Source organism: Nostoc sp. JL34, assembly GCF_017114945.1.
In the GTDB taxonomy this organism is placed as follows: domain Bacteria; phylum Cyanobacteriota; class Cyanobacteriia; order Cyanobacteriales; family Nostocaceae; genus Nostoc.
In genome coordinates this window covers 1-115,343 of record NZ_JABXKQ010000169.1, presented here as the reverse complement: position 1 = coordinate 115,343, position 115,343 = coordinate 1, and the positions used below count along the sequence as shown (strand labels likewise).

Annotated in this window: 94 protein-coding genes and 2 pseudogenes (1 of these 96 running past the window's edge); 47 read left to right on the top strand and 49 right to left on the bottom strand. The window is 42.4% G+C overall.

Features of this window, described 5'->3' with window-relative positions; translation table 11 throughout:
- A protein-coding gene (locus tag HWQ44_RS30895; protein WP_292725886.1) for a caspase family protein crosses the window boundary here: on the top strand, window positions 1-4,352 show its 3' portion. The gene continues 358 nt to the left of window position 1, outside the view; 4,352 of the gene's 4,710 nt are visible here — the last part of the coding sequence; the start codon falls outside the window, past its left edge; it ends in the stop codon at window positions 4,350-4,352.
- A 180-nt stretch (window positions 4,353-4,532) separates the two neighbouring features.
- On the opposite strand, the gene HWQ44_RS30890 is transcribed toward HWQ44_RS30895, so the two are convergent.
- Window positions 4,533-5,729 (bottom strand): site-2 protease family protein, encoded by a 1,197-nt coding sequence (locus HWQ44_RS30890; protein ID WP_292725884.1) that lies wholly within the window; start codon window positions 5,727-5,729, stop codon window positions 4,533-4,535.
- A 298-nt stretch (window positions 5,730-6,027) separates the two neighbouring features.
- Window positions 6,028-6,282: a photosystem I reaction center subunit PsaK gene (psaK, locus tag HWQ44_RS30885; RefSeq protein ID WP_292725882.1), complete on the bottom strand. Its 255-nt coding sequence runs from the start codon at window positions 6,280-6,282 to the stop codon at window positions 6,028-6,030.
- A 121-nt stretch (window positions 6,283-6,403) separates the two neighbouring features.
- Between psaK and HWQ44_RS30880 the strand changes: the two genes are divergently transcribed.
- Window positions 6,404-7,048 carry a phosphoribosylanthranilate isomerase gene (locus tag HWQ44_RS30880; protein WP_292725880.1) on the top strand — a complete coding sequence of 215 codons (645 nt, stop codon included), beginning with the start codon at window positions 6,404-6,406 and terminating at the stop codon, window positions 7,046-7,048.
- Between the two features lie 427 nt (window positions 7,049-7,475).
- Here the strand turns inward: HWQ44_RS30880 and folE are convergent, their stop codons facing one another.
- The 5 genes from folE to HWQ44_RS30855 all read right to left on the bottom strand — a co-directional run bounded on the left by folE (window position 7,476) and on the right by HWQ44_RS30855 (window position 12,323).
- Window positions 7,476-8,183, bottom strand: coding sequence for a GTP cyclohydrolase I FolE (gene folE, locus HWQ44_RS30875; RefSeq protein ID WP_292725878.1), 708 nt, complete (start codon window positions 8,181-8,183; stop codon window positions 7,476-7,478).
- 77 nt (window positions 8,184-8,260) lie between these two features.
- Window positions 8,261-8,986 carry an SDR family oxidoreductase gene (locus HWQ44_RS30870; RefSeq protein ID WP_292725876.1) on the bottom strand — a complete coding sequence of 242 codons (726 nt, stop codon included), beginning with the start codon at window positions 8,984-8,986 and terminating at the stop codon, window positions 8,261-8,263.
- A gap of 359 nt (window positions 8,987-9,345) precedes the next feature.
- Window positions 9,346-10,326 carry an acetyl-CoA carboxylase carboxyltransferase subunit alpha gene (locus tag HWQ44_RS30865; RefSeq protein ID WP_094349744.1) on the bottom strand — a complete coding sequence of 327 codons (981 nt, stop codon included), beginning with the start codon at window positions 10,324-10,326 and terminating at the stop codon, window positions 9,346-9,348.
- Between the two features lie 112 nt (window positions 10,327-10,438).
- Window positions 10,439-11,458: a long-chain acyl-[acyl-carrier-protein] reductase gene (locus HWQ44_RS30860; RefSeq protein WP_292725919.1), complete on the bottom strand. Its 1,020-nt coding sequence runs from the start codon at window positions 11,456-11,458 to the stop codon at window positions 10,439-10,441.
- Between the two features lie 166 nt (window positions 11,459-11,624).
- Complete coding sequence (locus HWQ44_RS30855; protein ID WP_292725872.1) at window positions 11,625-12,323, bottom strand: aldehyde oxygenase (deformylating); 699 nt, start codon at window positions 12,321-12,323, stop codon at window positions 11,625-11,627.
- A 180-nt stretch (window positions 12,324-12,503) separates the two neighbouring features.
- On the opposite strand from HWQ44_RS30855, the gene HWQ44_RS30850 reads away from it, so the two are divergent.
- The 3 genes from HWQ44_RS30850 (at window position 12,504) to HWQ44_RS30840 (ending at window position 16,455) form a co-directional block, all read left to right on the top strand.
- The gene (locus HWQ44_RS30850; protein ID WP_292725871.1) at window positions 12,504-13,331 is read left to right on the top strand and encodes a carbohydrate ABC transporter permease; all 828 of its coding nucleotides are present in this window, start codon (window positions 12,504-12,506) and stop codon (window positions 13,329-13,331) included.
- A gap of 207 nt (window positions 13,332-13,538) precedes the next feature.
- Window positions 13,539-13,847 carry a hypothetical protein gene (locus HWQ44_RS30845; RefSeq protein WP_292725869.1) on the top strand — a complete coding sequence of 103 codons (309 nt, stop codon included), beginning with the start codon at window positions 13,539-13,541 and terminating at the stop codon, window positions 13,845-13,847.
- A gap of 205 nt (window positions 13,848-14,052) precedes the next feature.
- On the top strand, window positions 14,053-16,455 hold the full coding sequence (locus HWQ44_RS30840; protein WP_292725867.1) for a filamentous hemagglutinin N-terminal domain-containing protein: 2,403 nt from the start codon (window positions 14,053-14,055) through the stop codon (window positions 16,453-16,455).
- A 186-nt stretch (window positions 16,456-16,641) separates the two neighbouring features.
- Here the strand turns inward: HWQ44_RS30840 and fetB are convergent, their stop codons facing one another.
- The gene (gene fetB / locus HWQ44_RS30835; RefSeq protein WP_292725865.1) at window positions 16,642-17,418 is read right to left on the bottom strand and encodes an iron export ABC transporter permease subunit FetB; all 777 of its coding nucleotides are present in this window, start codon (window positions 17,416-17,418) and stop codon (window positions 16,642-16,644) included.
- Between the two features lie 327 nt (window positions 17,419-17,745).
- Here fetB and HWQ44_RS30830 point away from each other — a divergent pair, with 327 nt between their 5' ends.
- Window positions 17,746-18,894 carry a DegT/DnrJ/EryC1/StrS aminotransferase family protein gene (locus HWQ44_RS30830; RefSeq protein WP_292725864.1) on the top strand — a complete coding sequence of 383 codons (1,149 nt, stop codon included), beginning with the start codon at window positions 17,746-17,748 and terminating at the stop codon, window positions 18,892-18,894.
- A gap of 93 nt (window positions 18,895-18,987) precedes the next feature.
- Here the strand turns inward: HWQ44_RS30830 and HWQ44_RS30825 are convergent, their stop codons facing one another.
- Entirely contained in the window at window positions 18,988-19,734 is a 747-nt protein-coding gene (locus tag HWQ44_RS30825) for a DUF561 domain-containing protein (RefSeq protein ID WP_292725863.1), read from the bottom strand.
- Window positions 19,735-20,154: 420 nt separating this feature from the next.
- Here HWQ44_RS30825 and HWQ44_RS30820 point away from each other — a divergent pair, with 420 nt between their 5' ends.
- Window positions 20,155-20,634 carry a GAF domain-containing protein gene (locus tag HWQ44_RS30820; RefSeq protein ID WP_292725862.1) on the top strand — a complete coding sequence of 160 codons (480 nt, stop codon included), beginning with the start codon at window positions 20,155-20,157 and terminating at the stop codon, window positions 20,632-20,634.
- 234 nt (window positions 20,635-20,868) lie between these two features.
- Here HWQ44_RS30820 and HWQ44_RS30815 read toward each other — a convergent pair whose 3' ends face one another.
- On the bottom strand, window positions 20,869-21,804 hold the full coding sequence (locus HWQ44_RS30815) for a putative 2-dehydropantoate 2-reductase (RefSeq protein ID WP_292725861.1): 936 nt from the start codon (window positions 21,802-21,804) through the stop codon (window positions 20,869-20,871).
- Between the two features lie 168 nt (window positions 21,805-21,972).
- On the opposite strand from HWQ44_RS30815, the gene HWQ44_RS30810 reads away from it, so the two are divergent.
- Together HWQ44_RS30810 and HWQ44_RS30805 are read left to right on the top strand one after the other, a co-directional pair.
- Window positions 21,973-22,374: a fasciclin domain-containing protein gene (locus HWQ44_RS30810; RefSeq protein WP_292725859.1), complete on the top strand. Its 402-nt coding sequence runs from the start codon at window positions 21,973-21,975 to the stop codon at window positions 22,372-22,374.
- Window positions 22,375-22,579: 205 nt separating this feature from the next.
- Entirely contained in the window at window positions 22,580-22,909 is a 330-nt protein-coding gene (locus HWQ44_RS30805) for a hypothetical protein (protein ID WP_292725858.1), read from the top strand.
- 38 nt (window positions 22,910-22,947) lie between these two features.
- On the opposite strand, the gene HWQ44_RS30800 is transcribed toward HWQ44_RS30805, so the two are convergent.
- The 8 genes from HWQ44_RS30800 to HWQ44_RS30765 all read right to left on the bottom strand — a co-directional run bounded on the left by HWQ44_RS30800 (window position 22,948) and on the right by HWQ44_RS30765 (window position 34,991).
- Complete coding sequence (locus HWQ44_RS30800) at window positions 22,948-23,496, bottom strand: GNAT family N-acetyltransferase (RefSeq protein ID WP_292725856.1); 549 nt, start codon at window positions 23,494-23,496, stop codon at window positions 22,948-22,950.
- Window positions 23,493-24,848 carry a UDP-N-acetylmuramoyl-tripeptide--D-alanyl-D-alanine ligase gene (gene murF, locus HWQ44_RS30795; RefSeq protein WP_292725855.1) on the bottom strand — a complete coding sequence of 452 codons (1,356 nt, stop codon included), beginning with the start codon at window positions 24,846-24,848 and terminating at the stop codon, window positions 23,493-23,495. Before murF ends, HWQ44_RS30800 begins: the two co-directional genes overlap by 4 nt.
- Before the next feature lie 316 nt (window positions 24,849-25,164).
- Window positions 25,165-25,611: a tellurite resistance TerB family protein gene (locus tag HWQ44_RS30790; protein WP_292725854.1), complete on the bottom strand. Its 447-nt coding sequence runs from the start codon at window positions 25,609-25,611 to the stop codon at window positions 25,165-25,167.
- 177 nt (window positions 25,612-25,788) lie between these two features.
- Window positions 25,789-25,926 (bottom strand): hypothetical protein, encoded by a 138-nt coding sequence (locus HWQ44_RS30785; RefSeq protein WP_292725853.1) that lies wholly within the window; start codon window positions 25,924-25,926, stop codon window positions 25,789-25,791.
- A gap of 570 nt (window positions 25,927-26,496) precedes the next feature.
- On the bottom strand, window positions 26,497-27,417 hold the full coding sequence (locus HWQ44_RS30780) for a histone deacetylase (protein ID WP_292725852.1): 921 nt from the start codon (window positions 27,415-27,417) through the stop codon (window positions 26,497-26,499).
- A gap of 114 nt (window positions 27,418-27,531) precedes the next feature.
- Window positions 27,532-30,168 (bottom strand): EAL domain-containing protein, encoded by a 2,637-nt coding sequence (locus HWQ44_RS30775; protein WP_292725851.1) that lies wholly within the window; start codon window positions 30,166-30,168, stop codon window positions 27,532-27,534.
- Window positions 30,169-31,072: 904 nt separating this feature from the next.
- Complete coding sequence (locus HWQ44_RS30770; protein ID WP_292725849.1) at window positions 31,073-32,857, bottom strand: ShlB/FhaC/HecB family hemolysin secretion/activation protein; 1,785 nt, start codon at window positions 32,855-32,857, stop codon at window positions 31,073-31,075.
- Window positions 32,858-33,227: 370 nt separating this feature from the next.
- A complete protein-coding gene (locus tag HWQ44_RS30765) occupies window positions 33,228-34,991 on the bottom strand; it encodes an SWIM zinc finger family protein (RefSeq protein WP_292725847.1) in 1,764 nt (587 codons plus the stop codon).
- 494 nt (window positions 34,992-35,485) lie between these two features.
- On the opposite strand from HWQ44_RS30765, the gene lpdA reads away from it, so the two are divergent.
- The 4 genes from lpdA (at window position 35,486) to HWQ44_RS30745 (ending at window position 39,722) form a co-directional block, all read left to right on the top strand.
- Complete coding sequence (lpdA, locus tag HWQ44_RS30760) at window positions 35,486-36,916, top strand: dihydrolipoyl dehydrogenase (protein WP_292725845.1); 1,431 nt, start codon at window positions 35,486-35,488, stop codon at window positions 36,914-36,916.
- Window positions 36,917-37,042: 126 nt separating this feature from the next.
- Window positions 37,043-37,933, top strand: coding sequence for an indole-3-glycerol phosphate synthase TrpC (gene trpC, locus HWQ44_RS30755; protein WP_292725843.1), 891 nt, complete (start codon window positions 37,043-37,045; stop codon window positions 37,931-37,933).
- 244 nt (window positions 37,934-38,177) lie between these two features.
- Complete coding sequence (locus HWQ44_RS30750) at window positions 38,178-38,429, top strand: DUF5340 domain-containing protein (RefSeq protein ID WP_069072137.1); 252 nt, start codon at window positions 38,178-38,180, stop codon at window positions 38,427-38,429.
- 624 nt (window positions 38,430-39,053) lie between these two features.
- A complete protein-coding gene (locus HWQ44_RS30745; protein ID WP_292725840.1) occupies window positions 39,054-39,722 on the top strand; it encodes a carbonic anhydrase in 669 nt (222 codons plus the stop codon).
- Window positions 39,723-40,145: 423 nt separating this feature from the next.
- Here HWQ44_RS30745 and HWQ44_RS30740 read toward each other — a convergent pair whose 3' ends face one another.
- On the bottom strand, window positions 40,146-40,304 hold the full coding sequence (locus HWQ44_RS30740; RefSeq protein WP_292725838.1) for a YqaE/Pmp3 family membrane protein: 159 nt from the start codon (window positions 40,302-40,304) through the stop codon (window positions 40,146-40,148).
- Between the two features lie 141 nt (window positions 40,305-40,445).
- The gene (locus HWQ44_RS30735) at window positions 40,446-40,793 is read right to left on the bottom strand and encodes a translation initiation factor (protein WP_292725836.1); all 348 of its coding nucleotides are present in this window, start codon (window positions 40,791-40,793) and stop codon (window positions 40,446-40,448) included.
- A gap of 245 nt (window positions 40,794-41,038) precedes the next feature.
- Between HWQ44_RS30735 and trpB the strand changes: the two genes are divergently transcribed.
- From trpB to HWQ44_RS30705, 6 genes are all read left to right on the top strand, one after another.
- Window positions 41,039-42,274: a tryptophan synthase subunit beta gene (gene trpB / locus HWQ44_RS30730; RefSeq protein ID WP_292725833.1), complete on the top strand. Its 1,236-nt coding sequence runs from the start codon at window positions 41,039-41,041 to the stop codon at window positions 42,272-42,274.
- A gap of 32 nt (window positions 42,275-42,306) precedes the next feature.
- Window positions 42,307-43,464, top strand: coding sequence for a class I SAM-dependent methyltransferase (locus tag HWQ44_RS30725; protein WP_292725832.1), 1,158 nt, complete (start codon window positions 42,307-42,309; stop codon window positions 43,462-43,464).
- A 172-nt stretch (window positions 43,465-43,636) separates the two neighbouring features.
- Window positions 43,637-43,924 carry a hypothetical protein gene (locus HWQ44_RS30720; protein ID WP_292725830.1) on the top strand — a complete coding sequence of 96 codons (288 nt, stop codon included), beginning with the start codon at window positions 43,637-43,639 and terminating at the stop codon, window positions 43,922-43,924.
- A 232-nt stretch (window positions 43,925-44,156) separates the two neighbouring features.
- Window positions 44,157-44,684, top strand: coding sequence for a CAP domain-containing protein (locus HWQ44_RS30715; protein WP_292725916.1), 528 nt, complete (start codon window positions 44,157-44,159; stop codon window positions 44,682-44,684).
- A gap of 348 nt (window positions 44,685-45,032) precedes the next feature.
- Window positions 45,033-45,581, top strand: a complete 549-nt coding sequence (locus HWQ44_RS30710; protein ID WP_292725828.1) for a CAP domain-containing protein — start codon at window positions 45,033-45,035, stop codon at window positions 45,579-45,581.
- A gap of 89 nt (window positions 45,582-45,670) precedes the next feature.
- On the top strand, window positions 45,671-46,300 hold the full coding sequence (locus tag HWQ44_RS30705) for a ribonuclease H-like domain-containing protein (protein WP_292725826.1): 630 nt from the start codon (window positions 45,671-45,673) through the stop codon (window positions 46,298-46,300).
- A gap of 683 nt (window positions 46,301-46,983) precedes the next feature.
- Here the strand turns inward: HWQ44_RS30705 and HWQ44_RS30700 are convergent.
- From HWQ44_RS30700 to HWQ44_RS30675, 6 genes are all read right to left on the bottom strand, one after another.
- Entirely contained in the window at window positions 46,984-48,072 is a 1,089-nt protein-coding gene (locus HWQ44_RS30700) for a HAMP domain-containing sensor histidine kinase (RefSeq protein WP_292725824.1), read from the bottom strand.
- A 5-nt stretch (window positions 48,073-48,077) separates the two neighbouring features.
- On the bottom strand, window positions 48,078-48,788 hold the full coding sequence (locus HWQ44_RS30695) for a response regulator transcription factor (protein ID WP_292725822.1): 711 nt from the start codon (window positions 48,786-48,788) through the stop codon (window positions 48,078-48,080).
- Window positions 48,789-48,998: 210 nt separating this feature from the next.
- Complete coding sequence (locus HWQ44_RS30690) at window positions 48,999-49,697, bottom strand: NYN domain-containing protein (protein ID WP_292725821.1); 699 nt, start codon at window positions 49,695-49,697, stop codon at window positions 48,999-49,001.
- Between the two features lie 516 nt (window positions 49,698-50,213).
- Window positions 50,214-51,293 carry a fatty acid desaturase gene (locus HWQ44_RS30685; protein WP_292725819.1) on the bottom strand — a complete coding sequence of 360 codons (1,080 nt, stop codon included), beginning with the start codon at window positions 51,291-51,293 and terminating at the stop codon, window positions 50,214-50,216.
- 218 nt (window positions 51,294-51,511) lie between these two features.
- The gene (locus HWQ44_RS30680; protein WP_292725817.1) at window positions 51,512-52,564 is read right to left on the bottom strand and encodes a fatty acid desaturase; all 1,053 of its coding nucleotides are present in this window, start codon (window positions 52,562-52,564) and stop codon (window positions 51,512-51,514) included.
- Between the two features lie 194 nt (window positions 52,565-52,758).
- A complete protein-coding gene (locus tag HWQ44_RS30675) occupies window positions 52,759-53,580 on the bottom strand; it encodes an acyl-CoA desaturase (RefSeq protein WP_292725815.1) in 822 nt (273 codons plus the stop codon).
- Between the two features lie 87 nt (window positions 53,581-53,667).
- On the opposite strand from HWQ44_RS30675, the gene HWQ44_RS30670 reads away from it, so the two are divergent.
- Window positions 53,668-54,918, top strand: coding sequence for a methionine gamma-lyase family protein (locus HWQ44_RS30670; protein WP_292725813.1), 1,251 nt, complete (start codon window positions 53,668-53,670; stop codon window positions 54,916-54,918).
- On the top strand, window positions 54,918-55,772 hold the full coding sequence (locus HWQ44_RS30665) for an alpha/beta hydrolase (RefSeq protein ID WP_292725812.1): 855 nt from the start codon (window positions 54,918-54,920) through the stop codon (window positions 55,770-55,772). The genes HWQ44_RS30670 and HWQ44_RS30665 overlap by 1 nt, the downstream gene beginning before the upstream one ends.
- Before the next feature lie 406 nt (window positions 55,773-56,178).
- On the opposite strand, the gene HWQ44_RS30660 is transcribed toward HWQ44_RS30665, so the two are convergent.
- The 5 genes from HWQ44_RS30660 to carA form a co-directional block, all read right to left on the bottom strand.
- A complete protein-coding gene (locus HWQ44_RS30660) occupies window positions 56,179-56,481 on the bottom strand; it encodes a DUF1816 domain-containing protein (RefSeq protein ID WP_292725810.1) in 303 nt (100 codons plus the stop codon).
- An 86-nt stretch (window positions 56,482-56,567) separates the two neighbouring features.
- Window positions 56,568-57,749, bottom strand: a complete 1,182-nt coding sequence (gene rlmB, locus HWQ44_RS30655; RefSeq protein ID WP_292725808.1) for a 23S rRNA (guanosine(2251)-2'-O)-methyltransferase RlmB — start codon at window positions 57,747-57,749, stop codon at window positions 56,568-56,570.
- 92 nt (window positions 57,750-57,841) lie between these two features.
- A complete protein-coding gene (locus tag HWQ44_RS30650; protein WP_292725806.1) occupies window positions 57,842-58,321 on the bottom strand; it encodes a ribonuclease III domain-containing protein in 480 nt (159 codons plus the stop codon).
- A gap of 579 nt (window positions 58,322-58,900) precedes the next feature.
- A complete protein-coding gene (locus HWQ44_RS30645) occupies window positions 58,901-59,266 on the bottom strand; it encodes an STAS domain-containing protein (RefSeq protein ID WP_084227153.1) in 366 nt (121 codons plus the stop codon).
- 262 nt (window positions 59,267-59,528) lie between these two features.
- A complete protein-coding gene (carA, locus tag HWQ44_RS30640; protein ID WP_292725804.1) occupies window positions 59,529-60,698 on the bottom strand; it encodes a glutamine-hydrolyzing carbamoyl-phosphate synthase small subunit in 1,170 nt (389 codons plus the stop codon).
- Between the two features lie 318 nt (window positions 60,699-61,016).
- Between carA and HWQ44_RS30635 the strand changes: the two genes are divergently transcribed.
- A complete protein-coding gene (locus tag HWQ44_RS30635) occupies window positions 61,017-62,057 on the top strand; it encodes a retroviral-like aspartic protease family protein (protein WP_292725802.1) in 1,041 nt (346 codons plus the stop codon).
- Here the strand turns inward: HWQ44_RS30635 and trpD are convergent.
- Window positions 61,987-63,054, bottom strand: a complete 1,068-nt coding sequence (gene trpD, locus HWQ44_RS30630) for an anthranilate phosphoribosyltransferase (protein WP_292725801.1) — start codon at window positions 63,052-63,054, stop codon at window positions 61,987-61,989. The genes HWQ44_RS30635 and trpD overlap by 71 nt on opposite strands.
- A gap of 172 nt (window positions 63,055-63,226) precedes the next feature.
- Here trpD and HWQ44_RS30625 point away from each other — a divergent pair, with 172 nt between their 5' ends.
- The 5 genes from HWQ44_RS30625 to HWQ44_RS30605 all read left to right on the top strand — a co-directional run bounded on the left by HWQ44_RS30625 (window position 63,227) and on the right by HWQ44_RS30605 (window position 66,349).
- Complete coding sequence (locus HWQ44_RS30625; protein WP_292725800.1) at window positions 63,227-63,547, top strand: metalloregulator ArsR/SmtB family transcription factor; 321 nt, start codon at window positions 63,227-63,229, stop codon at window positions 63,545-63,547.
- Window positions 63,547-64,116 (top strand): SRPBCC domain-containing protein, encoded by a 570-nt coding sequence (locus HWQ44_RS30620; protein ID WP_292725799.1) that lies wholly within the window; start codon window positions 63,547-63,549, stop codon window positions 64,114-64,116. Before HWQ44_RS30625 ends, HWQ44_RS30620 begins: the two co-directional genes overlap by 1 nt.
- 122 nt (window positions 64,117-64,238) lie before the next feature.
- Entirely contained in the window at window positions 64,239-64,577 is a 339-nt protein-coding gene (locus HWQ44_RS30615; protein WP_292725798.1) for a cupin domain-containing protein, read from the top strand.
- 89 nt (window positions 64,578-64,666) lie between these two features.
- The gene (gene clpP, locus HWQ44_RS30610) at window positions 64,667-65,275 is read left to right on the top strand and encodes an ATP-dependent Clp endopeptidase proteolytic subunit ClpP (protein ID WP_292725797.1); all 609 of its coding nucleotides are present in this window, start codon (window positions 64,667-64,669) and stop codon (window positions 65,273-65,275) included.
- Between the two features lie 48 nt (window positions 65,276-65,323).
- The gene (locus tag HWQ44_RS30605) at window positions 65,324-66,349 is read left to right on the top strand and encodes an NAD-dependent epimerase/dehydratase family protein (RefSeq protein WP_292725796.1); all 1,026 of its coding nucleotides are present in this window, start codon (window positions 65,324-65,326) and stop codon (window positions 66,347-66,349) included.
- Here the strand turns inward: HWQ44_RS30605 and HWQ44_RS30600 are convergent.
- From HWQ44_RS30600 to HWQ44_RS30590, 3 genes are all read right to left on the bottom strand, one after another.
- Window positions 66,310-67,155, bottom strand: coding sequence for a DNA adenine methylase (locus tag HWQ44_RS30600; protein ID WP_292725795.1), 846 nt, complete (start codon window positions 67,153-67,155; stop codon window positions 66,310-66,312). The genes HWQ44_RS30605 and HWQ44_RS30600 overlap by 40 nt on opposite strands.
- A 23-nt stretch (window positions 67,156-67,178) precedes the next feature.
- Window positions 67,179-67,547 (bottom strand): hypothetical protein, encoded by a 369-nt coding sequence (locus HWQ44_RS30595; protein WP_292725794.1) that lies wholly within the window; start codon window positions 67,545-67,547, stop codon window positions 67,179-67,181.
- Window positions 67,548-67,962: 415 nt separating this feature from the next.
- Window positions 67,963-68,319 (bottom strand): hypothetical protein, encoded by a 357-nt coding sequence (locus HWQ44_RS30590; RefSeq protein ID WP_292725793.1) that lies wholly within the window; start codon window positions 68,317-68,319, stop codon window positions 67,963-67,965.
- Window positions 68,320-68,573: 254 nt separating this feature from the next.
- Here HWQ44_RS30590 and HWQ44_RS30585 point away from each other — a divergent pair, with 254 nt between their 5' ends.
- Entirely contained in the window at window positions 68,574-68,753 is a 180-nt protein-coding gene (locus HWQ44_RS30585) for a high light inducible protein (protein ID WP_292725792.1), read from the top strand.
- A gap of 102 nt (window positions 68,754-68,855) precedes the next feature.
- On the opposite strand, the gene HWQ44_RS30580 is transcribed toward HWQ44_RS30585, so the two are convergent.
- The 4 genes from HWQ44_RS30580 to HWQ44_RS30565 all read right to left on the bottom strand — a co-directional run bounded on the left by HWQ44_RS30580 (window position 68,856) and on the right by HWQ44_RS30565 (window position 76,731).
- Entirely contained in the window at window positions 68,856-69,947 is a 1,092-nt protein-coding gene (locus HWQ44_RS30580; protein WP_292725791.1) for a hypothetical protein, read from the bottom strand.
- 185 nt (window positions 69,948-70,132) lie between these two features.
- Window positions 70,133-73,108: a molecular chaperone gene (locus tag HWQ44_RS30575; protein ID WP_292725790.1), complete on the bottom strand. Its 2,976-nt coding sequence runs from the start codon at window positions 73,106-73,108 to the stop codon at window positions 70,133-70,135.
- A 235-nt stretch (window positions 73,109-73,343) separates the two neighbouring features.
- On the bottom strand, window positions 73,344-74,153 hold the full coding sequence (locus tag HWQ44_RS30570; RefSeq protein ID WP_292725789.1) for an Rpn family recombination-promoting nuclease/putative transposase: 810 nt from the start codon (window positions 74,151-74,153) through the stop codon (window positions 73,344-73,346).
- Between the two features lie 31 nt (window positions 74,154-74,184).
- A complete protein-coding gene (locus HWQ44_RS30565) occupies window positions 74,185-76,731 on the bottom strand; it encodes a proteasome protein (protein WP_292725788.1) in 2,547 nt (848 codons plus the stop codon).
- An 802-nt stretch (window positions 76,732-77,533) separates the two neighbouring features.
- Here HWQ44_RS30565 and HWQ44_RS30560 point away from each other — a divergent pair.
- The 3 genes and pseudogenes from HWQ44_RS30560 to HWQ44_RS30550 form a co-directional block, all read left to right on the top strand.
- Window positions 77,534-78,766 (top strand): annotated as a pseudogene (locus HWQ44_RS30560) (ATP-binding protein); the annotation flags it as partial.
- A 201-nt stretch (window positions 78,767-78,967) separates the two neighbouring features.
- On the top strand, window positions 78,968-79,690 hold the full coding sequence (locus HWQ44_RS30555; RefSeq protein WP_292725787.1) for a cyclase family protein: 723 nt from the start codon (window positions 78,968-78,970) through the stop codon (window positions 79,688-79,690).
- 113 nt (window positions 79,691-79,803) lie between these two features.
- The gene (locus HWQ44_RS30550) at window positions 79,804-81,300 is read left to right on the top strand and encodes an aldehyde dehydrogenase family protein (RefSeq protein WP_292725786.1); all 1,497 of its coding nucleotides are present in this window, start codon (window positions 79,804-79,806) and stop codon (window positions 81,298-81,300) included.
- A gap of 73 nt (window positions 81,301-81,373) precedes the next feature.
- Here HWQ44_RS30550 and HWQ44_RS30545 read toward each other — a convergent pair whose 3' ends face one another.
- Window positions 81,374-81,490 (bottom strand): element excision factor XisI family protein, encoded by a 117-nt coding sequence (locus tag HWQ44_RS30545; RefSeq protein ID WP_292725785.1) that lies wholly within the window; start codon window positions 81,488-81,490, stop codon window positions 81,374-81,376.
- 108 nt (window positions 81,491-81,598) lie between these two features.
- On the opposite strand from HWQ44_RS30545, the gene HWQ44_RS30540 reads away from it, so the two are divergent.
- The 4 genes from HWQ44_RS30540 to HWQ44_RS30525 are packed head-to-tail and all read left to right on the top strand — an operon-like array spanning window position 81,599 to window position 82,748.
- Entirely contained in the window at window positions 81,599-81,838 is a 240-nt protein-coding gene (locus HWQ44_RS30540) for a hypothetical protein (protein ID WP_292725784.1), read from the top strand.
- 5 nt (window positions 81,839-81,843) lie between these two features.
- On the top strand, window positions 81,844-82,326 hold the full coding sequence (locus tag HWQ44_RS30535; protein WP_292725783.1) for a DUF3368 domain-containing protein: 483 nt from the start codon (window positions 81,844-81,846) through the stop codon (window positions 82,324-82,326).
- Window positions 82,327-82,366: 40 nt separating this feature from the next.
- A complete protein-coding gene (locus HWQ44_RS30530) occupies window positions 82,367-82,567 on the top strand; it encodes a hypothetical protein (RefSeq protein WP_292725781.1) in 201 nt (66 codons plus the stop codon).
- A 49-nt stretch (window positions 82,568-82,616) separates the two neighbouring features.
- On the top strand, window positions 82,617-82,748 hold the full coding sequence (locus HWQ44_RS30525; RefSeq protein ID WP_292725779.1) for a hypothetical protein: 132 nt from the start codon (window positions 82,617-82,619) through the stop codon (window positions 82,746-82,748).
- A 157-nt stretch (window positions 82,749-82,905) separates the two neighbouring features.
- Here HWQ44_RS30525 and HWQ44_RS30520 read toward each other — a convergent pair whose 3' ends face one another.
- Window positions 82,906-85,803 carry a pentapeptide repeat-containing protein gene (locus HWQ44_RS30520; RefSeq protein ID WP_292725776.1) on the bottom strand — a complete coding sequence of 966 codons (2,898 nt, stop codon included), beginning with the start codon at window positions 85,801-85,803 and terminating at the stop codon, window positions 82,906-82,908.
- Between the two features lie 133 nt (window positions 85,804-85,936).
- On the opposite strand from HWQ44_RS30520, the gene HWQ44_RS30515 reads away from it, so the two are divergent.
- From HWQ44_RS30515 to HWQ44_RS30495, 5 genes are all read left to right on the top strand, one after another.
- Window positions 85,937-86,338, top strand: coding sequence for a CU044_2847 family protein (locus HWQ44_RS30515; RefSeq protein WP_292725774.1), 402 nt, complete (start codon window positions 85,937-85,939; stop codon window positions 86,336-86,338).
- Window positions 86,335-87,045 carry a TIGR04283 family arsenosugar biosynthesis glycosyltransferase gene (locus HWQ44_RS30510; protein WP_292725772.1) on the top strand — a complete coding sequence of 237 codons (711 nt, stop codon included), beginning with the start codon at window positions 86,335-86,337 and terminating at the stop codon, window positions 87,043-87,045. Before HWQ44_RS30515 ends, HWQ44_RS30510 begins: the two co-directional genes overlap by 4 nt.
- 257 nt (window positions 87,046-87,302) lie before the next feature.
- Window positions 87,303-88,061, top strand: coding sequence for a TVP38/TMEM64 family protein (locus HWQ44_RS30505; protein ID WP_292725770.1), 759 nt, complete (start codon window positions 87,303-87,305; stop codon window positions 88,059-88,061).
- On the top strand, window positions 88,030-88,803 hold the full coding sequence (locus tag HWQ44_RS30500; protein WP_292725768.1) for a TVP38/TMEM64 family protein: 774 nt from the start codon (window positions 88,030-88,032) through the stop codon (window positions 88,801-88,803). The genes HWQ44_RS30505 and HWQ44_RS30500 overlap by 32 nt, the downstream gene beginning before the upstream one ends.
- Window positions 88,804-88,961: 158 nt before the next feature.
- Window positions 88,962-90,512 (top strand): mercuric reductase, encoded by a 1,551-nt coding sequence (locus HWQ44_RS30495; protein ID WP_292725767.1) that lies wholly within the window; start codon window positions 88,962-88,964, stop codon window positions 90,510-90,512.
- A gap of 131 nt (window positions 90,513-90,643) precedes the next feature.
- On the opposite strand, the gene HWQ44_RS30490 is transcribed toward HWQ44_RS30495, so the two are convergent.
- A complete protein-coding gene (locus HWQ44_RS30490) occupies window positions 90,644-93,697 on the bottom strand; it encodes a PA14 domain-containing protein (protein WP_292725766.1) in 3,054 nt (1,017 codons plus the stop codon).
- Between the two features lie 1,253 nt (window positions 93,698-94,950).
- Here HWQ44_RS30490 and mgtE point away from each other — a divergent pair.
- Window positions 94,951-95,674 (top strand): annotated as a pseudogene (gene mgtE / locus HWQ44_RS30485) (magnesium transporter); the annotation flags it as partial.
- A 95-nt stretch (window positions 95,675-95,769) separates the two neighbouring features.
- Here mgtE and HWQ44_RS30480 read toward each other — a convergent pair.
- Both HWQ44_RS30480 and HWQ44_RS30475 read right to left on the bottom strand, forming a co-directional pair.
- On the bottom strand, window positions 95,770-96,027 hold the full coding sequence (locus HWQ44_RS30480) for a hypothetical protein (RefSeq protein WP_292725764.1): 258 nt from the start codon (window positions 96,025-96,027) through the stop codon (window positions 95,770-95,772).
- A gap of 215 nt (window positions 96,028-96,242) precedes the next feature.
- Window positions 96,243-97,124 carry an SDR family oxidoreductase gene (locus tag HWQ44_RS30475; RefSeq protein ID WP_292725763.1) on the bottom strand — a complete coding sequence of 294 codons (882 nt, stop codon included), beginning with the start codon at window positions 97,122-97,124 and terminating at the stop codon, window positions 96,243-96,245.
- 615 nt (window positions 97,125-97,739) lie between these two features.
- On the opposite strand from HWQ44_RS30475, the gene HWQ44_RS30470 reads away from it, so the two are divergent.
- Window positions 97,740-99,341, top strand: a complete 1,602-nt coding sequence (locus tag HWQ44_RS30470; RefSeq protein ID WP_292725762.1) for a peptide ligase PGM1-related protein — start codon at window positions 97,740-97,742, stop codon at window positions 99,339-99,341.
- 341 nt (window positions 99,342-99,682) lie between these two features.
- Here the strand turns inward: HWQ44_RS30470 and HWQ44_RS30465 are convergent, their stop codons facing one another.
- The 3 genes from HWQ44_RS30465 to HWQ44_RS30455 all read right to left on the bottom strand — a co-directional run bounded on the left by HWQ44_RS30465 (window position 99,683) and on the right by HWQ44_RS30455 (window position 103,076).
- Window positions 99,683-100,201, bottom strand: a complete 519-nt coding sequence (locus HWQ44_RS30465; protein WP_334727471.1) for a transposase — start codon at window positions 100,199-100,201, stop codon at window positions 99,683-99,685.
- 102 nt (window positions 100,202-100,303) lie between these two features.
- Window positions 100,304-100,834, bottom strand: a complete 531-nt coding sequence (locus HWQ44_RS30460; protein WP_292725761.1) for a hypothetical protein — start codon at window positions 100,832-100,834, stop codon at window positions 100,304-100,306.
- A 184-nt stretch (window positions 100,835-101,018) separates the two neighbouring features.
- Window positions 101,019-103,076, bottom strand: coding sequence for a serine/threonine protein kinase (locus tag HWQ44_RS30455; RefSeq protein ID WP_292725759.1), 2,058 nt, complete (start codon window positions 103,074-103,076; stop codon window positions 101,019-101,021).
- 573 nt (window positions 103,077-103,649) lie between these two features.
- On the opposite strand from HWQ44_RS30455, the gene HWQ44_RS30450 reads away from it, so the two are divergent.
- From HWQ44_RS30450 to HWQ44_RS30430, 5 genes are all read left to right on the top strand, one after another.
- Window positions 103,650-104,921, top strand: a complete 1,272-nt coding sequence (locus HWQ44_RS30450) for a DUF4255 domain-containing protein (protein ID WP_292725758.1) — start codon at window positions 103,650-103,652, stop codon at window positions 104,919-104,921.
- Window positions 104,918-106,909 carry an ATP-binding protein gene (locus HWQ44_RS30445; protein WP_292725756.1) on the top strand — a complete coding sequence of 664 codons (1,992 nt, stop codon included), beginning with the start codon at window positions 104,918-104,920 and terminating at the stop codon, window positions 106,907-106,909. The genes HWQ44_RS30450 and HWQ44_RS30445 overlap by 4 nt, the downstream gene beginning before the upstream one ends.
- A 234-nt stretch (window positions 106,910-107,143) precedes the next feature.
- Window positions 107,144-109,066 carry a DUF4157 domain-containing protein gene (locus tag HWQ44_RS30440; protein WP_292725754.1) on the top strand — a complete coding sequence of 641 codons (1,923 nt, stop codon included), beginning with the start codon at window positions 107,144-107,146 and terminating at the stop codon, window positions 109,064-109,066.
- A 62-nt stretch (window positions 109,067-109,128) separates the two neighbouring features.
- The gene (locus HWQ44_RS30435; protein WP_292725752.1) at window positions 109,129-109,740 is read left to right on the top strand and encodes a HEAT repeat domain-containing protein; all 612 of its coding nucleotides are present in this window, start codon (window positions 109,129-109,131) and stop codon (window positions 109,738-109,740) included.
- A 765-nt stretch (window positions 109,741-110,505) separates the two neighbouring features.
- On the top strand, window positions 110,506-111,864 hold the full coding sequence (locus tag HWQ44_RS30430; RefSeq protein ID WP_292725750.1) for a Rieske 2Fe-2S domain-containing protein: 1,359 nt from the start codon (window positions 110,506-110,508) through the stop codon (window positions 111,862-111,864).
- A 338-nt stretch (window positions 111,865-112,202) separates the two neighbouring features.
- Here the strand turns inward: HWQ44_RS30430 and HWQ44_RS30425 are convergent, their stop codons facing one another.
- Window positions 112,203-114,578: a tetratricopeptide repeat protein gene (locus HWQ44_RS30425; protein WP_292725748.1), complete on the bottom strand. Its 2,376-nt coding sequence runs from the start codon at window positions 114,576-114,578 to the stop codon at window positions 112,203-112,205.
- 120 nt (window positions 114,579-114,698) lie between these two features.
- Window positions 114,699-115,124 carry a PIN domain-containing protein gene (locus tag HWQ44_RS30420; protein ID WP_292725746.1) on the bottom strand — a complete coding sequence of 142 codons (426 nt, stop codon included), beginning with the start codon at window positions 115,122-115,124 and terminating at the stop codon, window positions 114,699-114,701.
- Between the last annotated feature and the right edge of the window lie 219 nt (window positions 115,125-115,343).

The window sequence follows — 115,343 nt, the reverse complement described above, 5'->3', positions numbered from 1 at the left end:
TAGGTTATTTGATTCCGCAAGATGCCATATTAGGAGATAGTAGTACCTACTTGCCGATGCAAGAGTTACATGATGCTCTAAATGCACTCCCTTGTCGGCATATGTTAGCAATTTTAGATTGCTGTTTTGCAGGCGCTTTCCGATGGGCAAGTCTCAAGCGAGAGATTCTGCCCAAAGTCACAGTCTATAAAGAACGCTACGATCGCTTTATCAGCGATGCAGCTTGGCAAGTAATTACTTCCGCAGCTGATGATCAAAAAGCCTTGGATTCTTTGGGTGTGCGGGGGGAAGTAAAAGAAGGTAACGAGCTTCACTCTCCCTTTGCCAAAGCGCTTTTTGATGCCCTACGTGGAACTGACAAAAAAGCTGACTTGAATGATGATGGCATCGTTACAGCAACTGAGCTGTACTCATATTTGCGAGATCAAGTTGAAGTTGTCACAGAAAAGCACTACAAGCGGCAAACTCCAAGTCTGTGTCCACTCAGAAAACATGACAAAGGGGAATTCATCTTTCTGTTGCCTAATTTTGACCGAGATAAATTGGAGGATGCACCACCACTTAACTTAGAAAATAATCCTTATCGAGGATTGCAATCTTATGACGAAAAAGACAGTAACTTGTTTTTCGGTAGAGAAAACCTGATCAAACAGCTTTATCAGCAAGTCGTTTCCAATAAACAAATGTTGACAATGGTACTAGGCGTTTCTGGAACAGGTAAATCCAGCTTAATGAAAGCCGGGTTGTTGAAGCGTCTGCGTGATTCCCAGGAGCATAAGTTTCAGATTTTAGATCCCATACGTCCAGGGGAAAGTCCTTTGCAGGCTTTAGCACAGGTGTGTTTACCAATTGCAACTACAATTACTGTTGCAGAATTAGCAAAAAACGAGCAAGCTTTAGCAAACATCATTGAACGTTGGAACCAGACTAATCCTCAGATTAAACTATTGCTAGCAGTTGATCAGTTTGAAGAGTTGATCACTTTGTCTAAGAGTGACGAAGAACCAGAGCAGTTTCAGAAATTGATTAAGAATGCGATCGCTAAATATCCCGACAAAATCCATGTAGTTATCACCTTGCGACTCGACTTTGAGGGTCAGTTTCAAAACTCTATACTCAAAGACTTTTGGAATGATGATACCCGATTTGTCGTTCCACCAATGACCCAGGATGAATTTCGGGAAGCAATTGAGAAACCAGCGTCCGAAAAAGTGGTATATTTCGACCCTCCCAGCTTGGTGGATGAACTGATCAACGAAGTCGTACAAATGCCAGGTGCTTTACCCTTACTTTCTTTTACCCTCAGCGAATTGTACCTGAAATATTTAGAGGAACGAAGGGACAACCGCGCCTTAAAAAAGGAAGATTACGAAGAGTTGGGAAGAGTAGTTGGTTCTCTAACCAAACGTGCTAACCAAGAATACGATCGACTAGTTGCAAAAGACCCCGCTTATGAAAACACAGTGCGGCGGGTAATGCTGCGAATGATTTCATTGCAGGGTGGCCAATTAGCAAGGCGACAGGTTCCCAAGTCTGAACTAATTTACTCTGACAAGAAAGAAAGCGATCGCGTGCAAACAGTCATCAAACGTTTTTCTGAAGCCCGCTTAATCATTGAAGGTTCTAATTCTCAAGGCGAATCCTATGTAGAGCCAGCCCATGATGCTTTAGTGGAGGGATGGGATAAATTACTCAAGTGGAAAAAAGAAGAAGATATAATTTTACAACGGCGGCTAACAGCAGCTGCCGAAGAGTGGGAAAGTGTCGCCAGCAAGGAACAGCCATCAGGTTTGCATGCCAAAGCTGAAACTGTAATTGATTGGTTAGATCGTAGATTATACGTTGTCGAAAACTTATTTAGCAAAATCCCGACTCGGCTTGTTCAAGGATTACAGCAAAGACAGCATCAACAAGAGGGTTTGAGAGAGAAACCTATACAGTTTCTTTGGAATAGTAATCCTTATCTTGATGTATTGAATTGGGAACTCCAGTCTCATGACAATTGGTTTAATCAGTTAGAAACAGAATTTGTCCAACAAAGTGTTTTACAGAAACGCCGGAACATTAGTTGGCGATGGCGGATTGCGATCGTAATCATTCTTAGTTTAAGCGGGTTAACTCTTTGGGCGCTGATTAGTCAAAGAAGTGCAAAGATTGGTGAAACCAGTGCTTCTAGAGAAACGGCAGAAGCAAAGCTACAGCAGCAAGGGTTAGATGCGTTAGTTTATAGCTTACGAGCAGGAAGGTCACTGCAACACCCACTGTTGCAATTGTTTAGTCCAGGTGAACAGCTACAAAATCAAGTGACAGGAACGCTGCAAGAAGCAGTTTATTCAGTCCGAGAACGCATTCGCATGGAAGGGGCTAAAGGCACAGTTAGAAGCTTTCTTAGTCCAGATAATCAGCTTCTGGCTAGTGCTGGAGATGACGACACTATCCGCCTGTGGGATTTAAAAGGTCATCTTGTAAAAAAATGGTCAGCAGAGCAAGGCTTGGTCAATAATCTTACTTTTAGTCCAGATGGCCAACTAATAGCTACTGCCGGCCGCGATGATACCGTCCGCCTGTGGAACTTACAAGGTCATCTTGTAAAAGAATGGTCAGCAGATCAAAGCTTTGTCAAAAGTATCAGTTTTAGCTCCAATGGTCAGCTTTTAGCTACCGGAGGAGCAAACGATACTGTCCGCTTGTGGGACTTACAAGGCAATCCCATTGGGCAACCTTTTACAAGGAAACTTGTGCCTCAACAACAAGAAGAAAAGCTGGTTTGGGGCGTAGCATTCAGTCCAAACGATCAAATCATCGCTAGTGCTGGTGATGACGGTTTTATTAGCTTGTGGAACTTGCAAGGCCAGCTGTTGAGAGAATGGGAAGGGAATCAAAAAGATATCAGCAGCATCAAATTTAGCCCAGATAATCAGCTACTAGCGACAGCAGGAGAAGATAAGACTATCCGCCTCTGGAATTTGCAAGGTCAGCCATTGGCAGAGCCATTTAGAGGGCATCAAGGTAGAATCTGGGATGTGGCATTCAGCCATGATGGTCAGCAACTAGCTAGCGCTGCTGGAGATGGGACTGTCCGTGTGTGGAACTTACAAGGTAATGAGTTAGATAAATTTCAAGGGCATCAAGGGCCAGTCAGAAGCGTCAGTATCAGCAAAGATGGCCCGCTAATAGTTAGTGCTGGCGATGATGGTACTGTCCGTGTGTGGAACTTAAACGACCAGCAGGCACAATTCACAAAGCATCAATACACAGTCCGCAGCGTCAGTTTTAATCCGGATGGTCAGCGAATAGCCAGTGCTGGAGATGATGGTACTGTCCGCTTGTGGAACTTGCAAGGTCAACAGTTAGCACAGCCATTTCAAGATCATCTAGGCAAAGTCCTCAGCGTCAGTTTTAGTTTGGATGGTCAACGCATAGCTAGCGCCGGAGATGATGGTACTGTCCGCTTGTGGAACTTGCAAGGTCAACAGTTAGCACAGCCATTTCAAGATCATCTAGGCAAAGTCCTCAGCGTCAGTTTTAGTTTGGATGGTCAACGCATAGCTAGCGCCGGAGATGATGGTACTGTCCGCTTGTGGAACTTGCAAGGTCAACAGTTAGCACAGCCATTTCGAGGTCATCTAGGCACAGTTAACAGCGTTAGTTTTAGTCCGGATGGTCAACGCATAGCCAGTGCGGGAGATGATGGTACTGTCCGCTTGTGGAACTTACAAGGTCAACAGTTAGCACAGCCATTTCAAGGTCATCAAGGCAAAGTTAACAGCGTCAGTTTTAGTCCGGATGGTCAGCGCATAGCCAGTGCAGGAGATGATGCAACTGTGCGCTTGTGGAACTTGCAAGGTCGACAGTTGGGAGAGCCATTTCAAGGTCATCTAGGCCCTGTTTATGCTATAGCGTTTAGTCCCAATGGTAAGCAAATAGCTAGCGCCGGAGAGGATGGTACTATCCGCTTATGGGACTTGCAAGGTCAGCCATTGGCACAGCCATTTCAGATATCTGGCATCAAACTAAAAACGGTGGCGTTTACCCCCAATGGCAAGATGATTGTCGGTAGCGGGGACAAAGGTACAGTGCAGTTGTGGGATTTACAAGGTCAAAAGTTTGCAGCCTGGATAGGGCATCGAGGTTCTCAAATCGAGAGCGTTAGTTTTAGCCGCGATGGGAAGTTACTAGCTACCGCAGGTGATGATGGTATCGCTGAACTGTGGCACATTCAATCATTCGATGAGCTGATACAAGGCGCTTGCGATCGCCTTGGTGACTATTTGCAGAATAACCCTAATGTGGACAGCGATCGCCATCTCTGTGACAATGTACCATCAACTCCGGCAAATCCAGACAAGTAAGTTGAGGTAAAAGCGATGACTACAACGGGCTATTCGGCGTCGCTAAATTTTGTAAATAAATAAAAAAGGTAGGATTGCCTACCTTTTACCCAAAAAAAGCATTTTGTAACCAAATACCAAATTAAATATCACACATGCTTTTGACGGATCTATTGCAAACCTATGACGAGTGTGTGACGTTTAATTTTTAGTTGATTTCGCGATTACTCCCAGTTGCAACCCAGGTGGATAGCTACCTTCTTCCTTGATGCGCTTAATTTCAGCATCGGTTATCTGCAAATTTAACTTTTGTGCTAGCGATCGCACAATATCTCCCCGGTCAATTACGCCAGCTACAGCACCAGCCGGAGAAAGCACAGTAATTCGAGGTAACTGCTCATTTTCCAGTTTGTTAATTACTTCAGCGATCGATGTTGATTCTGCAACAGTAGGTATTTCTGTCAGGGGATGCACTATGCTATGTAAGGTTTCGGTTTCCCATTCACCCCTTTGGGTTAAACGAAAATCGTCAATGGAAACTAGACCCCGGTAACGTCCATCAGAAGCAGCAAAATAAACCTGTGAGGGAACGGTTTCCAAGAGGTATAAATCGGCAAAGGAGCGCAATGTCTGGTCAGCATCAATAACGCGAAAGTCACGGGTCATCGCATCGGCCGCCACCACCTTGAGTAGGCTTTCTTGCAATGTAGTCATATTGTCATAGTTGCTAGCGTTGCGGACAGCAAACCAACCTAACAGCGCAATCCACAAACCAGCTACTAACTCTCTAGTCACGAAATCGACAACAAATCCTAAAGCGATCGCACTATAACCCAATATTTGCCCCGCCTTTGCAGCCCAGTGTACAGCTTGAAAACGATTACCCGTGATTTGCCATAGTGCTGCTTTTAACACTTGCCCACCATCTAGAGGTAAGCCAGGAATCAGGTTAAATAGAGCCACTACTAAGTTAATTCTCGCCAAATCTCCGACCATGACACTGAGGGGATTAGTATCAGGTATCACAATAGCTGCCAGACGGAGCAGGAAAAATAGGATGATACTCACCAAAGGGCCAGCGATCGCTACTTGAAACGCTTTGAAAGGAGTTTTAGATTCTTCTTCAATCGCAGCAATCCCACCAAACATAAATAGGGTAATTGAATTAACTCTAATGCCTTGCGATCGGGCTACCAAGCTATGACCCAACTCATGTAGCAACACCGAAGCAAAGAGCAGCAGTGCCATAACTATTCCAGCACTCCAAGCTATAACATTCCCCCATTCCTGATAAGCTACCCCAAAATTTAGGGTTGCCAACCCTAAAATCACAAACCATAACGGGTCTAAAAACAGGGGAATTCCAAATAATGACCCAATTCTCCAATTTGTTTGCATTACATTGTCCTAAAACTAGATATTGTCAGTAGTTTTTATCCCGCAATATTACGTATAATCTTATACACATTTATATTGAGCATCAATTCGGTAGTGCCGAGTGACAAAATGCTCTTATTTCTAGAATAGACAATTAACGCCTGTGAGCAAAACTCTGGAGTGAAGCATTGGGCATTGGGCATTGGGTAATTGGGCATGGGGCATAAGTTATTTCTTCCCTACTCCCCCGGCCCAAAATCGTTTTTAGGAGTTTTGTATTGATCTCGGCGTTATAAGTAGCGCCTCTGGCATCACAAAACTACAGACGACCGATGTTAGTCAGTCCTAAAACGATGCCAACGCCAATAATATGACCAAAAGCCATCGCAGCAACGAATGTTGGAATACTAATTGGCAGGATAGGGAATTTAGGGCCAACTAGAGGTTTTTCAATCTTAGTACTTAGCAAAACAACTACTAAGCTGCTGACGCTGATGATAATTCCCACTGTGGGATTCCACACCGGTGTTGGGGGAACAGATGCAGCTACTGCTAATAAAATAGAGGAAATCAAGCTTTTGTCTCCTGAATCGAAAAGTAAATGTAAGCCTACAAGATTATAAAGTTACAAGGCCCAAAAGTTTTTTAGATAGTTTAGACTTTTTTGATAATTAGTTTAATTTTGTTAAATATTCATGCGCGTTAAGATTTGCGGCATTACTCAACCACAGCAGTCTATAGCGATCGCCTCTCTGGGCGCAACGGCACTAGGATTTATTTGTGTGCCAACCTCGCCTCGTTACGTGACTGCATCCCAAATTCGGGCAGCAGTGGCAGAACTCCCAGACAATATTGACACAATTGGGGTTTTTGCCAACGCTACTATCCCTGAAATCTACCAGACAGTTGTTGATTCTGGGTTGACTGGTGTGCAGTTACACGGAGATGAATCAACAGATTTTTGCGACCAAATACGTCAAGCTTTACCCAATGTCGAAATTATTAAAGCACTGAGAATTCGTAATCTTGAGCATCTTGACACAGCGGTTGATTACACCAAATATGTGGACACTTTGCTACTTGACGCCTACCATCCGCAACAATTGGGTGGTACAGGCAAAACTTTAGATTGGACGATGCTAGAACAATTTAGCCCCACTTGCCCTTGGTTTTTAGCAGGAGGACTAACAGCCGATAATATTGTGGAAGCCCTAAATCAGGTTAATCCTAGCGGCATTGATTTATCTAGTGGTGTGGAACGGACACCAGGAGATAAGGATTTAGATAAGGTAGAACTCCTATTTAACAGCCTAAAGAACATTGGGTTACTTAGAAGTTAGGAGTGATGAGGGAACTCCAAGAAATAAATTATCCAATATTGTGGGGTGGGCATCCTGCCATTGGTGTCAACTTAAGGTTAAAACCCATTTGTCAACGATAGGTTTTGTTAGGAACGAAGTATAAAGGTGAACTTTTTTCTGACTTTTATACGCAAGCTGGGAGTGATGCTAATAAACAAAGCATTAATAGTCCATGAAAAAGTTCGTTTTTTGTCCCTTTCAAACCGAATTTTTAAGCCTAAATGCTTATTGACATAGGAAGTTTGAGCTTAACTTGACACCAATGGCATCCTGCCTGCCCAGTTGATATGGCTCTTGTGTCGCCCACCCCACAAGAGTTAATTGGATATTTTTCTATTTGTCAGTCCCTGAGTTGTAAATTAACTACCAACTCCCAACTCCCAACTCCCAACTCCCAACTCAGCACTCAAAAGAACGCTGGTTGGTGGCGAATTAAGTTAAAAAATTCTTCGCGGGTTTTGTGCTCCTCTTGGAACACACCAACCATTGCGCTAGTAACAGTCCAAGAACCTGGTTTCTGGACGCCCCGCATCACCATGCACATGTGGCTAGCTTCCATCACAACCGCTACGCCTTGAGGTTCCAAAATAGTCTGGATTGCTTCGGCAATTTGGCGAGTTAGTCTCTCTTGTACTTGTAAGCGCCGGGAATACATCTCAACAATCCGAGCCAGCTTACTCAGTCCAACAACTTTTTGGTTGGGAATATAAGCAACGTGCGCTCTACCCATAAATGGCAGCATGTGGTGTTCGCACAGACTAAAGAAATTAATATCTCTAACTAGTACCATCTCGCTATGCCCTTCATCAAAGATGGCATCGTTAACGAGTTCTTCAAGGGATTGGTTGTAACCACTGGTAAGAAACCGCATTGCCTCGGCTACTCGTTTGGGTGTTTTCAGGAGACCTTCGCGTTCAGGGTCTTCACCAACGCCCAATATTAGTGTCCGCACGGCGTCCTTCATTTCGTCCAGCTGTTCCTCTGTTGGCGGGAACACATCCGCTTGTCGCCCGTTGTGGGTATTGCGATCGGGTCTAGGAGTTATGGCTTCTGCCAAGTCGGGAATCAAAGGTGATTGAGAGCAATTAGAACCGTTGGAACTAGCAATAGTCATGATTTAGTCTTGGTTATGGTTTAGTCATTAGTCATTAGTCATTGGTCATTTGCAAAAGACAAAGGACGCAGGACTAATTAGAGTGCGCCAGCGCTGGGCATCAAGGTCAATTCATCAATAACTGCCTGTTGTGGTAAAAGAACAGTGTAAAGAATTGACTGAGCCACAATTTCCGGGGTTAACATTTTAGAACGGTCTAAGTTGACATGGACTGTTTCTGTATCCCAAAGTTCGGTATTGACTGCGCCGGGACAGATAGCTGTGACACGAATGCCGTGGGTGCGTTCTTCTTGTGCCAGGGTTTGAGAGAGGGCAATCAAACCGGCTTTACTAACGCTGTATGCTCCCCAACCAGGAAAGGGTTGCTTGGCGGCAATTGAGGCGACGTTGATAATTGTGCCTGTGCCTCGATCGCGCATTGAAGGTAAAATTCCCACAATGCACTGAAAGACACTGGTGAGATTCAAGTCAATTACCTGCTGCCAGTCCTCTAGGGGAGTTTCGCTCAAAGTGGCTGTATAGGCAAGGCCCGCATTGTTTACCAGAATGTCTATATCACCAAAGTCAAGGGCGATCGATTGGATCTTGTCTTTGACTTCCAAGATCCGCGCTAAATCTACAGCGTAAGCTTTCGCTTCCACCCCAATATGCTCTACGGCTTCTCTTACCGCCTCCAACTTATCCAAAGAACGGCTGACTAAGGCGACATCTATTCCCGCTTTCGCAAAGGCTAAAGCCGTTGCTTTCCCAATTCCACTACTTGCCCCAGTAATTAGGGCACGTCGTTTTTGCTCAACACTCATGGTGTCTCCCAATTTTTTGGCACTTCCCAAAGCCTATTACCATCCAATTATTCACACTTCTCGGTTTGGATATATTAAAGGAATCTAAAAATCTGATGATTTTTATTAAGCAAATGCTATGATGCGGTACAATAGCCGCCATGACATATTGTGGGTTTTACCGATGAAGACAACAAATAGTTGCCTGGAAAACCACGCCGTACACTCAAATTAGATTACTTAATAATACAAAAACAACTCAATCAGATTGAGTAGGTTTGCCAAACATGCAAATGCCTATGGCTAGATTGTTAAAAATCTTTAAGCACATAGGCAATTATAGCATTGCTGCTTGGCTAATCAATAATTATGCAGTGCTGTTAGTGGGCAACTTCTGTAAAAACACCAATTTTGCGGAATTTTTCGTATCGAAGTTGGCGGCGTTCTGGAGCGGTTAAACGATTGAGTTCGTCTAAATTTTCCATCAGTACTTGCTTGAGAGTGGTAGCGGCTTTTAATGGGTCGGAATGAGCGCCACCAGTGGGTTCAGGCAGTATTTGGTCGATAATTCCTAACTTTTTCAGGTCGTGGGAAATAATTTTCAGAGCAACGGCAGCTTGGGGAGCTTTACCAGCATCTTTCCACAAAATGGCGGCACAGGCTTCGGGAGTAGCGACGGTATAAACGGAGTGTTCAAACATGAGTAGGCGATCGCCTACGCCAATACCAAGGGCGCCACCGGAACCACCTTCACCGATAACTGTGCAGATAATTGGCACATCCAAGCAGAACATTTCCCGCAAGTTGTAAGCGATCGCTTCTCCTTGACCTTGGTGTTCTGCTTCTACTCCAGACCAAGCTCCTGGGGTGTCGATAAAAGTTAGTATCGGCATACTAAACTTGTTGGCGTGTTCCATCAACCGCATCGCCTTGCGGTAGCCGCCAGGATAAGGCATTCCAAAGTTACGGGCAATATTGTCTTTAGTATCGCGTCCTTTTTGATGACCCAACATCACCACCGGTTGCCCACTCAGACGACCCACACCACCAACTAAAGCCGGATCGTCACCACCACAGCGATCGCCATGCAATTCCATCCATTCATCACTAATTGCTTGAATGTAATCGAGAGTACTGGGGCGACGCGGATGACGAGCGACTTGCAATCGCTGGGACGGGGATAGACTAGTGAAAATTTCCTCACGTAGTTGCATGGCACGTGCTTCTAGTTGACGAATTTGACCAGAAACATCGACGCCATTTTCTTCTGCAAGTTGCCGAATTTGATCGATTCGGGTTGCGAGTTCTGCTAGGGGCTTTTCAAAATCTAACAGTAGCGGTTTACGCTCGGTAGTTGCCATCGTAGGGGTTACAAGTACGAGTTATAAGTTATCTATCTTTTGTCAATTGTCCTTTGTCCTTTGCAAATAACAAATGACTAATGACCAATGACCAATGACCAATGACCAATGACTAAACCAGCAGCGGTCTAAATCCATGTTTCACTGATACCTTACCAATCTGCTCCATTTTGTCTACGGTAATCTGATTTCGTCCCCACGAAAAGTTCGTGTATAACTTCTCAAATTCCAGCAGCATTGATTCAGCAAAACAAGCAAACAACTGGCGGGCTGGCACGTCCATATTGACGATTTTCATAATTTTCCAGTCAATATCCAGGGAATGCTCGACAATCCCACCGTTTAACACATATACACCAGGATGCTGAACTTTTGTTGCTAAGTTTTTAGGATAGCCACCATCAATCAACAAACAGGGTTGTTTCAAAGTGGTCGGGTCAATTTCCACGCCTCTGGGCATACTCGCAACCCAAACTACAACGTCAGCTTCAGGCAGTGCTTCTGTCAAACCCATGATTTTTCCTCGCCCCAGTTCGCCTTGCAGTTCTTTGAGGCGTTCTTGATCGCGGGCGATCAACAAAAGTTCTTTGACATCTGTTTTCGCATCTAGCCAGCGGGTAACTGCACTACCAATATCTCCAGTTGCCCCACATATAGCAACAGTCGCTTTTGACAGATCGATTCCTAGTTGTTTTGAGGCTTCTTCCACTTGCTTACAAATAATGTAGGCAGTATGTGTGTTTCCTGTGGTGAAGCGTTCAAACTCTAGTTTAATGTTACGAACTTGGCTAAACTGGTCTAACTTAAAGTTTTCAAAAATAATCGACGAAAATCCGCCTAAAGCTGTAATGTTAATGCCATGCTTTTGTGCATGAGCCATAGCGTTGAGGACTTTGCGCGTTGCTGCTTTGATCCGCCTACTAGCCAGCATCTCCGGCAAAAAGCAAGATTCTACATAGCGTCCTTCAATTTTTTGCCCAGTTACACTGGTGACAATAATGGTATCGACAATTTGCGGTGGGGCGCTGCACCAAAAATCTAGCCCTTGATCGGCATATTCTGGGTATCCCAATTCTTTAGCTACCGATTGAGCGTGTTCTAAACTAGTCAGATGTCCAATTAGACCAAACATGTAGTGATTATTAGGCTTATGCTGTCTTGAGGCGTGGAATATGTTTAAGTGGTTCAACAGTCCTGAGTCCTAAGTCCTGAGTTCTGAAGTTCTGATAAATTTGAACTATTCAGCACTCAGCACTCTTGTACAGACGCGATTAATCGCGTCTCTACTCAGCACTCTTTTAAGCGGCGATGAGTCCGTAGGCTGACAAGCGCATGATGTCACGAGTTGTGAAACCTATGTTACTTAATGCTTCACCGTACTGAATCATAAAGTCTTCTACTAAAGCATCTTTTTCCATTGCCATTGTGTGGGCATCACCCTCTACTTTGTTGAGCATTCTCCAGACTATGGGTAGGTTCTGGCGATTTGCAAGTTCAAGTTCAGCTTTTGAATCTGCAAAGTGTTCTTTCAACCAAACTTCTCCAAAGTTGAGGTGGCTATATTCTTCTTTTACTACTCCCTCCGTTATTTTACGGGCAAAAGCGTCGGCGACGGGGATGTAAATGTTATATGCTGCGATCGCAAAACATTCGATAATCAAAGACTGAATCAACAGACAAGTGACGACCTTCCCTTCTGCCGCTGCTGTTTGGAAATTCTGGTGTAGTCCAGAGAAAAACTCCTTAGCAAATTGCAAATCTGGGGTGACTTGCAAATTGCGCCCACAAGCTTCAAATCCCTTCTTATGGCGGCTTTCCATCTTGGAGAGGCGAATCAATTCATCATGAGATTCCGGCAGCAGTTCGGCTAATGTGATGTAATTTTCATGGGCTTCTTGTTCCCCTTCAATTACGATCGCATTAATCCGGCTATAAGCATCTTTGTATGTTTCGCTCTTGAAATCTAATTCTTTAAATTCGTCTGTAAGCTGCGGCATGGTTATGTTTACTCCTGTAAACCTGAATTATTTGACACCAGGATTGAATTTACCCTATGAACTGAGAGTAACAATCACTGTGGTTTAATTTAACTTAACAAGTAGACTATCTTTATAGATTAATTGTTGCTGGGGGCAATGCTCTAGTACTAGCGAAATAAATGCTTTGCAGCTCAAGTTATGTCTAAACCAAACCCGAATCTGAAATCTGGTGATTTTTTGAGCCTAGTAGTATTACTGCTAGGGGCATTTATCGTTTTATTACCGCTGTTTGTGGTCTTTCTCACCTCCTTCGCATCAACTGCCGCCAGCCCAGAAAATTTGTCCAAAAATAACTGGTCTTTAGCAAATTACCGCGTTGCGTGGCAACAGGGAAAATTTTTGCTGGCGTTTGCTAATTCTACCTTGGTAGCGATCGCTGTGACGGCGTTTCAGATTGTCACTTCCGCTTTGGCTGGTTACGCCTTAGCACGGTTGAAGTTTCGGGGACGCCAAGCACTGCTATTGGTAGTTTTAGCAACTTTGGTGATTCCCTTTCAGTTATTGGTGATTCCCATCTTTTTGGTGTTGAAGTGGGGACACGTGATAAATACATACTGGGCGCTAATTTTACCCACTGCGGTCAACGGATTTGGGATTTTCTTGTTACGTCAGTATTTCCAGACAATTCCCGTGGAGTTAGAGGAAGCCGCAGCTATAGATGGGGCTAACCGACTGCAAATTTTGTGGCGGGTGATGTTACCTTTAGCCCGTCCCGCTTTGGTGACATTGTTTTTGTTCACCTTCATCGGCGAATGGAATGATTTGTTTAAGCCTTTAGTATTTACGACACGCCCAGAATTAAGGACGGTGCAGCTGGCGTTGGCAGAGTTTCAAGAGCAATTTACGAATAATTGGCCCTTGATGATGGCGGCAGTTACTATAGCAACAGTTCCAGTGATGATCCTATTTATCATCGGTCAGCGTCAGTTTATTCAGGGTATTGCTGCGACAGGGATTAAGAATTAGCGAGAAAGCTGTCCGAATTTTAGATTTTGCTGAAGCAGAGGGTAGTTTTCCTCCTGCCTTTTTCAATTTAATTTCCTTATAAATCATCAATACCTAACCTAAAGGAAATCCAGGACGAAAATATTAAGTTTTGTAACAGTATGCGTAATTATTCCTAGCCAAGCGGAATCAACAATCATACACGTCCTGTAGGAAATGGAAACAGTTATGAACTCTGAAACATTACAGCAGTTAAAAGAAGAGATTGAACAGAAACTACTTGAAAGCGTTCATAACGCTGACTTATACGCAGTGCTTCAGAAGTACGGTGTATTAGATGATAGAGCTTTGACTATTCAGTGGGAGTGTAATCTTGACCCAAATAAAATCAAATCTGGTAATGCAGTTAATGAACAGCAACCTAATGCATTATTGCCAGCAACCTCAGGAGAAACAGAACAGGCAATTGTGCTAATGCAAAAAGCATGGTGTATTCCTTGCCCTTCAACTGGCGACTATTTCGGCTGTAACTGCTAAATAATTTAGTCTTTGCACTATAAAAAGTTTATTCTAGTGAGTATAAAAATGCTGAACTTTGCATTTACTAGTTAGGCTACAGAGATAATCTCAAGTATCACTATACCTAATTAGCAAGGAGCAGTATTTCAATATACTCTTATTTTTTGGGTGCAAGTTTGTCATGTCTGGAGACAGAAGCAGTTGGTGCTGGGAGTTAGGGATAATGAGTACTTTAGCAATTGCTGGAGTGCTCACTTTCTTTGAGAGTTTTGCCTTAGCCCAAATACAAAAGGATGGCACACTTGGATCTGAAAGTTCAACCATTACACCAAAGCTAATTGATGGTCAGCCTATAGACCAGATTGATGGTGGGGCAGTTCGTGGTACAAACTTATACCACAGCTTTGAACAGTTTTCTGTGTCTGCGGGAAGGACAGCCCACTTTAACAATGCAATAAATATTCAAAATATTATCAGTCGAGTGACAGGCAATTCTATTTCTAATATAGATGGCATTCTGAAAGCTAACGGTACAGCCAACCTGTTTCTAATTAATCCTAACGGCATTGTTTTTGGAGCCAATGCTTCTTTAAATATCGGCGGTTCATTTGTGGCAAGTACAGCAAGTAGCTTGAACTTTGCTGATGGTACAAAGTTTAATGCTACATCTCCTCAAACTACACCTCTACTGACACTAAGTGTTCCCATTGGTTTACAATTCGGAGCAACTGCGGCTCCCATCCGCAATCAATCCCAAGCCAAACCAGATGGTGCAGTTAATATCTTGAAGCAAGGCGTTGGTCTACAGGTGCAGCAAGGCAAAACCTTGGCACTTATAGGCGGTGACATCACGCTAGAGGGGGGAAATATTACAGCAAAGGGCGGAAGAGTTGAGTTAGGAAGCGTCGCTGGTAATAGTCTGGTCAGTTTAAGCCCAACGAATCAAGGTTGGGCATTGGGATATGAAGGTGTTCAAAATTTCCAGAACGTCCAACTAATCCAGTTAAATAAAATTCGACCTACTGTAGATACTCATGGAGAGGATGGCGGTAATATCCAGGTGCAAGGCAAGCTTGTGCGGGTAGCTGGCAGTTTACTAATTCTAGTTGATCCCTTTGGAGTGCAATCAGGAGGGAATTTGACAGTGAACGCCTCAGAGTCTGTAGTAGTTGAAAAAGATGCGCGACTCTTTACTCAGAGTTTCTCTAATGGAACCTCTGGAAACATAAATATCACTACTAAGAAGTTGGTAGTCAGAAGTGGAGCACAATTGGAGGGGCAATTGACCATAAACGCCTCAGATTCCGTACAAATAATCGGCGGCACCTCCATTCCTCTCTTGCAAGATGGTAGTGATTTAATACCCAGTGGATTATTTAGTGCAACTTATGGTAGTAAAAACGCTGGGAGTATCACAATCAACACTGCAAAGTTGCGTATCCAAGGAGGAGCAAGAATATCAACAAGCTCCGAGGGTATATATATGTCTATTCCTAACCAATTTACACCAGCTACAGGAAAAGCAGGAAACTTGACGGTAAACGCTTCAGAGTCCGTAGAACTAATAGGAACCTCACCAAATGGTTCTAGGCTCAGTGGCTTGTTTTCTGGGACTCAAGGACCTGGAGATGGCGGCAATTTGACGCTAACTACAGGGCGATTGATTATCAAGGATGGGGCTGCAATAACTGTCAGCAGCCAAGCTCTAAAAAATGTAATTTATGTCGGAGATGCAAATAACTTAGGCAAAGCAGGCGATTTAAATATAACCGCTCGTTCTATACTTCTGAACAATAAAGGAAAACTCACAGCTGAAACCGAGTCAGGTCGAGGCGGGAATATTACGCTACAGGTGCGGGACTTATTATTGATGCGCCGCGAAAGTCAAATAACCACTAACGCAGGTACAACAGGGCTTGGTGGAGATGGCGGTAATATCACCATCAAAGTACCTAATGGCTTCATCGTCGCGGCTCCCTTTGGAAATAGCGATATCACTGCCAATGCCTTCTCTGGCTCTGGTGGTAAAGTCACTATCACCACTAAAAATATCTTTGGGTTTGTACCCCGCACCCGTGCAGATGTAGAGAGACTTGATCCAGAAGAAATAAACCCGAGGAACCTGCGAACAAGTGACATCACTGCATTTTCTCAGCAAAATCCTTCATTGAGTGGCACTGTACAAATCAACTCACCAGATGCTGACCCCAGTAGAGGATTGGTGGAATTGCCCGTAAATCTGGTTGATGCTTCCCAGCAAATTGCTGCTGGTTGTAATTCTGGTGGAAAAATAGCCGGGAGTTCATTTATTGCTACTGGGCGTGGAGGACTAGCATCCGATCCCACGGAGCCATTGATAGCTGATACGGTGCTAATAGATTGGATCACACTCTCTCCAGAGAGTCAAAATCGTGCTGGCGGTATTCAGAAAGGAGTGGGTATTCAGGCACAGCGAAACACAGAAGAAAAATCACAGAAAGTTAATTCTGTCAATGAATCTACTCAAATTGTGGAAGCCCAAGGATGGGTAATGGATGCTAATGGGAACGTGGTTCTGGTTGCTCAAGTACCCATTGCTTCGCCCCATAACTCCTTGCTCACCGCTACATCTTGTGCTGCTCATTAGAAATCGACTTTGTATTACAACTAATTGGTCGGCGCGTTGGCGATCGCAACAGAAATAATAGAAAGAGGCAGGAGGAGCAAAATCAACGATATGATTCACCCCCACTGAACTCAACCAAGCACTATTGATTGCTCTTGATCTGCTACGACAAGATGATCAAATACTCTTGGATGTAGATTAAACCCTTCACCTCACCAGCTGCGCGGCAGAATTAAAAAATTGACGACACAACCCCTTCGTGACTAAAACTGTTGTCAATAAGTTAGCAAAAGCAACCATGAACATAATCAAAATTTCATAAGATACAGCATCCAGAGGTTTCACACCAGCTAGTAACTGTCCAGTGGTAATTCCTGGTATTGCGACCATACCTATAAGAATCATTTGATTGAGAGTAGGAATCAATCCGGCTCTGATGGCGTCTTTGCGATACTGGCTAACTGCTTGCTCTGGAGTTGCACCTAAGCTTAAATGAGTTTCTATCTCGATATGGCTGGAATTAATGGTGCTGACAAGACGATCGCCTGCGATCGCAGCTGCATTGGTAGCATTACCTAAGACTATCCCTGTTAAGGGAATTATATACTGTGGTTCGTACCATCTCTCTGGTTGAACGATCAAGAAGTTGATGTAAAACACTGTCATGGCGGTACTAATTAAAATTGCACCCCACACCAAAGGCAACACATGAGGAATTTTTTGGCTGATGCGATTTCGTGCGACAATCGCCGTAATTGTCAGCATTATTGCTAATAGCGCCAAAACTGCCCAAGCATTGTCTAAAGCCAAAATGAAATCTAAAATGTATCCCAATACAAGAAGTTGTAAGATGGTTCTCCCAGTAGCAAGGGCTAAGTTCAACTCTAATCCTAATTTTTCCCAGGCAGATAAACCAATGGCGATCGCCATCAATCCAACAGCAATAGCTAAATCCGCGAAATCCAGCTTGATCAGATCCTGCATGGGTTCTCTATCTCCTGGTATTTTCTTCTCAAACCAGCCCACACATCTGGAACTTTGATCCGATGTGTTGGATCTTGGTTGATATATATCACTTTCATCAATTCAAAATTCCAAATGGTACGACCTTAACATGGCAAACACCTAGTATGCCTACTATCTGTAAATTAAATGTGCGGTGGTTTCCCGCACCACAATTTAAGTAAAAACCCTAATAGATGCGTATCTTGGGCGATAGTCTTTTAGTAGCTCCTCTTTGATTAACAATTCAATCAGCAAAAATTGACTGTTGAAGTGCATCCTTTGTATCTCCCGATAAAATGAGAACTCATGATCCAAAGTGTAAATCCCATCCCTGCCTTTGATATCAAGCAGCAATACACCACCATCGAAGCAGAAGTAAGTGCAGCCGTCTTAGAGGTTTTAGCTTCTGGCCGCTATATCGGCGGCCCCTTAGTCGAAGGCTTTGAACAACAGTTTGCCGCTTATAATACTGTTACTGAATGTGTGGCTTGTAATTCTGGTACTGATGCGCTCTACTTAGCGTTACGAGTCTTGGATATTGGTGCAGGCGATGAAGTGATTACAACGCCTTTTACCTTTATTGCGACATCTGAAGTGATTAGCGCCGTGGGTGCAAAGCCTGTTTTTGTTGATATTGACGCGACTACGTTTAATTTAGATGTGGAGCAAGTCATAGCGGCGATTACACCCAAGACTAAAGCGATTATCCCGGTTCACCTATTTGGACAACCTGTGGATATGACATCATTGATGGCGATCGCTCAGTCTCACAATTTATCAATAATTGAAGATTGCGCTCAGTCTACAGGGGCAATTTGGGCTGATCAAAAAGTAGGAAGCATTGGACATATTGGTTGCTTTAGTTTCTACCCTACCAAAAATCTTGGTGGTTGCGGCGATGGCGGAGCAATAACGACTAATGATCCAGCGATCGCCACTAAACTGCGAATACTAAGAGATCATGGTAGTAAGATTCGATATTTACACGAAGAAATAGGTGTAAATAGCCGATTAGATGCTCTCCAAGCAGCTATTTTGCAGATTAAGCTACGTTATTTAGATATTTGGAACGATCGCCGCCGAGATATTGCCAACTATTACTACCAGTACCTTAGTCAAGTTCCAAGGATTGTCCCGCCCCAAGAATTACCTGGGGGTAGTGGCGTATGGAATCAATACACTATTCGCATATCAGGCGAGGGGCGAAATGGTTCTAGCGCTAAATACCGAGATTGGGTGCGTAATCAATTGCAAGAACAAGGTGTGAGTTCAATGATTTACTACCCCCACCCTTTACATTTGCAGCCAGTTTATCAAAGTCTGGGCTATGAAATTGGGGACTTACCAATAGCAGAGCAAGCTTGCCATGAGGTTATATCCTTGCCTATGTTCCCAGAACTGACACAACAGCAGCAAGACCAGGTGATTTATGCATTGAAGGATTGTTTGGGGTGAAGGGGAATAGAGGGGCAGTGGGGCAGGGAGCAGAGGAGAATAATCAATAATTAATAACTAATGCCCAATGCCCAATGCCCAATCCCCCATGCCCTACTTTTGAGTCAGCACTCTTGCAGTCGCTAAGGCTTCTACTAAGCCGCGCACAGCGGCAATCATTGCCACTTCGCTATTGAGTTGGTTAATGGCAGAACCAACACCAACGCCAGCAGCACCAGCCGCGATCGCTAACGGTGCGGTAACGTTAGAAATGCCTGAAGCACACAATACTGGCACTGATACTACACGGGAAATTTCAAAAGCTGCTGCCAAAGTGGGGGCAGCTTTTTCAATTAATCCTAGAGTTCCGGGGTGAATTGGGTTACTGCTAGTACCGCCTTCGGTTTGGATAATGTCCGCTCCAGCTTTCACCAGTTCTTCTGCTAGCTGTACCTGTTGATCTAGTTCCAGGATGTGGGGAACGGTGACAGATAGGGTGATTTCCGGGAAGAGAGCGCGAGTTTGCTTAGTCAGCGCTAGCACTTCTGGAGCTTCAAATCGGCGTCCTTGAGCATAGAAGGAATCGAAATTTCCGATTTCGATTAAATCAGCGCCAGCTGCCACTGCTTGCACAAATTTATCTGGTTCTACTGCTGAAACACAGATAGATAAATTTGTCAAGCTTTTAGCTAGTTGGACTAAAGCTGGATTGGCGGCAATATCGACAAAAGTAGCACCGCCAAATTCAGCAGCTTTAACAGTAGCAGCGACGCTAGTGGCGTCGAAGTTATTCAAACCGCTGATCACTTTTAGAACCCGGCGGTTAGTAAATGCACGTTGGAGTGTGGAATGCATCGTCATAGTTTGGCTTTTGAAGCTACGAAAATTAGGTATATTCTACCGTCCCTCAGTTGATGAGAGACTAAATCACTATGGTAGTTGCCAAATATTGATAATTTTTTGGTAATTTTATTCTTACCGCCACTAATCAAAGTTTTGCCATCTGCACTGAAAGCGATCGCATAAACTTCATTACCCTTGATGCGAAATTCGGGATACTATTGCTGCATTTTTTCCAACTCTTCAAGCGTTAGAGACATAAAACCTCTAATTACACGCCCTGTATCTATATCAATTATGGAAACACACACCTCTTCTGGTGCGATCGCCCGATGAATTCCCCTGACTTTTCACCGGATATAGAAAAGGGAGATTGGTTCTGCTAAGTGAATTTTCCTAATTACTTTCCACGTTTATGATCAAACTTTATTTCCTACCACTATGACTTCAGAGACAAAACCCATTTTTGATACCCTGGCTGATAAAGGATCTGCCATCGACTGGAACCGACTGCTGACTGAAATCCTAGCCGCTTTCAACTGCTCTACAGGAACTATCCATACCCTCGATCAGGACAGCCAGTTATTGCACCTAAAGGCTTACCAAGGTATTCCAGAATTCCTCTTGCCTAAAATGACGATAATTCCCATTGGCAAAGGGATGGCCGGTGTCGCCGCCGAACGCAAGCGACCAGTACAGATTTGCAACCTGCAAACCGACGAATCGGGGGTGGCTAAACCCTCAGCCAAAGAAACGAAGGTAGAAGGCTCGATCACAGTGCCGCTGATGCTGAATGGTCGATTGTATGGTACCTTGGGCATTGCTAAATCGGTTCCCTACGAATTTACTCTCGAAGAGGAAGAGACACTGATGGAGATTGGAGAGGCCATTAGCCGGAAATCGTCAGTTAAAATCAAATAGTATTGCTTATTTTTCCAAACACTCCATTGCTGTTTGTACTTTCTCAATTTGTCTGAGTGCTTGCATTTTGTTAAAGAGTACGTAGGCGTAGCTCGTCGCAGACATTACTTGCAGAAAACTTTCCCGACTCTAAGCAATTTCACTCATTTTTTATCAGTCAATGCCAACTGATGATCTTTTTATTCTCTAGGAGATACTGCGCGAAGAATTTTGAACTTTGAATTGATTTCTCCCTCACTTTTCCCTCGCATCTAAAAACTTCAACTGGTGGTATAAACAGCTAATCTGTACTAAATTCACACCTGCTGCTTGGGCTTTTTGTAATGGGTTGCCGAAAATTGCTTCTATCTCCAAGGGACGATGTTCGTCGTAGTCAATTTTCATGCTGGGGCGGTAAGGCGTCATTTTGACAGTATAATCGAGCATTGTTTGAATGAAGCGATCGCTGATCGTTCGCCCATAGCTTTTCGCCCCCGCAGCTACTTCATACATCAACTGTTCAACTAACTCGCGAGTGTACTTATACGCCATTAATTCATCTGTTCTAGCGTTGAGAATCACAGAAAGCCCATTGTAGGGAATATTCCACACCAGCTTTTTCCAACGTGCTAATAGTAAATCTTCAGCTAATTCAATTGAGATACCAGCGCTTTCAAAATCATCAGCAATTTGCTGCATCTTCTGAGTTATCCCACTAGGCTGATAGTTAGGGGTATATTCACTGAAGTTAATTTGCCCATAGTCTAGATGGTGTATGTGCCCTGGCCCCACTTTGTTAGAACATAAAAAGCACAACCCACCGATAACAGTGACATTACCAATAATCTCAGCAACTTCTTCTTCTACACCAAGTCCATTCTGTAATACCAACACCACCCCATTGTCTTTAACCACAGGTGGCAACATCTTTGGTAGTAAATGGTTTTGTGTCGTCTTTAGTGCCACCACCACCACATCGCATTGTGGCATCTTTTCTACATCATTGTAGGCATGGACTTCAGGAAGGGTAAAGTCGCCGTCTTTGGACTCTACCACTAAACCATATTTGTTTACCTGTTCGTAATCACTCTTGAGCAAGAAGTGAACATCCAACCCAGCTTTTTGCAGTCTGGCGCCATAGAATCCACCTAATGCTCCAGTTCCCAGAATGGCATACGTGCGATCGGACATTTCTTCTATAAGGGAATTTTCCTAGAAATATCATAAGGCTATGTCTGATAGAAGTACGCGTCTCGGTGTAGTTTATTCACCGCCTGCTTTTAAATTTATTTTATTTAATAAAACTTCAAAGAGGTTTATTATCCTTTAAAATCTTTTGCAGAGATTTAGGTAAAATATATGGCTGATATTGTTGATATTGCAGTTACGGGTGAGTCGTTTAAAACACTGGTGGCGGCTGTACAAGCTGCTGGTTTAGTAGAAACATTAAAAAGTCCTGGCCCGTTCACTGTCTTTGCACCAAATGACGATGCTTTTGCCAAGTTACCAGCGGGAACTATCCAAACTCTGTTACAGAATATTCCCCAGCTAACGCGGATTTTAAAGTATCATGTCGTTCCAGGAAAGTTGCTACAGGCTGATTTAGCACAACTCGGTACGGTTAATTCTGTGGAAGGTTCACCCATTAAAATTCATTCTTCTGATGGTTTTGAAGTCAAAAATGCCACAGTTTTAGCAGCAGATATTGAAGCTGATAATGGTGTGGTACACGTTATCGATACGGTAATTTTACCGGGTTAATTCAGCTAGGGTGGAAAACATCCACCCTACTTACCCAAAATCTTTATAATTAACTAACTATTGGTAGTATCAAAACGCAACTGAATAGTTTAAATTATGTTATATTTGCAATGTGATTACTCACTCATAACTTAAGATATATTTCGTTATTTTAAATACAATAAACTAAATTCTTAAAAAGTTAACATCTATCCCAACAAAATTAATGCTCGATTTTAACACCTTAGCTGAGTTTTCTCGTGGCAATTGCATAAGTATTTGTGCATTTCTCGTACCAGCAAACTTGCTTGTCACAATTTTAACGATGAGCCTGGTAGCGTTACGTCGTCCATCGCATCAAGTGTGGCAATCTGCTGGAATCGCTAGCTTTTTCGCTTCTGTCATGATACTGCACGTATATACTTGGTTCCTGATTGGTGTGGTGATGGCTCCTACTTATATCTTGCTGTGGCTAGCAATCACCTGTTTGGTGACTAATTTTGCAGCAATTCTTTTTCACAGACGCTACAGCAACAGCCCTAGTCTTTACAACTGAAGTCTATCAGGTGTCTATGGATGATATTTTCAGAATAATTATCCATAGACGTCTCTCCATTCATGCTCAAGGATGGCATATAGCCAAGAGTCTCGCCATTCTCCCTTAATCCAATGGTGTTCTCGCAAATATCCTTCTTGCTGCATTCCAATTTTTTGCATAACTCGTGCTGAGGCAATGTTTTCTGGGTGACAAGTCGCAAATATGCGATGCAAGTCTAACTCCTGAAAACCAAATGATATAAGTGCTTTTACAGCTTCAGTCGCATATCCTTGTCCCCAAAATTCCTTAGTGAAAGAGTATCCAATAGAGCCTATTTTGTTGTCAATATCCTGAACGGATATGCGACAGATACCAATTAATTGCTTTTGGGGTTTTAAAGTCACTGCTAAGGCAAAATGCTGACGGGGTTCTTCCTCTTGCAATGAAATCTCTCTTTGCAAAAAATTTTTGGTATCTTCTTCGCTATTCGGGCCAAAAGTCAAATAACGCACAACTTTAGGATCGCTAGCGTATTGATGAACTGCTGGCCAATCTGATTCTACAAAGTCTCGCAGTATGAGACGTTGGGTTTCTAGTGGTATCATTTGGGAAATTCTGCACGTAACTGATTGACTACCCGATCTAGTCCTACAGAATGGGCGGCTTTGAATAATAAACGATCGCCTGCTTGCACAAATGTCTTCAACCTAGCCACTAACTCGGCATGAGTCGCAAAGCACTCCGATGGCACACCTTCGGCACTAAGAGCGATCGCTTCGGCATCTTGTCCATCTACCAAAATCAACAAACCATCTAAATTCAACTTTCGCGCTGTTTCTCCCACTCGCTGGTGCAACTGCTGCGATCGCTCTCCCAATTCTTTCATTGCACCCAATACGGCTATCTTCCGCTTTCCAGGTGTGTCTGCCAATAACTGCAACGCTGCAATCATAGCTTCTGGTGCAGCATTATAAGTTTCATCTAAGATTACCACATCATTGGGTAAGTTAAACCGCTGCGATCGCCCTGTAGGCATATCCACCATTACACCTCCTTTGAGAGATGCCCAATCGATCCCTAACACCTTTGCTACTGCTAAAGCTGCCAAGAAATTAGTGGCATTATGACGACCAGGTAAAGGTAGAGGTAGTTCGATTCCTGCGACTTCCACAGTCTCGTTATCAATTAATTGCCCTTGAATATCCCCACCAGAAAAGCCGAAAGTTACAACTTCTCCATGCCAAACTTTCGCCGCTGTCGCCATTAATAGGAGATTGTCGTGGTTGAGAATTGCCACACTATCAGCAGACATTTCCGCTAATAACTCACATTTTGCCTCAGCAATCGCTTCTTCGGAACCCAGTAACTCAATATGTGCCGTCCCCACATTGGTAATCACTCCAATTGTTGGCCGCGCTATTTGCGTCAATTCAGCAATTTGTCCTCTACCCCGCATCGCCATTTCAATCACGGCGTAGTTATTTTCTGCCCCAAGTTCTAGGAGAGTTTTCGGCACACCGATTTCGTTGTTGTAATTTCCATAAGTTTTGTGAACTCGTCCCTTTGTTCCTAAAACTGCGGCGATCAATTCTTTGGTTGTAGTTTTACCCACGGAACCAGTTACGCCAATTACAGGAATATTAAAGCGATCGCGCCACCATCTACCTATTTGTTGATATGCCTTGAGAGTATCTTTTACCTGTAGTACAGGAAATCCCGGATTTTCGTATTCAAAATCTACAATTGCAGCTATTGCCCCCTTTGCGATCGCAGTTGGCACAAATTCATGTCCATCAAACTTATCGCCTCGTAAAGCTAGAAATACTTCACCTGATTTTAGGGTACGGCTATCTGTTTGGATACCGCTACTTACTTGTGTTAGAGCAGTTTCAGATAAGTTTACAGTCTGGGCCAAAATAACTTCAACCAGTTGGGTTAGGGTGGCAGAACAACGCATAAGTAATTTACAATTTAAAGTTCAAAATTAGAAAATCGAATTATGACACAACACTGCATTAAACAACAAGATTTGTGACTTCTCGAAAAAGCTGCGAATCTAAACCTAGTCACAATAACACCAAAAATAGTGCCAAAGAAGCTTAACTCCTTTGGCACACTTTATTTATAAGCTATATATAGTTTAATTAAGCATATATTTTCTCTGAAGTTAAAGGGTTTAACACCCCTACCTTTACACATAACCTCAATTTCAGTCAGCCTTGAAATCTCCGTCTGAAAATATCTTTAATTTTGAATTTTGAATTGTTAACAGCCTATCCCCCGTTTTTAATCAAGATTACTTGCACAATTTGGATTGCGATCTCACTAGAAACCCCTAAAGCTTGATATAAATCATTTAAGAAGTTTTTTTCTTCTTCACCTACGATACCTTCAGCTAAGACTAAATCGGTGGCTACTGCAAAGGCTGCTTCCCGTAAGTCTTGAGATAGAGAATCTTTTGCTGCATTAAATAAAGCATTCAAACCGTCACCCTGAAGAATGCCCAATATTTTATCAAACAGCCTGCTCATCATCTCATGGGGATAACTTTTAAAAAGTTTCATCCGTGACAGCACAAAAGTGATAGAATTTGCTTGCTCAAGAGAAAGGTAACCGTCTGAGGCTGTTGCCACCAAGATAATGACAGCAAAAGCTTCTGTTGGATTGAGTGCTGCTTGGGTTTGGCTTTCTGTGCCCAATACAGCGTCGAATAGACCCATTGTTGTAGCTCCTTGGTTAGAGTCTCAATAGCGCTACAGTTACCTGTGTGGTTGGTAAATTCCCAGGTAAAACTGTAACGTTGTGAGACTTTCATGCTTTAGTGTTCCCAGTATTGATTCACGACGAACACTTGCACCCAATGGTTTTTGGCAAAAACTACACTACCAGATGTGAACTTAGGGTTCTCCTGTCTTTTCTATTGTCTCAATTACCGCCAAACCGATACCAGAAGCTGCTATTAACAGTACTGTTGATATCAAATAGGCATTAGTCAGCATCCGTAAGGCTTCGTCAAAAAAAATATAGGTGGTCATTGCTTCACCTTTTGAACTTTGTGATGCTAGTACTTTTTATTTCTCCACACCCCGACAGGTGAATTTCGCTGAGAAACTGCTAGCAATTGCATCTTAACAAAACTTTAGCTCTTTCAGAACCCCACTAAAACTTTTTCTTTCTGAAGATTCGATGAAGTTTAACGTGACGTGAGTTTGATGAACCTCTCCCTGCCTTGAATTAAAGTTCAAGTTTGTCCCTTTTCGACTTGGAGAGGGAAGATTTTGCGTAGTAAAACCTCTTAGAGGTTTTTTGATTTAGCTAATTAGGCGGACACTATATGAGCCGTCGAATTCATGTAACTTTACAAAAAAGCTTGCCACAAGGATCTGATATCATGTTCGGGTAAAAACTTATCATTTAGACAGCAGGGGTGCAGGGGACAGGGAGCAGGGAGAAAGAGGTTTTCCTGATTTTTGCACGGATGCAGTAATCATAAGTAATTAACCGGACTTGATATGACAACGCGAAGGAGCGTCTCGTAAACAAGGGGAGATACCAAGGGCAATTGGTGACTTAGCACTCAGCACTGAGTAGGTAAATGAGGAAAACTAGACCAAACAACGTTCAATCGTTGCTACAACTGATTGAGAAAGAGTATCAAAATCGTAACCACCTTCCAAACCAAATAGAATTTTACGAGTTAGCCCCAAACAATAATTAGTGAACAAACCATAATCTTCTGATTGCAAATTGATACTTGCCAAAGGATCTGCGGCATTGGCATCATAACCAGCACTGACAATCAGTAAATCCGGCTGAAAGTTGGCTAAAAACGGTACTACCTTGTTTTCAAACAGCGGCTGATATACCGTAATATCGCTACCTGGTGGTATAGGTAAGTTGAGGACATTATTATGAAAGCCGCGTTCTGTAGCTCTCCCAGTACCAGGATAACAGGGGTACTGATGTAACGAACAATAAGCAATTTGTGGGTAAGTTTCGACAATAGACTGAGTACCATTACCGTGATGCACATCCCAATCGAGGATGGCAACACGGTTAACTCCAAGTTGATCCAGGGCAAATAAAGCTGCGATCGCTGCATTAGAAAATAGGCAAAAGCCCATTCCTGCATCACTTTCTGCATGGTGTCCTGGGGGACGCGCGAGTACAAAAGCTGGATTAGCCGACCCTAATACCGCTTCAACTCCATCTAACCATGCACTGACTGCCAACAATGCCACATCATAACTACGTGGGGAAACTGGTGTATCTCCATCCAAAGGGCCGCCACCACTAGAAGCGATTTGCCAAAGTTTTTTGATGTAGGCTGGGCTATGGGCTTTCACCAATGAAGACATCAGTGATGGCTGTTCTGATGCTGGTGTAGGCGATCGCCAGGAAATTTGATCTGCAAATGTAGCTGCTTTTAGGGCAGTAGCGATCGCAATCAAGCGTTCTGGTTTTTCAGGATGGTATTTTCCAGTCTTGTGATCTAAAAATTCGTCGGAATAGATGACTGGCAACATAAGACGAAAAAGGTTGGCATCAAGACAATGAATGTTATTGTATCTTCACTGGTACAAACTGTTTTATCCTTTGTACTAAAACACCAATGTCATCAATTTAAACTTGACAGACTCCTAGAGCGTTGATCGTTTGGTTTCGAGGATTTCTGTTGCGATTTTTGCAGTCAGCGGCCGGTAGAATAGAAAGCCCTGGACATCCTCACAGTCGATAGATTTTAAGAACTCTAATTCTTCTTCTTTTTCTACCCCTTCAGCCGTCAACTTCAATCCCAAGCTGTGTCCCAAGGTAACTATAGCCTTGATAATATGAGCTACTTTGACATCCTGTGTCAAATTTTGAATGAAAGATTTGTCTATTTTCAGATTGTGGAGTGGCAAAAGCTGTAGGCGCGAGAGTGAGGAATGACCCGTACCAAAGTCATCAATGGAGATGTAAACACCCATCTGCTGTAGATCCTTTAACACCGTCCTGGTAAAATCTAAGTCCTCAATCGCTGTGGTTTCCATAATTTCTAATTCTAAAAAGCGTGGCTCCAGACCCGTTTCTTCTAAAATTGTGGCTATAGTCTCCACCAATTTCGGTTGGCGAAACTGCTTAAGAGAAAGATTGACAGCAATCATTATGGGTGGAAATCCTGCATCTTGCCAGACTTTATTTTGAATACAGGCTGTCCGTAGTACCCATTCGCCGATGGGGACAATTAATCCACTTTCTTCGACCAGGGGAATGAAAACACTGGGTGCGACCAATCCCATCTCTGGGTGCTGCCAACGCAATAGAGCCTCCATACCAGTAATTTCTTCTGTAGCAATGTTCACACGAGGCTGATAGTACAGGGTAAATTCATTGCGTTCTAGGGCATAGCGCAAGCTCTTCTCTAAAGTCAAGAGTTCAGGATTTTTAGCGCTCAGGGAAACACTGTAGAATTGGTAGTTATTCCGCCCTTTGTCTTTGGCATAGTATAAAGCGGCATCTGCGTGCTGGATTAGTGTTTCGGCGTCAGGACTGTTGTTATCAAGCAACGCAATACCGAGGCTGGCCGTCACATAAAGTTCATGCCCTTGGAGATGGAAAGCATCTTCTAAGGCTTGTAAGATTCTGTATGCCACCAGGGTTACCTCTTCAATATCATTGACTCGTGGGAGCAAGATAGTGAACTCATCGCCTCCCCAACGGGCTATAGTGTCTCCGCCTCTGAGTGAGTCTTTTAATCTTTGAGCGACGCTTTGTAACAATTGGTCTCCCAGAGTGTGCCCCAGAGTGTCATTAATGACCTTGAAACGATCCAGATCAAGGAAGATCACAGCCAAACTTTCGCCATTGCGAGTGGCGTTGGGCAGAGTTTTACTGAGCAGCTCGTTAAATAGTAGGCGATTGGGCAACCCTGTTAGCAGGTCATGGAGGGCTTGATAGCGAATCTTTTCTTCTACTTGCTGACGCTGCCGTGTACCAATAATACTGGCGGCCATCGTTAAAAGGGTAGATTCTTCGTGCTTTGACCAATGACGCTTAGAGGTGCAGTCTGCCAGACCAAGATACCCCCAGAAATCATTCTCCAAGCAAAGAGGCACTAAGAGAAGAGATTGAATGCCATCTCGAATCAAGAATTCTTGTTCGGCGACAGGAAATTTTGGGGTGATTCCGCTAATCGACTTGCCGCTAGAAAGAACAGTGTACCAACGAGCTAGTCCAGAAGCTTCATAAGGCTGATTCTGCCAATGGTGGTGGGTAGATTCAATAAAAGAGTGCGTCCATTCAAACCGTAGGCTGACTGCTATTTCCCCTGTAGCAGGATGGGGATGGTTCTGAAAGAGATAGGCACGATCTACCTGGGCAGCTTCACCCAGTACAGCTAGAGCTCGATCAATACCAGTTTCGTAATTCATTTCTCCCAGCAAATAATTGGCAGCTTCTGCAACTGCCTGTAGCAAGCGATCGCGCTGGCGAAGTTCGGCTGTGGCTTGCCTTTGCTCTGTAATATCTCTAATAATAAAAGTTCTAATTAAATCACTTTCAGGAAGGTAGAGAACGGATTGTTCAAAAACTTCTGCGCCTACTTCCACCTCTCGTACAAAAGAATTTTTTTCTAGATTGTCAACTCCACTCAGGAGTCCTGTTAAAATCGGATGCTCCGTCCCAATCTCCCGAAGTTTGGGAAACTTGAGAGCTGCGGCTGGATTGAGATAAGTAACTCTTCCCTGGAAATCCATCTCAATAATTGGATTGGGAATGAGTTCAGGAAAGGATGCTAGGCGAGCTAGGGCGGACTCACTAGCTGCTTCAAAGCTGGGATCGATAGCTAAGGTTTGAAAAGGATTGGCAGGACTGGCTTGCTCTGATAAGAAACCAGATAAGTCTTCAACATTAAAAGATTCAGAAAATGCTTGTTCTGAAATGTTGGAAATAGCATAATATTTAGCCTGAGCTTTATTACTGCCAAAAGCAATGATATCTCCGTGCCTAAGATTATGAGAAAAGCATTGAGTACCATTTACAAATAAGCCATTAGTACTTCCTTTTCCCTTGTAGTTACCATCAATAATCTGGAAGCCATATTGGTCAGTCTCTGGAACAGTTACTCGCAATAAAATTGCATGTTGCATTGAAACTGAACGGGAAGCCAAGACAATAGTGTTTGCAGGATGTCGCCCCAGAGAATAAGTAGTCTCTCGCAAGGGGACAGTTCGCCGCCCTTCCAGGTCTTGGATGACCAACAGATGGCGTATTTTTTCCCGCTCATTTTCTCGCATGGCTGTTCCTCAAATTCTCATATTTTTATGTCTTAGTCTGAAAAATAAGCTAATCGTCCTACTCCCAGAAGTGCAGCCTTTTTACTGCACTTCTGGGAAGATTTGCTCAACTGGTCGCTTGCTGGGGGAGGAACTCCGTTCCAGGACTGGGGACTAGGGACTAGGAAATAATATTAAAAATACTATTTTCCAATGCCCAGTACCCAATCCCCAATCCCCAGTCCCCAGTCCCCTTTACTCAAAGTTTTCACCGTCTGTGATCCTATTGGGATGAAGGTGCAAACCAGCCCTTTTCTTCATGATTGACCTTCTGGAATGAGATGGCTAATTGTTCAACCAGTTTTTGCGATAGAAGTTCTAACTGGTTTCTCCACTCATACATAAGTTATAAACTCTGTCCCTATAGGAATCGTAAATTGTTTTTGAAAAAATCTCAGTATTATTGTAGAGTGTGTTATCGCCAAGAGTCCGGCACCATTCCAAGGTTTTGGTGTCGTACTTTCTGCTAACATAACGCCAGTTGCTACAACTTTGAAAACCAAAGCAACACACTGGCTCCTCTACGTGAATTTCAAAAATCAAATCGGAATCCTATATCATCAAACCCTGTCTTTCTTAGGATACCCAGAATAAAATCAAACACTGAATAGAATACATAGTATATTTGCGGATTTTTATTATGAGTAGTGGGGAAACTCCCAATTATATAAATAACCGTCTGAATTTTTATTTTTTAAGAAATTTTGTGAAGTAGATTAGGAGCAAGGCAGGAATTAAATTAATTGGGTGCATCCCACTGGGGAAAAATATCTGACGATTGGAAATTGCCAGTTGCTTTAATGGCGGGAACTCCCCGTTGGCCCAGCCTCTGATAGAGAAGGGAAGAAGAATGAACCCCTCAATTTTAAAAAGGATTATAGAGTAAACTAAAATACAGACCGTTTTCTTGTAATGTTCTCTCATTTGAGTTAACAGATACTAAAGGAATGCCCCAGTCAAGACGAACGGTGAAGCGATCGCCCTGTGACCAACGCAACCCCAAACCAACAGCAGCTAGAGTATTAGGGTCGGGATTCTCTCTACCAGAACTATTCCAGCCAACACCAAAATCCACAAAAGGGACAACCTGTAAGATACTATTTATCTGGGGTAAGCGCAGAATCGGTACTTGAACTTCCGCAGAAACAAAAGTGCCATTATCCGTTAGCAGGTAATCTTGACGGTAACCTCGAATGCTATCCTGTCCACCTAAGCCAAATTGCTCTAAAGGCAAAAGTGTTCTGGATGCAAGTTGCGTATTGAAACGAAGCAAAAATAAGGTTTCAGGAGCTAAAAGGCGGGCCCACTGCGCTTGTCCTTGCCAAGCAAAAAAACGGCTATCTGGAGGATTTTGATTAATCGTGGGACTCAACACATCTATGCCCAAACTGAATTGAGAGCGGAGGGCGATGACTTCACGGCTGTTACGACTCGTCCATTCTTGAAAAAATCGCAACGCAGATACCCTGGTGCGTCCTTGTTCATCAGCACCTAAACCAGGGAAAGGTAATCGCTCTATATCGATATAAGAAGCTTCACTTTCTCGTCGCGAAGCTGTCAACCCAAGGGCGAATTCTTGTGTGGGAGTTTGAACTATGGGTTGGCGGAATGTCAATTCGTAATAGCGAGAATCAGATTGGATATCTAAAACATTGAAAGGAGGTTCAATGACATGGCTTGATGTAATGCCATAGTTGAAGATAAGGGTTCCGTTTTTGGGATTAAGTGGTAATGTATAACTGGCGTCAAAGGAATTGCTACCATCGGTATTAGTGTAAGCTATACCCAGAGCATCTCCCAATCCCAATAAGTTGGCTTCATTCAATTGTAATCGGCGTCGAAAACTGCCAACGCTAGGCGATCGCCCATTATCAAGAACGATTTGGCTACTAAAGGTTTTTGCTTCATTGATCTTGACTTCTAGCAAACTTGTACCAGTCCGCGATCCTGCCGAGAGTTCAGCAGTCACGTTTTGAATCAAAGGATTAAGTTGCAAAAGTTGTAGTGCCTCTAGTAGACGCTGACGATTGAGAGGCGGTGATGTCGCTATCGCTAGTCGGCTGCGGACATAATTCGGATTCAACCGCCGAGTTCCAGTTACCAAGATATCTTCTAATTTACCTTCGACAACCTGAATTTTGACAACACCAGATTGGATTGTTTGGGGTGGGATATAAGCACCAGAAGTAATGTAACCATTTTGGACGTATAGATCAGTGATTTTAGAACGTGCTTGATACACTTCAGTCAGCGAGATCGGTCGTTTGGTAAATTCAGCAGTGGCTTTGGCTAACTCTTTGGGACTGAAGACTGTACTACCAACAACTTCAAACCGTTCAACAACAATATTTTGAGGAAAGTTGCCAGGGAGTGGTTCCTCAGGTGTGGGAGTTGGTACAGAGGGTGGAAATAGTTTTGCTGGTGGAGGAAGGGGCTGTGGTACTTCCGGTGAGGGAAGTGGGGAAGGTATGGGTGGTTGAACATCCTGTGGTGGTGGGAGTTGTTGCGACAGGATGAAATTACTAGTTGGTAATTGTGTAGTATCAACAGCCTCAGCTTTTAGTGGATTAAAAGATATGCTACTGAGTAATAGAAGCATACTCAGGGGTAAGCAGGGCACTATAAAATTCTGGGGATATTTATCAATCATCGTACTAGACTATTTTGTGTCAATAACTATGGAATTATACGGGGACTGCTTCAGATGTGAATCTTACTTCATCTTTTGTCGCTAAAGTTGATATCTTGGGCAAATCTCAATTTAAAAGCTAAATCATCAGGTTATTGCAGACTTAAAAGTATTGATGGTGTTTGAGCTGCATAAGCAGGCAGATATGTTGGAATTATCTGTTGTTACGGGAGAAATCACCTAGCGTACTTGGATGAATCAGGATTTTATCTATGGCGCGATCGAGGTTACACTTATTACTTCAGATGGTAACTAAGTGAACGGTGAGCGCAAATAATTAAAAGATGGTGTACTGTAAAGTGTGTTACGGCTTCCATAACACACTTTACAGCTACAGCGGTTTAAACATTCCCATCAATTTATGTTTACGAGCGTGGGTTTGGATCAAGTTTTCCCGATAGCTTAACCAGTCAGCTTTTTTCCCCGATTCCAAATAAGCATTACGCACCTTTTTCAACCATTCAACCGCGTAGTAGTAGTATTCGGCTTTACCTGCATCCATAATCTTTTCGGCACGGTGACGAGCATTAGCAATCACCCAACCAGGATTGTGAGGGATAGCAGCATCCATGACTTGGTGAATTAACTCTGAATGATCAGAACTGAGTTCACTAGCGATCGCAATTGCATCATCAATTAGCCCCTCATGCAAGAATATATCCACCTTGGCTGATTCTGTTCCCCAACCACTATAAGCACGGATAATTCTCAGCAGGTCTGTTTTAACACTTTCCCAGTTTTCCCCAGCCAATTCTGTCATCTTTTGGTAGTCAACAAAGGAGGGCTTGACTTGAAAAGCCGCCTTGATTGCTAATAAAGCAGCTTCACTATTACCCCATTCAAGAGCCAAATCACTTGTCCAAATTCCCAATTCGTACTGACAATTACCCGGTAAATTTAATCCACTCTGGGCTATATCTAGTGCTTGCTGTAATGCCCCCTGAACGCTGAGTGTTTTCGCAAGGGCAAATGCCTCTTCCATTGAGTTCATCTGGGTTTGAGCAGCATCAATTGCTTCTTCTACCCTGCCTAAACGCCCTAGCATTGTCAGATACTGCTCGGTTTGTCCTTCCGCTTCTGCTAAATACAGGTATTCTTGATAACGTTCTTGACGTTCGAGAATTTTCAGACGAATTAATGCCAAATCATCTGCATAATCTGGCACGTCTTCTTCCCAAGCTCCCCTTTCAGTAATATTACCTTGGAAAACTTGTAGCAATGGTGGATAATCCCAACCTTGGCGTAAAGCTTCCATAACTAGGCCGAAATCAGCATTCCACTCATCTTGCCAAGCTTCTAAATTTATTTGGATATCAACTTTTTCTTCTGGGGTCAGTTCCACACTGAGAATTGCTTCACACCAAGCCTTATTCAATTCTCCGACAATTTCATCGTTTTCAGCGCCGTATTCTGCAACATCATCCCAATTTTCCGCACAGGTAGAGGTAATCGCTGACAAAATAGCGATCGCATTTTCACTCTCTCCTCGTTCGCTAAAATCTACGGCAGTTTGCACCACACTCAGCAATTCTTCACCAATTGGGTCTTCTTCGTACCCCTCCTCAAAGTAGCGCACGGTATCCTTGAGAATCTGCCGTACTTGCCGCCGAAACTGAGCTGGATCAATAGTACTACGGCGCACAGATATGGTTGTTTGCTTGTCAGCAGGATTCGTCATCCAACTTACATGGCGGTCAATTGCCTCAATCAGTGGTGGGTATTCTGCTACCAATTCTTGCAGCAGCCTTTGAGTTTGGATATGATCCAGCTGATTTAGTAGTTGTTCTAGGGTGGGGCGTTGCTCAATATTTTCTGAGTTACGCGCACAGACAAGCATCGCCGCTACAATGTGTTTGCACCACCCTTCAAAGTCGTAAGCACAGGTGCAATTTACAGAGGTTAAACCACTGCTATCGAAACTCAGGTTGACATGATAAGGTCTAGCTTGAGTGCCTGCAACATCCGCCTGAAGCAGATGACCTCGTTGGATAACGGCATTGACAGCACCAGCCTCATAGTATGCCTCGCCCCGCTGGAAAGATTTGGCGTTGGCATGACGGCGGATAGTAAATTCACTAATTTGGGGAATAGACATCGAGCGATCGCCTGCGTAAATCTTCTGGATGAATCCTAAATCCAGCTTAGGTGTTAGGCTAACGCGCTGTAAAGAAAAAGGTGTAGGGAATAAGAGGCAGAGGGGCAGGGTGCGGGGGCAGAGGAGAGGAATTTTCCCCCTGCCCCCTCCCCCTGCTCCCCTGCTTCTTCCTCAGTCCCCAGTCCCTTTGGAGTCTAAAAAAAATAAGTATCTAGATTTGACTATAATTACTGGAAACATCCATCTTTTCGCCAGAAGTGATTGAATCATAATTTAAGTTAGCAAAACCCGAACGTTAAATCAGTAAATAGTTATCAGGCGCATGTTAGGGGATTTAAATCAGTTACCAGTTCCCAGTGTTCACTAATAACTGTGTACTAGGGGCTTAAACCCAGCGACGAAACTAGCAACTGATAACTGATAACTGTTAAAGGGGTTGCGCTGATTGTCGGTCAAGTTGAGAATAAATAGGCGAAGCACACGGGGAAACTAACGTGAGTCAAGGATTTGATTACGATTTAGTAATTATCGGCGCTGGTGTAGGCGGACATGGTGCAGCCTTACACGCCGTAAGTTCTGGTCTGAAAACAGCGATTATTGAAGCTGCTGATATGGGAGGAACCTGTGTTAATCGGGGCTGTATTCCTTCTAAAGCCCTGCTGGCAGCATCTGGACGTGTGCGGGAGTTACGCAATGCCCACCACCTCAAGTCACTGGGAATTCAAATTGGTAGCGTGGAATTTGATCGCCAAGCGATCGCCAATCATGCTGGTAATCTCGTCTCTAAAATTCAAGGCGACTTAACCAACAGTCTAAAACGTCTAGGAGTCGATATCATCAGGGGTTGGGGAAAAATCGCTGGGGCGCAAAAAGTCTCTGTTACCGGAGACGGTGGTGAAAAAACCATCACAGCCAAAGACATCATTCTTTCCCCTGGTTCAATTCCTTTTGTGCCTCCAGGGATTGAAGTAGACGGCAAAACTGTCTTTACCAGTGATCAAGGCGTCAAATTAGAGTCTTTACCAGACTGGGTGGCGATTATTGGCAGTGGTTATATCGGTTTGGAATTTTCTGATATTTACTCAGCTTTGGGTTGTGAAATCACCTTGATTGAAGCCCTAGATCAGCTAATGCCAGGGTTTGACCGCGATATTGCTAAACTTGCTGAACGGGTGCTGATTACTCCCCGCGATATTGAAACGAAAGTTGGGATATACGCCAAAAAAGTCATCCCAGGTTCACCTGTGGTAATTGAGTTAGCAGATTTCAAAACTAAAGAAGATGTAGATGTCATCGAAGTAGATGCTTGCTTGGTGGCTACGGGACGCATCCCGGCGACCAAAAATCTTGGTTTAGAGTCTGTAGGTGTAGAACTCGATCGGCGGAATTTTATCCCAGTTGACGATCGCATGGCAGTGCTATCAGCAGGCGAAGTAGTGCCACATTTGTGGGCAATTGGTGACGCTAATGGGAAGATGATGTTGGCACATGCGGCTTCTGCTCAAGGCATCATCGCGGTAGAAAATATAGTTGGCAGGGAAAGAATAATAGACTATCGCAGCATCCCCGCAGCGGCGTTTACCCATCCAGAAGTCAGTTATGTGGGCTTAACTGAAACAGCAGCTAAGGAGTTGGGACAAACCGAAGGGTTTGAAATCGCCACAAGTAAAAGTTACTTCAAAGGGAATTCCAAAGCGTTGGCAGAAAATGAAGCCGACGGTATTGCCAAGGTGATATATCGCAAAGACACCGGAGAAGTATTGGGCGTCCACATTTTCGGACTGCACGCCTCAGACTTAATTCATGAAGCGTCAGCTGCGATCGCTAACCGTCAATCCGTTCAAAGCCTCGCACATCTAGTTCACGCCCACCCGACACTCTCGGAAGTCCTAGACGAAGCTTATAAACGAGCGATCGCCATTTAGGGATTGGGGATTGGGGTTAAGGGAGAGGTGACAGGTGATAGGGAATAATCAGTACCCTATTTCCTCATTCCCCATTCCCCATTCCCCATTCCCCATTCCCCATTCCCCATTCCCCATTCCCCAATCATGCAAATCCGTCGTCGTTCACCTAACCCAGCTATTAATGTATCCATATTACGTTATCAAGCTGCCGTGCCTGATGCAGAGCCAAACAATATCTTGGAGGAAATTGTCTGGCACAAAGAAGTAGAAGTTGACCAAATGCGAGAAAGGCTGCCTTTACGGGAATTGCAACATCAAGCACTTTCCGCGCCGCCAACCCGTGATTTTGTCGCGGCTTTGCGCCAAGGTAAGACAAAGCCAGCATTGATTGCTGAAGTCAAAAAAGCTTCACCGAGTAAAGGCGTTTTACGAGAAGATTTTGACCCAGTAGCGATCGCCCTATCTTATCAACAAGGTAGTGCAAGTTGTCTTTCTGTACTGACTGATGTCAAGTTCTTTCAAGGTAGTTTTGACAACTTAGCTAAAATTCGGGCTGCCGTAGATTTGCCGCTACTGTGCAAAGAGTTTGTCATCTATCCTTACCAAATGTACTTAGCGCGGGTTAAGGGTGCAGATGCTATTTTGTTGATTGCCGCTATCCTTAGCGATCAAGATTTGCAATACTTCCTCAAAATTGCTAACAACCTGAAAATGGCAGCCTTGATTGAAGTCCATAGCTTGGCAGAACTTGACCGTGTGTTAGCCTTAGATGGGGCCTCCTTAGTAGGAATCAATAATCGCAATTTGGAAGATTTCTCTGTTGACCTACAAACTACTTGCCAACTTTTGGCTGCAAGGGGTAGCCAATTGCAGGAGAAAAACATCCTTGTTGTCAGCGAGTCAGGACTACACAACCCAGATGATTTGAGTTTGGTGCTTACAGCAGGTGCATCCGCTGTCCTCATTGGAGAGTCTTTGGTAAAACAACCAGATCCCGGTGCAGCGATCGCTCAGATATTACCGAGGAATTTCTGAAAAGTTACACCTCCCCTGTGTCAAGAGGCGCAGGGCAACTGCATACAATAGTTGGGCAATTGGGCACACTATGCGTAGACACGCAGCAATTTGCTATCAAGTATCATCAATATCTTTGTCAAATCTTCATTGCTAATCAAATCAAAGCCATAAGCAACTAGTTATTTATTATGTAACAATTCATTAACAACAAAAAAACTCTGACTAATACAAAATCCCAAATATGAAATCAAAATTGAACTTCATGGAGCAAATTCCTCTACCTTCACCTATTCATTACGAACTTATACTTCAACTCTTAGAAAGACAAACTATGTTAGCAGTAAATGATAATCCAGATTTACGGCATCAGGTGAATCAGCTAATTATTACTCTCCGTAAAGCTGCTGTGCAGCAAAAGCGACTAGAAGAAATTTGCGAGTTTTCTTCTGTAACTATTGATCACCGTTGGTCAATCAATCATCATAACGATAGCAAAGTTGTTGCCCCCGATTAAAGCTGATAATTTAATATCTCAACCTCAAATTTGGCATCTTTGTTAAGTTATTTTAAGATCATCAGAAAGTGTATCTGTGTATTGAAGGTGTCAGTACTCAAAAGTCCCGCTGCAATTGCTTGACTCAAATGCACGGTTTGGGGTGTGATTTAAAAAGATTTACATAGATTCTGGTTATAGAAATTTTTCTGCTTATTTTTAAATATCTAGAAATGCTAAATAATGATTTGAAATCAGCATTGAGACTGCTGATATTTGATTTGGTATAAACTTTACTTAATTTAGCTAGGGCTATAAATTTATACGTAGTTATTTTTTCTATAACTCCTAACTTAGCTTTTTACAATTTATACAAAAGTTATATTAATGCTGTAGAAAAATTTTCATATTTTATAAAATATTAACTCTAAAAAAGTTCATCTTGATTTAGAGAAAACTGTAGATCAGCTAAAATATTGATGATATAGAGGCTCTCAGTTGATTTCAATACAGACCTAATAAAACAGCCTCTTTCCTACAAAGGAAGGGGAGTAAGATTCAAGGTCTCTCTCCTTTTAGGAGAGAGGTGAGAGTGCATTGCATCTAAATGTGAACCGCTATATTCTCTCTGGAACTTGACGAAAAATGAAATACAACAGAATTGATCAACTTTTCACAAATAATCAGGCTTGGGTTGCCGAAAAGTTAGCTATAGACCCAACTTACTTTGAAGAATTATCTAGCGGACAAACACCACCTTTTCTATACATCGGGTGTTCTGATAGTCGTCTGGCATTAACAAGCTTTACCCGTACAGAACCAGGAGAGTTATTTGTACATCGTAATATTGCCAATCAAGTTTCTTTAACAGATATAAACTTTTTAGCTGTTTTAGAATACGCAATTTTACATCTGAAAGTGGAACACATTATCGTTTGTGGTCACTATGATTGTGGAGGAATCAAGGCGGCTTTAGAAGGAAGAACTATCGGAATTCTTGATAACTGGGTAAATCCGATTCGGGAACTGTATTTAGAAAAACAAGAAGAAATTGATACTTTGCCAACAAGAGAAGAACGTCTGAATCGGTTGGCAGAAATAAATGTTGTGGCGCAAGTGAAAAATCTTTACCAAACTTCCATCATGCGTCAGGTACTCCATCAGCGAAAAGCACCTATGGTTCATGGCTGGGTACTAGATATACGCACTGGTTTGATTAAAGATTTGAACGTCTCAACAGTGCAATGGCAATTGCACATCTGCCCCTTGCTTCTAGAATTTAGACTCTATGCGATGTTAAAAAATGAGAGCTAGTTCGGTATTTACCGCCATAAAAAAGCCCAGATTTGAGATTTGATAATTCCTGTCTTTACAACTTTAGAGTAAAATAAATAGTTGTTTTCTCCACAGTATTGTAATACCTAAGTTAAAGCTCTAAGTCGATCCGCTTGGGTTAAAGTTCGCATAGCGTCCCGTAGGCAAGTTAAATCCAACAAACCATGAAAGATTTTGGGTTGCCTTCCTCAACTCAACCTACGCATATTAAGGTTTTTATGACTAACTGAAGCATATTGAGTTATGAACCAATATGCTTGGGATTCTAATAGATTTTTGTTTAATAAAATTTACAAATACAAAGCAGGTAATTTCTCTTTCTTATATCTATGCGGACGTTCATTGAGGCTCTGCATCCAGTAACAAATTGAGTCAGAGCCTCAAACCTACCCAAACAAAGAATTATTTCTTAGCAATTATCCACACTGCATGAATAATCCCAGGAATGTAACCAAAAAGCGTCAGAAGTATATTAATCCAAAAGTCTATACCAAAACCTACTTGTAAAAAAACTCCCAAAGGTGGCACGAAAATGGCGCACAGAAGCCGAACTAAATCCATTTAAACCTCCTGTTCATCTCACAAACAACAGCTTGTTGGTGAAGTAATTCCCCACTGTCCAAGCATATTTTTACCTCTCAAAGATAACATTTTCTCTGTTAATCTAGATCGTGGTTAAGATGCGGTAAACCGCACTTAACATTAGCCACCACTAATTTTGGCTTTATAACCTAACTTGATTAAAATTTCGACAATTTTCTGCTTGTGTTCGCCCTGAATTTCAATTTCGTTCTCTTTAACTGTCCCACCTGTGCCACACTGGGTTTTCAACTGCTTCAGCAAATCTGCCAAGGTTTCTGGTTTGGCTTGAAAACCGCTAATCACTGTGACAGTTTTGCCTTTGCGTCCTTTGCGAGAAGCTTGTACTTTAAGATTTTGTTGCTGTGGGGGCAGTTCTGGAATTGGTCTTTCTGTGGCGGCAGAGTTGTCGTTGCCAAATTCGCGGTAGACAAAGCCTTTGTCGGAAGATTTGGGATTGGAAGAAGACATAAAATGAATGTTTAAGAAAAATTTCAAAGGCAGTGGAAACTTCTACGCAACCATTCTGCTGGGATATCAATTTCTAGGCTAACATCACAAATCCATTGCAAGGGATTGGGGATTGGGGATTGAGTATCAACGAAGAATTTAGTTCCCAGTCCTCAGATATGCTTCAGATATACCTTAGGTGTACCCCAGATATGCCCCAGACTTTTCTATAATAATTAAGTCCTTCCCGTCATCAAAAACAGCCTGTGACTACCACTCCCCTATCTCCAAGTTCGACTGCTCAGGTTCCCGATACGCTAGGTCGCTTTGGACGCTTTGGCGGTAAGTATGTACCTGAAACGCTCATGCCTGCCTTGGCTGAATTAGAAACAGCTTATCAGCAATACCGCAATGAACCTAGTTTTCAAGCTGAACTACAGCAGTTGTTACGAGACTATGTGGGACGGGCAACACCATTGTATTTTGCTGAACGCCTGACTGCTCATTATGCCCGACCCGATCGCACGGGGCCGCAAATTTACTTAAAGCGGGAAGATTTAAATCATACTGGCGCTCACAAAATCAATAATGCCCTTGGTCAGGTATTGTTGGCGAAACGCATGGGTAAACAGCGGATTATTGCCGAAACGGGTGCTGGACAACACGGAGTTGCCACAGCTACAGTTTGCGCTCGTTTTGGGCTGGAATGCATAATTTACATGGGCGTTCATGACATGGAACGCCAAGCTTTAAATGTATTCAGAATGCGGCTGATGGGGGCAGAAGTGCGTCCAGTCGAGGCGGGGACTGGAACCCTGAAGGATGCCACTTCTGAAGCAATTCGAGATTGGGTGACAAATGTGGAAACGACTCACTACATCCTGGGTTCAGTAGCAGGGCCCCATCCTTACCCAATGATGGTACGTGATTTCCATGCAGTAATCGGTCAAGAAACTCGCGCCCAAGCGATCGAAAAATGGGGTGTATTACCAGATATTCTCTTAGCTTGTGTGGGTGGTGGTTCCAATGCGATGGGACTATTCTATGAGTTTATCAATGAGTCTTCTATACGCTTCATTGGGGTTGAGGCAGCTGGGGAAGGTGTCAATACCGAAAAACACGCAGCTACCTTGACAAAAGGACGAGTTGGTGTGTTGCACGGAGCAATGAGCTACCTGCTGCAAGATGAAGATGGGCAAATCATTGAGGCACACTCAATTAGTGCGGGGTTAGATTATCCCGGTGTGGGCCCAGAACATAGCTATTTAAAAGATACTGGTCGCGCCGAATACTATAGTGTGACTGATGCAGAGGCTTTAGCGGCATTTGGGCGATTGTCGAAATTGGAGGGGATTATCCCGGCATTGGAAACAGCCCATGCGATCGCCTACCTCGAAACCCTCTGTCCCCAACTAACCGACAGTCCTCGGATTGTAATTAACTGCTCTGGACGCGGTGATAAGGATGTCCAAACGGTAGCCAAGTTATTAGATCCAGCATAAATCGACATAAAATATTTGGGAAAAAGCAATACATGGATCAACAATTCCAACATGCTATGCTACCGCAACCCACTCACGACGAGTTGGCACGCCAAAACTTTGTGCAAAGTCTGAAAATGCACATTTTCAGGAATATCTCTCCTGGTAATAAGGTAGTTTATGAAAAACTAGGCAAGCCGAAGTTTGAACAAGAACATCAGCGTCCTCCCCAGAATCGTTATGAAATTCGGGAAGTAATGCAGCATGAACCATACTATCACTGGGCTAGTGCCCTCAAGCGCCTCAACCAGGAAATGTTATGGGATGCCGTAAATGCCAACGTTGACAGACAACTGCCAGAGTTGATTGAGCGGGCCAAAGACAAGGGTGGTGAACTGGGTACTTTAACCCTCGACCCAAATTTTCAAATACCTACTCATCAAAAAGCTGTAGACATTCACTGTATGCCTGGAGGATATCACAGTGAATTCACTGCTGATGATGTCGCTGCCGGGGCAACCTACGATCGCGGCGCTTATGTTTATGGACTGGGTTGGTTAGGGCCACTCAATGATGATATGGGGCTATCTATAGTCCAAAACTACCTCTTACCAGAGTATCCCGACTTTCGACCCAGAAAAATTCTTGATATGGGATGTTCTGTCGGTAATAGTACATTACCTTATGTGGATGGTTTCCCAAATGCAGAAGTCCATGCTATAGATGTGGGTGCATCTATGCTGCGTTACGCTCATGCAAGAGCCGAAGCCTTGGGAAAACGGGTACACTTCTCTCAGCAAAATGCCGAACACACTAACTTCCCCGATGAATCATTTGACTTAGTGGTTTCTCACATTTTGCTGCATGAAATCCCCCCGTCATCTGTGCGTAAAGTTATGCAAGAGTCTTATCGGCTACTGGCTCCTGGCGGCATGATGATCCATGTGGAAGCACCCCTTTATCGTCACATGGATGTCTATACACAGTTCATTTTTGATTGGGAAACTGCTAACAACAACGAACCCTTCTGGAGTGCTGTACGCGATTTGGATTTGATGCCGCTAGTTACTGAGGCTGGTTTTGCAGCAGATAAGATATTCGAGAAATTTGTCCCTAATGGGGCATGGAAAGCAAAAGTAACTAATGGCCTGTTTAAAAATGGTAACTCTAGCAGTCAAGGCACTTGGTTTGTAATTGCTGCAACTAAGTAAACAGAGGAAGTATCACAATTCGTAATTTGTAATTCGTAATTGAGAAAGCCAAATTTTATCGAAGAGAACAATGGGACAAGGGGAAGTTGTCCCTTTTTCCTGTTGTCTCTTGCTTCAACTGGGTTTCATTCTTTTGTCTGTGTAGTCTTATTTTTGGAGAATTGGTATTAGGATGACAAAAATAGCTAAGGGTAAACGACCTGTTTACTTAGACAATCCGCAAGTCGATAAATTGTTAGCGATCGTCATGGCTTTAACTGGCGAAGTGTCCGTGTTGCATGAGCGGCTGGACACCATTGAAAGGCTGCTAGAGGTTAAAGGTATTTTATCGGCTACTGAGATTGAAGCTTACGAACCGGATGCCAAAGTAACTAAGGAGCGGGAACAGTGGCGTGCAGAATATATTGCGCGGGTGCTGCGCGTGGTACAGGAAGAGTTAGAAACCCTCAAGGAAAGCTAGTCGCCCAGAGGTTTTAGTGGGGAATTTTATGCTATTTATATAGAAATAATCATACTAATGATAGACGCCAATTTTTGATAACCAGCGCAATTCTTTCGTAAGATTGTGAATTTAAATGTTTGCTAGTAGTTTTTGAAGAGAAAACGGCATAAAGGGAGGTATATAGACTTATAACCAATTTGTCACATTGACATTAGTTTGGTTAGATGGTCTGGAACTTTACTTTCAGCAAATGATTAGAACAACAATCTACGGCATTGCTTTAGGGACTATTGTTCTTGGTAGTGGAGCGATCGCTACTTCTGTACCAGATCCAACATTTATGCCGATGGATTCATCTGTATCGGATACTACTGTTAAAATTGCAGCATCTACTATCAACACTGCCGCCATAGAACAGTCAGTTTTCAACCAAATTAATAACTACAGAGTTTCCCAAGGGCTACGAGCGCTAACTCGTAATTCTGCCATCGATAATCAAGCCAGGATTCACAGTCAAAACATGGCTAATGGTAAAGTTGCCTTTGGACATACTGGATTTTCGCAACGTGTTCAAGCAATTGGTATTTCCTACAGAGCCGCTGGTGAAAATGTCGCTTCTAACCAGGGATATAGCGATCCGGCGACGAAAGCTGTTCAAGGCTGGCTCAACAGTTCAGGGCATCTTGCCAATATCAGAGGTAATTATGATAAGACGGGAATTGGTGTCGCTAGCAACAGTGCAGGCAAAATCTACTTCACACAAATTTTCCTTCGCTGATAGATTTGGTAAAATTTAGGTTTTTTCTCCAATTCTCCAGACTTCAGCCTGTTAGCAAAGCTTTTGCTAAATATTGAATAATGTAGTTTCAATGACATTTCTCTATTGAATACTACATTATTTTTTAGTAATTCATGAAAATCATAAGTTCTCAGCCAAAGTAACTGCGATTTTTATGAAGCTGACCTATTGAAGTATTGAGAATTAAAAATGATTGTTTGTGTTCCTTGTAAAGGATATAGCCAAATTGCCGAAATTCATCAATCCTTAATAGTATTGTGGTGTATATCATCGGAACAATGAGGTAGAGTATAAGTCTTATATCTCTACACAATTACGCAATTCTCCATGTTCCGACAAACTGCTTTTGGCATCGCTTTAAGTGCGCTTGTCCTTGCTAGTGGATTAACGACTGTTCCGATACCAAATCATCCTTCTACGAATACATCCACCCGTAATAAGCTGTTGTCGCTTTTTTCTAGTCAGGTTGCAATATCGACTCCTACTTTTAAAACTACGGAGCTAGAAAAATCAGTATTTGACCAAATTAATCGATATCGGGCTTCTAAAGGGCTGCCAAAGTTGATTCTAAATGCAAATATCACTCGACAGGCAAGAATTCATAGTCAAAATATGGCTAAAGGTAAAACCCCATTTAGTCATCAGGGATTTGAAGGGCGAGTCAAAGCTATCCCTCTTCGCTACAACAGTGCGGCGGAAAATGTTGCTTTCAATCGGGGATATAGCAACCCTGTGGAGGAAGCTGTTAGTGGTTGGATCAACAGTCCCGGACACCTAAAGAATCTTAAAGGAAATTACAACCTGACTGGAATTGGCGTTGCTACTAATAATCAAGGCGAAGTCTACCTGACACAACTTTTCTTTCGCACTAGGTAGATTTAATTGATAATTTTTTTGCACAATAATAATGTTGTGTCTGATAAGACTTTTGTCTGTTGGACATTGCTATTATTTTTGGACAATTCATGACATTACCAGATTTTCAGGTGAGCGATCGCGATCTTAGTGACGCAGCCCTTAGCCACTATTTAGAATCAACGGCGATCGCAGTTGATACAGAAACGATGGGATTATTGCCCCTGCGCGATCGCTTGTGTCTCGTCCAACTGTGCAACCCAGAGGGAAAAGTGACTGCAATCCGCATAGCCAAAGGACAGACTGACGCCTCCAACTTAAAAAAACTCTTGGAAGCAGCGAATGTCGTGAAAGTGTTTCACTTTGCTCGATTTGACCTTGCCACTTTACGAGCTAATCTGGGGATTCAGGTTGGGCCTGTTTTTTGTACCAAAATTGCTAGTAAATTAGCTCGTACTTACACAAATCGCCACGGACTCAAAGATGTGGTACAAGAATTAGAACAAGTGGAACTGGATAAAAGCTCTCAAAGTTCTGATTGGGGTAACACCGCTAGCTTATCTGAAGCTCAACTAAGTTATGCTGCCAATGATGTGTGCTACTTACTTAGTGTGCAGCAAAAGCTAATAGAAATGCTCAAACGAGAAGATCGTTGGAAAATTGCTCAAGAATGTTTTGAATTTCTCCCAACGATAGTTTCCTTAGATTTGTTGCAATTTAAAGATTTATTTGAACACTAATAAAACAGCGAAACTACGTTGAAAATAGGAAATAGGGAATTCTCATTGCTCCTTGTGGGCGCATCTCATGATGTATCTTGCAAAGAGAGCATCCCATTTTTACTAATTGTTCTTGATAAACCTTTCTCTACCTTGAACTAAAGTTGAAATCTGTGCCTCTCCAAGTCGGAGAGGCACAGTTTTGCGTAGTAAACACCTCTTAGAGGTCTTTTAATCGAGCTAATTAGGTGAATACTATTACGAATTATTTTAATTGGTCAGTCTTGGGAACGATTTTGAGGGAACAGGTAGGCGATCGCAGCGTAACCCGAAAAACTTAGTAAACTAACCAAAAAAGCAGCCAGAACAAAGCTAGACATAATCTTACACTCTATGCATTTCCAAAACCTCGGCATCCATCAAAAAACCGAGAGTTTGGATACTTTCAAATTAGCAATTGGGTATGACACAGCCATGACTACCTTGTGTCAATACCTTGTATCTCAAAGGTTTTGACAAGAGAGACAGTTCTTGCTGTTCGCGCAGCGTGTCGTAGACAGGGTAGAAAGCAGGAAGAATAATGTTTTTATATATCTTGCAAGGGTTTAAGTCAAGAGCAGCCAAATCTCTGATTTGGTGGCTTGGAATTAGATCGGTTTAAAAGCAAACAGATAAATTTCTACCCCTGCCTTCTTTACCCAAACTCAAGCTAAAGGCAGAAAAAACCGAAACGTACTGCCAACTCCCAATTCGCTTTCTACTTGAATCTGCCCGCCTTGTAGTTCAATCAAACGGTGGGAAATAGTTAAACCAATACCAGTGCCTCCCGAATGGCGATCGCGCGATTGGTCGGCTCGCCAGAAGCGTTCAAATACATGGGGCAAATTTTCTGGAGCGATACCAATGCCTGTATCTCTAACCGCAATCGAGAGTTGAGAAGCTTCAGTCCCAACACTAATGGTAATTGAACCTTCGTTAGTGTAACGCACTGCATTACCTAGCAGATTAACCAACACCTGTTCTGTGCGGTCAATATCTGCCAATACAGGAGGTAACACGGATGGACACTGCAACATCAGAACTGGCCCATCTTCCAACAGTTGGTCGGTAAATTTCTCCACTAATGACTCTAATAACGGACGCAGATTTACCCGTTGTATGTTGATTGGCAGATAACCCGCTTCTGCCTTAGACAGTTCTTGTAAATCGTTCACTAATCGCTCTAAGCGCCTAGTTTCTTTAGCTAAACGCCGATAGATTTCAGGAGACGCTTCAATTTCCCCATCAGCCAGTTCTTCCAAGTAACCACGCACCACTGTTAACGGTGTTCGTAGTTCATGGGTCATATCTCCAATAACTTCTCGCCGCCGCGCTTCTACCCCTTCTAAACTGGCTGCCATTCGGTTGAAACTAGCACTCAGTCCACTAAGTTCTGGAATGTCAGATACAGGTAATCGTGCATCCATCTGACCAGCAGCAAATTTTTGGGTGATTTGTTCCATTTCGGTCAACCGCTGCATAATCCGTCTGGACACCCAGTAACTCAATCCTCCGGCTGCGGTCGTACCGACTAAGACTGACCAAATAGTGCTTCGTTGCCAAGCAAGTTCAAATCCTGTAACCAACTCAGTACGCACATCGATTAAGTCAAACCCCTGATTTTCTAATCGTTCCAAATGCAAGACAAAAAAGCGGGGGGAAGAGATTTTGCTGATGCTCACCAGACTAGCTACCCCCACGATCATTACTACTAAGTGGGAGAAAAATAGGCGCGTTCTCAGCCCCATCTTCATAACATTTACGCTACCAAAGGATCTTCAAATTTATAGCCCACTCCAACAACAGTTTTAATAAAAGTAGGATTTGCCGGATCAGGCTCAATCTTTTTTCGCAACCGAGCTACATGAGTATCCACTACTCGTTCATCGCCAAAAAAGTTATCTCCCCAAAGTTTGTCGATTAGTTGGGTACGGTTCCAAACTCGACCAGGATTGCTGACAAAGGTGGTTAGCAAGTTAAATTCTAGGGTAGTTAAGTCCAGAATTTCAACTTCTTGAGAATTCATCTGGCGACTGGCGGTGCGCTGGTCTACATCGACAATAAAGTGTTGGGTACGATTGACTTGATGTTGTCCTCCTTGGCGGAGGCTACGCCGTAATAGTGCCCGCACTCTAGCTACCAATTCTCTGGGGCTAAATGGTTTGACCATGTAATCATCAGCACCAGTAGATAGACCAATGACGCGATCAATTTCCTCACCCTTAGCCGTCAGCATCAAAATGTAAGGATCTTTTACACCTGGTTTCTGGCGAATTCGGGCACAAACTTCCAATCCATCCAAACCAGGAATCATTAAATCTAGAATGATTAAATCAGGTGGTTGCTCTTGAAACATCCGCAAAGCATTCATGCCATCACGGCTAGTGCGACAAAAAAATCCTTCTTTTTCTAAAGAGAGTTCAATTAAATGAGCAATTTCTGGTTCATCTTCAACTATTAAAATATCCATTTCAATATAGGAACACGGGGATATGGGGACACGAGGAAGCAAAGACACACAGAGAGAGAAATCTGTAGCAAGATTCCGCAGGGTGCGCTACCTTCCGACGATTAGAACTTCGAGAAAGGTGGGACACGGAGAGTTATTTCACCACGTCCCTGCGTTTCCCCGTCCCCACGTCTTCTTTGTCTGCGTCTCTCACTCTCCGGGTCTTCTTAATTAGAGGTTTGAATTTGACGGTGTGCGATAACTATAGCCAAGATTAGAATCTTTTTGAATGTATGTTTTAATACTATCGAGGTCAATGAAGCAGTCAGCAACATCAATCAAACTTTCACTAGTCGTTGTTTGCAGACTTACCACTTCTACCCGAACTCCCATTCTGCTGACAGCGTTTACAGCATAGGCTAAATCTCCATCCCCACTGACTAAGACCGCAGTATCATAGTAAGGAGCTAAAGTTATCATGTCTACAGCAATTTCTACGTTCAGATTTGATTTTTTGAAATTCTCTGCTGGCAAAACTAGTTCTTTTGCCACTACACGATAGCCATTACGACGCATCCACAATAGAAAACCCTGTTGCTTTTCATTGCTGAGATCAACCCCAGTATAGAAGAAAGCACGCAACAGTCTTGAACCGTTGGTTAAATGACAAAGCAATTTAACATAGTCAATTTCTATGCCCAGTTGTAAAGCTGTATGAAATAGGCTTAAGCCATCAATAAAGATAGCAACTCGACCACGATTTAAGCTATGGAAAATCGAACTATCAGGTGCAGTATCTTGTATCTTCTTAGTATCTTTACCTTTGACAGCAGTATCGCTCAAATTTTGCCCTTGCCAATGTGGTTTAGCTTTGAGTATTTTAGATTCCTTAAATTCATTTCTTTGTTTGCTAAAATTAGTTATAATCATTGATACCTCTGATTTTAAAGTGGGAAAGAGTTTTAGGTAAATTTTCTATAGTATAGTCTGTGCTGATTTCTAACCCTAACAGCTAATGGTCTGAAGTCACTCCATGCAGATAAAATTAACTGGTGTTAAACAGAATTCAAACTAGACAGATCAAGGGTTTGTCACTGTTGTTAGGTGGGTTGAACGAGATATTACCTATGCCCACAGATATGTTAATCTTTACCCACCGAGACAGCAAGAGTTTCGATAAAATAAATATTCCTGTAAGAGTAGGGCAAGAATTAGCGAACGTCATCTATCCATTTTTATTTTACCTCTGTATTTTAATAACTTTGCAGTTCAAATATTCACAGAGTTAGAAGCAATAATGATGTAATGTGCGATGCCTGCGGCGGGCTACGCCAACGCGCCTCAAAAGGTAGGTTTTACTCATGTATCTAAGTAATCTCTAATGTCATAAGCACTGACGAAAATACCAGATTCCCGACTTCTTTTAAGAAGTCGGGAATCTAAGTCTTAGTCTTTAGCTAACTTATTATTGGATGTGTAGTAAACCTTACTACCAGTATCAGGGACAAAATGGCAGCTGATACATGAATTCCATAATGACTTCCAAATGGATCCTTCCGATTTGTGGAAATACTCACCCATCACTGGTTTTATTGCCTCAGTTGCCTTCAGCAAATTGTAGTGAGGGATGTTAAGGAATATATGGTGAGCAACATGAGTACCGATATCATGATGGATATGATTAACCAAACCATAATCACGGTCAATACTAGAAATTGCGCCTTTCAGGAAAGTCCAATCTTCTCCACGATACCAAGGAAGCTCTGGCTCAGTATGGTGTAAGAATGTCACCAAATCTAGCCAAACTATGAACACAAGGTAGGGCACAGCATAATATTTTAGCAACCACATCCAACCCCATTGGTAGGTGAGGAAACCCAGCAAACCTACCATACCAATCAAAAGTACAGTACTAGTGATGACATCCCATTTCTCTGATGGTTTGAAAAGCGAACTGCTGGGCAAAAAATGTGAGCCTTCCTTATTAGGAGAACGCTTAAATAAATAGACAGGATAAGCCAATAGAAAAACATAATATCTGCCTATTTTCTGTGCTAAAGGCATCTCCTTGTATTGTGATTCTGTCACAGGATACCAGCTTTCATCGTTATTGATATTGCCAGTATTTTTGTGATGAGTTCTATGGCTGATCCGCCAACCATGATAAGGAACAAGTATTGGTGTGTGAGAAAGATGTCCAATCAAATCATTTAGCCATTTATGCTTAGAAAAAGATTGGTGTCCGCAGTCATGTCCTACTACAAACAAAGCCCAAAACATCGTTCCTTGCATCAACCAGAAAATCGGGAAGAAAAGCCAAGAATCCAGGTAATAAGCTACTGCATAAAGCAGACCGATAATCATGATGTCACGAAAGAAGTAAAAAAGTGACTTTGTCACATTGGGCTGAAAGCATTCAGCAGGAATTGCAGCTTTTAAATCTTGAAGAGTGAAAGGCAATTTAGTCGCATCCTCAGACGTTTCACCGACAGGAGGATTGTTGAACGTAATGATATTTGATTGCACTGGATTCTTTTGTTGGATATAAATCGGAACTTTATTTGAGAAAAGATTATCTCACCTCTAGGATGCCCACGAAACTAGCGATCGCTAACACACGAGAGGATAATTTCTGGCAATTTACCTAACAATTTTACTCACTAAAGAATTGCCAGATTCTATTTAAACACAGCATAATAAACGCTCTCGTTGGTTCAAGAGCGTGAATGTCATTACAGCGCTATTTATTGCTCTGTATAATGTTCGTTGAAAGTTTTATAGCCAACATCAGTTGTGTACAGTTGACACTGGTCTGTAATCTGCTTCATTAAAGGCCAAGAAAATTGACATTCATCATGCAGATAAGTCCCCCAATTTTCTTTGATGCTGCTGTAAGCTAGCCGCAAATTATAAGAAGGAATAGCAGTGGAAATATGATGAGGAACATGAACATTGATATCGTGGCACAGAATTTCTACCCAACGCGGATAATCGCAATGAATAGTGCCAAATAGTTGTGCTAAAGCTTCGTTCCACTTGTTCGCTGTCACAAAAGGAACATCTGCGGCTGTATGGTGAACAATAGTAAAAGTACTCATCCAAAAATGGTAAATCATCCAGGGCACTAGCCAAAATTTGACAAATCCCCAGATGCCTGTTGTGGCGATGAGAGTCGGGAAAGCGATCGCTGCAAACACAACTACTACAGCCACAGAAAGCTTGATACTTGATTGGTCTTTAGTTTTGAAGTTCCGCCAATCAAAATGCACCACAGCCCAATGTCCAATGGAACCTACCCACCAGAAGCGTTTACGCATGAACAGTTCAAAAGCAGACTGTCGGGTTTTATCCCAATTTTCAAACACTTCTGGTCTGATTGGATGCCAAGCGTTGTCCTCATCCAGCTTGTTGGTATGAGTATGGTGATAATTATGCTTAATGCGCCAACTGTGAAAAGGGTAAATCAACGGCATCATGAAGAAGTGCCCCACCAAATCATTTACCCAACGACGTTTGGCAAAAGACCTGTGACCACAATCATGGCCAATTACAAAAAAACCTGTTAAAGCAGTGCCCGTAAAAATCCAAGCTAGGGGCAAGAGAAACCAAGGAGTGATAATCAGGCTGTAATAGCCTAAAGCAACTGCCAAGACACTGAGTAGTACTTGTGTCCAAGCTTTGCGACGGTTTTGCTGAAAACATTCCCGTGGCAGGGTTTTAACAATATCTTTGAGCCTAAGGTCGGAATTATCAGACTCTTCACTTAGTTTCTGGCTGTTAATTATTGATGTAGTCATGGACACCTGAAAAACAACAAACTCCTCCACCAAGTCACCAAAAAGCAACTTGCCACAAACATTCTTTACATTAGCGCTTTGGATTATAGCAACCTAACCGACACAAGCGCACCCGTAAATAGCTTTTTGAAAAGTTAGGAGTTAGAAGTGATGAGTTCAAAAAGTTACACATCCTAACTCTTAACTCTTAACCCCTAACTAATTTTTGTTGGGGCCAACTTCACATTAGTAGCCAGACCAACTGCTTGCAGCAATTGAACTGTCATCCAGGTTAAATCTATTTCCCACCATTCCAGCCCATGACGAGCTGAGTATTGAAAGGCATGATGGTTATTGTGCCAGCCTTCACCGAAAACTAGTACAGCTACCCACCAGCAATTAGTCGAGCGATCGCCAGAATCATAGCTCTGATAGCCAAATTTATGAGTAGCGCTGTTCACCAACCAAGTGCAGTGGTAAACCCAGACAATGCGAACAAAAATTCCCCAAATCACAAACGGCCAGCCGCCCAGAAGTAAAAGCAATACACCTAGAGCAACCTGGATCAAAATGAAATATTTTTCTAAAAACTGATAAACTGGGTCTTCGGCAATGTCTTTGGTGAAACGAGGAACATCAGCGTGAGCGGGACAGTAGTGAATCAGCCAATCCATGTGGCTCCACCAGAAGCCTTTATTAGAATCATGGGGATCGGCGTCAGTATCCGAGTTTAAATGATGGATACGATGTGTCCCTACCCACTCAATTGGGCCTCCTTGACACGAGAGTGTACCGAAGAAAACCAAGAGATATTCTAGCCACTTGGGAGTTTGAAAACTGCGGTGGGTGACAAGGCGGTGAAATCCTAGAGTAACTCCTAAACCACCTGTTACCCAGTACAGCAAGAAACCCACACCAACTGCCGTCCAGCTAAAGTTACCAGGAACAAAGGCAAATAAAGCGCCGATGTGCAGTCCAATGAAAAACAGGGTATTAACCCAGTTAATTTGAGGTTTGGTTGAAGTAGCAATTGTCATGCAGTAACCTGAAGAGAGAATTTTCCAGCCTGAGAATAGCGCGATCTAAAAATCCGCATATCTATAATTTTTTTGAACGAGGAACTGATGAACAGCTTAGAACAGCTGCGGCAAGCAGAACAGGCACTATTAGAAATTTTTTCTGGAATTGACACTCAGGTCAAGCATAATCTAAAACGAGTGCTGGATGCTTTTCGTAATCACCGTGTAGGGGCACACCACTTCGCTGGTGTAAGTGGCTATGGTCATGATGATTTAGGACGAGAAACTTTAGATAAAGTTTTTGCCGAAGTTATGGCTGCTGAAGCTGCGGCTGTGCGGGTACAGTTCGTTTCGGGAACTCATGCGATCGCCTGTGCTTTGTTTGGTGTTCTCCGTCCCGGAGATGAAATGTTAGCAGTGGTCGGTTCTCCCTACGATACGCTTGAAGAAGTTATTGGTTTACGGGGTCAAGGTCAAGGCTCCCTTATCGAGTTTGGCATAAATTACCGCCAATTGGAGCTAACCCCCGAAGGAACTATAGATTGGAAAGCTTTAAGTACTAGTGTGGCTGAAAATACTCGTTTAGTGTTAATTCAGCGCTCTTGTGGCTATTCTTGGCGTCCTAGTTTATCAATTGTTGATATTGAAAAAATTGTCCACTTAGTCAAACAGCAGAATCCTAACACCGTTTGCTTTGTGGATAACTGCTATGGCGAATTTATTGAAACCAAGGAACCCACAGCCGTAGGTGCTGATTTAATGGCTGGGTCATTGATTAAAAATCCTGGTGGCACTATTGTCAGCGCTGGCGGTTATGTTGCTGGTCGTGCCGACTTAGTGGAAGCCGCCGCCTGTCGCCTCACTGCTCCCGGTATCGGTAGTTATGGCGGTGCTACTTTTGACCAAAATCGTCTCCTCTTCCAAGGCTTATTTCTGGCGCCGCAGATGGTAGGAGAGGCGATGAAAGGGACTTATCTTACTGGTTATGTATTTGATAAACTCGGTTATCCAGTGAATCCCGCACCTCTTGCTCCCCGTGGGGATGTAATTCAGGCAATTAAACTCGGTTCTGCCGAAAAGCTAATTGCTTTCTGTAAAGCCATACAACAGCATTCTCCGATTGGTTCCTACTTAGACCCTGTTCCAGATGATATGCCGGGGTATGAGAGCCAGGTGGTCATGGCTGGGGGGACATTTATTGAAGGGAGTACTTTGGAATTATCAGCCGATGGCCCTTTACGTGAGCCGTATGTAGTTTATTGCCAGGGCGGGACTCATTGGACTCATGTGGCGATCGCACTCGAAGCTGCGATCGATGCAGTTGGCAGTATCGATAGACAGAAAAAGGGAGAGTAATGAGCGATCGCCATAATCCTACTACTGCTACACGCCTGAATGTCTACACCCAAGGTGAAGGATTCCCAATTTTGGGTTTACATGGTCATCCTGGTTCTGGTCGTAGTCTTTCTGTCTTTACCAATCATTTATCAAAACGCTACAAAACTTTTGCCCCTGATTTACGTGGATATGGCAAAAGTCGCTACAACGGCAATTTTGAGATGAATGACCATTTGACTGATTTAGAAGCGCTTCTAGACCGTTTGCAGATTGAAAAGTGCTTAGTATTAGGATGGTCACTGGGCGGCATTCTGGCAATGGAGTTGGCATTACGTTTACCAGAGCGGATTACTGGGCTGATTTTGGTAGCGACAGCCGCAAAACCCCGTGGCAGTCATCCTCCTATCACTTGGCAGGATAATTTATATACTGGCGTTACGGCGCTATTGAACTATATAAAACCGAGTTGGCAATGGAATATTGAAACTTTTGGTAAGCGATCGCTTTTCCGCTACCTAATCCAACAACATACATCTACCAGTTACAATTACATCGCCAAGGAAGCTGTACCAGCTTATTTGCAAACCTCTCCTGCTGCTACTCGCGCTCTCTATAGTGCAATTCAATCGGGGTACAATCGACTTCCAGATTTGCAACAAATTCAATGTCCTACTTTAGTACTTGCTGGCGATCAAGACCGCCATATCACATCTGATTCCAGCTTACAAACTGCTCAACACCTCAACAATTCTCAGTGGCATTGCTATCCTAACACCGCCCATCTTTTCCCGTGGGAGGTTCCCCAACTAGTGCTGAGTGACATTGACCATTGGCTGGAAGAACATCCTCAGGTAATTAGTAGTCAACAATAATTCGTAATTCGTAATTAAACTGATAGCGCAACTAAGCCGAGTTTTCGTCCCTTGCGCGTCTACTAGGGTCGAGTCAAAGGAAGCGGCCAATAAATCATGGTGTCATTAGTAGGGTCTAAATCCCATCTATAACTGAATTACGAATTACGAATTGTTAATAGTCCAAATAGTTAAAAAATTTTGACTATGGACGAAGAATAAACGGAAAGGGAAGATGTGGTGACAGGGTGACGCAGTGAAAGAATTCTCTGTGTCTTTACGTATTCTTCCTTACGGGACGCAAGCGACGCGCGGCGTCTTCAAAGGAGAAGTTCTGTTCGGCAAAAGCCACGGAATCTTGCTACAGACTTCTTTGTGTGTCCCCGCATCCCCACATCCCCGTATCCTATTTATTCTCTGGCCTAACTTAAATTTGACCGCCAAAGGCAGGCTGTACTTTGCGGTCAAATCTTTCCCCCAAGTCGTCAGCTATTGTTAAGGTATTAGGTTTGCAGCGCTTGACATTCACAGTAATTCCCGTAGCTCCTTCAAGCTCCAAATCTTCTATATATCCAATGCTTGAGAATCTGGCATCAGAAGAACTTAGAAATGGCCCGAAGTAGTACGTGCAGCGGGGATTCTGCGTCACAATCTCTACCCACCAAGCCAAGCCGATGTAGTCGAATGTGTTAATTAACACTTCCTTGAGGTTATGCCAAATGGTTTTCATGGTTTTCGCGATTTATAAACGTGCTACAGGGTGTTAAACGATATGCAGCTTTATTATCTTTTACATTTCTTTATACTCTGTTACTGTTATTTTTTCAAAGAGAATTTTTGCAATTTATCTAAGTGCAGCGTATTTAGCGATCGCTGCCGATAAATCTCATAAAGCGCCATACCCGCTGCTACAGAAGCATTCAGACTGGGAGTTTTACCCTGTAGAGGAATCGATACTAAAAAATCACAGGAGCGTTGAGTTAACATACCCAGACCTTCACCTTCTGAGCCGATTACCAAAACGATTGGCCCAGTGAAATTGACTGTATGCACAGGTTCGCTGCCACTTGCAGCAGTACCATAAATCCAAAAGCCAGCTTCTTTTAATTCTTCTAAGGCGCGGCTGAGGTTGACAACTCTAGCTACAGCAAAATTTTCTAAAGCACCTGCTGCCACTTTCATCACAGTAGAAGTTATCCCAGATGCCCTTCTTTGGGGAATCACTAATCCTTGAGCGCCTATTGCCTCGGCTGTGCGAATAATTGCTCCCAAGTTGTGGGGATCAGTAATTCCGTCAGCTACGACAATTACGGGATCGGTTACAGATTTAGTTTGTTCCATTAGATCCGCCAATTCGATGTAGGCATAGGGAGCAGTTTGTGCCGCCACACCTTGGTGATTGGCCCCGTTAGTAAGATGGTCTAAACGCTTGGGTTCAACCTCATCAATAACTGTGCCATTTTCCTTCGCTTGCAGAAGAAAATGGTGAAAGCTGGGATCGTAGCGCAGACGGGTAGTAATCCAGATCCGGTTGAGATTGCGCTGATTTTGCAATGCACTCAACACGGGATGACGACCGTAGATGAGATCGCTATCTTCTTCTATCGGTTGTGTAGATACAGACGGCTGGGAGAAGTTATTATTTCGTTGTCGGGAGTTGCCATAGCTGGGGTTGCTATCTATTTTCCTGGGATTGCGATTCGGATTAACAACAGAGATGGTGTTACCATCTACTTTTCTGGGATTGCGAGTCAGATTAGTAACAGAAATGGGGTTGCTATCTACTTTCCTGGGATTGCTAGTTGGATTAGCAACAGAAATGGGGTTGCTATCTACTTTCCTGGGATTGCGAGCCGGATTAGCAACAGAGATAGGGTTGCTATCTATTTTTCTGGGATTGCGAGTCGGATTAGTAACAACACGTTTACCTTTAATTTTTACGGGTTGTCCACGATTTGGTTCGCTAGAAGTCTTGACTTTTCTGGGTTTATTCTGCATTTGAGTTATGGATATAGCGTATGGTTGATCGTTCCGATTACCTCAATTTTTTGCACCTAATCTAGTGTTGTAGCTACGATGAAATTGAGTTTTCACTCTTTTTCTAGATGAAGTATTTGCAACAGTTCGGTTAGACGTTGGTAATCGGTGAGATATAAGTAGCCTATTAAAGTTTCTAGACTAGTTGCCTGTTGATAAATTTCGGGATTAAGTCGCTTAGGGCGTCCTGTTGCGGCGTTTCTACCCCGTCGGACAATTTCTAATTCGGTATCCCTGAGATGAGGAATCAGCGATCGCAAATGTAGCGCTTGTGTTTCCGCTCTTACCTGCTCCACTACCAGACGATGGTAAATTCCTGACCGCTGCAATGGCAGCAGATAGAAAATTCTAACATATAACTCATAAATTGCATCCCCCAAATATGCTAAAGCACTAGGAGAAATTTTTTGCACTTGTGAGAGAGAAATCTGTTGGAATGGCGCTGTGGTTGCCAAGAGTGCTTGATTCCAAGATAAACTCTGTTTAGGAGTTTCATCTTGTTCATCTAATAGCTCTTCCTCCTGTGACTTCACAAATAAATCATTCCTTGACGGGCTACATTTGGCAGGCATTCTTCGCAAAGACTGATTTTTCTGAAGTATGCCGTGATAGTATACTTAGCATAATCAATACTATCAAAATTACTTCCTAATTTCATCTTTTTGATTGAGAGTTGGCATTTTAAATCACCCTGATGTCAATGCCCATAAACCAAATTTCGCCTACTTCTTGTGGTGTATGCCTAAGATAGGGTAAAATTTGGACATCAAATTCACCCTTTTATTCGATCGGATTGCCATGCTTACTTAGGAAGTGACAATTCTTCACTATACAGCATCAAGTCAAGTTTACCTATAGAGAAACCTGCTAGCTTTGTATTTCTTACAAATTTCTCAGACTTGATTGTTTATTCGATATTCTAGCTAATGATTACATATCCAAGAACTGGGTATTTATATCTTTAGTTATTGCTCAACTTTAAACATAATAGCTCAACTGGCTTTGCGCCTCTCTCACAAGGAGAGAGGTTTTCTGCCAGAAGTTTTAAAAATTAAGCTATCCGATCTTGAATCTGGATAGCTAAATTTAACTCTCAGGTCAAGTAATCAAGACTACTTGACGTTTTCTAGAGCGTCTTCAACTGATTTTTGCAGGGAGAGAAACTTCTCTAGGCGAACAAGCTTGACCGTTTGAGTTACGCGGGCATTCGTGACAATTTGCAAAGTGCCATCAGCAGTTTGAGCCTGCTTGGCTAACTGCACTAGAGCACCCAAGCCAGAGCTATCAACAAAGTCAATTTGTGAGAGATCCAAAATAATGTGCTTAGGGCCCTCGTCAATCTTGCTGCCAAGTGTCTTGCGAAATGTCGGCTCAGAAAAAGCATCTAACAAACCTGTGAGGCGGAATAGCTGACAGTTATCCCGGACTTCACGAGTGCCCCTCAGGCTAACGGTTAGATTCAGTGGCTCAGCAATAATTCCCTCCTCATGAGTTAAAGTGAACGCTCAAGTATAGATGGTTTTTGAGCAAATTGTCTACAATCTGCTGGAATAGGGGATTAGGGATTGGGTACTGGGGATTGGGAAACTTTTCTCTAGTCCCCAGTCCCTAATCCCCCATTTGCATTTTGCTATTTTTATTTAATCTCAGATAGGACAACTTGACTCTTGCTTTTTGCTCCAGTTCAAAATTAAAAATGCATAGTTCAAAAATAAATCTTTCATTTTGAATTTTGGATTTTTAATTTTGAATTCCCCGGAGGGGTTGACGGGCTGTTCGCATAGCTTGAACAAATTGCTCAAACAAGTAATCAGCATCGTGGGGGCCAGGACTGGCTTCTGGGTGATACTGTACGGAGAACACAGGTAGAGATTTGTGACGTACCCCGGCAATGGTGCGATCGTTTAGATTTAGGTGGCTGATTTCTACAACTGCCGTAGGTAAAGAATCTGGATCAATAGCAAAACTATGGTTTTGGCTGGTAATTTCTACCCGTTGTTGTAAGCCGGCAGGCTGATTCAAACCACGATGACCAAATTTGAGTTTATAGGTTTCTGCCCCTAGTGCATGACCTAAAATTTGGTGTCCCATACAAATACCAAAGATGGGTTTTTCACTTAACAGGAGTGCTTTGGCAGTTGCAATCCCTTCAGTGACGGCAGCCGGGTCGCCAGGCCCATTAGAAAGAAACACACCATCTGGATTGTATTTAAGAATTTCCTCTGGTGGTGTATCAGCAGGTACAACAATCACCCGACAACCGTAACTTACTAAGCGACGCAAGATATTACGTTTGATGCCAAAGTCAAGAGCAACAACGGTAAAGGGTTCCCCAAGATTTTCCGCAGCTTCAGAGTTGAATTCCCAAGCTGGAATTGTGGGATCTGCCCATTCATAAGCTGTCGGGGTGGTGACTTCACGAACCAGATTCAATCCTGCCATATTGGGAGCTGCTAGTACCTGCTCTAGCAATTCCGCTTCATCGAGAATGGTTGTAGAAATGCCACCGTTCATCGCTCCAAACATCCGAATTTTGCGGGTGAGGGCGCGGGTATCGATGCCGTAGATCCCTGGTACTTGGTTTTGTTTGAGATAGTCAGGTAAGGATTCTGTCGATCGCCAGTTACTTGGACGGTGAGAAATATTGCGGGCGATCGCACCCCGCACTTGGGGCCCCTCTGATTCTTCATCTTCAGGATTGACGCCAGTATTCCCCAATTCAGGATAGGTAAAAATGATTATTTGACCGCGGTAACTAGGGTCAGTCAAGACTTCTTGATAGCCTGTCATGCCAGTGTTAAACACTACTTCTCCGATCGCGGTTCCCGTCGCACCAAAAGACCAACCGCGATAAGTGGTTCCATCTGCTAGGACAAGTAAAGCTGGGATTGCTGCGTCAGTCAGGGGCATAGGTGATAGATTGGGGATTGGGCATGAGGAATTGGGTATGGGGCATTGGAAAACTTTTCCCTATTCCCTATTCCCGAATACTGCGATTGTTAATTATCCCATGAGTTGAGCAATTGGGAGTTTTTAGGATAGTTAATTAAAAGTGAACTACCCACACTGACTTTCTCTGCGAGACGCTACGCAAACGGTACAGTGCGGGCTTCCCAATTGTGAGAAGAGGAAAAAGATGGAATCGTCGCCGTCCGCCTTATATGCCGCCACTGAATTCTTAGTACAGAATTGAGTGGGGGACTTACGGCGAATTAGCTAAAATTAATTATGCTTCAGTCTTTTTTATCCCGTGCAACCCTAATTTTTGTATCAAGCGCTCTAGCTGTTTTGTGTGTTGCCTGTAGTGAAGACAAACGGAACACTGCGACTGGTGGCAATGAGCAACCCACGCCAATTGGGGATCTGGCATCAGTAAAGCCTGCTGTTGAACCAGTAACACCCGCAGCTACTCCAGAAGCGCAACCGCTAGATCCGTTTGAAAGTGAACCAAGTCTTTTTGAGATTGGACGAGACAAAGCTGTTGGCGCTTGGAGTATCAGCCAATCGGCTCAATCTCCAGATGATTGGAAGTTGGTGGCGAGTCAGTACCAGGAGGCGATCGCGCTGATGCAAAGAGTACGGCGACAAAGCCCAGAATTTGCGATCGCTCAAACCAAAATTACGGAATATCGTCGCCAAGTTAAATATGCCCAACAGCAAGCTAATCCTCGCCCTGTTGCAGTTAGAGAACCTCATAAAATAGTCGTTGTTGTTCCCCAGAGAGAAATTATACCAAAGTTCACCTTACCTCCACGAGAAACAAAACCGTTATCACCAGAGCCAGGTTTGCCGTCATCAGCAGTGGTGATTCCCGATGAAGCAGTATTTACAGCGCCGATAAAAAGGCGAATTGGTGGTACGCCAATTGTGGAAGTCACTTTTAATGGTCAACAACAATTTGAGATGATTGTGGATACTGGAGCAAGTGGTACTGTCATTACCCAACAGATGGCTAATGCTTTGGGAATCGTCACAGTGGGAAAAGCTAAGGCAAACACCGCGAGTTCCAGAGCGGTAGAATTTCCTGTGGGCTATGTTAATTCGATGGCAGTTGGCGGGGTAATAGTGAATAAAATACCAGTAGCGATCGCAGGTGCGGAACTAGAAACCGGGCTTCTAGGACATGACTTTTTTGGTAATTATGATGTCACCATTAAGCGTAATGTCGTAGAGTTTCGCCCGCAATTGCGATCGCAAATCAATTCCCCAGAAACTCAACTAACTGCTCCAACTTCGTCCAAGCAGCCCCACTTTGTAGGATATCCTTAGCTATTTTAATACCTTCTGCGTGATCGAGGAATGCGATCGTACCCGCTACTTGCAGCGCCAACGACGCATTTAAGGCAACTGCGTCCTGTTGCGCCTGAGTTCCCTTACCTTGGAGTACAGCCTTGAGAATCAGTGCATTTTCTTGGACATCTCCACCCCGAAGCATACCTATGGAAGCAGGCGTTAAATCTAAATCTAGGGGATTAATAGTAGTTAACTGTACTTCTCCGTCTGATAACACCGCCAAATCAGTTTCATCTCCTAACCCAGCCTCATCAAGTTTTTCTCGCCCGTGCAACACAATCGCCTTTTCCTTGCCCAAATTCTGTAAAGCTTCGGCAACAGTCGCCAAAAGCTTAGGAGTGAATAAGCCCACCACTTGCCCAGTTGGACGCAAGGGATTTACTAACGGCCCGAGCAAATTAAAAATTGTTCGCACTTTCAAAGTCCGCCGTAATGATGCAACCGCCTTGAGTGCTGGATGCCAACCAGGAGCAAACAAGAAAGTGATCCCCACTTCTTGTAGTGCTGCTTGTACTTTTTCACTAGATGCACTTAAGTTTACACCCAAGGCTTCCAATACATCTGCGCTCCCTGTGAGACTTGAAGCTGAACGATTGCCGTGTTTAGCCACAGGTACGCCAGATGCAGCGGCAACAAAAGCAACAGCTGTAGAAATATTAAAGGTTGATGACCCATCTCCACCAGTGCCACAGGTGTCTATTACAGTGCTAAATGTTGATTTCTGAGGGCTGAGTGGGGAACATTGAGATTGTAATACCTCCGCCATGCCAGTCAATTCGTCGGCAGAAATGCCTCTAAAGTTCAGCGCTGTTAATATAGCCCCTGATAATTCTGGGGGAACCGCTTCACTGAGCCAACCTTGCATCAATTCAGCAGATTGAGTACGAGACAATGATTGCCCATCTATTAATTGTTGCAACAGAATATACCAGCTAACAGAGGATTCTTGAGCAGGAATTGGGGAAGTTGCCATCGCTAAGGTTTTTGTAGGTATGGGAGCCATCCTACCGAAAAATGAGAAAGTAGCAGCCAGGTTGGGAAACTAAAATCCCAACCTTTTGCTGTTCTTAGGAGTTGACATTTAAGCAATTACTTATGTATTCTATAAATAGTTAAGCGTTTGCTTAAATATATGGTCAATAGGAATGAGTAGACCTGCTGCCAGTGCCGATGTTTTTGTGGCGATCGCAGATCCCACACGCAGGGCGCTACTGGATCTGTTACGTAATGGTGAGCAACCAGTCAAGGAACTAGCCCAGCCATTTGCCATGAGCTTGCCAGCTATTTCTCAGCACTTACAGATTCTTTGCGAAGCAGGCTTAGTACAAATGCGAAAAGCAGGGCGACAGCGCTTCTATCGGCTAAACCCGGAGCCATTGAAACAGATATCTGAATGGATTGCTCATTACGAGCAGTTTTGGCAAGAAAAACTCGATGCCCTTGGCAATTATTTGGAGGAAAATTGATGCTCCGATTAAATATGGAAGTGTTTTATCCCTATCCTCCCCAACGGGTTTGGCAGGTACTCACTAACCGTCAGGCATTGGCAGTATGGTTAATGGAAAACGACTTTGAGCCGCGTTTAGGACACAAATTCCGATTTGTACATTCGACACTGCCAGGGCTGGAGGGAGACATAGACTGTCAGGTAATTGAACTCGATGAGCCAAGACGACTGGCGTTCACTTGGCAAGACAGTATGATGTGCCAGCCTTCAGTTGTTACCTGGACAATCCAACCCGTAGTCGGGGGTACGAAACTTCTACTCGAACATAAAGGTTTGATTCAAAAAGCCATCAAGCTCAATGAACCAATGGAACTTTCCCAACCGTGGCAAGGCAAATTTATGCATGAGTCCAAGGCAGGGATGCAGACAGTAATACCAAATAATCGCAGCACTGTATTTTTTGCAATACCAGTTGGTAGATATGAGGCATTAGATAGTATCGTTCTTAGTTATTTTCTCAATGGTGGATGGAACTACAGTTTGCATGAAAAACTACCGCAAATCTTAGTCACAGATTGCACCAGTTAAAGCGGAAATTCACATATTGCACGCCAATATCTACATTTAAATTCAAGCTTGGCAACATTATTATTTGTCGTTGGACGAGTATTAGCAAAGCTAAATTAAATTGAGCTTTTGGAAAATTTAATATGAATAAACAAACTTTTGTTGAGACAGAAGCTGAAACTTGGTTTGAGTTTCAGCCTGTTCCAGGTACAAAATTATTGACATTAGCTGAACCAGTGCCAAAAGGTTCAATTCATAAACTACAAATGATTGCTGACACGGTGATTCCAGTTCACTATCATCCTTGTGATGAATATGTTTATGTCCTGAAGGGAACGATTGAAACTGCTGGGCGTGAATGCAAAGCAGGAACATTTTGGTTTACGCCTGCTCATACCCAGAATGGCCCTCACAAAGCAATTACGTCCGTTGAGATTATTACAATTCGTCTTGGTGAGATGGGAATCTTTGAGGAGTTATAAAAATCCTAGTTTCTTCAAAAAATACCCTAAGCATTTTATTAAAAACATGGTTTTTAATGAATATTTTATCTTACTTGGAGATATCAAATATGAATTCTCAAATTCAACTCAGCATTCCAATGATTATTCAAGAATCAGAAAGAGGGGAACGAGCATTAGATATTTATTCACGCTTACTTGCAGAGCGAATTATCTTTTTGCGAAACGAAGTTACAGATGATACAGCTAACTTGATTGTTGCACAAATGCTATTTCTTGATGCTGAAGATCCAGAACAAGATATCACATTGTATATTAACAGTCCTGGAGGTTCGGTGACAGCAGGAATGGCTATTTACGATGCCATGAATCAAATTCGTTCAGAAGTATGTACTGTATGCATCGGTATTGCTGCTTCAATGGGATCGTTCTTGCTTGCCGCTGGAACTAAGGGTAAAAGATATGCTCTACCAAATGCTCGGATTATGATTCATCAACCATTAGGAGACGTTCAGGGAAAAACATCTGATATTGAAATTGCAGCCAAAGAAATTTTGTATTTCCGCCAATTAATTAACAAAATACTCGCTGCCAATACTGGTAAATCATCAGAGCAGATTCAACTAGATTCTGAACGAGACTTTTTCATGAGTGCCGAAGAAGCAAAAGCTTACGGTTTAATTGACAGTATCATCTTGAAAACATCTGCATCTATTTAATCTGCAAACCACTCTAATATCGACAAACAGTAATGGATGGAAACCAAAATGAAAATACTCATAATTGGTGGCACAAATTTTATTGGCCCTTCTGTAGTCCGTCAACTGATTGCAATGGGTCATGAAGTGAGCGTATTTCATCGAGGAAAAACTACAGCTAACTTACCACCAGATGTACATGAAATTTTGGGCGATCGCTCCCATCTTTTGGAGATGAAAAGCCAGTTTAGGCAGCTTTCGCCTCAAGTTGTGGTAGATATGATTGCCTATAACGAACAAGATGCATTAACTCTAACGAACACATTTGAGGATATTGCCCAGCGTGTTGTTGCGATTAGCAGTATAGATGTGTATCGTGCATACGATGTGCTTTGGGGTAAGGAATCTGATGTTGTGCCTGTACCACTTATCGAAGATTCGCCTCTGCGCCAACAACTCTATCCATACCGGGAAATGCTCTCTAGACCGATCGCTGTGCCAATTGATTATGAAAAGATTCTGGTGGAGCAGGTGGTGATGACATCCAATTTACCTGGAACGATTATACGCTTGCCAATGGTATATGGTTCCAGAGATATCCTACATCGCCTGTATTCCTATCTTCAGCGAATGGATGATAACCGTCTCACGATTGTTTTGGAAGATAATATCGCTCGATGGCGTGGCTCTTATGGCTATGTAGAAAATGTAGCGTATGCGATCGCACTAGCAGCAACAAACGAACGCGCAACTGGTCGCATTTATCATGTCGCTGATGTAGAAGCACTTACCGAAGCTCAACGCATAACCAAAATCGGGCAAATAGCAGGATGGCAGGGTAAAGTTGTTATCGTACCCAAAAGCCAGTTACCATCAGAGTTGAAATTGCCTGGTAATACAGAGCAAGATTGGTTTGTAGACTCAACTCGTATCCGTCAAGAATTGGGATATAAGGAAATTGTGTCATTAGATGAAGCATTGCGGCGAACCATTGATTGGCAACGGACTCATTCACCTCAAGAACCGCAGCAGTTTGCAGTACCGTGGTTGCTGAACTATGCAATAGAAGATGCGATTTTGTCTAAATTCCGTTGAACTTCATAGTTAGTAATGAATAGCTCTTTTCCTTTAGCGGCAGCACTTTGTTTGTAGTTATTCATGCCGTACTGTAATTCCCACTCTGAAATATTAGCCCATTGAAAATTTTCTAGAATTTGCGTTGAGTTGTCGTAGGTAATTAACCAGCGATGATGACATTGTTGCAAAAGTTCAGCAAATCTCTGATGTTCAAAAGAAGTGTGCAAGTGACCATCTTTACCGTATAGCTTTGATTTCGTAGCACGAAAATATGGTGGATCTAAAAATATAAATACATCTTCTCCTTCTGATTTTAATAGATGGCTATAATCTAAATTAGTAATTTGGACGTTTTTTGACAAAATATTTTCTAACTTTTCGAGTCGTTCTATTGAAGAATCAGTAAATCTTTTATGGAAAGCTTCTTGGGAAAAACCACCTGATTCTACAGTTCCAGAAAAAGAAATTCTATTGAGTACGAAAAAACGAACGGCTCTTTCTAAATCAGATAATTTATTGACATCTACACTAGTCAATTCTGAAAACAATAATTTGCCATCTGTAGACTTTATTTTAATATGGCGAATTTCTTTAACTAACTGAGTGATATCAGATTGGGCAAATTTCCAGAATAAGAAGAGTTCGCGGTTTAAATCGTTAATCCAAATCTTGAGATTGGGAAACTTTTGTCTTAAATAAATAAATACGGAACCACCACCTACAAAAGGTTCTCGAAATTCCGAAAAGCTTTCTGGTAAATATCCAATTATTTGATTTATTGCTTTCGACTTACCACCAGGATATCGGAGAGGACTTTTAATCATAATTAAGATTAAGATTATAATGTTTAAAAATTACTGGATATTTCTATTTTAAGTTTATGATTATTTTGAGCTTCTAAAGCCAATTTTTTTATAATTGCTTTTTGATTTGTATTAAAAATTTTAATATTAACTTCTAAAAAGTATTCTAGGTTTTCTAGAGACGCATCTGGAAAAACGATAGAACCAACAACGTTGTTACCCGTAAGTTTTAACTTGGTAACAAATAATACTGGTTCACCGTTCAATATTAAAGAATCTAAATTAGAAAATAAAATTAGCTTGAATAAACCATCTTGAATATCAGGGAGCTTTGGCAAAGATGCTGTTGAAGTATTTTTTGACTCTTGTATAATATACATGTTGTTCTCGAATATTATCTCATCAGGAGTCAAATAGTAAATTCCGCCAAGATAGTTTTCAATACTAAAAGTTGCTTTTAATCCATCTACTAAATATTCTAGTTTATGAGAAGTCAGCGCTTCTCTCTTACTAGCACTCTGAGAACCTTTAAGAGAAATATTCTTAAATTCCTCAAACTCTTCTCTGATTTTATGTAAATATTTATCTGCTCCTTCTCGTGAGTGAATTATTACTCCAGTTTGATGAAAAATAGAATCATAAGAATCTAGAGCTTTTTCAAAAGTTTGTGTAAATCTTTCTTCAAATAGATTCTTATTCCAATGAAGTGCGCTTTGGCGATATGCTAATATCTCACTGATTTGAAATTTAACAAAATCATTAGCAAATTTCTGATTACTTAACTTATTCTTATTTATTTGTCCCTTTTTAGTACTTTTTTTTGCTGTTTCATAATAAGCAAGTACTATCTATATAGATATTAAGCAAATTCATCCAAGAAATTGTAGAGGATTGAATTTTATCTATATCGCCATCTTTGCCCTCATCTTTAATAACCGGGATAATAGTTATAACTTTCGAGGAATTATATGTATTATAAATTCTGGCAAATGGATAACTTCTGGTTCTCTTAGGTGATACCCATTTTGAATAAGCAATTTCAGTTGTAGGTGACTTGATTAATCCATAACCCCTTTCTTTATTGACATCAAATACATCTAAATTAATTTTACTTAAATTATCATCCAAGTAAGTTTTAGAGGTCACTCCTTTGATAAACCCTGTAAAATGAAGAACTTCTGCCATATATCCAAATTTTTATTAATATTTCTTTTTGCCATAGTTTAGTTCAGCATTGGTTATTAAAGCATAGAAATGACCAAGCAAAAGTTAATTTCCTCCTGAATGGCTACACGCAAATCTACTAACACAAAATTACGCACCCGTAATATATACTAGTAAATTTTATATTGAGTTTATGTTGCATTTTCGTAAAAGTCTGTTACATTACTTTACAGGCAGTTATAACTGTTACAACATAAAAGCTCGGAGTATTATTTATGGCAGACCTTAAGAAGACTACGCCTTCAGTTTCAGAAGATCCTAATGCTTTGCGCTGGGGCTTTACTCCTCAGAGCGAAAACTGGAACGGTCGTTTTGCAATGATTGGTTTTTTATCTGCCGTTGCACTTGAAGTGTTTTCTGGTCAAGGGATTTTACACTTCTGGGGCATCCTTTAAATTTAAACGTTTTTACCTTCATTAGATTATGAGGCAAGGCGGGGATTAGTAAAATTGTCTGCCTTACCTCATAATCTCAAGAATTATAAAAGTTGCTAGCATCTAGCGTGATGAGCGAAATATTACACGCCCTGGAGATTCTTCTTGATTAATTCGCGCATATACCCGAAGACAAGTTAAGACTTCGCCAGGAATACCACCGCAGTCGAGTTGTAAGTCATCCTTGGATAAAGCACAGATATCTGCATAAAGTCCCGATAATTGGCGAATTCGCACTTCATTACCTGCATTAATCGCTTCATCAGCGACTTTCTTCAGGATACGCCGTGATTCATGTTGTAGCTTTCCCCACCAAGAATAGCGTTCAGCGGGTGGTACGAATACTAGGGAATGTATAGCCTCGTCCATATCAATCCAAGCACGGAGAATTGATACGGGATCGGTGTTTTTTTCTGCTTTTTGGGTGCGTTGGAAGCGATCGCTTAATGCATCAATATATTGATCGCGTTGTTCTGGTTTAGAGTGTAAGGAAATGACATCAAAACTAAAAACGCTCTTTAAAGCATGATGTAAATCTGGGTCTACTTCAATAAAATTCATATATAAAAATAGGAATGCTGCTGGTAAATCGGATGCATTTCCTTGGATAATTTGGGAATTTGAAAGTGCTTGTTGATACAAGGTCAATCCCTGAGTTTGAACAGTACCACTAAGGCCAGGGTAGATAATTTCGTCGCGGATAAAGGGAAGCTGAAAGAGATTAGAATTATCTGCGATCGCACCAACTTCTTGAGCCAGATCCAAGGTGCGCTGTTGCCAAGATGCAGCTAAATCCTCTGGTAATCGCAGCAGTTTGCGTTGAATTTCATTCCACAAATCTGAGTCTGTTTGGCTTTGCAGTTTGGAATTACCCAGATAATAACTAAGTTCTGAGTCAGAATTAAAAGCTTCTCGAAGGTGATTTAGTTTTAACTCATCTGGCGGATCTTCCCAACCAGTATTTTGCTGTGGGAGTTCAGGTTGCAACAGACTATGAAGTTCTTGCAGCACCTCATCGCATATTTTAGATCCTGGATCTAGTGGAAATTCGGCGCGAGCCTGATTCAAAGTAGCCTCTAGTCCATACAAACTAAACCGCAGTAATTGGGCTAACTCTGAGTTTTCTATCTCTAATAATTGACGCAAGTGCTGCATAAATATCACCTCCAAATATTTTCGTAGCGAATAAAACTTGGCAAACCTCTGCGCCCCTTTGCGTTTAAAAATATTAATTTTTTTCAACGCAGAGGAATGCATTCGCGTTCGCTTTAGCGTCTCTGAAAGAGAAGCGTCTCGCAGAGAAGGTTAGCGCAGAGGAACGCAAAGGTTTAATGCAAGAGTTAATGTATGCCGCAAAAGGGATCGCGTTCTTTGTCAACTTCATTAGGTTGCAATTCTAATTCAGCACGATAAACACATCCTTCTTGCTTCAAGCATTCTTGATTTTGTGATGTCCAGTAAGGCACTTCACCGGCATGCATCCTTAGAATACCTCGATCGTCTAAAGTTACACGATATTGGCAAGGGTAATCTGTGGTTACATCTGGCTTACTGAGTGCGCCAATTCTTATCCATTTTTTGCTGTTGGTTTCGGCATCTGTTTGATAAACATAGAAGGTGTGCTGTCCAGTTTGTGGGAATGACGGTAAGGGATTACTAATTAACCCAATTCCTGGTTGCGTCACACCATCGCGCAAATAGTGAAATTTGTGAAATGTTTTACTACCATCATTTCCAACTTCAAATACAAGATGATAGGCATCTGGTTGATCTACAGTTGCTGACTCAATAACATTGACGGCAATATCACCATCATTTAAGTCTTTATTGAAGCCTTCTACAGCAATATTCCAGTTTAATTTGCCATCAGCAAATAGCGCTGATGTTTCTGAAACTACCGATTCTAAATCAATACCAGAAATATCAATTAAATAATGGGGATTTCCTTGACAAAGCAATACGTTAAATTCGAGGGTTTGGTCAATCTCAAACTGGACTTTGATTTTTTTCAGAAACTCTGCTTCTGGCATTTCCAGTTGATTCATGAGGTTTTTTCCGTCAAAGCTTCCCCATAATCGTAAATCTCCTTCTTCGTAATCTTGACGATAGATAATGTTAGTTAATTGTATGCCTTGCCAATGAGTACGAACTTTGGCGACAGTTTCCCAAGGTGCGAGTTGATAGAGTTCTTGTCCAGCTTTGAATATAGTTAGTAAATCGTTGCTTTGGGTTTTGCGTTTGAAGTTGCAAGGTAAATAATAAAACAGGTTTTTGACATCAATTTCTAGTTGGTTTGCTCCCTTACGCAGCAAGCTTTTAGACTCTTCTGGATCGAATCTTAATCTTCGTAGTTTTTCGGCATAACAAGCACCGGCGGAGGTGGCTAGCTTGGTAAATTCCAACACAAAAGTAATCCGTTCTGGATTCCAGACAAAATATGGAGACTTACTAAATTCTTGGTAGATTTGGCGCTGTACTATGTCTAAATTACAAGTTTTACCAGACAAAATTAACCAATCAACTTTTTGGGAATTCCAAGAATCTTTGGTGAGATCATCGGGACGCAAACGACTTTCCATTAATCCTTTGGCAATCCCGATCGCTTCTTTAATTCCAGATGCGGCGGCTCGTTCAAATTGCTGGTTATCTAGGGTGATGCAGATGTTATTTGGATCTGTAACTTGTAATTTAACGGCGCTTTGAGTGAGCAATTCGGAAATTTGCTGCTCAGAAAGTGTGAAGGTTAATAGAGAATTCTCTGTTGGTGGCTTTTGCCCAAGTTTAAGTTTGGCGGCTTCTGCATAATCCCAGAGAATATAAAAGGATTGCAGACGTTGGGGTGCTTGTTGCCAACGGGTAGGTAATACTTTTTCGGCAGTGTCAAGAGCATCTTTGTAAGAAATATCGCCTTCAGGATTCTCTCTATCTAGACATCTTAAAAGACTGCCAGTTTTAAATTTGCCTTGTTCTAAGAAACGCTCATTTAACTCTGAGTTAATTAAGTCTTCTAGTTTTTCATTTTCAATATCACCTGTTGTAACTGCTGTCAATAAAAAGTCTGTGATCGCAACTTTTAATAATCGAAAAATTCGCAGTGTAATTAACTCACCGCCTAGCTGTAAATGACCAGATGATCCTAATAGTTTGGGGGTAAGTTTATAGTAACGTCCTCCTAAACCTCGGTCTTCATAATCAGCAAAAGCTGGGGTTTTATCTTCTAATGTCAGTTCAATTAAAGCTAAGTCTGTAGTTCCGCCGCCGATATCCAAGACGAGGACATTTTGTGACCATTTGTTTCCTACTTGACGGCAACGGGTTTTGAATGACTCAATCCCAATGTTGAGATTACCGCCAAATTCTCGCCATAAAAAGAATATTGCTACAGAAACGGCTTCATCATAAGCAGTTTGCACATCGTCGATCCCCAACTGCTCAACTAATTCCCTAACTTCCTTACGAACGACTGGAGGGGCGACAGTGGGATAGGTGACAACTGCTGTTAAAAAATCTCCTTCCGAAAATCTGCGTCGTGCGTGTTGGCGGTAGTCTTCAGTTAACTCAATTAAATGCGCCCAAGCAGATTGTATTAACTGGTTAGCGGTAATTGTTTCTTCTTCGCCATCCAAAATAACTGAAAACGATCGCTCCTGGCCAAAATAGCGTTTGGGTGAATGGTGAAACCTGCTGATAATTTCCTTTAAAGAACCGCTTGTACCTTGAGCGATCGCTTTTTTTCGGTTATCTCTAGCTTCCCTACCCATCCGCAGTTTTAAATCCCCTAAGTGGGAAATTTCCGACTCGCTGGGAATTTCCGTATCGCGGCGATCGATATCCAGCACAACTGGGATCAGATTTTGCGATTCTAGGGTAGGGACGCGGAACACCTCATGATAGATTTGATAAAGTTTTTTGCTGACAGCCCGGCGGAATCTCTCGCTGTTCCCTAAAGAAAGTTCAATTTGGCGAATTGCTTCCAAAAATCGCTCTTTATTATCACTTTCAAAAACTTCACTCAATCGGCTGGGTTCTATCTCCAAATTTTTGCTAATTTCTGTGATAAACTTCGCCCAATCATCAGTGCTGACATCCGGTAAAGCCACTGAGGCGGGAGAACTGAGCCATTGCGATAAGCGATCGCGCAACCGATTTTCCTGTTCTTTGGGTAAAATTTCTGCGATCGGTACTTCAATTGGATCGAAGAGTGTAACTGTGGAATTCGACGTACCAAAATCTAAAGCAAACCATCCCGGAAATCTTTTTTGTTGTTTCTCGCTTGGTTCGCGATCGCTATATTTGTTGAGTTGAAAAGGGTTCATTATAGTATCACTTTTTGTTGTTTATTTTATAGCTGGCTAAAAACTGTAATGTTCTATCATAAAATTACAAATTTAGAAAATCCTTGTGGTAAAAACTTTTAATTTTTGGTCTTGTACCGCTGATTCTCTTTAGCACTGGCTTTTTTATTTGGCACGATATCTACGCCTACGCTTTTATATGAAAGGACGTAGACGTAGCTCAAACTAGGCATTGCTATGAAAATTAGGGTAGTTACTAAGTTGATGTTGAAGACTCTTGTTCAGTTGCAAGTCTTACTTGTTCGATAGTTAAATCAAGTAACTGGGCAACCTCTTCCATCGACATACCACGAGCTAAGAACCGAGGTACAAGTTCAAGTTTTAGTTCTTCTCGTCCTTCTTCTCGTCCCTCTTGTTTAGCTTCTTGATAAACCCTAGTTTCTTCTAACTTAACTCCTAACATTGCTTCTACCTCTTCACGACTTAAGTTTGCGAATTTATAAACTGCAATTGTTGTGATTACATCTATTATCTCCTTCTTAGCCAAGACAGTTATCTGCTCTTGTTGCACCCGCTCAATTAAACGTTTCGCTTCCCGAACCATTTGAGTCTCTGAGGCAATAGTCAACTGCATCAAACTGATACCTACTTTTTGCTCATCAGGACTACCTAACTCATCTAAATAAATTCGTTGTACTTGGGAACTGTTCAGTAACGATCTATGAATAGTGCTGTTTTCCGGTTCCAAGCTACGAGACTGTAAAATAATTACCCCGTACCAGTCATCGTAAAGCGATGGGTTGCGATACATATACAGCATGGATTCGGAGAAAAACCGATGGTACAGTAACTCATCTCTTTGGAATTGTACCTCAGCAAAAAAGATCGTCTGAGAGGTTGCATCCGGTGGAGGTAAAAATACCCCATCAATCCGAAATGTTGGTTCTTTAACTTCAACTGATTCAAAGCAATAGCTAGCAGCTTCAGGCGATGGTTGTTCTACTAACTCAAAAAACAATCCTGGGACACGCTTAAAAATTGTATAAAAAATCGCATCACGTCTCACAAATACATCCTCATATCTCGACGCGATCGCGTCATCTCAAATCCAAATCGTCTGAGGGAGAAACAGCCGCCATTTCGGAAATAATCTGCAACCAAGTAGGAATTTGAATCTCAGATGGCAATTCCCCAGCCGCCAAATATCTTAGCAAAGTTTCTTTTTTTGAAAGGTTTTGCAGACTAGGAATAATTTGATCCAAAATACCTTCTAGTTCGGAATTAATTTGCTGATTAACTTCGCTAACATACTGCACGAGATGGAGGCTGGCGCTAGCAGTAATTTCATCTCGCAGTCGCAGTACTAAAAGTTGGTGATTGCTCGATCTTGGTAAGCCTTGGCTTTTCTCTGGTGCCCAATCAAAGATTTGACCAACGTTGTGTTTGTCGTCTTGACGTGCTAAAGGAAAGATAATTTCGGGTGCAACAGTTTTGTCTTTACTACTGATTTCGGCGATAATTGCTTCTTTCCATTCGTTAGGGTCGCATCCTAGTAATAATTTGTAAAAGAGATCGGCATCTTCAAAACCAAATTTTTCTTCAATTTCTTGTTCCATTTCTGGGTGGAAAAATGCCTGCAATTGTTCGCGTTCTAGGGCGATATGATTTGATAATTGGCTCAACAAATCTACCACGGCTTGCTGGATGCGATCGCGGGCAAAATCTTCTACTTCTTTAACGGTTTTCTCAAATACTGGATAAAAATCATCGCTCTTAGTTGGAAGGGAAGTATTTACGCGGTTTCCCCGATCGAATAATTTCCCCGCTGCACCTTTAGATTCTGCCAGAGCGATCGCTCCATTATTGGCTTTGTTGAAGAGTAAAGTCCACTGGTTCCAATTGAGGATTCTAAAGGTAAGTTCGTCTTTCACTACATCGCTGACAACAACACCGCGCCGGTCTTTGAGTGGTTCTTTTCCTAAATCTTTTTGGAAATTTCTGTAAATTTTATCTAAGCTTTCGACCACAAAGCGCAACTCGATAAAAGCGGGGCTATCACCTGTGGGGATGCCTTGCTCGTGAATTTCATCTATGATGTCTTTCAAGTGATCTTGTTGCTGACTCACCACATCAGCAGCTCTTTTAGTATCTTCATGCAGTTGCTTTAGACCATGATTAGCTACGTGAGTTTGAATCAATTCGCGCAGCTTACTAAGTCCTCCATCTTGACTAAAGTAACCTAGCTGTCTGCCTAAATAGCTACGGGTATTAGATTCTATCAGCCGTTCACTTAATAGCTCCCATTTTTGTTGTAGCCGTTTAGACCTGTCTAGGTAATCAGGATAGTCTAGGTTAGCTAAAAATTCTGGTGAGCCTGCTTTGACTGTACTAGAACGCTTTGCCAATTCAGCCAGTCCCAACAGTGGCGACAGTAAAACGATGCGGTCTTTTTGGGTTGTAAATGCTGCTGCACCGTCAATGGTAGTTTGCAGAACTTTGAGTTTTTGGAGAACCGTTTCCTCTTCTAAATGGCTATCTTCAATCAGATGGTCAAGTTCTCTTTCGCCACCCTCGCTGTCTAGAGGTAGTTGATCGAAACGACCCACACCGACGAGAATTAAATCTTTCAGGTCTTGTCCTGGTCGCTGCTGCTGCATCATCGTGAAGATTTTATTGGCGCGATCGCTTCCAGGAGATTTACCATTTAGCAATACCAAAATTGTCTGTACTTCTGCCAATTCTCGCAATGACAAAAAGGTATCCCTAGCCCCGGAATTAGCAGCCCCCAATCCTGGGAAGTCGATGAGAATAAATTTAGCTGCGTCTGCAAAATCCCAAATTTCCCGTGAGATTTTGACATCGATATCTACGCGGCGGATCAGTGGGAAACTGTTTTGCAATAACTTTGTTGGTAGCCTCTGGGGTGGACTTGGTAATCGGATGTGCGCTGGCGGTAGATCCTCAAATTTCAGAGTTTGGATTGCCATTGGCTGTTCGACTAGCTGTAGCCCCTCGCGGGCAGTGGTAGCATCAATTTGATAGTGCCCACTACACATAACTTCCCCATAAGCTTGATAAGCTCGCAGGAATAATACCAACTCCCGGAGTAAATAACGTAGCTCTAAATTGTTACTACTATTCCATGCTTCTTCACACCAGCTAATAATATCCGTGCCAGAGTTGAGTTTCGATACTGGTATTGGAGGAAGCCCTGCTGCTGTTGTTCGTTTATTGGCTTCCCCTAGCATGAAGCGTAGACACTCGTGTACTCCTTCATGCGAAAGATATTCAACCGTAAAGTTACTTAATTGCGTCGTTGCAAAATCGTCTTGCGGAATAATATGTATGGCGGTAACATTACCTGTAGTGGGGTTTTCACTGACTGGCAAAGCATCTGCATATCCAATTAGACTGCCTAAAAGTAAAGTTTTTCCACTACTAAATTCTCCCATCACCCCAATTTTCACAGGTGAAGTTGCCAGGTCTACAGTTTTCTGGGCAGCTGACCGCAAACGAAGCAGACAGTCATCCAGACTAGCTGGAACCCAATCTTCTTGTTTAGAAGGGTACTGGGGCACAGAATCTATCTTTCGGAGGATGAATTCGCCGTACTCCTTAAAACGGCCCAGTTTATCTGGTTCCATAAAGTAGTTTCCGCCTAACATTAATTTCTGTGAGCTTTATAACATATAAAATGCGATTGCTAGCCATTGTTGCAACTGGTTGATATTACATTTAGCATTTCTCTCATTTAATTTGCGATTTGGGTATAAGGTATTTTGAACGGTCAAGACAATTTTGAAAAATCGGGTTTTTTTGGGAAAAATAAAAAACAATACATTTGTCAGAAGCCAGGTTCTCGAATGACTAAAGTGGGTTTTTATACCACTAAATCATTGGAGACTGCTTAGTAGAGATGTGGGTATTAAACCCTTTTATACACCTGGTTTAAGAAATAAGAGTTTTAGACAGTTTTTGCGTAAGTCCTTAAAATACAAGGTTTCTGGGGTTAACCCAAGCGTATTGGAATATAATTCGCGACTACACAAGCCAAATCCGCCTAAGCAAAAAATTTTAAACCCACGGAAGTGAGTTTTGTCTGTGTAGCCGCGACTTCTAGTCGCCAAGACTCTAATTCATGCTGAATTCTTCTTGATAAAAAATCAATATTTATTTGGTGTGAAATTCTTGAGGATTATGAATTTCTGATAAAGACGTAAACGCTTTACAGTGAATCATATAGTTTTCGTGAAGCAAAATCAGGTTTTTGGGCAATGCAATTACATAGCTAAAATGAATTTACTAGTGATTTTAAGAAGAAACAAAGTCAAACAACTTACCTGACACATGGATAGTTTATATTTCACCAAAATGCTGAAGTTAATCTTAATCATAACTTCAGCATTTTTTAAATTTATTTACAGTAAAAGAGGAATTGCTGCATATATAAAAATAAATGATGTAGAGACTGTGGGCGATTCCATAGCACGGCAGTTTTTGCAGGATTTTGGTTTTACTGCCTTTATATCACTGCCTGTACATACGCAATCTGGTGAAATAGGTGCATTTAGCTGTGGTTATTGTAGTGGCTTTCGGACTTGGCTGGATAACGAAGTAGAATTATTACAAGCAGTTACAGTTCAACTAGCGATCGCCATTGACCAAGCTAAACTTTACACCCAAAGTCGCATTGCTGCCCAAACTGCCCAAGATAAAGCCCAGCAACTAGAAGCGACGTTGCTAGAACTTCAACAAACTCAAGCGCAACTGATTCAAACTGAAAAAATGTCCAGTTTAGGACAATTGGTTGCAGGTATTGCCCACGAAATCAATAATCCCGTCAATTTTATTTACGGCAATATTAGCCACGCCCGTGAATATACCAAGAATTTGCTGCACTTGGTAGAACTTTATCAACAAAACTACTACCCACCAACACCAGAGATTCACCAACAAATCTACGCTATTGATTTAGACTTTCTCAAGCAAGATTTGCCCAAAATCCTGGATTCTATGAACATGGGAGCCGAACGCATTCGCCAGATTGTCCTATCTTTACGCAATTTTTCTCGCCTTGATGAAGATGGTGCGAAGGCAGTAGATATTCATGAAGGTATGAATAGCACTTTGTTCCTGTTGCAAAATCGCCTAAAAGCCAAACCAGGACATCCCGAAATCCAAGTAATTCGAGACTACGGCAACCTACCACCAGTCGTGTGTCACGCTGGACAGATGAATCAGGTGTTTATGAATTTGTTGACAAATGCGATCGATGTTTTAGAAGAGTCATTTGTCATTAGTCATTTGTCATTAGTAAACAACATTGAACGAAGGACAAATGAACGGCAGTTGCTTCAAGCCGGGAAACCCGTCCAACGCACTGCCTCCCAAGGACAAATGACTTTTCCACAAATTCGCATTCGCAGCCTCATCCAAGAAGGCTGTGTAATCATTAGCATTGCTGACAATGGCCCAGGCATGACTGAGAAAGTACGCAAACTCCTATTTGATCCTTTCTTCACTACAAAACCTGTAGGTAAAGGCACGGGTATGGGTTTGTCAATTAGCTACCAGATTGTTGTCAATAAACATGGTGGGCAAATCCAGTGTATTTCAGCACCAGGACAAGGTGCCGAGTTTGTGATTATGATTCCACTACAGGAGCAACCCTCAACGTAGACATCACGCAACCTTAACCTAAGCTTAACCAAAAATTAACCTATTGGTTGTTAACTAAGATTAATTCACTTTTTGCTGCAACATTTGAATTCCTCCCAAAAACCTAAAAATTATAGGAATTGGGGGGATTATTTTCCTATTATAGGGAACTAGGAGTAGTAATGTTGCAGTTCAATTGACTAAAAAACATAGAAGGCTGGGATGATACAACCCCAAAGTCAAAATAGTATCACCTACACACGCGTTATCCACCTAAGTCATGTAATTGACATAGATATTCCCCAATGGTCTGGAGATCCTACAGTAGAATTTGAAACTGTGGCTGAACTAAATAATGATGGCTATTACCTACGGCGTTTCTCCTTGGGGGAACATAGTGCTACCCATATTAACGCCCCTAACAGTTTTCATAGTTCTGCTGTGGGAATTGATCAATACCCAGCCCAGTCTTTGGTTGTACCTGCGGTGGTCATAAATATTTGCCAAGCTACAGTGGTTAATCCTGATTATGCCCTGACTATTGCTGATGTTTTGGCTTGGGAAAAAGAATATAGTGAAATTTCTCCCGGTTGCGTAGTTATACTGAATACTGGTTGGCAAAAAAAGTGGTCTGACAAAAGTGCATTCCTCAATCATGATGCTCAAGGAATTCCCCACTTTCCAGGCTTTGGCAGCGATGCCACTCAATTTTTACTTAATGAACGGCAAATAGCTGGGGTAGGAATTGATACTCATGGTGTAGACCCTGGGCAGGATAACAGTTTTGCGATTAACCGCCTAGTTTTAGAACAACCGCGGATTGTGTTGGAGAATCTGACCAATTTGGATCAACTACCACCTAAAGGTACTACTCTAGCGATCGCAGTTCTTAGGTTACGTGGTGGTTCTGGTTCTCCTGTAGGTGTGTTGGCCTTCGTGCCTTAATTTTTATATCGATATTTGCTTCTTATGCCAATTTCCTAAACTTGAGGATAACCTAGAAAGCAAGCAAACTTAATACATAAGTTTCAGTAGATCATCAGCCGGAGATTTTCAAAATGACAACTCCGCTATCTTGCCGCAATTATATAGATGGCCAATGGTTGAGTGCAGTAGGAGAAGCAACCCTAGAAAGTCGCAACCCTGCTGACAAAACCGAAGTCGTGGCCACATTTCCCCGTTCCCAAGTTCAGGATGTAGATACAGCGGTAGCCGCAGCCCGTAAAGCCTACCGAAGTTGGCGCACAGTCCCGGCCCCTGCGAGGGCAGAATACATCTTTCGCGTTGGGGAAATATTACTCCAGCATAAAGAAGAACTTGCCCAGTTAATCAGTCGGGAAATGGGTAAACCCTTGACGGAAGCTAGGGGAGATGTCCAAGAAGGTATTGACTGCGCCTTTTACAGTGCTGGCGAAGGAAGGCGACTATTTGGGCAAACCACACCCTCAGAAATGTCCAACAAGTTTGCCATGACTGTGCGGATGCCCATCGGAGTCTGTGCCTTAATTACTCCCTGGAATTTCCCTGTGGCAATTCCTTGCTGGAAAGCTATGCCAGCTTTGGTGTGTGGCAATACAGTTATCCTCAAACCTGCTGAAGATACTTCCGCCTGTGCAACTAAATTAATTGAAATTTTTCAACAAGCAGGTTTACCACCAGGAGTAATTAACTTGGTGCATGGTGTGGGAGAAGAGGCGGGGAAAGCTTTAGTTGAGCATCCCAATGTAGATTTAGTGTCGTTTACCGGTTCTTCAGAAACAGGTGCTTTTGTCGGCGCGACTTGCGGACGTACTCACAAGCGTGTCTGTTTGGAAATGGGTGGTAAAAACGCTCAAGTGGTGATGGAGGATGCCGATTTAGAACTTGCTCTCAATGGGGCAGTATGGGGAGCATTTGGGACAACTGGGCAACGCTGTACGGCTACCAGTCGGCTGATTTTGCATCGTGATATCAAAGAAAAGTTTACCGCTATGCTTTATGAGCGTACCAGTAAGTTACGCTTGGGTGCTGGCACTGACTCTGATACAGATATTGGCCCAATAGTCAATAAAAAGCAACTTCAACAGGTGAGTAAATATTTAGATATTGCTCGTGAGGAAGGAGCAAAGGTTTTAATTGGTGGAGAAATTGCTAGTGAAGGCTCGTTGAAAAACGGTTACTTCTTTCAACCAACTATTTTGGATGATATAACTCCTGATATGCGCGTCGCGCGTGAAGAGATATTCGGGCCAGTGGTGGTATTAATTGAGGTTAGCTCCTTTGAGGAAGCGATCGCAATTCTCAACGATAGCAATTATGGTCTTTCTTCTTCAGTTTATACCCGCGATATCAATCGGGCTTTTACTGCCATGCGCGACATCGAAGCAGGTATCACCTATATTAACGGCCCCACTATTGGCGCAGAGGTACACTTGCCCTTTGGTGGTGTGAAACAAACCGGTAACGGACACCGCGAAGCTGGAACTACTGCTTTGGATGTTTTCACAGAATGGAAAAGTGTTTATGTTGACTTCTCTGGAAGTTTGCAACGCGCTCAGATAGATAATCGCAGTTAATTATCTGCAAATACACTTGGGTTAAGGCTTGATTATCCCTAACCCTCCTTAAATTTGAATCCGCTTTGCTGCTTTAAACCGTTGGAAACTCAGTGTATTTCTTCACTTCTGGAGGCTGACAAGCCAAGACAATATCACTTGCAGGAACATCTAAACGTATTAACTCAGTTGCAATAAAGTGGCTTTCCATGAGCGACTGGCGTGCAGTTTATAATCGCCTATTTCGCTTATCGTTAGACATCGCTTGCAGAAGTTTGGGATAATTTAGAGGATATTCAGTCGATAGCTTGAAATACTTATGACTAGTAAGGAAGAATTAAGAAGTGTTGCCTCAGAAATTCCATTATTCAATAATATTGAGGAAAAAGAAACATTTTTGTTTGTGATAGGGGCGTTATTTTCGAGAGTTATTAGTTTGAAAAAAGCCGCAGAAATCATGGAAATAGAGCCTGATGTATTTGTTAAGCTATTAGATTTTATGGGGCTGGAATTTTCCTACTTGACTGTACAAGATATCCCTATAGAAAAGGATTGGTAGGGTGTGTGAAGGTTGTTTTTAACTCTTCTCCATTAATCTTTTTATCGCGTCTGGAATTTCTCGATATTTTTCTAGATTCTGCCGATGACTTTTATTTGCCAAATTTTATTGCAGAAGAAATCAGTGCTAAATCTGATGCAGCTAGTCAGCAAGTAAAAGCTTTAATTGATGCCGACAAAATATTAGTTAAAGAAATTCAATTATTTTCCTTGGCCAATCGCCTAAATATGCGACTAGGGAGAGGAGAATCAGAGGCCATTGCTTTAGGCACTGAATTACAAACAGACTACATAATTTTAGATGACTTCGCAGCCAGAAAAGAAGCAACTCGACTGGGATTAAATGTTAAGGGAACCTTAGCAGTCATCAAGAAACTTCAGGTAGATGGCAAAATCATCATTACTAGCACAGACCAATTGTATCAAGACATCCTGGCAATGAATTTCAGAGTCAAGCGATCGCTCTTTGATGCCATTTTTTCAGATTAGATGCAGACCTCGCAAAAGCTACTTCAGGGTTAGTTTTTGTTTGCTGCGATCGCTTAATTATAAAAACTCATTTCCAGCAAAGCAATCTCCAAAAAGTGCGATCGCTCTTGAACACCATTTTTTCAGACTAGATGCAGGGTTTGTCTTTGTTTGGTGCGATCGCTTAATTATAAAAACTCATTGCCAGCCAAGCAATCTCCAAAAAGTGCGATCGCTCTTTAAAACCATTTTTTCAGACTAGATGCAGAGTTCGTCTTTGTTTGGTGCGATCGCTTAATTATAAAAACTCATTGCCAGCAAAGCAATCTCCAAAAAGTGCGATCGCTCTTGAACACCATTTTTTCAGACTAGATGCAGGGTTTGTCTTTGTTTGGTGCGATCGCTTAATTATAAAAACTCATTGCCAGCAAAGCAATCTCTGATCGCTTTGCTCGCTCTGACAAATAAATCTTTTTATTTTGCCCATAAACGCAAAGAAGACCGCAAAACAACTACTTTTAGTCGAATAATAATGTAGGAAAAGTTTGCAAAAAGTTGCATTGCGGGATTGGGTAGAAGTAAAAACGCAACCGAAAGTATTCACTTAGCTGGTTCTGGTGTTAAACCGAGTTTGGTACGAAAATCCTTGTTGTATTCTGCATACTCCCAACTATTAGCAGATTTAACTTGCTCAGGAGTAAGATTTTTGGCGTATCTGAGGTTGGCACCGCTGAGGTAGGCACTCCTGAGGTTGGCACCGCTGAGGTTGGCATCGCTGAGGTTGGCACTGTTGAAGTTGGCACCGCTAAGGTTGGCATCGCTGAGGTTGGCACTGTTGAGGTTGGCACAGGGGAGGTCAGCATAACTGAGGTTGGCACCGCTGAGTTTGGCACCCCTGAGGTCGGCATGACTGAAGTTGGCACTGTCGAGGTAGGCACCCCTGAGATTGGCATCCCTGAGGTTGGCACGGTTGAGGTTGGCACGGTTGAGGTCGGCATTGCTGAGGGTAGCAGCACTGAGGTTAGCATCGCTGAGGTAGGCAAGGTTTAGGTTGGCACGGCTGAGGTCAGCACTGTTGAGCTTGGCATAGCTGAGATTAGCACGGCTGAGGTTGCTATATCTGAGGTCGCTATATCTGAGGTCGCTATATCTGAGGATGACACCGCTGAGATCAAAATAGCTGAGGTTGGTATCCCTGAAATTTTTATTAGCTAGACTCTCACCAGCGTAGATCAGCGAGTAAAGTGCTGTAGTGCTTTCATTAATATCACTCCTTTCTTTAGCAGTATAAAAAATTTGCCAAAGTTTGCCTATCCTATTCTGTTTCTCAATGGCTGTGCCTAATAAACCCAGCGGGATAATTAAGAAAAAAGCAATTAACTGAAAGCGATTATTCCATCTTTGTCTGACACTTGCTTGCATAAACTCAATAGCTAGGTCAGATAATCTTAAATTTTCAGTTTGTTGCTTGTGAAAATTTTCTACCTCTTTTAACCGCTTCCCCTGAAAGAGATAATCCTTAACCCATCCCCTATCTCGCCATTCAACAGCCACCGCTTCAATTTTCCGCTTTTGTCGCAGTATGTCCCGACTTTCTTCAATCCATTTGCGTAATAGCAACCAATGGCGAATCAGTGCTTCATGTGCCACATCTACCACAGCAATTTTATTAGATAAGGTACTGGTGACAACTAGCTTCTCATCAGCTAACCGTTGAATTATTCTATTAATCACAATCACAACTTCTGGATGCTGTGAAGTAACTAAATCTCGTTGCACAACCTGTCTACGCGTATCTTCTGTTCCTTCTCCTAACTGCGTCAATTCTAAAAAAATCCGCTTTGTTGCTTGCTGTTCCTCAAGTGATAATGACTCATAAACTTCTGTAGCGCGTGTTTGCAGGGTTCCTCTGACTCCACCTAGTTTGCTATAGGTAGTCAGGGTTAACCGTTCCTCAGTCCTTTGCTTCCATAGTTCTGTTAGCGTGTACTGCAACAACGGTAAACTCCCCGGTGAATCTTCTACATCTGCAATCATTTGAGAAACTAATTCCGGTTCTACTGCTAAGTTCACCTCTTGGGCAGGTTTGATAATTACTGTTTCTAATTCCTGCCGATTCATCGGGGTTACTGTTACTAAATGCTCTTGAATTTTCTTAGCTAGTCCACCATATTTTTGTTCCAGACATTTACCAAAGAAATCAGCCCGCATTGTAATTATGAGGCAGAGTTTATTGTCATCCCGTTGCAAAGCACCTAACACACATTCAAAAAACTGCTGTCTTTTTGTAATGTCTTGACATTGAGTAAAAGTTTCTTCAAATTGGTCTACCACTAACACTACGCGCTGAGTTTGTGCAGCAGTAATCAACTGTCCTAAACCGACCGCACCTCTAGCTATTAATTCTTCTGCTTTCGCCAATTGAGATGCGCGTTCAATATCCGATAATTTTGATTCTACAAATGCCAGTGCTAAATTTTGTAAGGGGTTAATCCCTGGTCGAAATATTTTCAACTGCCAAGTATCGCTACCTGATAACCTACGTCCTAACTGTAATTGATAAAGTAAACCTGCTCTGACAACACTAGATTTACCACTTCCTGATGCTCCCAACACAGCGAGTAAATTACCCGATCGCACTTTTTCTAATAATTCGTCGGTTAACGCTGTTCTGCCATAAAATAAGTTGGCATCTGCTTCTGTGCAATCAAAATAAGACAATCCTTTGTAAGGACAAATCGCTGATATCTGTATTGTGGGGTTAACAGGAGAGGAATTCCATTTGCGGGTGAGATTAATTGCTTCACCAGAATTAGCAAAAATTGGACGCTGGGGAAACGGGTGATGTTCTTGATTGAGCAAGTCTACTAAAGTGTAGTTACTCACCCAACGGTCTTGTTTTGGTTCCAAACCTTGAAGCAGTGCGGCGGTGAGAACGCTGTGTTGGCTGTTAATCTCTTCAAAAGCAACTTCAAAATCACGAGAAGCCGCAATAAAACATCTGTCTCTGCCTTTACCGCGATCGCCTGGATCTGCCTCTGCAAAATTTAGCACTTCTCCGCTATAGCAGCAATCCAAAATCACAATTTGTTGTCTTACTTCACTTTCTTGCAGCAGTCGCCGCAGCCATTGCAAAGATAATCCCCAATTACCCCCGTCAGGGGTGACTTCACTCGTCGCTAAAAAGCCTTCCTGAATTCCTAAATTTTTCCGCAATCCATGACCGGAAAAATACAGTAGCGCTGTGTCTGGCGGCTTTCCATCTGGTTTAAACAATTGCACTATTGCTTTTTCTAACTGAGTTAAACTAACTTTAGTTTGCTTACCAATGCGAATCGTCTCATTTTCCTTGTCTTTGACTGCTGGTAGCCGCGTTACCCGAAATTCACCATATTGTTGTAAGATTTGAGCGATCGCTTCACCATCGGCAGCTGGTGCGTTGAGACATTTTAAGCGGTCATACGTATTAATTCCCACCACCAAAGCGTCTCGACTCATCCTGCAAAGCCCTATGATAGTTGTGCCGAATTATTTCCAGCTTCTACAAGAAATTTACCGCATTTTCCGTAAAATTTTGTAGATAAGCACCGCTGGACTACCCTAGACGCAATTCTTTTAGGCGAGATTATCCATGACTCAACTCACACCTATTCAGTTAGAAGATGGCACGATTATTTACATTGAAGCCACAAATAACGTAGATGCACCACCAGTCATTACCGAAGTTTCTCCAGAGGGAGAAGAAGAAGCGCTAATTGATAAGGGATGGAATGCTGATGCTGCACAAAAACAGATAGTGCAAAATTTCCAAGCAATTGAAGGTACAATTCGGGCTTACACTGTTTATTCACTCAATGCTTTTAAGAAAATCCCTGTAGCTAATATTGATAAAGTCACTCTAGAATTTGGCATCAAAGTTGGCGGTGAAGCAGGTATACCTTACGTGACTAAAGGCACGGCTGAAAGCAATCTTAAGATAACGGTAGAGTGTTCGTTTCCTGACCAACCGGAAAAGAAAACTCAGCAATCATGAGTGAGAGTATTGACGCAGCTAAAATTTCGATTATTATTCCGGCTATTAATGAAGCGGGGAATATTCAAAAAGCCATTGCTACTACTCAAGCCAATCTAAATATAGAAGTCATTGTAGTCGATGGTGGCTCTAGTGATGATACTGTAGCGATCGCTCAGTCTTTAAATGTCAAAGTTATCTCATCATCTCCCGGTCGTGCTGTGCAAATGAACGCGGGTGCTGTAGCGGCTAGCGGTGAGATTCTGTTATTTCTCCATGCAGATACCCGTTTACCTGCTGGGTTTGATGAGATGATTCGCACAGCGCTACAACAGCCTGGGATTGTGGCTGGTGCTTTTAAGTTGCGGATTGATGCGTCACGTTTAAGTTTACGATGGGTAGAGTGGGGAGTAAATGTGCGATCGCATTTTTACCAAATGCCATACGGCGACCAAGCAATTTTTTTAACGAAGGAAATATTTCAGCAAATAGGCGGCTTTTCCGAATTGCCTATCATGGAAGACTTTGAACTCATGCGTCGTCTAAAACGCATCGGACGTGTTGTAATTATTCCTACACCAGTTGTCACCTCAGCCCGGAGATGGTTGCAAAAGGGAGTATTGAAAACTACGCTGCTTAATCAAATAGTAATTATTGCTTATTTGCTCGGTGTTTCACCTGAACGAATTTTTAGCTGGTATCGTCGAGAAAAATTTAAGAGGCTTTAAGCTGTTTCTCATTTAGGTGGTATATCTTAGGGGCATTGGATTTGAGGTATAAGTTTTAAAGTTGAGCCTCAGAAGGTCAACGTCGAGCCTCAGAAGGTCAACGTCGAGCCTCAGAAGGTCAACATCGAGCCTCAGAAGGTCAACATCGAGCCTCAGAAGGTCAACATCGAGCCTCAGAAGGTCAACATCGAGCCTCAGAAGGTCAACATCGAGCCTCAGAAGGTCAACATCGAGCCTCAGAAGGTCAACTTATAAAAATGAAAAAGCATTTAGTAAATTCCAAACTCAAACTACTATTCTTAAGTTGCCTGATTGTCACTCTTGTAATTGCTGCTAAACAGTTAAACATTCCGGGACTTTTACAGACCTCAGTCATTTGGGTTCACAGTCTTGGTGCTTTAGGGCCTATCGCCTACATAGTCATTTATAACTTGGCAACATTACTATTTATACCTGGTTCTCTTTTAACGCTCAAAGGTGGTTGTCTATTTGGAGTATTTTGGGGTTCAATATATGTGCTAATTGCTGCAACAATTGGAGCAACCTTGGCTTTTCTCATTGGACGTTATCTATCGCGGGATTGGGTTTCTCGACAAATGGAAAAACATCCTAAATTTAAAGCGATTGATTTGGCAGTTGCCAAAGAAGGATGGAAAATTGTCTTACTAACTCGTCTCTCACCCGTCTTCCCCTTCAATTTATTAAATTATGCTTTTGGAGTCACACAGGTTTCTCTCAAAGACTATATATTAGGTTCCTTCGGCATTATTCCCGGTACTGTGATGTACGTTTATATTGGTTCTTTAGCTGGTAATCTTGCCATGATTAACACCTCTCATCAACCAATTACTCCAGAAACTCAAGTCTGGCAATGGATAATGCGAGTGGTTGGGTTGATTGCTACCGTTGCTGTAACTGTGTATATCACAAAAGTTGCTCAGAAAGCATTAGCTCAAAGTGTAGCAATAGAAGAAATAACAACCCATGAAAAAACTAACAATCATTCAGATATCTAAAAGTATTGATACCAGAAATTTGCAGAAGTTTTTTAATCTCAGTGTATTAACATTAGTGATATTCGCGAGTGTTTTCTCATTAAACACAGACTCGGCTTTGGCACAAGAATCTGCAAATCCAAATTCTTTTAATCCCCAAGCAATTTTACGGAACGCCTTACTGTGGATTGATAGCTTGGGTGCTTTGGGAGCCATAGCTTTTATTGCCCTTTATATTATCGCTACCGTTGCTTTTTTCCCAGGTTCTATCCTCACCTTGGGAGCTGGGGTGATTTTTGGTGCAGTTTTGGGTTCTCTTTACGTGTTTATCGGTGCAACCCTTGGCGCTACTGCTGCTTTCCTTGTGGGACGTTATTTAGCAAGGGGCTGGGTTGCTCGGAAAATTGCAGATAATAAAAAATTTGCCGCGATAGACCAAGCGGTAGGTAAAGAAGGATTAAAAATTGTCCTGTTAACGCGACTATCCCCCATATTTCCTTTCAATTTGCTGAACTATGCTTTTGGCATCACGGGAGTTTCACTTCAAGATTACTTCATCGGTTCTCTAGGCATGATTCCCGGAACCATCATGTACGTTTATATTGGTTCCCTTGCAGGTAATCTGGCCATGATTGGCACTGAGGTTCAACCTACCAACTCGACTTTACAATGGGCAATTCGGATTTTGGGTTTGATTGCAACAATTACTGTGACAGTTTATGTAACCCGGATTGCCCGCAAAGCTTTAGAAGAAGAATTGTAGAGGTGGACGTTTATACAGGAAAGCTTTAATCGTATCTGTCAATTCCCAAACGGACAAAACAATTCAAAGGCTGTATTCATTATTAAACAAGCATAAAAAATAAAAGACTGAGCTGCCTAAATTAATCGGGATTCTTAATTTTAAAAGAGGTTTTGCCAATGACCAATTCAGATTTAGAGAGAGTCACAGTTCGCCCAATAGACGAGTATAACCAAAAGTTGGTGTCTTACGTCCATCCACCAAATTGGGTTAATCCTCAACCCGCCGATGTTTACGACTTGGTAGTAATTGGGGCTGGTACGGCAGGATTAGTAGTGGCGGCGGGCGCTGCGGGTCTAGATTTGGGTTTAAAGGTGGCGTTGATTGAAAAACATCTCATGGGTGGAGATTGCTTAAATGTTGGTTGCGTACCATCTAAAACTATTATTCGGTCTGCCCGCGTCGTTGGCGAAATCTTGAATGCTAAAGACTTGGGAGTTAATATTCCCCAACATAATATTGATGTTGATTTTTCCAAAGTCATGGCCAGAATGCGGCGAATCAGGGCTGATATCAGCCATAATGACTCGGCGGAACGGTTTCAAAACTTGGGTGTCGATGTCTTTTTGGGTAGCGGTAAATTTGCGAGTAAAAATACCGTGGAAGTTGGCGACAAAACCCTCAAGTTTAAAAAAGCTGTCATTGCAACTGGCGCAAGACCTGCACAACTGGCGATTCCAGGAATTGAACAGGCGGGTTATCTAACTAATGAGACGGTTTTTTCCCTAATTCAACGACCGGAACATTTGGCGGTGATTGGTGGCGGCCCCGTTGGTTGCGAATTAGCGCAGGCTTTCCGGCGTTTGGGTTGTGAGGTGGTGCTTTTCCATAGCGGTTCTCATCTTTTGAATAAAGAAGACGCTGAAGCCGCTAAAATTCTCCAAAAGGTTTTAATTAGCGAAGGAATTCGCGTAGTACTAAATTCCAAATTGGAAGAAGTGGTAACTGTCACTCAGGGGAAACGGCTTTACTTTTCTTCTAATGGTTATCGAGATTCGGTAACAGTCGATGAAATTTTAGTCGGTGCGGGGCGATCGCCAAATGTGGAAGGTTTGAATTTAGAATCAGTGGGGGTGGCATACGACAAGCACCAAGGTGTAAAGGTAAATGATTACCTCCAGACAACCAATCCCAAAATTTATGCAGCTGGCGATATCTGCATGAACTGGAAGTTTACCCATGCAGCTGATGCAGCGGCGCGGATTGTAATTAAAAATACGCTGTTTTCTCCCTTTGGCTTGAGACGTTCCAAACTCAGTAGTCTGGTGATGCCTTGGGTAACTTATACTGACCCAGAAATTGCTCACGTAGGGTTGTATGAACACGAGGCGCAGAAATTGGGTATTGAGGTGACAACAATTGAGATACCTTTTAGTAGTGTAGATCGAGCGATCGCAGATGGTGAAGAGTCAGGATTTCTCAAAATCCACCATAAAAAGGGGTCTGATGAAATTATCGGTGCAACTATTGTCGCCAGTCACGCGGGTGAGATGATATCAGAACTGACTACGGCAATGGTGAATAAGATCGGTTTGAGCAAGTTAAGCAGTGTGATTCATCCTTATCCCACTCAAGCCGAAGCGATTAAAAAAGCAGCTGATGCTTATCGTCGTACACTCCTGACATCAAATACCAAAAAATTCTTGGGATTTCTGACGAAATTATCTTGAACAAAATCAGTGAACAGTCGGATAACTGTTCACTGATAACTGATATAGCAGTTTTTAACTAGATGAGGTACAAAGTACAAAACTCAAAATCAGAGATCAAAAGTTTACTTTCTGCCTCCTTCAAGTCATCTCTAAACAGGTCGGAAGCGATCAATCTCACCTCCAGTCAAGTTTGCATAGTACAGATTACCATCCGGCCCAGTGGTGATTTGTGCAGTTACCCCTAGATTAGGCCTGTCAGCTTGGGACGCAAACCGCTTAACAGAGGCAAGTTTGCCCTGACTATCGAATGTCAAAGCATCGATAGTTGCTTGACTGAAATCACCAACGAATAAAGCACCTTGATAGATTGAGGGGAAAGTATTACCTGTGTAAAAGTCACCCAGGACGATGGAATTGGAACCAAAATGCTTGTAGGTGTAAACTGGTGGTGTAACAGGTGTGCCACTACTATAGAAGGCTTTCGCTGCATCTAGGTTGCCATAACTTGGTTGTTTCTGGCTGACGATATTACCATTGGCGTCAAGTCCACCTTCATAGAATGGCCAGCCAAAATTGGCTCCTGGTTTTCCGACATTGACCTCTTCCCAAGTAGTGAGGCCAACATCACCAATGTAGGGGGTATTGGTCTTTTTATCAATTGTGAAACGGAAGGGGTTACGCAGACCTAAGTCATAAACCTTGGAACGATTACTATTGGGATCACCGTTATAGAAAGGATTACTTGATAAGCCTTGACCAGTAATTGCGTCAATCCGCAGGATTTTGCCGGACAGATTATCCTTATCTTGGACGCGAATTGCTCGGGGGTCTATTCCATTGTAGGAAGTGCCATCTCCTAAGCTCACAAATAGAGAACCATCAGTACCAAAACGTACAGCACCAACTGAGTGAGATTCACTATCATTGGCTATAAAATCCTGGACATTTTGGACTTTATCGAGATTATTGAGATAATCTTGTAAGCTGGTAAACGCCTTACCAGTATCTTTGTTGAGAATTCCTGATGGTGCATAGCCAAGTGAAACATCTGTGCTATTTCCATCTGGGTGGCTGATATACTGCCAACTGGCATTTTTGCCTAGCAGCACAACATCGCTACCAGCAATTGCAGTAGTGTAATTAGTGTTGGGGTCAGCTGTCACTCGAATTAGCTGTGCAGTCCGATTCCCATTCTGATCGGGATTATCCAATGTGCTATTGGGATTGTTCTTAGCATTATTTGGATTAGTTTCTGGTGGATCGAAGGTATACAACAGGTAAACATAGTTGTTGCCGTTGGGATTTTTGCCAAAATTTGGATTTACGGCAATGCCTAACAGACCGCGATCGCGAGTATTATTTACTTTTCCAGAAATATCAGTAAATGGCGTTGATAATAATGTGCCGTTTTTGATGAGTCGCACTACCCCATTTTTCTGGGCAACGAACAGGCTGTTACCGTCAGGTGTCCAGTCAAAAGCTGTGGGTTGATTCAAACCAGAAGCTACCTTCTCTAAAGCAAAGTTACCAGAGTCATTATCAAGAATAGTGATAGTTGTCTGTTGATTAGTTAGTTGGAGTCCAACTGCGTTACTAAACTTCAAAGTAAATGTTTCATTTGATTCCCCAACATTGTCATCAATAATGGGGATAACAATGTTCTTACTGGTTTCTCCTGCTGCAAAACTCAAGGTTTTAGGTACAGTCTGAGCCTGGTAGTCAGATCCCGCTTTCGCAGTCCCATCCACGGTTATGTAGTCCAGACTAGCAGCCCCTGATGCGTTACCCCGTGTAACCTTCACCGTAGCAGAACCGCTACCCTCAGTAACTACTGGCGCTGTAAAGTCGAGACTAGAGCGATCGTTATCTTGAATCGTAATTCCGAGAGTTCTTTGCAGTCCTAGTGTTGCCCCCCCTGCCTGATCAATGACAAAGCTAAAGGTTTCATCTGCTTCTGCTAAAGAATCGTCATTGATCGGAATGGATACCTGTCTGCTGCTTTGTCCCGCCGCAAAAATAAGTGTTCCTGCGCTTTCGGCGCCTTCGCTGCCGTAGTCAACCCCTGCTGTGGCAGTACCAGCGATGGTTGCATATTTGATCGAAGACGTACTACTTAAATCACCACTTCTAAGTATGGTCACGGTTACACCTCCAACGCCTTCGTTCACAGTCGTGGAAGATGATCCTAAAGTGATGGTGGTTTGAACATCTGGTGAATACAGTTGAGACTTGGGAATAATTTCTTTTGCTTGAGAAGGGCTTGACCAAGCCAGTTGAGAAACGGCTTCGTATGTATTATCGTAGTACTCAAGTTTAATATCGTACTTCTGACCTGCAACCAGTGCGATTGAGCCACTGTATTCAGTGGCAGATTGATCGACAAACTTATTGATGATTTGTTTACCATTCACCGACAGTCGCACACCATCATCACTAGTGGTGTAGAAGTTGTAAGTTTCGCTGTACTTGGCTTGCACCTGACCTGTCCAACGCACTGAGAAGGTATCTGGAGCAATGGACGAGTCTGGAGAACCATCACCCCAGTTAAAGTTCACCGTCGGATCTGTGCGAGTTTGCTTCAGGTTGGTAAAGTCTATGTTGTCGTAGTACTCTCCTTTGAGTCCGTTGCCATTAGCAGGGACGTTGACATTACTATACAGTTGGGACTGGGGAATAATTTCCTTAGCCTGAGAAGTGCTTGACCAAGACAGTTTGGAAACGGCAGAGTAGGTATTATCGTAGTATTCGAGTTTAATATCGTACTTTTGACCTGCAACCAATGCGATTGAACCACTGTATTCTGTGGCAGATTGATCGACAAACTTATTGATGATTTGTTGACCATTCACCGACAGTCGTACACCATCATCACTAGTAGTGTAGAAGTTGTAAGTTTCGCTGTACTTGGCTTCCACCTGACCTGTCCAACGCGCTGAGAAGGTATCTGCACCGATGGACGGATCTGGAGAACCCGCGCCCCAGGTAAAGTTCACTGTCGGATCTGTGCGAGTTACCTTCAGGTTGGTGAAGTCGATGTTGTCGTAATACTCTGCTTTCAACCCATCTCCCTGAGAAAGCACGCTGGCGCTAGCCCGAGCGGCAAGACTGGTGACTGGTGGCTGATCTAGAACAGATGTAGATGTTTGAGCAGCACTTATCGGACTTGCAGTTGTTGACAACGGTTGATTATTTAATTCATTCATTGAAATATATCCCTCAAAATAGTTCTAAAACTAATGCCATAATCAATGCTTTAGCATTAGTTTTAAGTTTAATGTTTTCAACAAAAAATGCGTAATGAACGCAAAACCATATTTATAAGCAAATTGCTATTTGCCTATAAATATATTCACTAATCCTGATATTCTTTCATTTAATTGCTGATACAAATTATTTCTTACCCGTTTGCTCCTTTGCTCATCTTATCTACTACTTTGCTGTCTATTTGTATCAACATTAAAATCAAATATTCTGATGTGATTGCATACTTTCTTACATTTGTTGTGAAAGCAGATACATAGAAAAACGTGTATGACAAAAAAATACTATAGATTACTTTAAGGGTGTATTAGTCCTTAATTAATCTTGGTTTGATTTCGACAAATTTCTGAGTTTTTGATGTATGTAGATTTAATTTGGTGAATTTAATAAAAAATAAGAAATCACCATTTTTTAGAGCTTCTAATCTCGCTGATGTGCAGGTGCATGAGCTTGATACGAAGTAATGCCAAATCGGGGCAGCTACATACTTAAGTAATTAACAGCCAAAATTTTACATAATGGACTTACGTATGGATCTGGGATTAATCAATTACATATTTGACAATAGATCGCGGTGTTATGTCTATATTTTTTGTGGAACTTTGTTTAAATATTCACATTGATATATGCCTTTTTAAAGGAATATCAAAGTTTTGATGATCTTTAAATAAAAATTGCCAACATACCGGATAATCCCATGTTTTTTATCCGCATAGTTATTAATTATATGAAAGTTGCATAAAGAAAAATTCTAATATTTAAAGATTTGAAAAAGTATTGTTTATCCATACTTCATTTTGACTGTCAATTTATATCATTGTTACAAGAAGCAAAGGTCTTTTATTCCTTGCTCTTTCACCTTTAACTTTTTACCCAATCTTGACCCGACATTTTTGGGTTTCAGACTAATAGTCATATATTTAAGCTAGGGAACACAATTGGCTGAAGTTCCCGAATGATCGGACTTTTCGAGTAAATCTTTTGTAGGTGGACTATCCAGCGATCGCACGCAACAATTTCTCTTCTCTACGAGAGGTTGGGCCAACGAGATGCTCCGCCTCCAGTGTTGCTTTACATCCCACGTAGTCGCCCGTGGGTTCCTCCTGCCTTCTACCGCCAAGTTGGAAAAATTACAAGTTTGATGACGTTGCACATGCCACTTTCCCCTAGACTAGGGGCAGCAACCTTGTTCAAACTGGCTGTGCCTGTGGTTGATCGAGAACAGCGTCTAGTAAGTATTGTGACTGTAGATGATGTGATTGATATTCTCCAACAAGAAACCACCGAGGATATCTATGCCTTGGGTGGTGATGTGCATTCGGGGGGCGACAACTATTTTCAGATGAATTTACTAGAAATTGCTCGGAAGCGGGTTGTATGGTTATTAGTTTTAACTTGTAACCAATACCATCACAGGAACGATTATTAAGTCGCAAGAGGATCTATTTGGCAAAAGTGGTGACACTGACGGCGTTCATCCCCTTGCTGACTGGTACTGGTGGTAATGTGGGGCCCAATCTTCCACAGTGGTGATTCGTGGGATGAACACCGATGAAATCCGATCGCTTGGCGCATTGCAGGTAATCGACCGGGAAGCGATGTCTGACGACAAGCCGCTTCTCTACGAGACGCTACGCGAATGCGTCTATGCAGGGGCATTGTTGGGAGGAATGTTAGGTGCGATCGCTACTGTCTGGGCTTATTTTCTGCAAGGACGATTAGAAGTAGCGATCGCTGTAGGCACTAGTCTGGTAGCTATTTCTCTTTTAGCTTCGATCTCCGGTTTAGCACTGCCGTTTCTATTTCGCTATCTCCGTTTAGATCCGGCATTAATGTCAACACCATTCATCACCACAGCAGTTGATGTAATAGGCGTTTTGATTTATTTTAGTTTGGCGCGAGTAATTTTAAAGTTATGAAAAGAGTCATTAGTCATTGATCATTAGTCATTGGTCATTAGTGAATAACAGACTACAAATGACAAAGGACAAAGGATAAATGACTAACTTAACTTTTACAATTCTGATTCCGTATCTGGAGCAACAATTTCGCCAGTACCTATTTGCAATATCAAGTCTTGCTCAGTAATCAAGCCGCTGAGTTCCTTCACTTGTAAATTCATTTCTTCACAAGCTTGTCTGAGTTCTTGTGCAAATTTATTGAGGTCTTGACCATAGCCACATTGATAAGCAGCAGTTTCAATCCCTTGCTTAGCATTTGCTCTAGCACAATCTACTAGTTCTGTGCCATGCAGTGGTGTAGGAGATGCCATAGACGTAGTTATTACTTTTTAAATGTTTGCTGCTAGATAGATTATCAATATTTTGACATTAAATCATCCCTCCAATGGATGACAATGAGGGTAGAGTTAAGAGTGAATAAATAAAAATTTATGATTCCAAATTTTAGGGTTTTTGGATTTTGAACTTTGGATTAAAAAAATCTAAAATCCAAAATCCAAAATTGAATAATTCCTAACGATTCTACTTATCCATTGACAACATCTCCACCATTGACATGTAATACTTGTCCAGAGACATAAGAACTATCATCAGAGGCTAAATATACGTAGCTAGGAGCAACTTCTTCTGGTTGTCCCGCTCGTTCCATTGGTACTTGTTTACCAAAAGTTTCAACTTTCTCTTCGGGAAAAGTTGAGGGAATTAAAGGTGTCCAAATTGGCCCTGGTGCGACAGCATTAACGCGAATTCCTTTTGACACCAAATTTTTGGATAAGGAGCGAGTAAAAGCAACGATCGCACCTTTTGTAGAGGAATAATCTAGTAACTGAGGGCTACCTTTATAAGCTGTTACCGATGTGGTATTGATGATAGAACTGCCTGCTTGCAAATGCTTGAGTGCAGCTTTAGTCATGAAAAACATCGAGAAGATATTAGTGCGGAAAGTTCGCTCTAGTTGTTCTTCGGTGATTTCCTCAATACTTTCTTTCGGATGTTGTTCGGCGGCATTGTTGATGAGAATATCGAGTTTGCCAAACTCACCAACTGTTTGTTGTATAGCTTGCTGACAAAAAGTTTCATTCCCAATATCACCTGCAATGGTTACTGCACGACGCCCTTGTTTTTCTACCAAATGTTTTGTTTCTTTGGCATCATCGTGTTCGTTCAGGTAAAGGATTGCCACATCTGCACCTTCTTTAGCAAATGCGATCGCAACAGCACGACCAATACCACTATCTGCACCCGTAATCAATGCTACTTTATCTTGTAACTTACCACTACCCCGATACTGAGCATCATCTGCTTTGGGTTTTGGTGTCATTTCTGATTCAACGCCTGGTGTTTCTTGCTGCTGTGGCGGTTGTAATTTTGGCTCTTTTTTCTCTTTTTGCTCTTTTGATTTAGCCATAGATTTTGCCTTTGTAATTGAATATTGAATTGGGCATTGGGAATGGGGCAAAATAGTTCGGAATTCCGAGTGCTAAGTGAGATTTTCCACTCAGCACTCCTAAAGGACATTGCTTAAAACCCATCTTTCTCATCTCTCCCATTCCCCATTTCAAAAATAAACCTTGGATCGAAAATTCAACCCAAGGTTTATTTTTTGCTTTGACTCTCACTAGCAATTTGCAATTTTAGGCATTTAGATCCTGGATGTTTGCCAAACTTACTTATTCCTAGCACCTGTACGCAACTTACTTTATTTATCTTCACACCTGACCATGAAAAATAAGTACACAACTCTCATGTGATGAATAATTTATCTTTTTCATCTGCTTTAAAGTTAGCTATTATGTTGCTGTAGTTTATCGCTCCTTAGAGGGAAAGTAAGCTGCAATTAGCTCAACCTTAAGACTGAAAAGAAATTAAAGAAGTCGGCGTTCTGCGGGTTGCTATAGTTTGATTTATCCTTGCGGACTTCCTGAATTTTTTTGCAAAACTATCTGAATCCTGACACGGCGACTATACATCGTCCAAAAGGCTACGGGGTGCGCTACATTGGGATCATTAGAGGGCAGGGGTTATGGCAACACTAAATATTTCCGAGTTAGAGCAGGTTGAAAAGTTTCGCCACTTACAATTAACCCTGCGCGATCGCTGGAAAACGATCGAGTTATTTGACAATAGTGAAGCGGATATTTTAATTATTCCCTCCTTGAGTCTCGACCAGCGTGAACTTCAAAAGATTGAAGGTTGCGAACATTATGAAGAAAGATTACTATTTTCCTTAATTCGGTTGCAGAATCCCCGGACTCGGCTGGTTTATGTGACATCAGTACCGCTGCATCCTAGTATCATTGATTATTATCTGCAACTGTTGCCAGGAATTCCCTTTTCTCATGCTCGCAACCGCTTGTTGCTACTTTCTACTTACGATTCCTCCCTTAAGCCTCTGAGCCAAAAGATTTTAGAACGCCCCCGCCTGCTAGAGCGGATTCATCAATCTTTGAGGCTAGACAAATCATTTATGATCTGTTATAACTCTTCGCACTGGGAAGGCGAATTGTCTGTAAAATTGGGTGTACCTCTGTATGCTGCCGCACCAGATTTACAGATTTGGGGGACAAAAAGTGGCAGTCGGCAAATCTTCAAAGAAAGCGGAGTACCGCATCCAGATGGCAGCGAGAAAGTTTGGAACCACACAGATTTGACAGAAGCTACCGTTGATTTGTGGGAACGCCAACCGACATTAAAACGGGTAGTAGTAAAACTCAACGAAGGCATTTCTGGAGAGGGGAATGCATTGCTGGATCTAAGACCAATTAAGAATTTAGCACCAAGCATTGGGACTCATGCCGAAAGGGTAGCAGCAATTAGCGATCGCTTCTCAACAATGCGCTTTCAAGCAAGACAAGAAACTTGGGATAATTTTTCGGGAAGAATCCCGGAATTAGGGGCAATTACCGAAGCATTTGTGGAAGGGGAAATTAAGCGATCGCCCAGCGTCCAAGGACGGATCACACCCAATGGCGAAGTAGAAATCCTTTCAACCCACGACCAAATTCTTGGAGGCCCAGACGGTCAAATTTATCTTGGTTGTAGCTTTCCTGCTGATGAAAGATATCGATTGCAATTACAGCAACTGGGACTACAAGTTGGCAGACAGCTAGCAGAGAAAGGCACTTTAGAGCGATTTGGTGTAGATTTTATCGCTGTTGACAAGGGTAATGGAGATTGGGATATTCAGGCGATCGAAATTAACCTGCGTAAAGGCGGCACAACTCATCCATTCATGACCTTGAAATTATTAACGAATGGTCGCTATGACCTTTCCACGGGTTTATTTTATAGTCAGCAAGGTCGTCCCAAATACTACATTGCCACAGACAACCTGCAAAAAGAGCGCTATCAGGGATTATTGCCTAATGATTTGATGGATATCATCGCTCACCACAGACTACACTTCGACAGCGGTACAGAGACGGGCACAGTGTTTCATCTTATGGGTTGCCTTTCGCAGTTTGGCAAGTTGGGATTAACCAGCATCGGTGATTCTCCGCAACAAGCACAAGATATTTATAACAAAGTTGTCAAAGTTCTGGATGAAGAAACGCGCAGCGAAAATCATGATTTCTCGGGGTTTTCAGATTATTCCTTTCCTGTGGTTTGGGATGAATATAGTTAAGGAATATCGTTTGTCACACATGAATTGGCTGTATAAGCGTACATCTGCACATTGGTGTCAACTTAGTGCAGGGTTTCATTAATTCATTCGGATCTGATTTTTAATATATCCGGTATCCATGTCGAGACGCTTTAGCGGGGTGAAGCCCAATCTAATTTCGCGTCTCGACATACCCGAAATCACCACCTTTTAACTATCAGTAGATCACAAACTTTTTCCCGAAGGGCGATGGCTTGAAAGTTTTGTAGTCAATGATACTTTTTATCAGTTGCTGTTTAAGCAAATAGGTGGGACATTGATAAGAATCCCTTATAAAGGGGTAGCAACTGAGTTTCTAACAATTAACCTGATGGAAGATAAATACCTTCAACAACTTCATGTATTTTGTCAACAGCTTGACGTAGGAAGGCTAACATCTGTCTGAGACTAAATAATTGGCGATAAATTAATCTTCCGCCCTTCCTCTTCAGGCTAATTTTTAGCCATAAAAGGTTGACCCATATATTGACTAGAATAAAAGAGATCCCAACGAATAATAACCTGAGAACTGGTTTTTTACTTGTTGTTCTGATTCGACAGATATTTTTGAGCCTGTAACTACTTTCTATTCCAAATCTTTTTCTATAATCTTGATGAATATAAGATAAATTAGTTTTTATCTGATGAACCACATAAGCGAAGTATTCTACCCCATTTTGATGTCGTTTGCCTTTTTTATATTTACAGACAATCCATAATTCAAAAATGACGGAATCATCTTTATTTCCAGCCCTGGTCATAGTATATGTAGTTTTATAACTTTTTCTGCCTTTTAAAAACTGTTTGATTCCCCCTTGCTTTCCTGTTTTTATTGCTGGCATAAGTAAAGGGATATCTAAAGCTTGTAACCACCGAATGACGGGAACATTGAAGAATCCTCTATCAAGATAAAGTTGTTTTATTTGAATATTAAGTGCATTAATTTATGCTAATAGATAAGTAATAATAGCAACACTTGTATCCAGCCATCTAACGCCTCTAATTGCAAGGGTTACACGTTTTCCTTTCCGGACAACATATAAAGTTGCATAAGCATAGAAGGAGCAAGTACCAGATTTCGCCTGGCTGCGATATATATAGGGTAATTCCTCGTTACTAGGCTTGCCATAATAAGGAATTAAATTTAAATCAATAGCTAACTTTAGGTGTCCATTTTTAATTCCTTTCGGAACTCGACTTTTTAATGCTTGATTAATTTGTCTCTCTAAGTCTTCAAAATCAGTAATTTTGTTGAGATAATATCTAATATCATTTCCCGATGGAATTTTCTTCAAGGTCTTGGCTGTATTCTCAATAGTATCTCCATTGCTTGCGGCTCTCACTAAAATCTCAAATAGAGTTTTTTGATTACATGCACCTTGAGTCTTAATTGAGAAGTTTTCTGCCAAACACTCAAGAACTTCATTTAGAGTTTCTGTCTCTGTTATAGCCAGTTGTTCTAATGAAACAGTCAATTATTTTAACAAAATAATACACAACACTTTCATTATTTCACTTCTTGGCTTAAGCAATCATAAGCTTTATCTATATACTAAGTAGCTTATAGCACTTGAGCTTACTGATTATTTTGTTGGCGATCGCCCTTTTGGGAAAAGTTTGTGATCTACTGACTATGCAAATTGAATGCTGATTAGCTGATTAATTCTGAATGCGATCGCTATTAGGTAAATCTTGCTGGTTGCTTGGCTCTTTACGAGATTGCGATTGAGTATATATATAGGTTACTAATGCTAAAGTTAGCCCAATCGCCAACACCACCCCTAGGATTCGCAAGAAATTGGGAGTAATTCTCGTAGTTAGCTGCTCACTTAGCCTTGGTTGGTAAATAGTGTCATCCGTTCGCGCTTGTGGTCTCCCTTGACTAGACGAAGGTCGTGGCTGATACAATGTCACATCGGGTCGCACTTCTGGTCTACCTTGATTAGACCCAGGTCGCGGTTGAAATAACGTCTTATCTGGTGGTACTTGTTGTCCGCCTTGATTAGATGCTGGTCGCGGTTGAAACAACGTCTTATCTGGTGGTACTTGTTGTCCGCCTTGATTAGATGCTGGTCGCGGTTGAAACAACGTCTTATCTGGTGGTACTTGTTGTCCGCCTTGATTAGATGCTGGTCGCGGTTGAAACAACGTTTTATCTGGTGGCACTTGTTGCCCGCCTTGATTAGACCCAGGTCGTGGTTGAAACAATGTCTTATCTGGTGGTACTTGTTGTCCACCTTGATTAGATGCTGATCGTGGTTGATACAACGTCACGTCTGGTTTGCTAGCGTTCGGATTATTCACAGGACTTTGTTGACTTTGCTCAACTGGGTTAAACTGTCTCGGAATAGTTTCGTTATTTGAACCTTGGTTGTACCCACCCGCAAGGGGAGGAATGATTTCCTGAGATTGGTTTGGCTCAATCGGATTAAACTGTCTCGGAACGGTTTCGTGATTTGAACCTTGATTGTACCTACCGGAAAGGGGAGGAACGGTTTCCTGAGATTGGTTTGGCTCAATTGGGTTAAACTGTCTGGGAACAGTTTCGTGATTTGAACCCTGATTGTATGCAGATGGAGGACGAATAATGGTGTCGTCGTTCGATTGTCTGGGAACAGTTTCGTGATTTGAACCTTGATTGTATGCAGATGGAGGACGAATAATGGTGTCGTCGTTCGATTGCCTGGGAACAGTTTCGTGATTTGAACCTTGATTGTAGGAAGGTTGCGGTTGTCCAGTAATCTGTCCGGGTACACTAGTATTCCCTGTAGCAAATTTGCCAGCAGCTTGCAAAGCCTGATTCAGTTCTTCTACAGTTGCAAATCGGTTAGCTGGGTTTTTGTGGAGGCATTTCATCACTACAGCTTCCAATTGTACGGGTAAATGCTCACACCCTGGTTGCTCGCGCAGTGGTTTCGGTGGCTCATAAGCGTGAGCTAATACCCAAGAAGCTTCACTAATATGACTACCTTTAATGCTGATTCCAAAAGGGTCGGCTGCACTCAGCATTTCATAAAGAATAATCCCTAAGCTGTAAATATCACCCCTGGCATCCAGATTTTGATCGCTTTGGATTTGTTCAGGAGGTGCGTAACGAAATGTACCGATAAATGTACTAGTTATATTTGTAATATTGGAATTTTCTGAAGATTCACTACGAATTTTGGCAACACCAAAATCCAAAACCTTGACCCACTCTCCCAAATCTGTAGGCGTCAGAAATATATTATCTGGCTTTAGGTCGCGATGAACTACCTGAATATGCTCAGTGGTTTTGCCGCCATCTCGTTGGAGAGTCACTCCTTGATGGGCAAGCTGTAAACCCTTGCAAACTTGCGCCATAATCTTCACTGTCCGCTCAACAGATAGCAGCTTTTCGCGTAGCAATAATTGTCTGAGCGTTTGTCCCCGCAAATATTCCATGACGTAAAATGGAAAACCTTCCGGGGTAACTCCACAATCACTAATCTTAACAATGTGATCGCTTTGCAAAGCAGCACAAACTGCCACCTCACGCTCAAAACGCTTTCTCATTTCTAGTGATGCCACCAGCGTATCTTTGAGCAACTTCAACGCTACCTGCTGACCGACACGGGTATCTGTTGCCAGGAAGACTTCTCCCATGCCACCCCCGCCTAACCGTTTGTCTAAACGATATCGCTGGTTATCACCTACGAAGCGACCATTCCAAGAATTTGAAGAAGGTGGGGATTTCATCTGCAAGAACCCATCCTAGTTACTTTAAAGTGTTAACTGTAGTCAGAGATAATACTAGTATTGCAAATATGATTGCTTGCTTCGTAACCTAGATGAATATTAGTAATATATGCTACTAGCGTTTATCTAATTATACTCAGCTTAACATAAAAGTAATGCTAGCAATTTGATAAAATGTTTAAAATTAAGACTTATGGCAGTTGAAGTTTGTTCCTAATGTATAAGTTAACGCAAATTTCACGAGGGACTGGGGATTGGGAACTGGGGAAATTTGGGGGAGATTCACACACAGTACTTACGTAAAAACTGCCAAAAGCTTAATTTATCGAACTGTGTTCTCTACGAAACACTACGTATAGCTTGCTTCACGCAGGAGTACGCGCAGCATCTGGTAGAGAAGAGAAGAATTTGGAGAATGTGCGTAAATTCTAATACACCGGATTGTTGCAGAATTTATACTTAGTTCCCAATCCTCAATCCCCGCTACAGAATATTTAAAGTTTTGCAAAAAATATTCTGTCAATTTGCTCTGGCGTACATGATTAATATGTGCTATTGCCATGAGGAATGAGGATGAGTAATGTGCTCTCTATAGCCGCCGTGACAGCAGTACTTAAAGTCTTGCTGGAAAATGGTTTAGTCAGCGATCCGATCGCTGCTAGTGTTGGTGATGTGATTGTAACTGCCCTACCGCCCGATCGAATTTCAGTTGAAGCTGACGAGCGTGCTCAGATCAACCTCTTTCTCTATCAAGTGACGCAGAATCGCAATGTCGATTGGGTATCTCAGGAATTTCGGAGCAGGCACTCACGGATTAATGGAAACCCGCGATCTTCGACTCCACCACTAGCTCTTGATCTCCACTACTTACTAACAGCCTACGGAGCCAAGGATTTTCAGGCGGAGCTTTTACTGGGCTACGCGATGCATTTATTACACAAAACACCAGCTATCACATCGGATATTATTGAAAATACTTTGATAAATGCATCTACAACCAATACCTCAAGTGCTTTTTCGCAAGCTGTAGCAAGTGTGTCTGTATCCTATTTAGCTGAACAAATTGGGCAGATAAAGCTGACACCAGAGTTTTTTAATATGGAAGAAACTTCTAAGTTATGGTCTGCTTTACAAACGCATTATCGACCTTCAGCTACCTATCTGGCATCAATGGTATTGATTGAAAGTAGCAAATCTGACAATGAAGGTTACTACATGATGCCTTTGTCTCAACCGAATATAGAGCAAATTATGGCTCCAGCCAAGACAGAGCAAATGATTGTTGCAGGCACAACATTAGTAATTCGTGGTAAACGGTTACGCGGTGAGATTACACGAGTTCGTTTCAGTAATACGGAGACATTAATAGTACCTCAAGAAGTAAAAGAAACCCAAATCAGCTTGTTAGTGCCGCCAGATTTATACGCAAGCGTGCAGGGTGTCCAAGTTGTACATCAAACAATGGGCAATGCAGGGAAAACGGATCATTTAGTTGAATCAAACGTTGCGGCTTTTGTCCTACATCCAACAATTACAGCATTCGTTGCTCAAGTGGAAAATAGCGGCGACAATTTACGCACAGCAGAAATTACCGTTAAATTCCAGCCCAAAGTAGGTAAGGAACAACGAGTAGTTTTGCTACTTTTTGAAGTGTCAGATAATACGCCGTTAAATTACTCTTTTTTTGTTGCATCGCGCACTGAAGATACTGATGCAATCACTATTCCTGTCAAAAACGTCAAGCCAGGAACTTATATTGTCCGGGTGCGGGTAGATGGAGCAGAAAGTCCACTGCACAAGAATCAGTCTGGGGAATATGATTCGCCACAGGTGACTATTTTATGAATACTACAACGATTAATCGCAATTGGGATGAGGCAAACTACCGCTATCTATCAGCAGCCCTAGCCGTGGTGCGTAGTCTTTTAGAAAATCACACGGCCAGGGAGCAAAATCAACCTGACGAGAAAAACCAAGAGCATTTACAGCAAGCGTTACAGGAAGCTGCTGCTGCTATGCCTGCACCATCGGCATTGGAGAGAGTATGCAAAATGTTTAGCCTCTCATCCTTTGAACATGATTTGTTGCTCTTGTGTGCAGGTATGGAATTGAATGGAGATTTTGCGAAATTGTGTGCTATAATCCACGGGGATTCGCAACGTTCTTACCCAAGTTTGGGTTTAGCTCTGGCAGCTTTACCTGATGTCCACTGGGATGCGATCGCTCCAAATGCTCCCTTACGTCATTGGCGGTTAATTCAAATTGGTGACGGTCATGCCCTGACTCTCAGTCCTTTAAGAATTGATGAGCGGATTTTACATTATTTGACGGGTATCCAATATCTTGACGAACGGCTAGCTGGCATTATTGAGCCATTACCAGAGGTTAGTGATTTAGTACCCTCGCATCAAGATTTAGCAGAGCGAGTAGCAGCCGTTTGGTCGCAAGCTTACAAGGTTAATAGTTTGCCAATTGTCCAACTATGTAGTAAAGAAACTGCTAGCAAACGCGACATTGCCGCCACAATTTGTCAACTTCAGGGTTTAAGTCTGTGGGTAATGGCTGCACAAGTCATTCCCTTAGCACCTAGCGAGTTGGATAATCTCATCCGCCTGTGGACTCGCGAGACGATTTTAAGTCAGAGTGCCTTACTCATAGACTGTAATGAACTGGATACTAATGATATAGCGCGGCTGAATGCGATCGCTCATTTTATCGAACGCACAAAGGGCTTTTTAATAGTCACGAGTCGGGAACGGATCGGCTTATCACAACGCCTAGTAGTTAATTTTGACGTACATCAACCAACTAGTAAAGAACAAGGTGCAGTTTGGCAAGATGCACTAGGTGCGAGTGCATCACAAATGAATGGGCAAGTCAAAACCCTAGTAGAGCAGTTTAACTTAAGTGCCGCAACCATTCGCGCTGCTTGTGCAGAAGCCGCAGGACAATTAGCACAAACACCAGAAACCGATATCAACGATATTTTATGGGATGCCTGCCGCGTGCAAGCACGTCCACGCTTGGATGAACTCGCCCAAAGAATTGAGCCATCTGGTGATTGGGAAGACTTAGTATTGCCAGAGGCACAGAAACAAGTTCTCCGGGAAATTGCGGCTCATGTGCGTCAACGGAGTACTGTATATAACAATTGGGGTTTTGGGGCCAAGAGTGCTAGGGGATTGGGAATCAGCGCTCTATTTGCAGGTGCTAGCGGCACTGGTAAAACCTTGGGAGCAGAAGTACTGGCCCATAAATTGCGCCTCGACCTTTATCGGATTGACCTATCATCGGTAGTCAGCAAATATATTGGCGAGACAGAGAAGAATTTGCGCCGGGTGTTTGATGCCGCAGAACAAGGTGGGGTAATTTTGTTATTTGATGAAGCTGACGCTTTATTTGGTAAACGCAGTGAAGTCAAAGATGCCCGCGATCGCTATGCCAATATAGAAGTTAGCTACTTATTGCAACGCATGGAAAGTTACCCAGGTTTAGCAGTGTTGACTACCAACCTGAAGAGTGCAATTGATACAGCCTTCCTGCGGCGGATTCGCTTTGTGGTGCAGTTTCCCTTCCCCGATACTATGCAACGAGCCGAAATTTGGCGGCGTGTCTTTCCAGCCGAAACCCCAACCGCAGACTTAGATGCCCTACAACTGGCGCGGCTCAATGTCGCTGGGGGTAATATCCGTAACATAGCCTTAAATGCAGCTTTCCTCGCTGCCGATGCCGGAGAACCAGTGCAGATGAAACACATATTACGCGCGGCTCAAACAGAATACAGTAAGTTAGAGAAACCCTTGACTGATGCGGAAGTTGGAGGATGGAGTTGATTTTTCAATTTGTTTATATTTAAAGCGATAGCGATCGCAGATCAATTTATTAATCAGCAATAATATTTATAATTATTTTTATACAAAGATGATCGCAATATAATGCCAGAAAACGGGGATATTCAACTAGGTTCTAGGCATGGAGAAGATAATTTACACTTAGGTCGATAGCGATCGCAACTAGACAAATTATATAATATCTGTTACTGAGAATATTGATGGAGGAAAGGTGAGATGAGCGATGTCGGACGACAAGCCACTGGAAGTCTACGCACGCTTGGGCATCAGAAATCAGCCACATCAACTTTTACCAATCCTGCCCTTGCCTCCTCAACTATTCCTACACTAGCTTCTCCAACGCGTGGCTTTGGTTTACAAACAAATAATCCTCCAATCCAAAGACTAACTGAGGCATCAATTGACGACCTTCAAGAGGCGCAGTCTGTTGATGAGCAATTCTTGGAACCACAAGCCATCAAACAACAGCCTCTTAATCACGACATTAGTCGCATATCCTTGCATCGTCCCCAGGCAAAACTTACAGTTGGTGCGCCAAACGACTATTATGAGCAGGAAGCTGATCAAGTCGCCGATCAGATCATGCGAATGGCTCAACCTCAACCTATAGGTTTACAGGATACACAGACTCAAGACCAAGTGCAAACCAAACCTCTAGCAGCTGCCATAACTCCTCTAGTGCAACGGGAAGCAATGCCAGAAGAGGAAGAGGAATTGCAAACTAAGCCATCGCTACAACTCGCTACCAATGGCAGTTTCCCAATTGAGGACAATTTTGAGACTCGGCTAAACAGCAATGAAAATGGAGGAAGTCCTTTACCAGATGGAGTACGCTCCTTTATGGAACCCCGCTTTGGTACTGATTTTAGTCAAGTGCGGGTACATACAGGCAATGAAGCGGTGCAGATGAATCGGGATTTGAATGCCCAGGCGTTTACACACAAGCAAAACATTTTCTTTGGTGCAGGTAAGTCACCAAGTAATGATGCATTAACCGCCCATGAACTGACTCATGTGGTACAGCAGACAGGTGCAGCCCAGAGAAAATTAATTCAACGGGCAATTAACCCCACATACGACCTGACTCACGGTACTTTTGAAGTAAATGCCACACCAAACGGGGCAAGTCTACCGATTACCATTCGTTTCAAACCTAAAACTACTGCTCCCTACTCTAACCAGATTGGACTGATTCAGATTGTGCGTCTGACAAATGCTACAGGCACAAATGTCGAACCTCAATCTTTACCTGCGGCTCGTGGTGCTAGCCTACGCACTACAGCTAATGCCACCACGGGAGTTGAGGGCGGATATTTCACTGATGTACTGCACAATGATGCACCAGCCCACGGTGGTACAGGAACTAATGCCCCAGCGGGAAGTGCTTTACCTGCCCAGTATCCTTTTGGCAACGACCCAGCCCAACCCAATCCCGCAACCCCTGGACTTTCGCGACCTTCTTCTAGTGGTGCAAGCGGAGCCACTATCGGTTACAAACGCTCCGATGATCCTACTGATATCAAAGCAGCAGAGCTAACCGACGCTCCCGGAGGAACTGGTGAGTTCAACTTCGACTTTCAGACAGTGGCTAAGGGAGAAGATACCATGACAACTTACGGTGCGCTTCATTGGGGCTTCCAGATTCGCGCTGGTAAAGTTGAGAATGATCAGGCCTCAGCACAGGATGGGCAATCCGCTACTTTCGATGCGGCTTTGGAGAAGCATCGAGATTTCTACGTACACGAACCAGTCATTTTTTACTTTGATTTCGATAGTGACCAACTGAGTTCTAGCGAAACAGGCAAAATTGATACATTCTTGGATTACCTGCGGCGCTTCCCGGATGTAAAAGTTACTCCCGAAGGTTTCGCCGACAGACGCGGTGGTGCTTCTCAGCACAACCTGGATCTGTCTTTACGCAGAGCCGAAGCAGTCGGAGCAGCCCTGCGGACTAAGGGTGTAGCTGAAGCTCAGATTAGTGCTGTCACTATCGGCTCTGGATCAACCCAAGACTTTACTCCAGATGCCACTACTAACCAAGATAGAGAAGCTAATCGTCGGGGCAATCGCCGGGTCGTTTTGAGCTTTCAGCATGTGCCAGCAGCAGCACCAGCAGGGGGAGGAGGGGCGACACCGTGATTTGGAGAACGGCAGGAATATTCGTGACAGTTTTTATACTGGTCGTTGGAGGAAATTTATATATGAATAATCAAGACGCGACTGCAACACCTATGGAGCAGATTAAAGAACGATTCTACTCTACAGATCAAGACACTAGCGGTTTAGCACTGGGGGAATTGATCCGTTTAGGCAAACAAGCTACCCCCATTTTGTTGGAAGCCTTGACGCATTCCAATCCCCGTACCCGTCGTCTTGCTGCTGAAGGACTGAGTGAAATTGCTGACCCTGCCAGTGCTGATGCTTTGTTCCAAGCTACCCATGATACTAATGGAGAAGTGCGTGCCCGTGCTGCCACTGCCCTATACACATTAGGGGATAAACGGGCATTGACCGCTTTGGTTGCCACCCTTGATGATTACCCTGATATACTGCACAACCCCTACACAGCTTCGATGTATCCTTTAATGCGAGGAGGAAAAGAAGTTTTACCTTTGGTTGTTCCTCTGTTACAAGCACCTAATGATTTGACTCGTGAACGGGCTTTTTTGATTGTGAAAGCTGTAGTGAGTAAGCTACCCCAAGGGCAGGACTGGAATCAGTTGTGGCAGAGTTTGGGAAGTTATGATCCTGCTGGGCCACAGGCAGAACGTGACAAAGCTGCTCAACAATGGGAGCAATGGTTGAGTAAATAATTACCGTAGCTGTAGACAAAATCAGTCTGTTTCAGAAAAGCGTATTAATTATTTATAGAAAACAAACCTCAGTAATAAACGTAGGTAACAGTTCTTGGTACCGAAGGTAGGTTGTAAATATTCCTAAAAAATTGAATGTAGAAGAAGCATTTGAGATATTCTTCAGTAAGGTTAGGGACTTCCAAATAAAAAAATATCCAACTATTTATTGTGGGGTGGGCGTCTCGCCCGCCCAGTAACCAAAGGCGGGCAAGATGCCCACCCCACAAGATTGGATAATTTATTTCTTGGAAGTCCCTTACAGCAATTTTCAAGTAAATGAAGTACAAAATGCAGGATTCAACATCAGACATAAAGAGTTTCTACTTCCTGCCTCAAAACCCATAACTTTGGAGAGCATCCCAAATGTGTAAAAACATAATTTGTCATTGCGAGCGGTATGCAGTGAAGCAAAGTAATCGCAAAGTACAGATGTTGCAATTGCTTGATTCCACTTCGCTTCATTCGCAATGACAACTAACAATCTTGGGAAATTAGCCAAATTGGGATGTTCGCTAACTTTGTACTTCATGTAAAAGAAAATTACTGTAATTGCAGAAAATTAAGTAGAAATACCTCATAGCTAAATATAATAATGGTGAATTTGTACTCTTAATCTGAAAAGAGTTCAGTAGAGAAAATTAGACTCAGAAATAAATCACCCACATCTACAAAATTGGGATAATTTCTGCTGAGGAATAGACTGATATAACTCTGGATAAAAATATGATATTAGAAACAAAAAAATTAGAGCCGACACTAAAGAATTCTGCTTTCGAGACTCCTGAATCTCAGTCAGAATTTAATTGGAGAGAATGTTGGTATCCTGTGTGTTTTCTGCAAGACTTGCCTAGAAATCGCCCTTATAGCTTTTCGTTATACGATGAACCTTTTGTTTTATTCAAAAACACAGATGGACAGATTATTTGTTTAACAGATCGTTGTCCCCACCGTGCAGCTAGACTGTCTGATGGACAAATTATTGACGGTAGAATAGAGTGCTTGTATCATGGTTGGCAATTTGGCCAAGATGGTCAATGTTTGCATATTCCCCAGTTATCAACAGAGGCAAAAATTCCTGTTAGTGCTTGCATATCATCCTTTAAAGTTATAGAACGTCAAGAAATCATTTGGATTTGGGCTGGAGAAGTTGAAACAGCTGTTGATGAGTTAATACCAACTGTACCAAATTTGGATAAACCAGGATGTTTTAATTTAGATTACATGCGAGACTTACCTTATGACCAAAGCTATTTTATTGAAAACGTTATTGACCCCGCGCATATTCCTATTAGTCATGAGGGCATATTTAGCGATCGCACTGAAGCCCAACCACTAGAAATAGAAGTCCTTGAGAGTTCCCATCAAGGAATTCGTGGAAGATATCGAAAGACAAAAAAAACCAATCAGCCCTGGCAATTATTAGATTTTGTTGCTCCAAACGTAGTTCTTTACAGACTTGGAAATGAAGAGGAAAACAGATTTTTGGGAACAGCTTTGTATTCAATTCCCCTCGGTAAAAATAGATGTCGGGTTCTCGTCAGAAATTATAGTAACTTTTTTGACTTTAAGACAAAGTTGATGCCTCCTTGGGTAGATCATATAATGATTCGCAACAAAGTATTGGAAGGTGATATGCCAATAGTTGTTGAACAAAAAGGACAAATTGAGCGGCTAGGAAAAAATTTACAAGAATTGTATTTACCGCTGAAAACATCAGACATATTAGTAGTTGCATATCGCAAGTGGTTAGATAAATACGGTTTATCTTTGCCTTTTTATCAAGGTTATTCCACTGCAAAAAATATTGATAATAGCAATGATCATGAACAGTTAAAAACCTTAGACCGATTCTCACAACACACACTTATCTGTAATTCCTGTAGCCAAGCTTATCAGTTAACCAAACGATTACAACAAAGCTGTATAGGAGTTGCGATCGCTTTAGCTGCTGTAGCAATACTTACAGATACTTCTGGAATAAAAATAGCAGCAGTATCTACTTCGGTAGCATTAATTATTTTGGCAGTTATGGCTCAGAGACTCAAAACTCAATTTGAGGATTCCTATACTCGCCATGAATAAATTGGTGTTGCACTAACTCACTCAATTACTGTGACACAAACTTTGATTAACACCTGACTTTTCACGGTATCTGGAAAACCTCTCTCTAAATCTCTCTCCTTAGAGGAGAGAGACTTTGAATTTTCCCCCTTCCCGAAAGGGGAAGGGGGCTAGGGCATGTTTTCAAACTGCTCGTTTAGCCTCTTAACTTTTTAGATCCCCCTAAATCCCCCTTAAAAAGGGGGACTTTAAGAGACTCTTTGCCCCCCTTTTTAAGGGGGGTTGGGGGGATCTAAGACTTTGAAAACACGCCCTAGGGGGTTAGGTCAATCGTTAGCTTTTCCACATGACGTGAAAAGTCAGAATTGACATAGATTGGAAATTTTTTCAACTTGTTTCGGTGCTTTAATTTCAGTAAATAGCTGAATCGCCCGATTGAAATTCATTTGATTTTCATCGGGCTTTGCCATCTTTTGATTAGTTAAACCCAATTGAAAATAAGCTTCAGCTAGATCACACTTTGCACCTATTTTATCCAAAAGTTCGATAGCTTCTGTATGATTAGCAAGAGCTAATGTAAAATCTGTTTGTTGTCGATGGATTTCTGCTAAACCATTGAGAGTTTTTGCTTTTACCTGCATATAGTGACTTTCTTCAGCAAAAGTCAAAGCTTGGTGGAATATCTGATTTGCCTGAGAAAATTCGCCTAAATTGACGTAGGTTTGACCTAAAATTTGCATGAAATAGACAAATCTTCCAGTCTGTCCCCCCAATTTTTCGTTTGTAATATTTTGATAAGCTACATTTGCTAATACATAAGAAGCATCACGCAAACCTAAATAAGAATACACCAAAGCTAAACAGACTGAGGCTTTCTCTGCCCAGCGATGATGCTCGGTATTTTGAGCCAGATAAATTACTTGCTGAAATAACTTTGCAGCTGCCTCTAGTTCCCACAAATCTATTTTGTAAAGACCAATACTTAATAAAGAATCTACTTCTAACATCCTCAAATAGTAAACTGGATGTTTATTTTCTGGCTGAGGTACAAGTGATTTGAGTGTTTGGGTTGCTAGAGTAATAGTCTTTTCTTGACAAACGATCGCTTGGCTAATTTTACCTGTTATCCAATATAAATCACCCAATATATTGTAAAGTTCGCTGAGATTTTGGTCATTTTCTAGATTTTGAACAACTTGATTAATTGCCGCAAGTATCGGCTGAATTAAACCCATCCGATACAACGTGCTACCAAGAGGCAAAAACTGCTGCCATTGATTATTTCGGCTTTTTAAAATGACCTTACCCGCCAATTCAAATTCTTTAATTTCTATGTAGTGATAATAGGCTTCCAGAGCTTGCAAAGCATCTTTAAAAGTTTCAATTTGTTTAATACTAGTTGTCCAAAATTCTGCGGCTTTGTGGTTGGCAATTTCCCATTCATCGCTGGGGCGTAAACGTGCGATCGCTTCTTTCCGAATCACGGGATGCAACCAATATTCACCCTTATCACACTCTACCAAAGACCGATTTCTTAAGGAAGCGATGATTTGGCGATGTTGATCGGCTGGAACATCCCACAGTAAACAAAACAACCCTTGAGATGAGATGGTGGGTATATCTTGGTAACGATAACATCCCAAACGGCAAAGTAAGCGATATGCTTCGGGGTCGAGGGCTTGCAGACGATTGATTTGACTAACTGCTAAATTTTTTAAGTCCGTTGCGGCTAACGGATCGGCGTGATTTTCTTGCCAATAAAAAACCATATCACCGTCAAAATCCTCCTGAATTGAACCGCAGAGAATTCCCATTGCTTTAGCATTACCGCCATAAGTGCGATGCATGATTTGCAAGGTTGGCGAGTTGATGGCTAATCCTCGGTTGCTAAAAAACTGTTGCCATGCGTTTTCATCTAAGCCAGGAAGCCGATAGTGATTCACATTTAGCCCAGGTTCACAAAGGCGATCGCGACTAGTAATCAAAGTGACAGATTGCACTCTAGCATCAGCCAACACCCGCAATAGTTCTACATAGTTGCGATGAGAAGCAATCAAGCCACCTTGTTGATCCAGTGCAGGCTCGAGATTGTCAATTAACACCCCAATCCGCCGATTGTGGAGTTGGCGCTTGAGTCGTCCCAATGTAACCCCAAATTCTACCCCAGGTTCTTGATCAAAATCTTGTTTTAGCCATTCCTCTACTACTCGTTCGGCGGGGGTGATATTCTGCGTTTCCTTCGCCATCAGCAGTTCCAAAACCAAGTCAAACCCCTGAGTTTGCAGATATTGCTGCGCTAGAGTAGTTTTGCCTAAGCCTCCTTCACCTTGGATAACAATGACTTTCGAGCCTTGATTTACCAAAGTATTCAGGTGAGCGATCGCTGCTGTTCGTCCAATAAAATTGGTATCCTCTAATTTTGGGGTGGGATGTGGCGATCGCGAGTAATCAACCAGGCTGGATATCGCAGTAGTTTTTCTCAGAACCCGTTCTAAAGTAGCGCGACAATTACTTTTGGTTATCTTTTCTCGCAATACTTTAGAAAGCAACTTCCATAACTGAGAACCTGCATCCTTGGCGTGTCCTTCCGTACAACCGTAAGAATGAGCGATATCCAAGTATTTTCTACCCAACCAAACTTGCACAAGAATCACTTTTTGCAAATCGCTCAACCGTTCCCCAGTCTGCGGGGGAATTATGGCGTCTAACCATGCTAATGCTGCTTCAGCGTCCATTGTGTAACGACAAGGATAGTTCAGATTTTAGGGACAACTATAAATCACTCTACAGTTATGTTGCGGGAGTTTTCGGATAAGATTCTGTAAATCCGACTTTTTTCCCGACTTTTGCAAACTTTATTCAAAATTCAGCAGCAAGTTATTGAAAGGATTGCTGTTATTCCAACGGTAGGTATTAAAGTCTCGTTGATCAACTGTCAAAATCCGTCCATGTCCCAGATGTTCTGCGTGAACAACTAGAGAAGCATCTGCCATATCCATTGGCAAATCTGCATATTTTTCCATGAGTTCAATTATGCGTGCAACATGGTGACTTCGTAAATCAAACACTTCAAAAGCTTCCTGTGCAACCTCTCTCAAAAAACTACATTGAGCATTATTACCGCCTCCTCTGGCGAGAAGAAGGTAACAAGTTTCGGTAATTACAGGGTAAGCAGTGACTAGTGGTTCATTGAGAGCATTTAAAACTTGTAGTGCTAATTGATGGTATTGATCGTTTTGGTGCCCAAGTGCCACGAAAAAGCCAGTATCAGTGACGATCATACTTTTCTTGCATTAGCGATGTCTACGACGAGCTTCGCTTACGCACAATAGCTTCGGAATTAGCAGCTAAGTCAGTTTCTCCTTTGAAACAGCCGATAAATTTACTTTGCTTGAGTTTCGCCAAAGGATCTGTTTTTTGTTGCTGAAGTTGTTGATAGCGCAGTCAGGGTTAGCGCGTCTCAAAGCCTATTGACAATAGGACTTGCCTGATATAGCAAT

Bases quoted from the DNA above. Each gene is read 5' to 3' on its own strand.
- HWQ44_RS30890 (WP_292725884.1), bottom strand. From the start codon at position 5,729: ATGCAAACAAATTGGAGAATTGGGTCATTATTTGGAATTCCCCTGTTT.
- HWQ44_RS30880 (WP_292725880.1), top strand. From the start codon at position 6,404: ATGCGCGTTAAGATTTGCGGCATTACTCAACCACAGCAGTCTATAGCG.
- folE (WP_292725878.1), bottom strand. From the start codon at position 8,183: ATGACTATTGCTAGTTCCAACGGTTCTAATTGCTCTCAATCACCTTTG.
- HWQ44_RS30870 (WP_292725876.1), bottom strand. From the start codon at position 8,986: ATGAGTGTTGAGCAAAAACGACGTGCCCTAATTACTGGGGCAAGTAGT.
- HWQ44_RS30865 (WP_094349744.1), bottom strand. From the start codon at position 10,326: ATGGCAACTACCGAGCGTAAACCGCTACTGTTAGATTTTGAAAAGCCC.
- HWQ44_RS30860 (WP_292725919.1), bottom strand. From the start codon at position 11,458: ATGTTTGGTCTAATTGGACATCTGACTAGTTTAGAACACGCTCAATCG.
- HWQ44_RS30855 (WP_292725872.1), bottom strand. From the start codon at position 12,323: ATGCCGCAGCTTACAGACGAATTTAAAGAATTAGATTTCAAGAGCGAA.
- HWQ44_RS30850 (WP_292725871.1), top strand. From the start codon at position 12,504: ATGTCTAAACCAAACCCGAATCTGAAATCTGGTGATTTTTTGAGCCTA.
- HWQ44_RS30845 (WP_292725869.1), top strand. From the start codon at position 13,539: ATGAACTCTGAAACATTACAGCAGTTAAAAGAAGAGATTGAACAGAAA.
- HWQ44_RS30840 (WP_292725867.1), top strand. From the start codon at position 14,053: ATGAGTACTTTAGCAATTGCTGGAGTGCTCACTTTCTTTGAGAGTTTT.
- fetB (WP_292725865.1), bottom strand. From the start codon at position 17,418: ATGCAGGATCTGATCAAGCTGGATTTCGCGGATTTAGCTATTGCTGTT.
- HWQ44_RS30830 (WP_292725864.1), top strand. From the start codon at position 17,746: ATGATCCAAAGTGTAAATCCCATCCCTGCCTTTGATATCAAGCAGCAA.
- HWQ44_RS30825 (WP_292725863.1), bottom strand. From the start codon at position 19,734: ATGACGATGCATTCCACACTCCAACGTGCATTTACTAACCGCCGGGTT.
- HWQ44_RS30820 (WP_292725862.1), top strand. From the start codon at position 20,155: ATGACTTCAGAGACAAAACCCATTTTTGATACCCTGGCTGATAAAGGA.
- HWQ44_RS30815 (WP_292725861.1), bottom strand. From the start codon at position 21,804: ATGTCCGATCGCACGTATGCCATTCTGGGAACTGGAGCATTAGGTGGA.
- HWQ44_RS30810 (WP_292725859.1), top strand. From the start codon at position 21,973: ATGGCTGATATTGTTGATATTGCAGTTACGGGTGAGTCGTTTAAAACA.
- HWQ44_RS30805 (WP_292725858.1), top strand. From the start codon at position 22,580: ATGCTCGATTTTAACACCTTAGCTGAGTTTTCTCGTGGCAATTGCATA.
- HWQ44_RS30800 (WP_292725856.1), bottom strand. From the start codon at position 23,496: ATGATACCACTAGAAACCCAACGTCTCATACTGCGAGACTTTGTAGAA.
- murF (WP_292725855.1), bottom strand. From the start codon at position 24,848: ATGCGTTGTTCTGCCACCCTAACCCAACTGGTTGAAGTTATTTTGGCC.
- HWQ44_RS30790 (WP_292725854.1), bottom strand. From the start codon at position 25,611: ATGGGTCTATTCGACGCTGTATTGGGCACAGAAAGCCAAACCCAAGCA.
- HWQ44_RS30785 (WP_292725853.1), bottom strand. From the start codon at position 25,926: ATGACCACCTATATTTTTTTTGACGAAGCCTTACGGATGCTGACTAAT.
- HWQ44_RS30780 (WP_292725852.1), bottom strand. From the start codon at position 27,417: ATGTTGCCAGTCATCTATTCCGACGAATTTTTAGATCACAAGACTGGA.
- HWQ44_RS30775 (WP_292725851.1), bottom strand. From the start codon at position 30,168: ATGCGAGAAAATGAGCGGGAAAAAATACGCCATCTGTTGGTCATCCAA.
- HWQ44_RS30770 (WP_292725849.1), bottom strand. From the start codon at position 32,857: ATGATTGATAAATATCCCCAGAATTTTATAGTGCCCTGCTTACCCCTG.
- HWQ44_RS30765 (WP_292725847.1), bottom strand. From the start codon at position 34,991: ATGTCTATTCCCCAAATTAGTGAATTTACTATCCGCCGTCATGCCAAC.
- trpC (WP_292725843.1), top strand. From the start codon at position 37,043: ATGCAAATCCGTCGTCGTTCACCTAACCCAGCTATTAATGTATCCATA.
- HWQ44_RS30750 (WP_069072137.1), top strand. From the start codon at position 38,178: ATGGAGCAAATTCCTCTACCTTCACCTATTCATTACGAACTTATACTT.
- HWQ44_RS30745 (WP_292725840.1), top strand. From the start codon at position 39,054: ATGAAATACAACAGAATTGATCAACTTTTCACAAATAATCAGGCTTGG.
- HWQ44_RS30740 (WP_292725838.1), bottom strand. From the start codon at position 40,304: ATGGATTTAGTTCGGCTTCTGTGCGCCATTTTCGTGCCACCTTTGGGA.
- HWQ44_RS30735 (WP_292725836.1), bottom strand. From the start codon at position 40,793: ATGTCTTCTTCCAATCCCAAATCTTCCGACAAAGGCTTTGTCTACCGC.
- HWQ44_RS30725 (WP_292725832.1), top strand. From the start codon at position 42,307: ATGGATCAACAATTCCAACATGCTATGCTACCGCAACCCACTCACGAC.
- HWQ44_RS30720 (WP_292725830.1), top strand. From the start codon at position 43,637: ATGACAAAAATAGCTAAGGGTAAACGACCTGTTTACTTAGACAATCCG.
- HWQ44_RS30715 (WP_292725916.1), top strand. From the start codon at position 44,157: ATGATTAGAACAACAATCTACGGCATTGCTTTAGGGACTATTGTTCTT.
- HWQ44_RS30710 (WP_292725828.1), top strand. From the start codon at position 45,033: ATGTTCCGACAAACTGCTTTTGGCATCGCTTTAAGTGCGCTTGTCCTT.
- HWQ44_RS30705 (WP_292725826.1), top strand. From the start codon at position 45,671: ATGACATTACCAGATTTTCAGGTGAGCGATCGCGATCTTAGTGACGCA.
- HWQ44_RS30700 (WP_292725824.1), bottom strand. From the start codon at position 48,072: ATGAAGATGGGGCTGAGAACGCGCCTATTTTTCTCCCACTTAGTAGTA.
- HWQ44_RS30695 (WP_292725822.1), bottom strand. From the start codon at position 48,788: ATGGATATTTTAATAGTTGAAGATGAACCAGAAATTGCTCATTTAATT.
- HWQ44_RS30690 (WP_292725821.1), bottom strand. From the start codon at position 49,697: ATGATTATAACTAATTTTAGCAAACAAAGAAATGAATTTAAGGAATCT.
- HWQ44_RS30680 (WP_292725817.1), bottom strand. From the start codon at position 52,564: ATGACTACATCAATAATTAACAGCCAGAAACTAAGTGAAGAGTCTGAT.
- HWQ44_RS30675 (WP_292725815.1), bottom strand. From the start codon at position 53,580: ATGACAATTGCTACTTCAACCAAACCTCAAATTAACTGGGTTAATACC.
- HWQ44_RS30670 (WP_292725813.1), top strand. From the start codon at position 53,668: ATGAACAGCTTAGAACAGCTGCGGCAAGCAGAACAGGCACTATTAGAA.
- HWQ44_RS30665 (WP_292725812.1), top strand. From the start codon at position 54,918: ATGAGCGATCGCCATAATCCTACTACTGCTACACGCCTGAATGTCTAC.
- HWQ44_RS30660 (WP_292725810.1), bottom strand. From the start codon at position 56,481: ATGAAAACCATTTGGCATAACCTCAAGGAAGTGTTAATTAACACATTC.
- rlmB (WP_292725808.1), bottom strand. From the start codon at position 57,749: ATGCAGAATAAACCCAGAAAAGTCAAGACTTCTAGCGAACCAAATCGT.
- carA (WP_292725804.1), bottom strand. From the start codon at position 60,698: ATGCCCCTGACTGACGCAGCAATCCCAGCTTTACTTGTCCTAGCAGAT.
- HWQ44_RS30635 (WP_292725802.1), top strand. From the start codon at position 61,017: ATGCTTCAGTCTTTTTTATCCCGTGCAACCCTAATTTTTGTATCAAGC.
- trpD (WP_292725801.1), bottom strand. From the start codon at position 63,054: ATGGCAACTTCCCCAATTCCTGCTCAAGAATCCTCTGTTAGCTGGTAT.
- HWQ44_RS30625 (WP_292725800.1), top strand. From the start codon at position 63,227: ATGAGTAGACCTGCTGCCAGTGCCGATGTTTTTGTGGCGATCGCAGAT.
- HWQ44_RS30620 (WP_292725799.1), top strand. From the start codon at position 63,547: ATGCTCCGATTAAATATGGAAGTGTTTTATCCCTATCCTCCCCAACGG.
- HWQ44_RS30615 (WP_292725798.1), top strand. From the start codon at position 64,239: ATGAATAAACAAACTTTTGTTGAGACAGAAGCTGAAACTTGGTTTGAG.
- clpP (WP_292725797.1), top strand. From the start codon at position 64,667: ATGAATTCTCAAATTCAACTCAGCATTCCAATGATTATTCAAGAATCA.
- HWQ44_RS30605 (WP_292725796.1), top strand. From the start codon at position 65,324: ATGAAAATACTCATAATTGGTGGCACAAATTTTATTGGCCCTTCTGTA.
- HWQ44_RS30600 (WP_292725795.1), bottom strand. From the start codon at position 67,155: ATGATTAAAAGTCCTCTCCGATATCCTGGTGGTAAGTCGAAAGCAATA.
- HWQ44_RS30590 (WP_292725793.1), bottom strand. From the start codon at position 68,319: ATGGCAGAAGTTCTTCATTTTACAGGGTTTATCAAAGGAGTGACCTCT.
- HWQ44_RS30585 (WP_292725792.1), top strand. From the start codon at position 68,574: ATGGCAGACCTTAAGAAGACTACGCCTTCAGTTTCAGAAGATCCTAAT.
- HWQ44_RS30580 (WP_292725791.1), bottom strand. From the start codon at position 69,947: ATGCAGCACTTGCGTCAATTATTAGAGATAGAAAACTCAGAGTTAGCC.
- HWQ44_RS30575 (WP_292725790.1), bottom strand. From the start codon at position 73,108: ATGAACCCTTTTCAACTCAACAAATATAGCGATCGCGAACCAAGCGAG.
- HWQ44_RS30565 (WP_292725788.1), bottom strand. From the start codon at position 76,731: ATGGAACCAGATAAACTGGGCCGTTTTAAGGAGTACGGCGAATTCATC.
- HWQ44_RS30555 (WP_292725787.1), top strand. From the start codon at position 78,968: ATGATACAACCCCAAAGTCAAAATAGTATCACCTACACACGCGTTATC.
- HWQ44_RS30550 (WP_292725786.1), top strand. From the start codon at position 79,804: ATGACAACTCCGCTATCTTGCCGCAATTATATAGATGGCCAATGGTTG.
- HWQ44_RS30545 (WP_292725785.1), bottom strand. From the start codon at position 81,490: ATGGAAAGCCACTTTATTGCAACTGAGTTAATACGTTTAGATGTTCCT.
- HWQ44_RS30540 (WP_292725784.1), top strand. From the start codon at position 81,599: ATGACTAGTAAGGAAGAATTAAGAAGTGTTGCCTCAGAAATTCCATTA.
- HWQ44_RS30520 (WP_292725776.1), bottom strand. From the start codon at position 85,803: ATGAGTCGAGACGCTTTGGTGGTGGGAATTAATACGTATGACCGCTTA.
- HWQ44_RS30515 (WP_292725774.1), top strand. From the start codon at position 85,937: ATGACTCAACTCACACCTATTCAGTTAGAAGATGGCACGATTATTTAC.
- HWQ44_RS30510 (WP_292725772.1), top strand. From the start codon at position 86,335: ATGAGTGAGAGTATTGACGCAGCTAAAATTTCGATTATTATTCCGGCT.
- HWQ44_RS30505 (WP_292725770.1), top strand. From the start codon at position 87,303: ATGAAAAAGCATTTAGTAAATTCCAAACTCAAACTACTATTCTTAAGT.
- HWQ44_RS30500 (WP_292725768.1), top strand. From the start codon at position 88,030: ATGAAAAAACTAACAATCATTCAGATATCTAAAAGTATTGATACCAGA.
- HWQ44_RS30495 (WP_292725767.1), top strand. From the start codon at position 88,962: ATGACCAATTCAGATTTAGAGAGAGTCACAGTTCGCCCAATAGACGAG.
- HWQ44_RS30490 (WP_292725766.1), bottom strand. From the start codon at position 93,697: ATGAATGAATTAAATAATCAACCGTTGTCAACAACTGCAAGTCCGATA.
- HWQ44_RS30480 (WP_292725764.1), bottom strand. From the start codon at position 96,027: ATGGCATCTCCTACACCACTGCATGGCACAGAACTAGTAGATTGTGCT.
- HWQ44_RS30475 (WP_292725763.1), bottom strand. From the start codon at position 97,124: ATGGCTAAATCAAAAGAGCAAAAAGAGAAAAAAGAGCCAAAATTACAA.
- HWQ44_RS30470 (WP_292725762.1), top strand. From the start codon at position 97,740: ATGGCAACACTAAATATTTCCGAGTTAGAGCAGGTTGAAAAGTTTCGC.
- HWQ44_RS30465 (WP_334727471.1), bottom strand. From the start codon at position 100,201: ATGCCAGCAATAAAAACAGGAAAGCAAGGGGGAATCAAACAGTTTTTA.
- HWQ44_RS30455 (WP_292725759.1), bottom strand. From the start codon at position 103,076: ATGAAATCCCCACCTTCTTCAAATTCTTGGAATGGTCGCTTCGTAGGT.
- HWQ44_RS30450 (WP_292725758.1), top strand. From the start codon at position 103,650: ATGAGTAATGTGCTCTCTATAGCCGCCGTGACAGCAGTACTTAAAGTC.
- HWQ44_RS30445 (WP_292725756.1), top strand. From the start codon at position 104,918: ATGAATACTACAACGATTAATCGCAATTGGGATGAGGCAAACTACCGC.
- HWQ44_RS30440 (WP_292725754.1), top strand. From the start codon at position 107,144: ATGAGCGATGTCGGACGACAAGCCACTGGAAGTCTACGCACGCTTGGG.
- HWQ44_RS30435 (WP_292725752.1), top strand. From the start codon at position 109,129: ATGAATAATCAAGACGCGACTGCAACACCTATGGAGCAGATTAAAGAA.
- HWQ44_RS30430 (WP_292725750.1), top strand. From the start codon at position 110,506: ATGATATTAGAAACAAAAAAATTAGAGCCGACACTAAAGAATTCTGCT.
- HWQ44_RS30425 (WP_292725748.1), bottom strand. From the start codon at position 114,578: ATGGACGCTGAAGCAGCATTAGCATGGTTAGACGCCATAATTCCCCCG.
- HWQ44_RS30420 (WP_292725746.1), bottom strand. From the start codon at position 115,124: ATGATCGTCACTGATACTGGCTTTTTCGTGGCACTTGGGCACCAAAAC.